Annotated in this window: 77 protein-coding genes; 33 read left to right on the top strand and 44 right to left on the bottom strand. The window is 46.5% G+C overall.

The annotated features are described in order from the left end of the window. From DW800_RS17615 to DW800_RS17640, 6 genes are all read right to left on the bottom strand, one after another. On the bottom strand, positions 1-496 hold a 496-nt coding region (locus tag DW800_RS17615), incomplete at its 3' end, for an MFS transporter (protein ID WP_119958240.1). Between the two features lie 14 nt (positions 497-510). After that, complete coding sequence (locus tag DW800_RS17620; protein ID WP_005823648.1) at positions 511-1,296, bottom strand: glucose-6-phosphate isomerase family protein; 786 nt, start codon at positions 1,294-1,296, stop codon at positions 511-513. Next, positions 1,289-3,052, bottom strand: a complete 1,764-nt coding sequence (locus tag DW800_RS17625; protein ID WP_016272607.1) for a class I mannose-6-phosphate isomerase — start codon at positions 3,050-3,052, stop codon at positions 1,289-1,291. Before DW800_RS17625 ends, DW800_RS17620 begins: the two co-directional genes overlap by 8 nt. Then, positions 3,036-3,995, bottom strand: coding sequence for an ROK family protein (locus DW800_RS17630; protein WP_005823650.1), 960 nt, complete (start codon positions 3,993-3,995; stop codon positions 3,036-3,038). The genes DW800_RS17625 and DW800_RS17630 overlap by 17 nt, the downstream gene beginning before the upstream one ends. Beyond that, the gene (locus DW800_RS17635) at positions 3,992-4,555 is read right to left on the bottom strand and encodes a glucose-6-phosphate isomerase family protein (protein ID WP_009037083.1); all 564 of its coding nucleotides are present in this window, start codon (positions 4,553-4,555) and stop codon (positions 3,992-3,994) included. The genes DW800_RS17630 and DW800_RS17635 overlap by 4 nt, the downstream gene beginning before the upstream one ends. 182 nt (positions 4,556-4,737) lie before the next feature. Then, positions 4,738-5,622 (bottom strand): AraC family transcriptional regulator, encoded by an 885-nt coding sequence (locus tag DW800_RS17640; protein ID WP_016272606.1) that lies wholly within the window; start codon positions 5,620-5,622, stop codon positions 4,738-4,740. A gap of 667 nt (positions 5,623-6,289) precedes the next feature. Between DW800_RS17640 and DW800_RS17645 the strand changes: the two genes are divergently transcribed. Continuing rightward, positions 6,290-7,516, top strand: a complete 1,227-nt coding sequence (locus DW800_RS17645; protein WP_016564142.1) for an MFS transporter — start codon at positions 6,290-6,292, stop codon at positions 7,514-7,516. 89 nt (positions 7,517-7,605) lie between these two features. Here DW800_RS17645 and mobV read toward each other — a convergent pair whose 3' ends face one another. From mobV to DW800_RS17675, 5 genes are all read right to left on the bottom strand, one after another. Beyond that, on the bottom strand, positions 7,606-8,973 hold the full coding sequence (gene mobV / locus DW800_RS17650; protein WP_022508104.1) for a MobV family relaxase: 1,368 nt from the start codon (positions 8,971-8,973) through the stop codon (positions 7,606-7,608). Between the two features lie 193 nt (positions 8,974-9,166). After that, the gene (locus DW800_RS17655) at positions 9,167-10,135 is read right to left on the bottom strand and encodes a toprim domain-containing protein (RefSeq protein ID WP_016564201.1); all 969 of its coding nucleotides are present in this window, start codon (positions 10,133-10,135) and stop codon (positions 9,167-9,169) included. A gap of 254 nt (positions 10,136-10,389) precedes the next feature. After that, positions 10,390-11,631, bottom strand: coding sequence for a primase-helicase family protein (locus DW800_RS17665; protein ID WP_016564203.1), 1,242 nt, complete (start codon positions 11,629-11,631; stop codon positions 10,390-10,392). A 310-nt stretch (positions 11,632-11,941) separates the two neighbouring features. Then, positions 11,942-12,331, bottom strand: coding sequence for a hypothetical protein (locus DW800_RS17670; protein ID WP_016564204.1), 390 nt, complete (start codon positions 12,329-12,331; stop codon positions 11,942-11,944). Positions 12,332-12,349: 18 nt separating this feature from the next. Beyond that, entirely contained in the window at positions 12,350-13,585 is a 1,236-nt protein-coding gene (locus DW800_RS17675) for a site-specific integrase (protein ID WP_016564205.1), read from the bottom strand. Positions 13,586-13,982: 397 nt separating this feature from the next. Between DW800_RS17675 and DW800_RS17680 the strand changes: the two genes are divergently transcribed. Next, entirely contained in the window at positions 13,983-14,873 is an 891-nt protein-coding gene (locus tag DW800_RS17680) for a YitT family protein (protein WP_005823655.1), read from the top strand. Here the strand turns inward: DW800_RS17680 and DW800_RS17685 are convergent. The 4 genes from DW800_RS17685 to truA all read right to left on the bottom strand — a co-directional run bounded on the left by DW800_RS17685 (position 14,860) and on the right by truA (position 17,719). Beyond that, positions 14,860-15,519: a DUF3256 family protein gene (locus DW800_RS17685; protein ID WP_119958241.1), complete on the bottom strand. Its 660-nt coding sequence runs from the start codon at positions 15,517-15,519 to the stop codon at positions 14,860-14,862. The two genes, DW800_RS17680 and DW800_RS17685, sit on opposite strands and share 14 nt — an antisense overlap. Then, positions 15,516-15,986 carry a GAF domain-containing protein gene (locus tag DW800_RS17690; protein WP_119958242.1) on the bottom strand — a complete coding sequence of 157 codons (471 nt, stop codon included), beginning with the start codon at positions 15,984-15,986 and terminating at the stop codon, positions 15,516-15,518. The genes DW800_RS17685 and DW800_RS17690 overlap by 4 nt, the downstream gene beginning before the upstream one ends. Before the next feature lie 11 nt (positions 15,987-15,997). Then, positions 15,998-16,897 carry a DMT family transporter gene (locus tag DW800_RS17695; protein WP_119958243.1) on the bottom strand — a complete coding sequence of 300 codons (900 nt, stop codon included), beginning with the start codon at positions 16,895-16,897 and terminating at the stop codon, positions 15,998-16,000. A 69-nt stretch (positions 16,898-16,966) separates the two neighbouring features. Beyond that, complete coding sequence (gene truA, locus DW800_RS17700; protein WP_034523355.1) at positions 16,967-17,719, bottom strand: tRNA pseudouridine(38-40) synthase TruA; 753 nt, start codon at positions 17,717-17,719, stop codon at positions 16,967-16,969. Positions 17,720-17,839: 120 nt separating this feature from the next. On the opposite strand from truA, the gene DW800_RS17705 reads away from it, so the two are divergent. Continuing rightward, the gene (locus DW800_RS17705) at positions 17,840-18,523 is read left to right on the top strand and encodes a DUF5715 family protein (protein ID WP_119958244.1); all 684 of its coding nucleotides are present in this window, start codon (positions 17,840-17,842) and stop codon (positions 18,521-18,523) included. 17 nt (positions 18,524-18,540) lie between these two features. On the opposite strand, the gene DW800_RS17710 is transcribed toward DW800_RS17705, so the two are convergent. Then, on the bottom strand, positions 18,541-19,104 hold the full coding sequence (locus tag DW800_RS17710) for a YdeI/OmpD-associated family protein (protein WP_005823665.1): 564 nt from the start codon (positions 19,102-19,104) through the stop codon (positions 18,541-18,543). A gap of 29 nt (positions 19,105-19,133) precedes the next feature. Next, a complete protein-coding gene (locus tag DW800_RS17715; RefSeq protein WP_119958245.1) occupies positions 19,134-20,645 on the bottom strand; it encodes an NAD(P)H-hydrate dehydratase in 1,512 nt (503 codons plus the stop codon). 389 nt (positions 20,646-21,034) lie between these two features. Between DW800_RS17715 and DW800_RS17720 the strand changes: the two genes are divergently transcribed. From DW800_RS17720 to miaA, 24 genes are all read left to right on the top strand, one after another. Continuing rightward, entirely contained in the window at positions 21,035-22,573 is a 1,539-nt protein-coding gene (locus DW800_RS17720) for a peptide MFS transporter (protein WP_035449991.1), read from the top strand. 41 nt (positions 22,574-22,614) lie between these two features. After that, a complete protein-coding gene (gene hpt / locus DW800_RS17725; RefSeq protein ID WP_005823670.1) occupies positions 22,615-23,151 on the top strand; it encodes a hypoxanthine phosphoribosyltransferase in 537 nt (178 codons plus the stop codon). Positions 23,152-23,193: 42 nt separating this feature from the next. After that, positions 23,194-23,766 carry an adenylate kinase gene (locus tag DW800_RS17730; RefSeq protein ID WP_005823672.1) on the top strand — a complete coding sequence of 191 codons (573 nt, stop codon included), beginning with the start codon at positions 23,194-23,196 and terminating at the stop codon, positions 23,764-23,766. Between the two features lie 14 nt (positions 23,767-23,780). Then, on the top strand, positions 23,781-24,962 hold the full coding sequence (gene obgE, locus DW800_RS17735; protein WP_005823673.1) for a GTPase ObgE: 1,182 nt from the start codon (positions 23,781-23,783) through the stop codon (positions 24,960-24,962). Further along, complete coding sequence (gene pgeF / locus DW800_RS17740) at positions 24,959-25,786, top strand: peptidoglycan editing factor PgeF (protein WP_009037100.1); 828 nt, start codon at positions 24,959-24,961, stop codon at positions 25,784-25,786. The genes obgE and pgeF overlap by 4 nt, the downstream gene beginning before the upstream one ends. Then, the gene (locus DW800_RS17745; protein WP_118274350.1) at positions 25,786-26,451 is read left to right on the top strand and encodes a B3/4 domain-containing protein; all 666 of its coding nucleotides are present in this window, start codon (positions 25,786-25,788) and stop codon (positions 26,449-26,451) included. Before pgeF ends, DW800_RS17745 begins: the two co-directional genes overlap by 1 nt. Next, the gene (locus tag DW800_RS17750) at positions 26,452-27,171 is read left to right on the top strand and encodes a M23 family metallopeptidase (protein ID WP_005823679.1); all 720 of its coding nucleotides are present in this window, start codon (positions 26,452-26,454) and stop codon (positions 27,169-27,171) included. 9 nt (positions 27,172-27,180) lie between these two features. Further along, positions 27,181-28,182 carry a PhoH family protein gene (locus DW800_RS17755; protein ID WP_005823681.1) on the top strand — a complete coding sequence of 334 codons (1,002 nt, stop codon included), beginning with the start codon at positions 27,181-27,183 and terminating at the stop codon, positions 28,180-28,182. 27 nt (positions 28,183-28,209) lie between these two features. After that, entirely contained in the window at positions 28,210-29,151 is a 942-nt protein-coding gene (locus DW800_RS17760) for a phosphoribosylaminoimidazolesuccinocarboxamide synthase (protein ID WP_005823683.1), read from the top strand. Further along, positions 29,152-29,889, top strand: coding sequence for a bifunctional demethylmenaquinone methyltransferase/2-methoxy-6-polyprenyl-1,4-benzoquinol methylase UbiE (gene ubiE / locus DW800_RS17765; RefSeq protein WP_005823685.1), 738 nt, complete (start codon positions 29,152-29,154; stop codon positions 29,887-29,889). Between the two features lie 31 nt (positions 29,890-29,920). After that, the gene (locus DW800_RS17770) at positions 29,921-30,475 is read left to right on the top strand and encodes a hypothetical protein (protein WP_005823687.1); all 555 of its coding nucleotides are present in this window, start codon (positions 29,921-29,923) and stop codon (positions 30,473-30,475) included. Positions 30,476-30,523: 48 nt separating this feature from the next. Next, entirely contained in the window at positions 30,524-31,270 is a 747-nt protein-coding gene (locus tag DW800_RS17775; protein ID WP_005823689.1) for a shikimate dehydrogenase family protein, read from the top strand. Further along, positions 31,270-32,265 carry an alpha/beta hydrolase gene (locus DW800_RS17780; RefSeq protein ID WP_005823691.1) on the top strand — a complete coding sequence of 332 codons (996 nt, stop codon included), beginning with the start codon at positions 31,270-31,272 and terminating at the stop codon, positions 32,263-32,265. The genes DW800_RS17775 and DW800_RS17780 overlap by 1 nt, the downstream gene beginning before the upstream one ends. A gap of 40 nt (positions 32,266-32,305) precedes the next feature. Further along, positions 32,306-33,214, top strand: a complete 909-nt coding sequence (locus tag DW800_RS17785; RefSeq protein WP_005823693.1) for a TPM domain-containing protein — start codon at positions 32,306-32,308, stop codon at positions 33,212-33,214. Between the two features lie 171 nt (positions 33,215-33,385). After that, positions 33,386-33,967 carry a LemA family protein gene (locus DW800_RS17790; protein ID WP_005835359.1) on the top strand — a complete coding sequence of 194 codons (582 nt, stop codon included), beginning with the start codon at positions 33,386-33,388 and terminating at the stop codon, positions 33,965-33,967. Between the two features lie 112 nt (positions 33,968-34,079). Beyond that, entirely contained in the window at positions 34,080-35,249 is a 1,170-nt protein-coding gene (locus DW800_RS17795) for an AIR synthase-related protein (protein WP_005835357.1), read from the top strand. Positions 35,250-35,253: 4 nt separating this feature from the next. Continuing rightward, entirely contained in the window at positions 35,254-36,366 is a 1,113-nt protein-coding gene (gene prfA / locus DW800_RS17800) for a peptide chain release factor 1 (RefSeq protein ID WP_016272584.1), read from the top strand. A 34-nt stretch (positions 36,367-36,400) separates the two neighbouring features. Further along, on the top strand, positions 36,401-37,231 hold the full coding sequence (pyrF, locus tag DW800_RS17805) for an orotidine-5'-phosphate decarboxylase (RefSeq protein ID WP_005835353.1): 831 nt from the start codon (positions 36,401-36,403) through the stop codon (positions 37,229-37,231). Positions 37,232-37,237: 6 nt separating this feature from the next. Beyond that, the gene (locus DW800_RS17810; protein WP_005835351.1) at positions 37,238-38,464 is read left to right on the top strand and encodes an HD domain-containing protein; all 1,227 of its coding nucleotides are present in this window, start codon (positions 37,238-37,240) and stop codon (positions 38,462-38,464) included. Between the two features lie 84 nt (positions 38,465-38,548). Then, positions 38,549-39,589, top strand: a complete 1,041-nt coding sequence (lpxD, locus tag DW800_RS17815) for a UDP-3-O-(3-hydroxymyristoyl)glucosamine N-acyltransferase (protein ID WP_005823705.1) — start codon at positions 38,549-38,551, stop codon at positions 39,587-39,589. A 3-nt stretch (positions 39,590-39,592) separates the two neighbouring features. Further along, positions 39,593-40,978 (top strand): bifunctional UDP-3-O-[3-hydroxymyristoyl] N-acetylglucosamine deacetylase/3-hydroxyacyl-ACP dehydratase, encoded by a 1,386-nt coding sequence (locus DW800_RS17820; protein WP_005823709.1) that lies wholly within the window; start codon positions 39,593-39,595, stop codon positions 40,976-40,978. Between the two features lie 137 nt (positions 40,979-41,115). Then, positions 41,116-41,892, top strand: a complete 777-nt coding sequence (gene lpxA / locus DW800_RS17825) for an acyl-ACP--UDP-N-acetylglucosamine O-acyltransferase (protein WP_005823711.1) — start codon at positions 41,116-41,118, stop codon at positions 41,890-41,892. Between the two features lie 48 nt (positions 41,893-41,940). After that, on the top strand, positions 41,941-42,495 hold the full coding sequence (locus DW800_RS17830) for an IS1096 element passenger TnpR family protein (protein ID WP_005823714.1): 555 nt from the start codon (positions 41,941-41,943) through the stop codon (positions 42,493-42,495). Between the two features lie 108 nt (positions 42,496-42,603). Then, entirely contained in the window at positions 42,604-43,509 is a 906-nt protein-coding gene (gene miaA, locus DW800_RS17835; RefSeq protein WP_005823716.1) for a tRNA (adenosine(37)-N6)-dimethylallyltransferase MiaA, read from the top strand. Here miaA and DW800_RS17840 read toward each other — a convergent pair. The 5 genes from DW800_RS17840 to DW800_RS17860 all read right to left on the bottom strand — a co-directional run bounded on the left by DW800_RS17840 (position 43,485) and on the right by DW800_RS17860 (position 49,990). Then, the gene (locus DW800_RS17840; RefSeq protein ID WP_117887397.1) at positions 43,485-44,723 is read right to left on the bottom strand and encodes a carcinine hydrolase/isopenicillin-N N-acyltransferase family protein; all 1,239 of its coding nucleotides are present in this window, start codon (positions 44,721-44,723) and stop codon (positions 43,485-43,487) included. The genes miaA and DW800_RS17840 overlap by 25 nt on opposite strands. Positions 44,724-44,824: 101 nt before the next feature. Beyond that, complete coding sequence (locus tag DW800_RS17845; protein ID WP_022401726.1) at positions 44,825-45,595, bottom strand: TlpA family protein disulfide reductase; 771 nt, start codon at positions 45,593-45,595, stop codon at positions 44,825-44,827. A gap of 12 nt (positions 45,596-45,607) precedes the next feature. Further along, positions 45,608-47,689, bottom strand: coding sequence for a M56 family metallopeptidase (locus tag DW800_RS17850; RefSeq protein ID WP_057088472.1), 2,082 nt, complete (start codon positions 47,687-47,689; stop codon positions 45,608-45,610). A gap of 43 nt (positions 47,690-47,732) precedes the next feature. Further along, complete coding sequence (locus DW800_RS17855) at positions 47,733-49,598, bottom strand: TlpA family protein disulfide reductase (protein WP_005823784.1); 1,866 nt, start codon at positions 49,596-49,598, stop codon at positions 47,733-47,735. Positions 49,599-49,627: 29 nt separating this feature from the next. Then, on the bottom strand, positions 49,628-49,990 hold the full coding sequence (locus tag DW800_RS17860) for a BlaI/MecI/CopY family transcriptional regulator (protein WP_005823785.1): 363 nt from the start codon (positions 49,988-49,990) through the stop codon (positions 49,628-49,630). Between the two features lie 210 nt (positions 49,991-50,200). On the opposite strand from DW800_RS17860, the gene DW800_RS17865 reads away from it, so the two are divergent. Together DW800_RS17865 and DW800_RS17870 are read left to right on the top strand one after the other, a co-directional pair. Continuing rightward, positions 50,201-50,905 carry a hemerythrin domain-containing protein gene (locus tag DW800_RS17865; RefSeq protein ID WP_008665531.1) on the top strand — a complete coding sequence of 235 codons (705 nt, stop codon included), beginning with the start codon at positions 50,201-50,203 and terminating at the stop codon, positions 50,903-50,905. Then, the gene (locus tag DW800_RS17870) at positions 50,895-51,509 is read left to right on the top strand and encodes a response regulator transcription factor (protein WP_005823789.1); all 615 of its coding nucleotides are present in this window, start codon (positions 50,895-50,897) and stop codon (positions 51,507-51,509) included. The genes DW800_RS17865 and DW800_RS17870 overlap by 11 nt, the downstream gene beginning before the upstream one ends. A gap of 431 nt (positions 51,510-51,940) precedes the next feature. Here the strand turns inward: DW800_RS17870 and ccsA are convergent, their stop codons facing one another. The 16 genes from ccsA to DW800_RS17950 form a co-directional block, all read right to left on the bottom strand. After that, on the bottom strand, positions 51,941-53,992 hold the full coding sequence (ccsA, locus tag DW800_RS17875) for a cytochrome c biogenesis protein CcsA (RefSeq protein WP_057282006.1): 2,052 nt from the start codon (positions 53,990-53,992) through the stop codon (positions 51,941-51,943). 28 nt (positions 53,993-54,020) lie between these two features. Beyond that, positions 54,021-55,175, bottom strand: coding sequence for a Rid family hydrolase (locus tag DW800_RS17880; RefSeq protein WP_022401731.1), 1,155 nt, complete (start codon positions 55,173-55,175; stop codon positions 54,021-54,023). Between the two features lie 65 nt (positions 55,176-55,240). Next, positions 55,241-55,957, bottom strand: a complete 717-nt coding sequence (locus DW800_RS17885; protein ID WP_008665536.1) for a hypothetical protein — start codon at positions 55,955-55,957, stop codon at positions 55,241-55,243. A gap of 24 nt (positions 55,958-55,981) precedes the next feature. Further along, positions 55,982-57,193, bottom strand: a complete 1,212-nt coding sequence (locus DW800_RS17890; protein ID WP_005823796.1) for a porin — start codon at positions 57,191-57,193, stop codon at positions 55,982-55,984. A gap of 29 nt (positions 57,194-57,222) precedes the next feature. Beyond that, entirely contained in the window at positions 57,223-58,656 is a 1,434-nt protein-coding gene (locus DW800_RS17895; RefSeq protein ID WP_117703501.1) for a di-heme oxidoredictase family protein, read from the bottom strand. Positions 58,657-58,765: 109 nt separating this feature from the next. Next, entirely contained in the window at positions 58,766-59,917 is a 1,152-nt protein-coding gene (locus DW800_RS17900; RefSeq protein WP_117703459.1) for an imelysin family protein, read from the bottom strand. A gap of 29 nt (positions 59,918-59,946) precedes the next feature. Further along, positions 59,947-61,329 (bottom strand): hypothetical protein, encoded by a 1,383-nt coding sequence (locus tag DW800_RS17905; protein WP_005823799.1) that lies wholly within the window; start codon positions 61,327-61,329, stop codon positions 59,947-59,949. A 314-nt stretch (positions 61,330-61,643) separates the two neighbouring features. Beyond that, positions 61,644-61,853 carry a hypothetical protein gene (locus DW800_RS17910; protein ID WP_005835322.1) on the bottom strand — a complete coding sequence of 70 codons (210 nt, stop codon included), beginning with the start codon at positions 61,851-61,853 and terminating at the stop codon, positions 61,644-61,646. Between the two features lie 66 nt (positions 61,854-61,919). Then, entirely contained in the window at positions 61,920-63,278 is a 1,359-nt protein-coding gene (locus DW800_RS17915) for an alpha/beta fold hydrolase (RefSeq protein WP_034528833.1), read from the bottom strand. A gap of 12 nt (positions 63,279-63,290) precedes the next feature. Further along, entirely contained in the window at positions 63,291-64,247 is a 957-nt protein-coding gene (locus tag DW800_RS17920) for an SPFH domain-containing protein (RefSeq protein WP_005835316.1), read from the bottom strand. Positions 64,248-64,444: 197 nt separating this feature from the next. Continuing rightward, the gene (gene xyl3A, locus DW800_RS17925; RefSeq protein WP_005835314.1) at positions 64,445-67,039 is read right to left on the bottom strand and encodes a xylan 1,4-beta-xylosidase; all 2,595 of its coding nucleotides are present in this window, start codon (positions 67,037-67,039) and stop codon (positions 64,445-64,447) included. An 88-nt stretch (positions 67,040-67,127) separates the two neighbouring features. After that, a complete protein-coding gene (locus DW800_RS17930) occupies positions 67,128-69,533 on the bottom strand; it encodes a TonB-dependent receptor domain-containing protein (RefSeq protein ID WP_119958247.1) in 2,406 nt (801 codons plus the stop codon). Positions 69,534-69,705: 172 nt separating this feature from the next. Continuing rightward, entirely contained in the window at positions 69,706-71,340 is a 1,635-nt protein-coding gene (locus DW800_RS17935) for a helix-turn-helix transcriptional regulator (protein WP_057282004.1), read from the bottom strand. 25 nt (positions 71,341-71,365) lie between these two features. Further along, entirely contained in the window at positions 71,366-72,535 is a 1,170-nt protein-coding gene (locus DW800_RS17940) for a MalY/PatB family protein (RefSeq protein ID WP_005835307.1), read from the bottom strand. 85 nt (positions 72,536-72,620) lie between these two features. Continuing rightward, positions 72,621-73,235 carry a CPBP family intramembrane glutamic endopeptidase gene (locus tag DW800_RS17945; RefSeq protein ID WP_009037118.1) on the bottom strand — a complete coding sequence of 205 codons (615 nt, stop codon included), beginning with the start codon at positions 73,233-73,235 and terminating at the stop codon, positions 72,621-72,623. Then, positions 73,232-74,125, bottom strand: coding sequence for a prenyltransferase (locus tag DW800_RS17950; protein ID WP_009037119.1), 894 nt, complete (start codon positions 74,123-74,125; stop codon positions 73,232-73,234). The genes DW800_RS17945 and DW800_RS17950 overlap by 4 nt, the downstream gene beginning before the upstream one ends. An 87-nt stretch (positions 74,126-74,212) precedes the next feature. Here DW800_RS17950 and DW800_RS17955 point away from each other — a divergent pair, with 87 nt between their 5' ends. The 4 genes from DW800_RS17955 (at position 74,213) to DW800_RS17970 (ending at position 78,550) form a co-directional block, all read left to right on the top strand. Next, positions 74,213-75,013, top strand: coding sequence for a Cof-type HAD-IIB family hydrolase (locus tag DW800_RS17955; protein WP_016272569.1), 801 nt, complete (start codon positions 74,213-74,215; stop codon positions 75,011-75,013). Positions 75,014-75,025: 12 nt separating this feature from the next. Next, complete coding sequence (locus DW800_RS17960; protein ID WP_009037121.1) at positions 75,026-76,768, top strand: ATP-dependent RecD-like DNA helicase; 1,743 nt, start codon at positions 75,026-75,028, stop codon at positions 76,766-76,768. A gap of 68 nt (positions 76,769-76,836) precedes the next feature. Continuing rightward, the gene (locus DW800_RS17965) at positions 76,837-77,451 is read left to right on the top strand and encodes an L-threonylcarbamoyladenylate synthase (protein WP_009037122.1); all 615 of its coding nucleotides are present in this window, start codon (positions 76,837-76,839) and stop codon (positions 77,449-77,451) included. 76 nt (positions 77,452-77,527) lie between these two features. Next, complete coding sequence (locus DW800_RS17970) at positions 77,528-78,550, top strand: AI-2E family transporter (protein WP_057097207.1); 1,023 nt, start codon at positions 77,528-77,530, stop codon at positions 78,548-78,550. 4 nt (positions 78,551-78,554) lie between these two features. Here the strand turns inward: DW800_RS17970 and DW800_RS17975 are convergent, their stop codons facing one another. The 6 genes from DW800_RS17975 to DW800_RS18020 all read right to left on the bottom strand — a co-directional run bounded on the left by DW800_RS17975 (position 78,555) and on the right by DW800_RS18020 (position 85,490). Further along, positions 78,555-79,760, bottom strand: coding sequence for a 6-bladed beta-propeller (locus DW800_RS17975; protein WP_016272566.1), 1,206 nt, complete (start codon positions 79,758-79,760; stop codon positions 78,555-78,557). A gap of 58 nt (positions 79,761-79,818) precedes the next feature. Beyond that, positions 79,819-80,667: a formylglycine-generating enzyme family protein gene (locus tag DW800_RS17980; protein ID WP_119958246.1), complete on the bottom strand. Its 849-nt coding sequence runs from the start codon at positions 80,665-80,667 to the stop codon at positions 79,819-79,821. A 354-nt stretch (positions 80,668-81,021) separates the two neighbouring features. Continuing rightward, complete coding sequence (locus DW800_RS17990; protein ID WP_117964814.1) at positions 81,022-81,357, bottom strand: hypothetical protein; 336 nt, start codon at positions 81,355-81,357, stop codon at positions 81,022-81,024. 441 nt (positions 81,358-81,798) lie between these two features. Next, positions 81,799-82,236 (bottom strand): DUF3244 domain-containing protein, encoded by a 438-nt coding sequence (locus DW800_RS18000; RefSeq protein ID WP_016272561.1) that lies wholly within the window; start codon positions 82,234-82,236, stop codon positions 81,799-81,801. A gap of 118 nt (positions 82,237-82,354) precedes the next feature. Beyond that, positions 82,355-84,049, bottom strand: coding sequence for a tetratricopeptide repeat protein (locus DW800_RS18005; protein WP_117964816.1), 1,695 nt, complete (start codon positions 84,047-84,049; stop codon positions 82,355-82,357). 790 nt (positions 84,050-84,839) lie between these two features. Then, a complete protein-coding gene (locus DW800_RS18020; RefSeq protein WP_005823861.1) occupies positions 84,840-85,490 on the bottom strand; it encodes a hypothetical protein in 651 nt (216 codons plus the stop codon). Positions 85,491-85,709: the final 219 nt, after the last annotated feature.

The raw sequence follows: 85,709 nt of genomic DNA on the forward strand, positions 1-85,709 counted from the left end.
GATTCGCTGCTGATGCAGCATGAAATTTAACGAAGTATTGTGACATGTATGAAAGTAAAATACCTATTGTAACCATTAACTGAAACATTGAAACCAGACGTCCCCTAGATTTAGCTGGAGCAATTTCTGCTATATACAATGGAACAGTAAATGATGCCACACCTATAGCTATACCAAGAAACAGACGAGAAAAAACCAAGCTCGTCAAATCCGTTGCCAGTCCTGACCATAACGCTCCCACTGCAAATATCACAGCAGAAACCAATATGATTTTTCTTCTTCCAAATATATCAGATAAACGCCCACAACATACAGCCCCCAACATAGCTCCCAACAAACCAGCCGCCGTAATCCATTCAACATCATTATTATCTATTCCCCAATCTGACTGAAGAAATGGAATCGCTCCTGAAATTACCCCAGTATCAAAGCCGAAAAGCAATCCTCCTGTTGCTACAACTGTAGCTATTAAAAATATTATATGTCTGTTTTTCATATTAAACTTATATTTTAGGGTTCAAAACTTATCCAAACTTCCTTTTTCACTGACGGATTCGGAACATATAAGAAAGTATCCGGAGCATCTTCAAAAATTTTATAAATGGATTTACCTTTCCCAATACCTAAATCATGATACTCTCTTGGAGCCTTTCTTACCAGTTCCGAAAAATGATAGTTTGTATTTCTGATCCACTTCAATCCATCACCCTCAAAAACAGGATACCATGCAATACCTTTATGACGACGAATCTCAGCATATTCAAAACCATATTCACGGTCACACCATGCACCAAACACAAGAGATTCATCTGCATTCGTACTAATGGTAGCATGTACCCAATATGGAGGGACCACCACCACATCGCCAGGCTGTGCATAAACAGCATAACACCTCCCCGGTTCATCTGTAGCCGACTCTTGCATGTAAATGACCGCCTCTCCATTCCATATCTCATAAACCTCTGGAGTGGACCATTGACTAAAAGGTGAGACCTTATGAATATGTCCCTGACTGCGAATGGGTTCCATACCCAAACTTCCTTTGGCATAAGCCACTACTCCAAAAAGCAAATGCTGTTTTTGCAAAAGCGCTTTATGAACAGTCTTACCCACATCCATAGCTATAGAATAGACAATATCCGGTCCTTCACATTTCGGATCCAACAAACTAGACCGGATATCATCCAACCACCGGTTTTCTACTGTCGGGCCAAAAACGTCCTTACCATAAATAAAACCTAACGGATTTTCTGTTATCCCTATATCAATTCCCTTATCAAAATTATCTTTATGCATGATGTCTTACAAAAGCTTTAATTGTTCCACATTCCATTCCTTCAGACTCCCCATAAGGTTTTATTGTATATTCCTTTATGGCAGCAGGAATAATAAAAGTTTCCGCATAATGGACAACAAACGGAGAAAATTGTCCTATAGGACTTTCCACTATCACCGAACGTCCCTCAATCAGATTCAGAACATTAACACCCGACTCATTCTTATGCAAAACTTTGTCCGTGAACCAATGTCTTCTTGTTTCTATAAATTCCCATTCATGAAGTCCCGTCTTTTCTTCACGCCAAGAATCTCCTTCACCAATAACAGAGACCTTGTTTATCAGTTCTTCTTTCACCCAAGACTCCGTTCTATTCCATTGTATCACATTAGCCCCATGAGCTATATTAATCGGACGCGGTCTGCCATCCAGTCCCATCCGTCCCCAATCCCACAACTTAAATGTAAAGATGTATGGGGTTGCACTAATCTCAAGTACCATGCTATTCCTTCCCGAACAATGTACCGTACCAGCCGGAATTAAAAAATGATCATGCTTCTTTGCCGGATAAATACCTACATACTTCTCCACTTCAAATTCACCAGTCCTTTGCGATTTTTCCAATTCATCAAGCATCTCCTCCGGTTTAATATTATCCTTCAAACCCAAATATACAGTTGCCCCCTCCTTAGCATCCAAAATATAGTAGCTCTCATCCTGCGTATAATGCATCCCAAATTTCTGTTGTATATATTCAGTCAAAGGATGAACTTGTAAGCTTAGATTGCCGCCTTCTATCGTATCAAGAAAGTCAAACCGTATTGGAAACTCATCACCAAACCTGCCATACACAGCATCACCCAATAACTGTCGGGGATAAGCAAAAATCAAATCAATTGACGGTATTTCCACTTTCTCATCCCCAAAGGCCAACAACAGACTGTTTTCTTCAGGTACACAGTCAAAACACCAAGCATAATTAGGCATCGTCCGTTCTAAATCGCAAACATCTTTCATCCACTGTCCTCCCCAAGGCCCCGGATCAAAAAAGGGAACTACACGAAACGGACCATTTACCGCTTTCTCCAATCCCTCAAACATCGCTTTGCCTGTAATCATCTTAGGATGATTGCGCCGGTTCGTATCCAAAACATAATCCACCTTTGCCATCAGCATCTTTTTGTGCCTATCGCATATTCTCCAATCTACGAAAAAAGCTCTTTTATACTGCAAGGAGGTTCGTTCTTCTTTATTGTTGACACCTATATTTGATATTTCATTTTTACGGAATCTGGACTGTATCTCCCATCTTGCCATATCGGCATAAATCAACAAATCAGGATGTTCACAAAGATAGGCCGCACCAACCCCATAGACTATTACAATACCAGACTGCAAATCTTCTATCTGTTGCCGGATACCAGTAACTTTATCGAAATCAAAAAAACATTCCATTGTATACCGGGTCAGATAGCCGAATAATTCATCATCGGTAATATCAGGATAGAAAAAATCATTGATTTTCTCTTCCGGCAACATCGCACTATCTGTATGAACAAATAAAGCATTATTGAACCTACCGGCAAAAGCATTACGTATATCATTCTCAAACACTCCTTGATAGCACTCAATCGCAACCACTTTCAACGGCTTCTCCAGTACCTTCAAACGTTCACTGATACTATCGGTAATGGCAAACCAACCGGAAATACAGTCATCCGAATTATAGGACACCTGCACAAAAGGATATTTATCGTAATTAGCAGAATACTTCATCTTTTATCTTTTTTCTTAAACAATATTCCAAACCATACAAAGCTGCATAATCTCCCAAGCTAGAAACTACCACAGATACTTTTGCACTCGGAGTCCAGGCAAACTTTGACACCCGTTCCTCGATATAAGGCACTATCACTTTATGGCTATTCATGATTCCCCCTCCAAGTATCACCACTTCAGGATCATAAGCATGAATAAAATTTATAACAGCAGCTCCCCATATTTCAATGCATTCATTTCGTACCAATAACGCGTCTCTATTTCCTTGTTCCGCCAATTGGAAGATTTCTTTAAAATCATAATTCTGAGATGACATTTTAAACGAAGGAGACAGGCAAGCATGATCCTTTATAATTTTATGAAGGAAGAATGAAGAGGACAAAGCCTCCACACACCCCTTGTTTCCACAAGAGCATAACCTTCCTTTGTAGTCTACTACAAAATGGCCACCCAACGAACCTGCTTGAAAGTGCTTTCCATACATTACCTCACCATTCATAATGACTCCCGATCCTATGCCCGTACCAATAGTCATCATAACAACGCTATCATATCCTCTGCCGCTCCCATATTGCCATTCTCCAATTGCTGCAAGCCGTGCGTCATTATCAATGTAAAAGGGGGCTCCCCAATGTTCATCCGCCCATCTATCCAAATCAAGCTCCACTCCATCATCATATTTTTCATTCGTAGATATAATAATGCTTTTTTTATTATTTACTAGCCCTGGAAAAGCTATACCCACTCCAAAGAGGCGCTTCACACCATTTGAATTTAGCAGGAAATCAATTGCATTTTCAATCTCCGGCAAACTTGCTGTCATATCCAAATCTTGACGAGAAGGCATTTTTACATAGTCTACCAGTTCTCCATTGCGTAAGAGACCGACTTTTGTAATGGTTCCTCCCAAATCTACAGCTATGATATACTTCATATTCATATTTCTATCAATTGGGGATTGCCATTCACACACTGTAAAGATGCAGAAAACCCGTTCTCCAAAATCACTTGATAATCATGTCCTGCGTCCGAAGGCCAACAAGCAGCGAATGACAGAACAGAATATCCTATATTTGCCACACGATGGGCCACCCCTCCAGGTATATAATGAAGACTACCCGGAAACATCCGCTCACTCCAAACCCTTCGGTTCTGATCCATCATAATCAATCTGCCTTCACCTTCCACTCCCCAATAGTACTCCCCACGATTCATATTGGCATGAAAATGTCCTTTGGTCATGAAATACTCATCACCAACCTTACCTGGATAAATTCTCGTGATTCCGAAATAGAGTCCCCCTGGCGTTCCTTCTTCAACCGGCAGATGACAAGTCACCTCATACAATAAAGTATCAGGAGACATCTGTTCATAAGCCTCACAATTATGAAAAACACCTCGTAAATCAGCCAAAGTCTTCAAACTCCTCTTCACATTTTCACCGATCAAAGAATCCTTTATAAAGAGCAAAGGCGACTCATTTGTTCTCTTATCATTCATCAGCATCATACTTTTAAAATCTTATATTGCAAAAGTACGCTGATATGGAACTCGCTCTTTCCTCTATATTTTCCGATAATTATGGTATTTTACCATTATTCGCAGCAAATGGATAAAACCTTGCAAAAAAAGTAGAAAACCAAGGCTCTAACCACCAAATATTCAATGATAAAATAGTAGAATCAAATGGCTTGTTTAGCCTTTACTCCAAACTGCTTTTGGAACTGCGACGGGGACATTCCTGTCACTTTTTTAAATTGGGATATAAAATTAGATAAGTTAGGGAATCCGACTTCCCCACTGATAGTAGAAATCTTCATTTTGTTTTCCAGTAATAGTTTTTTCGAATAACCGATACGCATTTCGTTCAGATATTCTACAAAGGTTTTCTTGGTCCTCTCCTTGAAATAACGGCAAAAAGCTGTCGGGGTCAATCCAACCAAAGTCGAAACTTCTTCCAACCTAATGGAAGTCGCAAAGTTCTTGACGAGAAACTTGTATACCTTATTAAATCTCTCAAAATCTTCTGAATTTACAGAATTCGTAAATCCCACTGAGGCCAGTAACTCATACTCAGTCGATGTGGCCATCAGCTCAAGAAGTGTTAAAAGATTCGTTACCTTCCGAACCCCTACATCATTCACCGAACTCCTTATAAACCGGGTTATCTCTAATTTCGAATTTCCGGTAAACTTCAGTCCACGCCGTGATCTCTCTATCAAATCACGAATATTATTCATTTCTGGTAATCTGATAAAATTCGGATCAAATATCTCACGTTTAAAGAACAGACAGATACACGTAGCACGCAAACCAGACTCCTTATCAAAATAAGCATCATCATTACGCCATTCATGAGGGAGATTAGGGCCAATCATACATACATCCCCCTCCTCATACTGTTCTATGCAATCCCCGACAAAACGAGTTCCTATACCTCTAGTTATATACATTATCTCTATGGCCGGATGATAATGCCAAGGTACAATGAAGTGCGGCAAGTCTTCTATATAATAATGTATATGACTGTCTATTGGGAATGGCAGATCTTGGTAAAGTGGTTTCATAGTCATCTAAGTCAATAATCACCGTTAATTATAAAAGCGAATATAGATAATTATTTTAAATTCTGAACGGTTTCGTCTAACCGTTTGATGAATAAACATTTAACGGAGTATCTGAAAAGTAATGGTAACGACTAGGAAACCGTGCGATTTTCAGCGTTTTGCGGTGTTTTACTATCAAATAACTCTTTCAGGTGCAAAGATACGACAAATCTTTGATATAGTATCCAATACAAACAGTATTCGCCATTTTTTGCCTTTCGATATATACCTATTTGCTTATGCCGTTATTTTTTGCAGATTTGGATAAAAAAGGAAAGGCAAAATTCAGGAAGCATTGAAATTCTTTACTTTAGTTAGTGCAAAAATCGAATAATTTATTGTAACTTTGCAGCGGATTCGGTGTGCATATAATACCATCCCAATTAAGATAAGTCGCAACATATATAGTGGTTTTCAATATGATTATGAACAATTGTACAATATTAACAGGTAAAAACACCGTTAATATTGCATATCATAAACCTTGGTAATTTTTCCACATTCAAATCTAATTAATTCGATTTGAATGTCATTGTCTTTGTAATCCGGCATGCTATTTCAGGCTTGTCGAGAGATTTTTTGTGCTATAAAATCAAGAAACATTCAAAAGATAAAAGGAAAAATTCAAATGGAAAAAATCAGAAATTGGAAACAAGATTTCTATACAATATGGGCGGGGCAAGCTGTGTCCCTGATAACAAGTGGGGTTCTTCAAATGGCCATCATCTGGCATCTGACAAATACAACAGGGTCTGCGATGGTGTTGTCAATGGCGACCTTGGTTGGGTTTCTACCTCAAGCGGTTTTAGGTTCTGCAATCGGAGTACTTGTTGACCGCTGGAACCGGAAAATGGTCATGATTGGTGCAGATGTCATCATAGCTTGTGCTGGACTGGTACTTACCGTAATTTCCCTGTCAGCGGAACTACCTGTATGGATAGTAATGCTCATCCTCTTCATTAGAAGCGTTGGCACTGCATTCCATTCCCCTGCGTTAAGTGCGGTAACACCTCTTTTAGTGCCTGAAGAACAGTTAGTCAAATGTGCCGGCTACACCCAGTCCATCCAATCGGCAAGTTTCATCCTAAGTCCGGCAATTGCCGCTTTTCTCTATGCAAAATGGGGGTTGAATTCTGCGGTTGCCCTTGACGTATTCGGAGCAATAATTGCCTGTATCACTGTTGCAATGGTTCACATCCCAAAACAACCGATTGAAGCGCTGCAGCAAGAAAACTTTTTCACCGAACTGCGCATTGGCTATAACGCAATACGACAAAATAAAGCTCTTTTCACATTGCTTTGGATAGGAGCAATCAATATGTTCATTTATATGCCAATCAATGCGCTATTTCCGCTGATGAGTATGAATTATTTCGAGGGAAGTACCTTGCATGCTTCCGTGGTGGAAATTGTTTTTGCAGTTGGTATGTTGTTGGGCGGACTTCTATTGGGCGCATGGGGAGGTTTCAAAAAGCGCATGGCAAATATCATCGGCTCTATCTTTCTTATGGGAGTGTCATTGACTGTTTCCGGCTTGCTACCAACCAATGGTTTTATGATATTTGCGATATGTTGTACGTTGATGGGCTTTTCTGCCCCATTCTATAATGGAGTACAGACCGCGCTATTTCAAGAACAGATACAACCCGAGTATTTAGGGCGTGTTTTCGGACTTCTTGGCAGCATCATGTCGTTTGCCATGCCGCTTGGGTTGGTAGTGTCGGGTGCATTTGCAGACCAAATCGGGGTAAACCGTTGGTTTTTGTTCTCAGGTATGGCTATTCTGCTTCTCGCTATAATAGCCTTATGTCTTCCACAACTTAGAAAGGTCGACAATCAAAAACAAAAATCATGATTTATGAAACGTAACTAAATCTAAACAGCAATAAGCCTCTGATAGGGAAATACGATTATCGGAGGCTTATTGCAATCTGTTTTAACTACTTATGTAATTCCTCTACTTTTCCTTTGTGGTTGAATTGGCTGTCGTATGCTCTGCCGTAGCCTGTCGAACTGTTCCCTGAACCATTCGCCTATGGGCTGGCGGTTGATTACGAGTGTCAGTTTAGACTTGTCCGCAGGGTCTTTCACCACTTGAAAGCCTGCTCTTTCTGTCGTAAAACTCCGATTATGTTCCTCCGAATAAAGTTTGCCCTCGTATATCAAAGGCTTACCATAAGTCAATGTCGTGGTCTGCCTTTCATTGAACCCGACAAGGCGGCACAGGCTCTCTATTCTCATAATTTCCTTTGCCATAGGAAACCATGCACACAGCTTTTCGATAATGCGTTTCAAACCTGATACTTCATCTTTGTGTCTGACACTTTTTTCCGCCATCTCCTTACGGTGATTCTGCTGTATTTCCAACAACTGGCGGTTGTGCTCGGTTTGCATCGTGTGTATGCGGTTTTGCAGTATCTCAATGGTTTCCTCATGGGTGGCAACTTCCCGATACAGGGCGGTGTTCTCCCTTTCCAAAGTCTTGACCTTGTTGCTCCCGAAAAGAGAACCGACACTTTCAGCTATGTTGGTCGCTGCGGTGGTGGCTGCACCTTTCAGTTTCTCGGTCTGTACCTCTTTCTTGGCTTGTCTGAGTTCCTGTTCGGTTTCGGTTTTCTGCTCCTGTAACCGCTTGTTTTCTGCATCAAGGGCAGCGTTCTTTTTCTGTATGTCCCGATAATACTGTGTCGTGGTGGTGTGCCGTGCTTCGGAACCTCGCACACCTCGCTGTAATCCGTATTTAGCCATAACCCTTGCATAATTGTCGTGGTACGCAATCAAGGTCTGACGGTTGAACAGGTCATCGGCACACAAACGGACGGTATTTGCTTTCTTGTGATACTTCCGTTTGCCGTCTTCCTGCTCTTTCTTGGCTTTGCGCCTTTCACCTGTCACGATGGGAACAATGGCTGCATGGATATGCGGTGTCTTCTCGTCCATGTGAAGATGGGCGGCAACCACGTTCTCCCTGCCGAATGTGGCTTGCAGCCATTGGATGCTGTCGCTGCACCATTCGTCAAGTCTTCCGTTTTCCTGTATGTCCATCATGTCCTCATGTGTTCCCGACAGAACCACTCGGACTACACGGACTTGGTCATGTGTAATCTTCCGCTTGATGCCTGCCGTGTTCAGCCTGTGGGCAATCGCTTCATCCCTGCCATGAACGCCATCGGGGTATTCTATAAGTACCCTGTTCAGATGCGTTCTTGTCGGGTCTGCGTTTTTAGGTATGATTCTTCTCTCTATATGGTCGGATTGTACGGTGTCCGATGAACCTTTTGCTTTCTTTATGTCCAATGAAAAATATCCCATGTAGTTTGATTTTTACGGTTATTGTTATGAGTGTATTCTCTGCCTGTGGCATTGGCTCTCAGGGTTTCCAAAGGGATTTCCCTTTGGCTCGATAGGGAGTTTTTAGCATTACCGTGTAATGCGTGAAGAAAACGCCCTATTGAGCTATGGTATTTCTGTCTAAATACCCTTGGGAAAGCGAACCTGTTCCCCTCTATATTTTCAGCCCTTTCTTTTTCGGTGGCTGCATCATCCGCCTTGCGGATTGTACTTGCTTCTCCTCCTTTATCGGCTCTGTCGATTGGGACAAGAGTTTTTTGCACAGGTACTCGTTCAAGTCATTATACCCTGCATAGTGAACCGACATATCCTGCAAGCGGTCACCCAACATCCGTTGCAGGTTGGCGTATGCGTTCCGTCCTGCTGTGTCATTGTCAAGGAAACAGCCGATTCGGGTATAGGTTGCCAATATGCTTTCCGCTTTCGAGAGGTTGGAAACGGAGTTGAGAATGACGTAATCCTGTGCATTCAATCGTGGGTGTTGCGGATTGTTCTTTACTCGGATGGTCAGGAACGAGAGATAATCCATGAAGCCCTCGAAAAGATAACAGACGGTTCGTGGCTCTTTTTGCTGTCGGATATGGGTGATGTCCTTCGGGGCGACACATCCCTTGAAGTATCTATTACGCACTTCATACCCTCTTGCCATATTCGGGAAGCCGATGGCGAAATAGGGTTTGTCGGCATTCTCAAACCGCAGTTCCTTACACTCCCTTTTGGCGAGTTCAATGTCTATCCCCCTTTCTTGCAGATAGGCAATGAGCGCAGGTGATGACAGCTCGCCAACTCTTAATACCCGATAAGTGCGGTTGTCGGATTGCTGCTTGCCAAAAGAAAACGATGCAGGGCGGATGTATGGTGTCCGTTCCTCTATGCGCTTCAACAGGCAGGTTACATCTTCCGTATGGTAGAGTTCCGCTGCCAATGCGATGATGTTACCGCCCTTGCCAAGTCCAAAATCGTACCATTTGTTGAGTTCTGTGTTTACCTTGAAAGATGCGTCCGTTTCCTCTCTCAGCGGTGATTTGTACCAAAAGCTGCTGCCCTGTTGCTTGACGGGCGTGTAACCCAAACTTTGCAGATAGTCTGCGATTCTGATTTGTTTAACTTCTTGTATGTTCATGATATTCTATAGATTTGATGATGATTGTAAAAACGTTGATTTGTTGAATGGCTTATATAACACATTTATTTACAGAAAGATATTTGCTCAACATCTTCTCAACAAACCACTCGCCAAAAGAGAAATCAACAATCGGGTGCTGTTCCTCTCTCAACTTCTCTTTTCGATTGTTGAGATTTTGTTGAGAGTGTATATTGTTTATTGTCAGCATAGTTATATCCTTATTCATCAATTCAACAAAAAAAAGAATGATATTACAGGGATTCAAGTTGTTCCCTCGTGACAGAATAGAAACGACCGACCCGTTTTACAGGCTCATACCGACACTCCCGATTGTAGTTGAATTGGTAGGTGGTATAGGTCAGTCCGTTGGGTGCAGGCGTAAGTTTCCAACACTCCTGCAACACCTTTCGGACTTGGTGCTTCTCCACTTTTACCTGCGAGTGTACCAGCAACAGAAGAATGTCGTTGTAGCAGAACGAGAATGTGTCCGTGCCGACACTATCCATGATGTCAAGTATCAGCTCGTGCATCTCTATCTCCAGTCGGTTACGGTTGCTGCGGATTATCTTCTGCAAGGCTTCGGTATGCAACAGCGATGGAGCAAACCACATACGGCTTTCCTTTTCGGTGGATAGTGTTCTGTGTTGCAGGAAATGAAGAAAGGCGGGTATCTCCGCTTTCAGCTTTTGCAGGAAGTCGGTATCATCAGACTGCAAGCGGTCTATCTTGCGTACCCAATAGCGTGTTTCCCCTGCATCAATGATTACAGGCAAGTACTCGTTGTTGGAGCATAGCACGAACTTGGCGAAAAACGCTATCTCGTCACGGTCTTTGCCTTTGGCTTCCACCTTGTAGGAAAGTGTGGTGCTTAGGTTCTTCAACCGCTCGCTGTCCTCCCTACGGTTGAGCAGCACCTCGTCCACCACGATAAGCAGTTTGCCGGCCCAGTCGGAATTGAATTGGCTACGGAAATCCTCGTTGGTGTTAAAGGTTACATTGTTCTGAAATAGGAGTTTTAGAAAATTCAGAAATGTGCTTTTGCCTGTGTTGCGTTCCTCTGATACCAACAGCAGGATAGGCAGCTTTTGAATGGGGTACAAGTAGAGCAGTTGTAGGTAGTCCATGCCCAACTCGTATTGCTCCCCGAAGATGTGACCTACCAAAGATTGGATATGCGAGAAATCGCCCTCTTTAGGTTGGTGGTCTATCGGTTCATAGAGGTTAAGGAACTTGCCGACCACGGGATGGTAGCCGATGTGTTCGGGTACGGTGCAGAAGCCGTCATACTTGGGAACGCTGCCGATGTAGTCCTTGCCGTAGTCTTGGCGCAGGGTTTCGTTGTTCCATGCTATGCGTTTCCTTACATACCCTCCGTTCAGTTTGGGCTGCTCCACAATCTTGTAAAGCGTAGTCCCCACTCGGATGAATTCCTCCTTTGCCATGCCACCATCCGATGGCGGTCTGTGGCTGTCTTGTTGTTTGTTAGCTGACATAATCAAATGGTTTTAAGTTTGAAAAATACCAGCTACAAAAGTATAAGCATTTATCGGATAAGTTGTTACGCAAAACGCGGCAGAACGGTGACAAATAGCCCCCGAAGAAAAAACTTTCAATGGTTTGGAACGGAAGTCGGGCAGGACAGACGAAAAAACTCCCAAAAAACGAATGTGGGGATTACGCTTTTCGGGAGAAAAAATTGGAGTTCCTGTTGATATGTCGGTCAGATTATATGCTGACACGCTGGCTTGATTACTCTATTCGTGACTGAATGAATGGATTCCGTCAGTCGTGCAACCAATTCAGCTACGAGAAGTATTCGGCTTTGGCTATGCCGTTGGTGTTCAGCGAAAAGAAGATGCTTGTTTTCTCTTTTCGCAAGTACAGTCTTTCAAGAACGGCATTGCGCACCTGCTTCGCACTGTATGTGCCGATACGGAACGCAAGGGCGATTATCGTTTCAAGGCTGTAAACCTCCATGCTGCACTTGTCGGACAGTCGGATGGTATGCCTTATCTCACACTCATTCAGAATGCCGTTCTTGCAGAGTGTCTTTATCCCTGCCCTGATAGTCGGGGCGGTTACATTGAACAACTCGCAAAGCTCCCACTCACTCATGGCGGTTGCCTGTATATCTTTCGGCATAACTACATTGCCGAACTCGTTCATTGTTATGATGTTTCTTTCCTCTTTCATTATCGTTTGATTTAAGGGTTACTGAATGGCATTGCAAATGTTCTTTTCCATATCCTCCAGTTTGTGCGACAATGTTTCCATATCCTGACTAATCTTTTGGGCTGTGATTTTTGCGTAAATTTGGGTCGTTTTTATGTTGGTATGTCCCAAAAGTCGGCTGACGGTTTCAATGGGTACTCCGTTGGATAACAGCACAGTGGTCGCTGCCGAATGTCTTGCTACATGATAGGTCAAGTGGACTTTTATACCGCACAACTTGGCAATGGCTTTCAGCTTCTTGTTGCAAGTCGTGTTACTCGGCATGGGGAATACTTTATTATCTCTTGTCATACCCCTGTACTTCTCTATTATCTTTCGGGGAACATCCAACAATCGGATATTGGATTCCGTGTTAGTTTTCTTTCTTCGGGTGATAATCCACAGATTTCCGTCAAAGAATGTTTGCAGGTTGTCTTCCGTAAGGTTCTTGACATCGGAATATGCCAAACCTGTAAAGGTGGAGAACAGAAATAAATCCCTGACAAGCTCGTGTGTCTTGTCGGGCATATCGGTGTTCATCATTGTGTGTATCTCCTCTCTCGTAATATACCCTCTGTCCACGCTTTCGGGAGAGTTGATGTACCCTGCAAAGGGATTGAACGGCAGACGACCGTCATTCCTCGCTATGGAAATAATGTGTTTCAGCACAATCATGTAGCCCCAAATGGTATTGGTGCGGCATTTTTTCTCAGTACGCAGGAAATACTCGAAGTCGTTGATGAACGAGAGGTTCAACTCTTTTAACGGAATATCTTCACGCTTGTAGGTATGGGGTAGGAACTCACGGATGTGCTTGCAGACGGTAACATAACGTCGGAATGTTCCTTTTGCCCTGCTGTGTCCCACTTTCTTGGCAAATTCGCTGTTGTGTTGTTCAAACAGTTTTAGCAAGGTTTCCTGTTTGATACCGATGCCGAGATAGGCATCTTTCAACTTGGCAGCAGTGACATAACCGTCCGTCTGCATCAACTCTTGATAACGGCGGTTTATCTCCACTCTGATTTTGTCAACGGCACGGTTGATTCTTTGCGCTTCGGCACTCTTACCCGAAGCACGGTTGTTCTTCACGTCCCACAGGCGCAAGGGAACATCCATCTTGCAACTGAACTGCTTAATCTCTCCGTCCACCGTAATGCGACACATCAAAGGCAGGTTGCCGTTGGGTTTCTCACTGCCTTTCTTCACGTAGAACAATACCTTAAATGTACTTCTCATAACTCACTTTTTTTTGGTTACAAAATTAATTCATAGTGAGTTACCGACAGATACGACACATAACGCCAAACGATGCAAAATTTAGGTTTCGCAAGAAATTTGCATCATCGCACGGGTAATGATAAAGTAACTGAACTTTTGCTGCGTTTGTCCATATTCTGTCTCTTCTTGGCTTTTGAACAAGAGAAAAATATAGCGTAACGAACGCTTTTTCAGTCTGTTCGCTACGCTTTACTCAAATTTGCTATTCCGTTAGGTGTTTATTTTATCAAAGCAAGCTATTGTATGTTAAAACTCATAGTAACATCAAAATATAAATATCAATCTTATACTCAAACAAACAAATGATATCTTTTGTATCTTTGTCCCCGCATTTTCACAACCACATAAAATTATAATGAAAACAATAGTAAATGTTCCCTCCCGACAGAACACCATGCGCGAACTGCGGGATTATCTGATGATTGCCCTGGGTATGGTCTTATATGGTATCGGCTGGACAGTCTTCCTGCTTCCCAACGATATTACTACCGGTGGCGTACCGGGCATTGCATCCATCGTATATTTTGCCACTGGATTTCCCGTCCAATATACGTACTTCGCCATCAATTTTCTGCTTCTATTGCTTGCCCTACGTGTGTTGGGATGGAAGTTCAGCGTAAAGACAATCTTTGCCGTATTCACCCTGACCTTTTTCCTTTCCATTATCCAGAAACTGACCGAGGGTGTTGTCCTCCTGCACGACCAGCCTTTCATGGCTTGTGTCATCGGTGCCTCCTTCTGCGGTAGCGGCATCGGCATCGCCTTTTCCAACAACGGCAGTACTGGCGGCACGGACATCATTGCCGCCGTAATCAACAAGTACCGCGACATCACGCTGGGCAGAGTCATGTTGATATGTGACCTTATCATCATCTCGTCCAGTTACTTTGTTCTAAAAGATTGGGAAAAGGTGGTGTATGGCTACGTTACTCTATACATATGCAGCTTCGTGCTCGACCAAGTGGTGAACAGTGCCCGCCAGTCCGTACAATTCTTTATTATCAGCGATAAATATGAGGAGATAGCCAAGCACATCCAGGTATATCCTCACAGAGGTGCAACGGTCATCAACGCCTCGGGCTTCTATACGGGAAAAGAGATAAAAATGCTGTTCGTGCTGGCCAAGAAGCGGGAGTCCACCATCATTTTCCGGCTCATAAAAGACATAGACCCCAATGCCTTTGTATCACAAAGTGCAGTCATCGGAGTCTATGGAGAGGGATTCGACAGAATCAAAGTGAAGTAGAGGATTTCTCGAACTTCCCTTGATTCCAAGTATAAACAATAGGACGGCGGACAAACGGTTTCAGTTTCTCCGCCGCTTCTTTACCCATGTAATCGGTCGTGGTAAAAGTGAATGCCAACGTGACATCCTTCGCAGAAAGGTCCGCTTTCATCAGCAGCATGTCGGCCTGGCGACGGGCATCCTGATACTCATAGACATCCACCGTATCCGCGGCCTCAGCGATAAAATCATCCAGAACGGGCAATGCCGGCAGGTAGGACGAAGCAACCAGCTCCTTCCAGTCTGTCGTATAGAACTTGACATGGCTGTCGCAAGCCGGAGCACAAACCGTAGATACCACACAAACCACTTTCGTGCTGTCGTTGACAGGCAAGAGCTTCATCTGCCACGAGCTCTGGGGAGTCATCTTCACATGTATATAATCCGGGGCAAGTTCCGTCATTTCCGATTTACCACCAAAGCTGTTGGTCACCTCAGCTTTCATCTTACTTTCCAGAAAGTCTATAAAATCCGCACGGTTCACGGCACTAAGCAACGGACATATAGAATCCGGCATATTCTTAAAACACGTCTTGGCTTCCTGGGCCTGCAAATACCCCCATCCGATGAAAGCCAAAATCAAAAAAGCACTCAGTTTTCTTATCATAACATTTTAATCATTTCTTCAAGGAAACGGGCATCTGTTTCATCAAAACCGCCCAAATCGTCACTGTCAATATCCAATACTCCCCACACTTCACCGTCCTCAAGCTTCAGCGGAACCACGATCTCCGAACGCGACAGCGAGCTGCAGGCTATATGTCCGGGAAATGCATCCACATCGGGCACAACCAACGTCTCGTCTTTATCCCATGCCGTGCCGCAAACACCACGGCCTTTCCTGATGCGCGTACAAGCTATCGGTCCCTGGAAAGGTCCTAACACCAATTCTTCACCCTTCACCAAATAGAAGCCTACCCAAAAGAAATGGAAAGTCTCTTTCAGCGCCGCCGAAACATTCGCCAGATTGGCTATCAAGTCATCTTCACCTGCCAGCAGATTTTTCAGTTGAGGAAGCAAAGCGCGATATTTCTCTGTCTTGCTACCAGCATTTATATATAGGTCTTCTGCCATATATCTCTTGTTTATTTACTCCCCAAATATAGGAAGAACATTCCAATCAACACCAAAATGAGGTCGACAGCCTTGCTTTTTAAATTCTTTTCACGGAAGAAAAGCGCACCGAAAAGGAAGGAAACAACAACGCTTCCACGACGCACCATCGAAACGATGGAAATCATGGAGTCCTCATAGCTCAGGGCATAAAAATAGACAAAGTCTGCCGCACAAAGGAAAATGGAGATACAGATAATGGTCCAGTCCCAACGAAACGGGGTACTTTCTTCTCGCTTGGGGTACCACAACAGCAAGATAATGGGGCACATGATAAAGACTTGGTAGACATTATACCACGACTGCACCAGCATCGGATTGAGCTGCTTCATCAGATATTTGTCATACAGCCCACTGACAGCTCCAGCAACGGCAGCCAGCACGATGAAAAGAATCCATTTGTTATGCTTGAAGTCGATTCCCTCCTTCTTGCCCGAACGGCTCAGCATGAAAAAGGATACTATGGCAAGCATCACGCCAATCCATTGATAAAGGTTCAAGCGTTCGCCAAACACAAGCATGGCACCTACAAGCACCATCACGGGGCGCGTCGCATTAATCGGTCCCACGATGGTCAGCGGCAGATGCTTCATCCCGAAATAACCGAATATCCAGGAAGAGAGCACGATAAACGACTTGACAACAATAAACTTATGCACCTCCCACCCCACCACGGGAACATCAAACATCGTACCTCCCAACACCGACGGCGCAAAGGCAGATACCAGAATGAAAGGAAGAAATATCAGGCTCGAGAACAGCGTGTTCAGGAAAAGTACCGGCAGTACGGCATTGTCACGAAGCGACTTCTTCTTGAAGACATCGTAAAATCCCAATAAGGCAGCAGAGAGGAAAGCAAGCAATAACCACATAGAGTTAATTAAAAATTAAGAATTAAAAATTAAAAGGAGGGGGGTACGTTTTTGTAGTGCATCCCTCTTTTATTCTAAAAAAGTAGTTTCCGGATAGGCTACATCCACTAGAAACAATGCATTTCCGGGAACGGAGGTTCCTGCCTGACAACGGTCCTTCTGTTCGATGACGCGTCGGAAACCCTCAACAGAAAGTTTTCCGCGACCCACTTCGAGCAAAGTACCGACAATGGCGCGTACCATGTTCCGCAGGAACCGGTCGGCCTGGATGGTGAACACCCAGGTCACATCGTCTACCCGGGTCCAGGCGGCATGCATAATCTTGCAATTATTGGTTTTGACATCCGTATGAAGTTTGCTGAAGCTGGTAAAGTCCGTATAGTCAAACAAGGTTTGGGCAGCCTCATTCATCCGTTCAAAGTCCGGTGTTTGGAACAGACGGCAACGGTATTGACGATTGAAAGGCATCTTGGCAGTAGTGACGTAATACTTATACATCCGCGCCGTAGCATCAAAGCGGGCATGTGCATCGGGCTTCACGGCCCGCAAGCGGTATACGGAAATATCGGGAGGAAGCAGACGATTCAGCTTATCCGTCATAAAAACAGTGTCCAGAGGAGAATCACTGTCAAAGTGAGCTACCATCAGTGAGGCATGCACCCCGGCATCGGTACGCCCCGCTCCCACGACTTCCACCTCGCGACGCAGCAAGGTACTCAGCGCCTTCATCAAACACTCCTGCACACTCGCTCCATTCGGCTGGATTTGCCAGCCGTGATAAGCGGTGCCATCATAAGCCAGGTATATAAAATATCGTTGCACGGTCTTTTTTGTGTGCAAAGATAGTGCAAACTTAAGAAGGTTTGAATTATCTTTGCAAGGTTTTCACCACAGATTACACAGATTAACGCAGATTTTTCACAGACATAGTACATTTATAAGATGAGATATTCTTCCAGAATCCTACCTATACTGATAATTGTCGCAGCCGCCACTACATTCACCTTTGCCGGCTGCAAGAAGAAAGACATGTCGCTCAAGTTGAACGAACCGCGCAACATTCGGGGCGTTGTCAGCTACAAGCGCTCGTTCGGAGACTTGAATGAGAAACATCTCAATGTAGCCCAAGCCATCGGCATACGTGTACTTTCATCCCGCGAGGAAGCAGAAAAGATGAGAGAGCAACTGCAACCTATCACGACAAACGAGCTCTATGCCGTGGATTCACTGACGCATTCCATCCCTTATCTCATTCCGGGCGCCGCCAGCCTGCTGGACACCATCGGACACAACTTCCTTGATTCACTGACCGCCAAGGGGCTGAATCCAAACAAGATAATTGTGACTTCCGTACTCCGCACCCAAGACGACGTAAAACGCCTGCGCCGCCGTAACGGCAATGCTTCTCCAAACTCGGCACATTTTTACGGAACGACATTCGATGTCAGTTGGAAGCGCTTTCAGAAAATAGAAGACGAGGATGGACGTCCTTTGCAGGATGTCAGCGCAGATACCTTAAAACTGGTTCTTTCGGAAGTGCTCCGTGACCTGCGGAAAGCCGATAAATGCTACATCAAGTACGAGTTGAAGCAAGGATGCTTCCACATTACGACAAGAGAGAAATAAGCGGAAAAGAATTAGCGTTAATAGTATTTTTCAATCCCGCCAAACCCTATTATTATTTTGTTCTCTTTCGTTTTACAGATAAAGTTATTTAATCGCCTTTCAAATTCTTCCGGTCGTTTCCTCGCCGCTTCAATGTATGCGATTCGGATACGTTTATAGGGGTCAGAGAAACTCTGATAATTCTTCCATATTCTTTCATCCTCTTTCAATCTGTCGATTATATCATTTGGAAAAACAAAAGGAACCGACAAGACAGTTCGTATTTTATCCTCAAATTCAAGATGTATCATTTTATGCTCCAGCAACCATTTCAACCTTTCTTTGTTGGCTTGCGAATAGGTACTTTTAGGATTCCTGGGCGTGAAACGCTGAATTTTATGTTCTTTGTCAAGTGACTTTATCGTGCTGTCAATCCACCCGAAACAAAGGGCCTCTTCAACAGCGTCATTATATACAATACTTTTCTCGCTTGAAGATTTAGTAGGAAACACAAACCAGACTCCATCGGCAGTATCGAAATTGTCAGCCAGCCACTTCCGCCAATCTTTTCTGTTTTCAAAATATCTTATTTCTGTTGACATGACAAGCCATCCAAATTACACTTCTCTCCTTATTCTTCCAGCATCTTCCACGCTAGCGGCAGGCAGGCAACTATATCCCCCACCGTCATCCCCACTGCCCCCTGCTTCTTGCAGGCAACATCTCCCGCCAGTCCGTGCACATACGTGGCCAGGCAGGCAGCCTTCTCCGGCTCATAGCCTTGGGCAAGCAAGGCAAGCACCACTCCGGTCAGCACATCACCGCTGCCTCCCGTTGCCATACCCGGATTGCCGGTAGGGTTGAAAAAACATTTCCCGGCAGGAGTGACAATGGCAGAATAAGCGCCTTTCAAGATGATATGCACTCCGGCGCTCTTCGCCAGCTCGCGAGCCTTCATCAGGCGTTCGTACGAATTCTGGCATTTGCCTACAAGACGCTCCAGTTCCTTGGGGTGCGGAGTCAGAATACTCCCTTTGGGCAGACGCCCTATATAGTTACGCTTCTCGCCCAGCAAGTTCAGGGCATCAGCATCCACCACCATCGGAGTCTGGCATATCTCTATCTGCTCCAGCAGAGCCGCCTCGGTCTCTGCCGCCTTTCCCAGTCCCGGACCTATCGCCACGGCCTGGTAATCGTCCGTATCAGTAGCGGCGGCAAAGCAGGTGTCGCTGATATCCAGCTCCGTCATGGCTTCGGGCACGGAAGTCTGCACAATGAAGTTGTTGCAGAACGGCACATGCACCGTCAGCAGCCCCACCCCCGAACGCAGACAAGCACGCGCAGCCAGCACCGAAGCTCCCGCCATTCCCTGCGAACCGGCTATCAGCAGTGCACGGCCGAAGTTCCCCTTATGGGCAAACCGGCTGCGCGGCTTCAGCAGGGCAGACACGTCTTCATGCTCCAGCAAGCGGAAGTCCGTTTCCATGTCATGGATGGCATCCTCGCTGAGCCCGATGTCCAGCAACTGCCATTCGCCCACATACGGCTCGTTCTCGGCAAAAAGAAATGCCAGTTTCGGCAATTGCAGGCTCAGCGTCAGATGGGCACGGACGATATTCGTATGTACGTTGTAGGTATTGTCCTCACCCATCAGTCCCGATGGGATATCGATGGACACCACCGTGGCGGGCGAAGCGTTGATGTACTTCACTACGGCTGCAAAACCGCCGCTCAGAGCCTTGTTCAAACCGCTGCCGAAGAGACCGTCTATCACCACATGGTCTGCCGTCAGCACGGGAGGTACAAACTGGGTGGTCACTTCGTGGAAGTCCACACCCGGCACGTCGGCCAGCCGCTCCTTGTTCGTCTCGCAGTCCGGCGAAAGCGTCCCTTTCGTATTGAAGAGATACACCTCGAGCCGGTAGCCCTTCCCGGCCAGCAGTCGCGCCAGGGCAAGCGCATCGCCACCGTTGTTCCCCGGTCCGGCAAAAACGGTGAGCGGCGTGTCCGGCTCCCAACGCTCGGCAATGGCACGGGCCAATGCGCGTGAGGCACGTTCCATCAGGTCGATGGAGGCAATCGGTTCATTCTTTATGGTATCTGCATCCAGTTGCTTGATGCTTGTAGTAGGAAATATCTTCATAATAGGATTATCTTAAAATCGTAGAGCAAAGATAGGGCTTTGATTTCAACTGTACAAAGAGAAGACGTTTTTTATCAAGTTGCTTTGCCCCCCGGGAAAAAATATCTGCTCCGTAAGGAAAAGTTGTCTTCAATGCAAAGGATTCTTAGAACAAAGCCTTTATTCTTAGAAACAAAAGCTCTATTTCTATAAACAAAAGCTTTATTTACAGAAACAGAAATTCTGTTTTAAGTTTGCGTAGGCTTACGGACAAGTTTGCACAAGCTTGTCGGCAAGTTCCCGCAGGCTTGTCGGCAAGTTTCTAATTATACCCATTAACTTACGCAAAATAATGACTAATTTTGTACCCTCAACATATAATAAAAGCCAAAACAATAAAAGCATATTCAATGAGTACATCCCGACACCCGAAAGGTCTTTACCTTATCTTCGCCACCAGCACGGCAGAGCGTTTCAGCTACTACGGCATGCGTGCCATCTTCATTCTGTTCCTCACCCAGGCACTCCTTTTCGACAAGGAGCACGCCGCCTCCATCTACGGCAGCTACACCGGACTGGTGTACCTGACGCCCTTAATCGGAGGCTACATCGCCGACAAATACTGGGGCATCCGCCGTTCCGTCTTCTGGGGGGCCATGATGATGGCAGTCGGCCAGTTCCTGATGTTTGCCAGCGCCTCGATGCTGGAGGCGCGTGAGCTTTCGCATTGGCTGATGTACGGCGGACTGACTTTCCTTATATTGGGCAACGGCTGCTTCAAGCCCACCGTCTCCTCCCTGGTGGGGCAGCTCTACGAGCCGGGCGACAAACGGCTGGATTCCGCCTACACTATCTTCTATATGGGTGTCAACGTGGGTTCCTTCCTCGCCCCGCTGGTCTGCGGCTATTTTGGCGAGACGGGCAACCCTCACGACTTCCGATGGGGCTTCCTCATTGCCGCCATCGTCACCGTGCTGACGGTCGTCCTCTTCGAAACCCAGAAGAACAAGTACCTCATCGGCCCCGACGGCAAGCCCCTCGGCATCATCCCCGACGCCCGCAAGGAACGGCCCCAGGCAGACAACACCGCCCGGAAGAGTGCCCATGCCAACGGACGGACCATGCGCAACTACCTGCTGCTCGCCCTGCTCGCCATCGCGCTTGCCGGTTTCTTCTACTGGTGCTTCGGGGACGATTGGATAAGCATCGGCATCTTCACCGCCTGCATCGTGTTTCCCGTCAGCATCCTGCTGGAAGGCTCGCTCACCAAGACGGAGCGCGACCGCATCTTCGTCATCTACATCATCGCCTTCTTCGTCATTTTCTTCTGGGCGGCCTACGAGCAGGCAGGCGCCTCGCTCACGCTTTTCGCCTCCGAGCAGACCGACCGCGTCATCCTGGGGTGGGAAATGCCCGCCTCCTGGATTCAGTCCTTCAACCCCTTCTTTGTGGTGATACTTGCCGCCATCATGCCGGGCGTATGGGGCGCCCTGGGCAAGCGGGGCATGGAGCCCGCCTCGCCCACCAAGCAAGCCATCGGCCTGCTACTGCTTTCACTGGGCTATCTCGTCATCTGCCTTGGGGTGAAAGATGTTCAGCCGGGCATCAAGGTGAGTCTCATTTGGCTGACGGGGCTCTACTTCATCCATACCATGGGCGAAATCTGCCTCTCGCCCATCGGACTCTCCATGGTGAACAAGCTCACGCCCATCCGCTTCGCCTCGCTGATGATGGGGATATGGTACCTCTCCACCGCCACTGCCAATAAGTTTGCAGGCACGCTGAGCGGGCTCTACCCCGAAGCCGGAAAGGTAAAGACGCTACTGGGCTATCGCATTGAGACGATGTACGATTTCTTCATGGTGTTCGTCGTCATGTCTGCCACGGCATCGCTTATCCTCTTCCTGCTTTCAAAGAAATTACAGAAGATGATGCATGGAGTGGAATAAAAATCGTATTTTTGCGGCAACTTTCTAAAAACATCCCATCTATGGATACCATACAAATAAAAGACAAGATGTTCACAGTCTCCATCAAGGAGCAGGACATACTGAAAGAAGTAACCCGTGTAGCGAACGAAATCAACCGCGACCTGGCAGGAAAGAATCCTCTATTCCTCAGCGTACTGAACGGTTCGTTCATGTTTACCGCCGATTTGCTGAAACGAATCACGATTCCCTGCGAAATTTCGTTTGTCAAATTGGCATCTTATCAAGGAGTATCCTCTACCGGGGTAATTAAGGAAGTAATAGGCATCAATGAAGACCTCACAGACCGTACAGTGGTCATTGTAGAGGACATAGTAGATACGGGACTCACCATGCAACGCTTACTGGACACCCTCGGCACTCGCGGTCCCAGGGAGATTCATATTGCCTCCCTACTGGTGAAACCTGATAAGCTGAAAGTTGATTTAAACATAGAATATGTGGCCATGAATATTCCGAACGACTTCATCGTGGGCTACGGGTTGGATTATGACGGCTTCGGGCGCAACTATCCCGACATTTATACTGTAGTAGACTGATACAGACATAATATAGTAAATCATTAAATAATAACTAAGCAAATGTTGAACATTGTAATTTTTGGTGCTCCCGGTTCAGGTAAGGGAACACAAAGTGAAAAGATTGTAGAAAAGTATGGCATCAACCACATCTCTACCGGAGACGTGCTCCGTGCTGAAATGAAAAACGGTACAGAACTGGGCAAGACTGCTAAAGGTTATATCGACCAGGGCCAGTTGATCCCCGATGAGTTGATGATTGATATTCTGGCAAGCGTATTCGACAGCTTCAAGGATAGCAAAGGCGTGATTTTCGACGGCTTCCCCAGAACAATCGCCCAGGCTGAAGCATTAAAGAAGATGCTCGCCGAACGCGGACAGGAAGTCAGCGTGATGCTCGACCTCGACGTGCCCGAAGAAGAACTGATGAAGCGCCTCATCAAGCGCGGACAAGAATCAGGACGTGCAGACGACAATGAAGAGACAATCAAGAAGCGTCTGGTGGTTTACCACTCACAGACAGCTCCGCTGATTGACTGGTACAAGCAGGACGGCAAATACCAACACATCCAGGGCTTCGGCGTATTGGAAGAAATCTTTGCCGATGTTTGCAAGGCTATTGACGCAGTGAAATAACAATAAAACAGAATATGGCTGAATCGAATTTTGTTGACTACGTAAAAATATATTGCCGCTCCGGAAAGGGCGGACGAGGTTCTACGCATATGCGGCGTGAGAAATACATACCCAACGGAGGCCCCGACGGAGGTGACGGAGGACGAGGAGGCCATGTCATCCTGCGGGGTAACCGCAACTACTGGACGCTACTCCATCTGAAGTACGATCGCCACATCCTGGCAGGTCACGGAGAATCCGGTTCCAAAAACCGCAGTTTCGGAAAAGACGGAGCGGACAAGGTGATTGAAGTGCCCTGCGGCACGGTGGTGTACAACGCCGAAACGGGTGAATATATCTGCGACGTCACCGAGCACGAACAAGAAGTCATCTTGCTGAAAGGCGGACGCGGAGGTCTGGGTAACTGGCACTTCAAAACCGCCACACGCCAGGCTCCCCGCTTTGCACAACCGGGCGAACCGATGCAGGAGTTGACGGTAATCATGGAACTGAAGCTGCTGGCAGACGTCGGTCTGGTAGGTTTCCCCAATGCAGGAAAATCCACTTTACTGGCATCCGTTTCTGCGGCGAAGCCCAAAATCGCCAATTATCCGTTTACAACGCTGGAACCCAATCTGGGCATCGTGTCCTATCGCGACAGCAAATCGTTTGTGATGGCGGACATTCCCGGCATCATCGAAGGAGCCAGTGCCGGCAAAGGCTTAGGATTGCGTTTCCTGCGCCACATCGAGCGCAACTCATTGTTGCTGTTCATGGTGCCTGCCGACAGTGACGACATCCGTAAGGAATACGAAATCCTGTTGAACGAGCTTCGCACTTTCAACCCCGAAATGCTGGACAAACAGAGAGTGCTTGCCGTCACCAAATGCGACATGCTCGACCAGGAACTGATGGACGAGATAGAGCCGACACTGCCCGAAGGGATTCCGCATATATTCATCTCTGCTGTCTCCGGCATGGGCATCTCTACGCTGAAAGACATCCTTTGGGAAGAGCTGAACAAGGAAAGTAATAAGATAGAAGGCAAAGTGGACAGCATTGCCCATCGCGCCAAAGACCTCAGCCACCTGCAGGAAGAATTGAAAGAAGAGGGTGAGGACGAGGACCTCAGCTATGAATACGTCAACGACGACGAGGACATAGAGGACCTCGAGGACTTTGAATACGAAGAAGATTGGGAGGAAGATAAAAAATGATTCCTCTTACAGAAGATAGGAAAATGTTGGGATATGAGCTGCTTGCCTCATATCCCGGCATTTCTTGTTTTGTAACCACCCGCCACGGTGGATGCAGCCAAGGTAACTATGCCTCCCTCAACTGTACACCTTACACGGGAGACGAAGCCGAAGCTGTACGCCGCAACCAGGAAATAGTATGTTCTTCCCTGCCCCAACGCCCCCAAGAACTGGTCATCCCGTTTCAGACCCACGGGACAAAGGCACTTGTCATTGACGGAACTTATCTGCATGCAACAGCAGAAGAACGCCACTCCATGTTGCAGGGCATTGATGCACTGATAACCCGTGAACCGGGCTGCTGCATCTGCATCTCTACGGCAGACTGCATTCCCATCCTGCTCTACGACCGGAAGAATGCCGTGATAGCCGCTGTTCATGCCGGATGGCGCGGCACTGTGAATTACATCCTCGGCCACACACTCGACAAGATGCGTGCCCGCTATGGCACAGAGGGCAAAGAAGTGATAGCCTGCATCGGCCCCGGCATCTCCCTTTCCGCCTTCGAGGTAGGCGACGAAGTCTATGAAGCATTCCGCAAGAACGGTTTCCAGATGGATTACATCTCCGAATGGAAACCCGCCACCCACAAATACCATATCGACCTATGGGCTGCCAACCGACTGCAACTACTGGACTTCGGAGTACCTTCCGCACAAGTGGAGACAGCCAATATATGTACTTTTACCCAATATGAAGAGTTTTTCTCGGCACGCCGGATGGGTATCAAATCCGGAAGGATATTGTCGGGAATCATGTTAACCCATTCAAACGGATTGCATTAATGTATCATATCACACTTTCTAAAGAAATCAAGCAGAATTGCCCCGAATTCCGCGGTGCAGCCGTATTTGCCGAAGTGACAAATACCCCATATTGCGAAGGGTTGTGGCAAGAAATCGCAACTTTCACCCAAGAGCTAAGAGCCCGTGAAACCACGGACAGCATCAAGTACCAACCCGTCATTGCCGCCACCCGCGAAGCCTACAAACGTTGCGGCAAGGACCCCAGCCGCTACCGTCCCTCGGCCGAAGCACTGAGACGGCGACTGCTGCGCGGATTGGAACTCTATCAGATAGATACGTTGGTAGACCTTATCAACCTTGTCTCCCTACGTACGGGCCACTCTATCGGCGGATTTGATGCCGACGAGATACAAGGGACCGACCTTGAGCTGGGCATAGGACGTGCCGAGGAATTGTTCGAGGGTATAGGCCGCGGCATGCTGAACATAGAAGGGCTGCCCGTCTACCGCGACCGTATAGGCGGTATCGGTACCCCGACCAGCGACCACGAACGCACCAAGATGAAACTTGAAACCCGCCATATCCTTGCCATTGTCAACGGCTACAACGGGCAGGAAGGTCTGAAAGAAGCAACCGAAATGATATTGGAACTGTTGGAGAAATATGCTTCCTCTACCAGTGGGACTATACAATATTTTGAATAAATGAGAATCCGTATTCTTGTCCCTCTCCTGCTCATAGCCCTTGGTGCCACGGCACAAGGGAAGAAAACGGTCTTTTCCACCATGGAAACCAACCATATCCGCGTTGCCACTCCGGGACTGTTTTCGCAAAGAGAACTGATAGAGCTACCTTTGGAGGACATTCCGGACACGGAATACTCCTTTCCCCTGCCTGGAGGAAAAGTCATCTCCCCTTACGGACGGGGGCGGGGACGCCACAGTGGCATAGACATCAAGACCTACGCCAAAGACACCATACGGAGTGCCTTCAACGGCGTAGTACGGATGTCCAAGCCTTATAGCGCCTACGGCAATGTCGTCGTCGTACGCCATGACTTCGGACTGGAAACGATATACAGCCACAACTTCAAAAACCTTGTACATTGTGGCGACACAGTCAAAGCCGGACAGCCCATCGCACTGACCGGACGCACCGGACGCGCCTCTACTGAGCATCTGCACTTCGAGACACGCGTCAACGGGCAGCACTTCGACCCCAATATTATCTTCAACATGAAGGAACAGACGCTGAACCGACAACGTATCGGATGCTCAAAAAAAGGAAACGGCATCGTCGTGCAACAATTACCGACAATCTACCCGAAGCCACTGCAAAAAAAATACCCAATGGAACTGTTTAAGTATCCAAACGTTTCACTACATTTGCAGAACGTTTCACTAAAAGAACGAATTGAACTTTAAAACATATCAATGATAGAAAAACTGATTGTTCTTGAAGATATTGACCCGGTAATATTTTATGGCGTAAACAACGCCAACATGCAGCTGATAAAGGCCTTGTATCCCAAGCTTCGCATCGTTGCCCGCGGCAATGTCATCAAAGTATTGGGTGATGAGGAGGAAATGTGTGCATTCGAGGAGAACATTACCAAGCTGGAGAAATACTGTGCCGAATACAACTCTTTGAAAGAAGAGGTCATTATAGACATCATCAAAGGCAATGCCCCGCAAGCGGAAAAATCGGGCAATGTCATTGTATTCAGCGTAACCGGAAAGCCGATTATCCCGCGCAGCGAGAACCAGCTGAAGCTGGTAGAGGCATTTGCCAAGAATGACATGCTGTTTGCCATCGGTCCCGCCGGTTCAGGAAAGACCTATACAGCCATCGCGCTTGCCGTGCGGGCACTAAAGAATAAGGAGATAAAGAAAATCATCCTCAGCCGCCCTGCCGTAGAAGCCGGAGAAAAGCTCGGTTTCCTGCCCGGCGACATGAAGGACAAGATAGACCCGTATCTGCAACCACTCTATGACGCCCTGCAGGACATGATACCTGCCGCCAAGCTGAAAGAGTATATGGAGCTGAACATCATCCAGATTGCCCCCCTCGCCTTTATGCGCGGACGCACACTGAACGATGCCGTCGTCATTCTGGATGAAGCGCAGAACACGACCACCCAGCAAATCAAGATGTTCCTCACCCGCATGGGAATGAACACCAAGATGATTGTCACGGGAGACATGACGCAGATTGACTTGCCTTCTTCCCAGACTTCCGGTCTGGTGCAGGCACTGAAGATTCTGAAAGGCGTAAAAGGCATCAGTTTCGTGGAGCTGAACAAGAAAGACATCGTACGCCATAAGTTGGTAACTCAGATTGTGGAGGCCTACGAGAAGTTCGACAAGGAAGCGAAAGCGGAACGTGAACGACGCAAAGCCGAACAAGCCGATAGTAAGATTGAACAGAAACAGTAAATTCTCAAAATCGTAAATATTACAAAGATGAAAGCATTAACAGCAACTGAATTTAACTTTCCCGGACAGAAAAGCGTGTACCACGGAAAAGTTCGTGATGTGTACAACATCAATGGTGAAAAGTTGGTCATGGTAGCTACCGACCGCATCTCAGCCTTTGACGTAGTATTGCCGAAAGGTATTCCCTTCAAAGGACAAATGTTGAACCAGATTGCAGCAAAATTCCTGGATGCCACAACCGACATCTGCCCCAACTGGAAAATGGCTACACCCGATCCGATGGTGACGGTAGGTGTGATGTGTGAAGGATTCCCCGTAGAAATGATTGTACGCGGTTACCTCTGTGGCAGCGCATGGCGTGCCTACAAGAGCGGTGTACGTGAAATCTGCGGCGTGAAGTTGCCCGAAGGGATGAAGGAAAACCAGAAATTCCCTGAACCCATCATCACCCCGACCACTAAAGCCGAGATTGGCGAACACGATGCCGACATCTCCAAAGAAGAAATCCTGGCACAAGGTCTTGCCACACCCGAAGAATATGCCGTATTGGAGCAATACACCATGGCCCTCTTCAAACGCGGTACCGAGATTGCAGCGGAACGCGGATTGATTCTGGTAGACACCAAATACGAATTCGGCAAGCACGACGGCAAGATTTACCTGATGGACGAAATCCATACGCCCGACTCCAGCCGCTACTTCTACTCCGAAGGCTACGAAGAACGTTTTGCCAACGGCGAACCGCAAAAGCAACTCTCCAAGGAGTTTGTACGAGAATGGCTGATGGACAACGGCTTCCAAGGCAAGGAAGGACAGCAAGTACCGGAAATGACCGACGAAATCGTTACTTCAATCAGCGAACGTTACATCGAACTGTACGAACACATCACCGGCGAGAAGTTTGTAAAGGAAGATACCAGCAACATTGCCGAACGCATTGAAAAGAATGTAACCGAATATTTAAAGTAAATGGACTATCCCCAAGAACACATCAAGCCCTACGGTAATGACGGCAAGAAGAGCGAACAAGTGGAAGAAATGTTCGACAACATCGCTCCTGCCTACGACAAGCTGAATCACACCCTATCCATGGGCATCGACCGCAGCTGGCGTAGGAAAGCAATCAAGTACCTACGTCCTTTCCGCCCCCGGCGTATTATGGACGTAGCTACCGGCACCGGCGATTTCGCCATCCTTGCATGCCGCGAACTGCAACCCGATAGCCTGATTGGCACCGACATCTCGGAAGGCATGATGAACGTGGGACGTGAAAAAGTAAAGCAGGCGCACCTCTCGAACAAGATTTCATTTGTCCGGGAGGACTGCACCTCCCTCTCGTTTGCCGACGAAAGCTTCGACGCCGTGACCGTAGCGTTCGGCATCCGCAACTTCGAAGGGCTGGACAAGGGACTGTCCGAGATGTGCCGCGTACTAAAGACCGGCGGACATCTCGTCATACTGGAGCTCTCCACACCAGACCGCTTCCCGATGAAACAGTTGTTCACCATCTACTCCAAAGTTGTCATCCCCCTGCTCGGTAAATGTATTTCGAAAGACAACAGCGCCTACACCTATCTACCGGAAAGTATTCGCGCCTTCCCGCAGGGAGAAGTGATGCAGGAGGTAATCCGCAAGGCAGGCTTCAGCGAAGTGCACTTCAAGCGGCTGACTTTCGGGATATGTACACTTTATGTGGCAACTAAATAAAAAGAAGAAACTTATATAAAAAAGAGACCTTATGAAAGCTACACACACCCTCTATTTATTATTTATTACCCTCCTTTGCGTTGCCGGTTTCACAGCTTGCGATGATTCGGGAAGTGATGATATGATATGGGATTTTGCTCCTATCGAACTGCATATCGCAGTACAAGATGCTCAAGGTAATGATTTGTTGAATCCTGAAACTCCCGGCAACATTGCCAAGCAAGGAATCAAGGCAATCTATAATGGAAAAATATATGAAAAGGACGTTCCAATAAGCCAAACCAAAGCTTACCTTGCACACTTCAACGGTCTGCAAACAATGAAATTTGAAACTGGCAAATACTTTCTCACTTTTGGAGAATTCAATGGCGACGATACATTCGATAACGAAAAAGTGATAATAGACTGGAACGATGGTACTCAAGACGTCATCACCTTCTCTAGCAAACTGATCTGGAAATCAAAAAATAAACCCGTATTCGACAGAAAGTTCTGTTTGAACGGAAAAGATAACGGATTGCAATTCGGAGGTTTTGTTATCATCAAAGAACCGGTAATCACCTCCTCAACTACTTCCGACCAATAATGTACTCCATAAACAAACGAATATAGTTCAATCAATAACTAAAATATTATGCAGAAATACGGTTTAATAGGTTACCCGTTGAAACATTCCTTTTCTATCGGATATTTCAATGAGAAATTCAAGGCAGAAAATATTGATGCAGAATATGTAAATTTCGAAATTCCACGTATCGAGGATTTCATGGAAGTTATCGAGGAAAATCCCAACCTCTGTGGACTGAATGTGACTATCCCTTACAAGGAGCAAGTCATCCCCTACCTGGACGAACTGGACAAAGACACAGCCAAGATAGGCGCCGTCAATGTCATTAAGATTATCCGCCTTTCCAAAGGCAAAGTGAAACTGGTTGGCTACAACTCCGACATCATAGGATTTACACAATCCATAGAACCACTTTTGCAACCACAACACAAGAAAGCCCTGATTTTGGGTACCGGCGGTGCATCGAAAGCCGTATATCGCGGGCTGGAGAACCTGGGTATAAAAAGTTCCTTCGTATCACGCGCCAAGAAAGAGGATAAATACCTCACATACGAAGAACTGACACCGGAAATCATGCAAGAGTACACAGTGATTGTCAACTGTACCCCAGTAGGCATGTATCCCAAAGTGGATTTCTGTCCCAATATTCCTTACGAACTACTGACTCCCAACCATTTGCTCTATGATTTGTTATATAATCCAAACGAAACCCTTTTCATGAAGAAAGGCCAGGCACAAGGAGCCGTCACTAAGAACGGTCTGGAAATGTTACTGCTGCAAGCCTTTGCTGCATGGGAAATTTGGAATAAATAATGAAGAAAACCATAAAATATTCGATTCTCGGTCTGGCTGCCCTCTGCACCGTAGTACTGTGCGGAGGGTACTATATGCTGGGGCATGCTCTGAAACCCGAAGGCCTTATCACACGCAGTCGCAACATTGCCGAATCCTACAACTTCATGTTCGAGCAATATCCCGAACTGCAACCGTGGGTAGACAGTTTGGTGACCGTAGGAGCATTGAAGGACTTCTACATTGAGAACGACCATGGAGAGACGCTACACGCACTCTACGTTGCCGCCACCCACCCCACCCCAAAAACAGCAGTCATCGTACACGGATATACAGATAATGCCGTGCGCATGCTGATGATAGGCTATCTGTACAACAAGGAGATGGACTTCAACATCTTGCTGCCCGACCTCTACGGGCACGGGATGAGCGAGGGAAACCATGCACAGATGGGCTGGAAAGACCGGCTTGACGTACTGCAATGGACCGAAACCGCCGACGAACTCTTCGGGCGCCGCCATACAGACAGCGTAGCATCCCGCAGCACAGAGATGGTAGTGCACGGTATCTCCATGGGAGCCGCCACCACCATGATGGTATCCGGCGAAGTGGAGCATGGTCAATACCAACAGCCTTTCATCAAGTGTTTCGTAGAAGACTGCGGCTACACAAGCGTATGGGACGAGTTTCGCGGAGAACTGAAAGCACAGTTCAACCTGCCCGCCTTCCCTCTTCTGCATACAGCAAACTGGCTCTGCCGGCAAGAGTACGGATGGGACTTCCTGGAAGCCTCTGCTTTGGAGCAAGTAAAGAAATGTACTTTGCCGATGCTCTTCATCCACGGCGATGCCGACACCTTTGTGCCGACGTGGATGGTCTATCCCCTCTACGAAGCCAAGCCCGAACCCAAAGAATTATGGATTGTGCCCGGTGCCACGCATGCTATGTCTTACAAGGATTATCCGCAGGAATACACCGAACATGTAAAGAAATTCGTAGGAAAATACATACATTGATGTGATTTTACCTATCTTCGCCGCAACAAATATTGGTAGTATGAGACGATTTATTTCCATAACATTCTTCTTATGCCTGCTCTTATCCTTGCAGGCACAAGAAGTCTACACCACTAAGAATATTCCTAAAGTACACCTTCAGGACAAGACACGCTATGTGTGCAACCCAGCCGGAATCCTATCCACGGAGGCATGTGACAATATAGACCGTATGCTCTATGCATTGGAGCAGCAAACTGGCATTGAAACGGTAGTTGCCGTTGTCCCGTCCATCGGACAAGAAGACTGTTTTGATTTCTCACACCAGCTGCTCAATGAATGGGGAGTAGGGAAAAAAGAAAAAAACAACGGTTTGGTCATTCTGCTGGTAACCGACCAACGCTGCATCCAGTTTTATACGGGATACGGTTTAGAAGGGGACCTTCCTGATGCCATCTGCAAACGTATACAGACCAAATACATGATTCCCTATCTGAAAGACGGTAATTGGGATGCTGGAATGGTAGCGGGTGTAAAGGCAGTCTGTTCACGTCTTGACGGCACTATGGTGAATGACACGGAAGAGGAGGATGACCTCTCCGTAGGAGGTATCCTACTGGGGCTTATCGGTTTCCTCGCAGTGGCATCTATTATAGGCATCCTTGCCCAACGCGCTGCCAACAAATGCCCCAACTGCGGACAACATAAATTGCAACGTAGCAGCAGCATACTCATCTCACGCCGCAATGGAGTGAAAACGGAAGATGTGACCTACACCTGCCGCAATTGCGGACATAAAGTAGTGCGCCGCCAGCAGTCATACGATGAAAATTACCGGGGAGGAGGCGGAGGTGGTCCGGTCATCTTCGGTGGTGGAGGTCTCTTCGGCGGAAGTGGCGGAGGAGGCTTCAGCGGTGGTAGCTTCGGAGGCGGTATGGGAGGTGGCGGTGGAGCCGGTTCCCGGTTCTAACGCCGAGGATGTGTCATCTGTGTGCCATCAACCGTTTTGACACACCTTCGAGGATACTGGAAGAAAATAAAACGTTTACATAGAATATAATTAAATGATTAATAACTGCCTTCCCCTCCTCCCCTCTCTCTATCGGAGAGGAATCGGAGGTGAGGCCTAAAAATGAAAAGTATGAAGAAATCAACCATTATCATTATCGTTGTTATAGCTCTTCTCGCCATTTGGGGTGTAACCGGCTATAACGGACTCGTAACCATGGACGAAAATGTCAGCGGACAATGGTCGAACGTAGAAACCCAATACCAACGCCGTGCCGACCTGATTCCGAACTTGGTGAATACCGTGAAAGGATATGCCACGCACGAGAAGGAAACACTGGAAGGTGTAGTAGAAGCCCGCAGCAAAGCCACTCAAATCAAAGTGGATGCGGCAGACCTTACTCCGGAAAAGCTGGCTGAATATCAGAAAGCACAAGGTGCGGTGACTTCCGCCCTCGGTAAATTGCTTGCCATCACAGAAAACTATCCGGACTTGAAAGCAAATCAGAATTTCCTGGAACTGCAGGCACAGCTGGAAGGTACGGAAAACCGTATCAACGTAGCACGTACCAACTTCAACAATGCAGCCAAGAACTTCAATACAGCCATTCGCCGTTTCCCCAAGAATATCCTTGCCGGTCTCTTCGGTTTTGAGAAACGAGCTTATTTCGAAGCGGCAGAAGGAGCGGAACAAGCTCCCCAGGTACAATTCTGATAAATACACAACTCTATAGCGAGGCACAAAGGCGAGAAACTTTGTGCCTCGCTTTGTGTTGTAGAAGATTAGATGTATCTTTGCACATTCAATTGAACAAACCTATTATCTCATGAGTAATCAACGATACATGATGCGAGGCGTCAGCGCATCAAAGGAAGATGTGCACAACGCCATCAAGAATATCGACAAAGGTATTTTCCCGCAGGCTTTCTGCAAAATTATCCCCGACATTTTGGGCGGTGACCCGGAGTATTGCAACATTATGCATGCCGATGGAGCAGGCACCAAGTCCAGTCTTGCCTATATGTACTGGAAGGAAACCGGCGACCTGGGTGTGTGGAAAGGCATTGCACAAGATGCACTGATTATGAACATCGACGACCTGCTTTGTGTGGGTGCGGTAGACAACATTCTGGTATCCTCTACCATCGGACGTAATAAACTGCTCATCCCCGGCGAAGTAATCTCAGCCATCATCAACGGTACGGATGAACTGCTTGCCGAACTCCGCGAAATGGGAGTAGGCGTTTATGCCACCGGTGGCGAAACAGCCGATGTGGGCGACCTTGTACGTACCATTATCGTAGACTCGACAGTGACCTGCCGCATGAAGCGCTCAGATGTTATAGACAATGCCAATATCCGTCCGGGCGATGTGATTGTAGGTCTGGCATCTTACGGAAAGGCTACTTATGAGAAAGAATACAATGGCGGTATGGGCAGTAACGGACTGACCAGCGCACGCCACGATGTATTCTCCAAATACCTGGCAGAGAAATACCCTGAAAGCTATGACAAGGCTGTACCCGAAGAGCTGGTATACAGTGGCAAGCTAAAACTGACAGACAGTGTCGAAGACAGTCCGCTGGATGCAGGAAAGCTGGTACTTTCCCCCACCCGCACCTACGCACCGGTAGTTAAGAAGCTGCTCGATGCGCTCCGTCCCCAAATCCACGGTATGGTACACTGCTCGGGCGGCGCACAAACCAAGGTACTGCACTTTGTGGGAGACAACTGCCGTGTCATCAAAGACAATCTCTTCCCCGTTCCACCGTTGTTCAAGACCATCAAGGAGCAGAGCGATACGGACTGGAGCGAAATGTACAAGGTGTTCAATATGGGGCATCGCCTGGAAGTGTACCTCTCTCCCGAACATGCAGAAGAGGTGATTGCTATTTCGAAGAGTTTCAACATCGATGCACAGATTGTAGGCCGCGTGGAAGAAAGCGACAAGAAAGAACTGATTATCAAGAGCGAATTCGGAGAGTTCAAGTATTAAATATATGGCAGACAACAATACCATACTCGAAAAGCTGGAAGGGCTTGTCGCCCGCTTCGAAGAAGTGTCGACCTTGATTACAGACCCGGCAGTGATTGCGGACCAGAAGCGTTACGTCAAGCTCACCAAAGAATATAAAGAACTGGGCGACCTGATGAATGCCCGCAAAGAGTACATGCAAGTACTGGGCGGCATAGAAGAAGCCAAAGAAATTATCGCCAACGAAACAGACCAGGAGATGCGGGAAATGGCACGCGAAGAGCTGGATGCCTGCCAAGCCCGCCAACCGGAACTGGAAGAGCAGATAAAGCTGCTGCTCGTCCCCGCCGACCCGCAGGATGGCCGTAATGCCATCCTCGAAATTCGTGGCGGCACGGGTGGTGACGAAGCGGCAATCTTTGCCGGCGACCTCTTCCGCATGTACACCAAGTATTGCGAATCCAAGGGATGGAAAATGGAGATATCCAGCGCCAACGAAGGTGCAGCCGGCGGTTTCAAGGAAATTGTCTGCTCCGTGACGGGCGACAATGTATACGGCACACTGAAATATGAATCGGGCGTGCACCGCGTGCAGCGCGTACCGGCCACAGAAACGCAAGGACGGGTACACACCTCAGCCGCCAGCGTAGCCGTGCTTCCCGAAGCCGAAGAGTTCGACGTAGTTATCAACGAAGGTGAAATCAAGTGGGACACCTTCCGAAGCGGTGGTGCCGGCGGTCAGAACGTGAACAAGGTGGAATCCGGCGTGCGCCTGCGCTACAACTGGAAGAATCCCAACACAGGCATAGTCGAAGAAATCCTCATCGAATGTACCGAGACGCGCGACCAGCCCAAGAACAAGGAACGCGCCCTCTCGCGCTTGCGTACCTTCATCTACGATAAGGAACACCAGAAGTACATCGACGACATCGCCTCCAAGCGTAAGACGATGGTCAGCACTGGCGACCGCTCCGCCAAGATACGCACCTACAACTATCCGCAAGGACGCATCACGGACCACCGCATCAACTACACCATCTACAATCTCGCCGCCTTCATGGACGGAGACATCCAAGACTGCATCGACCACCTGATTGTGGCGGAAAATGCAGAAAGACTGAAAGAGAGCGAACTGTAAGGCAGTGATAAGTAACCCGTAACTAAAAAATAATATGAACAAACAGCAATTATTCGAGAACATCAAGCGCAAGAAGTCATTCCTTTGCGTAGGTCTTGACACCGACATCAAGAAAATACCCGAACATCTTCTGAAAGAGGAAGACCCTATATTCGCTTTCAACAAAGCCATCATCGACGCTACTGCCGACCTCTGCATCGCCTACAAGCCCAATCTGGCATTTTATGAGAGCATGGGCGTGAAAGGCTGGATAGCTTTCGAGAAAACCGTAAACTACATCAAGCAGAACTATCCCGACCAATTCATCATCGCCGACGCCAAACGCGGTGACATCGGGAACACCTCTGCCATGTATGCCCGTACCTTCTTCGAAGAGCTGGATATAGATTCCGTAACCGTAGCTCCCTACATGGGCGAAGACAGTGTGACCCCGTTCCTTACGTACGAAGGCAAATGGGTAATCCTGCTTGCGTTGACCAGCAACAAAGGCTCGCACGACTTCCAGCTGACGGAAGACACCAACGGCGAACGCCTCTTCGAAAAAGTGCTCCGCAAATCCCAGGAGTGGGCCAGTGACGAACAGATGATGTACGTAGTAGGCGCCACACAAGGCCGCGCCTTCGAAGATATCCGCAAGATTGTTCCCGAACACTTCCTATTGGTTCCCGGTGTAGGCGCACAAGGCGGCTCCCTGGAAGAAGTCTGCAAGTATGGCATGAACAAGACTTGCGGCCTGATTGTCAACTCCAGCCGTGGCATCATCTACGTGGACAAGACAGAGAACTTCGCCGCCGCCAGCCGAAAAGCAGCCCAAGAAGTGCAGGCACAGATGGCGGAAGAGTTGAAAAAAGTGATTAACGACTAACGCTTAATGTTCGAAAGAAAGATTATCAACGACCCTGTCTTCGGGTTCATCAACATACCAAAGGGGTTGTTGTACGATGTTGTACGACATCCTCTTTTGCAACGTCTAAACCGTATCAAGCAACTGGGGTTGTCCTCTGTCGTATATCCCGGTGCGCAGCATACACGGTTCCAACACTCTTTGGGAGCCTTCTACCTGATGAGTGAGGCCATCCAGCAACTTGCCACCAAAGGAAACTTTATCTTCGACAGCGAAGCCGAAGCTGTGGAAGCCGCTATCCTGATGCACGACATCGGCCACGGCCCCTTCTCCCACGTACTGGAAAATACCATCGTGCAGGGCGTCTCCCACGAAGACATCTCCTTGATGCTGATGGAACGTATCAACAAGGAAATGAACGGACAGTTGACACTCGCCATTCAAATTTTCAAGGATGAATACCCCAAGCGCTTCCTGCACCAACTGGTAAGCGGGCAACTGGATATGGACCGCCTGGACTACCTGCGCCGCGACAGCTTCTATACCGGAGTGACCGAAGGCAACATTGGCTCCGCCCGCATTATCAAGATGCTGGATGTAAAGGATGACCACCTGGTAGTAGAGTCCAAAGGCATCTATTCTATTGAGAACTTCCTCACTGCCCGCCGCCTGATGTACTGGCAAGTCTATCTGCACAAAACCTCCGTTGCCTACGAGAAAATGCTGATTAGCACCCTGCTCCGCGCCAAGGAACTGGCAAGCCGCGGCATAGACCTCTTTGCCTCACCCGCCTTGAAATTCTTTCTATACAACGACATCAGCCGGGAGGCATTCTACAACAATCCCGAATGTTTGGAGAATTTCATTCAGTTGGACGATAATGACATCTGGACTGCCCTCAAGGTATGGAGCCGCCATTCGGACAAGGTTTTGTCCACCTTGAGCGCCGGCATGATTAACCGAAACATCTTCAAAGTCGAGATTTCTACCGAACCTATTAGTGAGGAACGGAAAAAAGAACTAACTTTGCAAATCAGTGAACAACTGAACATCCCTCTCTCCGAAGCGAGATATTTCATCTCTACCCCCAGCATCGAGAAGAATATGTACGACGAGGCAGATGACAGTATTGACATCCTCTACAACGACGGCAGCATCAAGAATATTGCCGAAGCATCGGATATGCTCAATATCTCTCTTCTGTCCAAGAAAGTAAAAAAGTACTACTTATGCTACCAACGTTTGCATAGATAAGTATAAAATATTCACCTCAGGACAAGGAAATATAAAAAAAAAGTCCGTTATTTGCGTTTTGAAACCATCTAACAAGAATAAGACATGGAGTTCTCTGCTAAACAAATTGCAACATTTATCCAAGGAGAAATTGTTGGAGACGAGAATGCTACCGTTCACACCTTTGCGAAAATCGAAGAGGGAATACCGGGAGCCATCTCCTTTCTATCCAACCCCAAATATACCCCCTACATATACGAAACCCAATCAAGCATTGTTCTGGTAAACAAGGACTTTGTTCCGGAACAAGAAGTGAAAGCCACCCTGATTAAAGTGGACAATGCGTATGAAAGTCTTGCTAAATTGCTAAATCTTTATGAGCAAAGCAAGCCAAAGCGGGTGGGAATTGACTCTCTGGCCTTTGTTGCCGAGACAGCTAAAATTGGCAAGGATGTTTACATTGCGCCTTTTGCCTGCATTGGCGAATACGCAGAGGTGGGAGACAATACGGTCATTCATCCGCACGTCACGATTGGCAGCGGTGCCAAAGTGGGCAATGACTGTATTATTTACGCTAACTCCACCATCTACCACGATTGCCGGGTAGGAAACCACTGCATCCTGCACTCCGGTTGCGTTATCGGTGCAGACGGTTTCGGCTTCGCCCCCACTTCCGAGGGCTATGAAAAAATACCGCAAATAGGTATCACTATCCTGGAAGACCATGTGGAAATCGGTGCCAACACGTGTGTGGACCGTGCTACTATGGGAGCCACCATCGTACATAGCGGCGTGAAACTGGATAATTTGATTCAGGTGGCACACAATGATGAAATAGGCTCCCACACCGTAATGGCGGCGCAAGTAGGTGTAGCAGGTTCTACCAAGATAGGAGAATGGTGCATGTTCGGCGGGCAGGTAGGCATTGCAGGTCATATTCATATTGGCAACAAAGTGAACCTTGGCGCACAGTCTGGTGTTCCCAGTAGCATAAAGGACGGTAGCCAGCTTATCGGTACCCCTCCTATGGAGCTGAAACAATATTTCAAGGCATCCATCGCACAAAGAAGTTTGCCGGAAATGCAAGTGGAACTGCGCCAGCTCCGCAAAGAATTGAATGAACTTAAACAACTATTAAATAAGTAACCAATGTTAAAACAAAAGACTCTAAAAGATAGCTTTTCGCTTAGTGGAAAAGGTCTTCATACGGGACTTGACCTAACCGTTACTTTCAATCCTGCTCCGGATAACCATGGATACAAAATCCAACGTATCGACTTGGAAGGACAGCCTACCTTCGATGCCGTTGCAGACAACGTATCCGAAACTACCCGTGGAACTGTAATCTCCAAAAACGGAGTAAAGGTGAGCACAGTGGAGCATGGTATGGCAGCCCTCTATGCATTGGGTATCGATAACTGCTTGATACAGGTAAACGGACCGGAATTTCCCATTCTGGACGGAAGCGCCCAATATTATGTCAACGAAATAGAGCGCGTAGGCACTGTAGAACAAAATGCCGTAAAAGATTTCTATATCATCAAGTCCAAAATTGAATTCCGTGACGAAACAACCGGCTCTTCCATCATCGTGTTGCCGGACGAGAACTTCAGCTTGAATGTATTGGTATCATACGATTCCAACATCCTCCCCAACCAGTTTGCAACGCTGGAGGACATGACGAAGTTCAAGGATGAAATCGCCGCAAGCCGTACTTTCGTGTTTGTACGCGAAATTGAGCCGTTGCTGCAAGCCGGTCTTATCAAGGGCGGCGACCTTGACAATGCGATTGTTATTTACGAACGCGAAATGTCCCAGGAGAACTATGACAAGCTGGCCGACGTGATGGGTGTTCCTCATATGGACGCCAAACAATTGGGATATATCAACCACAAACCTTTGGTGTGGCCCAATGAATGCGCCCGCCACAAGTTACTTGATGTCATCGGTGACCTGGCCTTGATAGGCAAGCCCATCAAGGGCCGTATCATCGCTACCCGCCCGGGACACACTATCAACAATAAGTTCGCCCGCCAGATGCGCAAGGAAATCCGTTTGCACGAAATACAAGCCCCTACCTACGACTGCAACCGCGAACCGATTATGGATGTAAACCGCATCCGCGAACTTCTGCCTCACCGTTACCCGATGCAATTGGTGGACAAAGTCATAGAAATAGGTGCCAACTACATTGTAGGTGTCAAGAACGTAACTTCCAACGAACCTTTCTTTCAGGGACACTTCCCGCAGGAACCCGTAATGCCCGGTGTGTTGCAGATAGAGGCAATGGCACAGACGGGAGGTTTGCTTGTACTGAATTCAGTGGATGAACCGGAACGTTACTCCACCTACTTCATGAAGATTGACGGTGTGAAATTCCGCCAGAAAGTGGTACCTGGAGATACCCTCATCTTCCGTGTAGAGCTGATGGCCCCCATACGCCGCGGCATCTCTACCATGAAAGGCTATGTGTTTGTAGGCGAAAAAGTTGTCTGCGAAGCAGAGTTTATGGCGCAAATAGTTAAGAACAAATAATAAAATTTACGATTAGACTATTTACGATTTACGATTCAAATTATTCGTGAGAATTATCACATTCGGATAAAATCGTATATACAGTAAATCGCAAGTATTCTCAATCGTAAATCGTAAATAGCTAAATCGTAAATAATATGATAAGTCCCTTAGCGTATATTCATCCCGAAGCCAAAATCGGGGAAAACGTAGAGATTGCTCCTTTTGTTTTCATTGACAAGAATGTGGTAATCGGTGATAACAACAAGATTATGGCAAATGTCAACATTCTGTACGGTGCACGCATTGGCAATGGAAACACCATTTTCCCGGGAGCCGTTATCGGTGCTATTCCCCAGGATTTAAAGTTCAGAGGGGAGGAAAGCACTGCTGAAATCGGAGACAACAATATCATACGTGAAAACGTAACTGTCAACCGCGGTACAGCTGCCAAAGGCAGAACCATCGTCGGTAACAACAATCTCCTGATGGAAAGTGTACACGTGGCCCACGATGCTCTGATAGGCAACAGCTGTATCATTGGCAACTCTACAAAAATGGCGGGTGAAATTGTCATCGACGATTATTCCATCATCAGCGCCAATGTACTGATGCACCAATTCTGCCATGTGGGCGGTTATGGAATGATACAAGGCGGCTGCCGTTTCAGCAAGGACATCCCACCGTACATCATTGCCGGACGCGAGCCTATCTGCTATGCGGGAATCAATGTGGTAGGGTTACGCCGCCGTGGCTTCTCCAACGAGACCATTGAGAAAATCCATGATGCCTATCGTATTATCTATCAAGGCGGTCTGAACAATACGGATGCCTTGAAGAAAATCGAGGATGAAATGGAAATGACACCGGAAATAAGCTATATCGTAAACTTTATACGTGAATCAGCCCGCGGCATTATCCCCGCAGGAAAATGAAAAACGTATGATTTACACAAAGTCAGAAATCATAAATTATAAATCATCATGATCTACAGATTTACAATCATCTCTGATGAGGTGGACGATTTTGTCAGAGAAATACAGATAGACCCGGAAGCTACCTTTTATGACTTCCATGAAGCGATTCTAAAGTCGGCAGGCTACACTAACGACCAGATGACTTCTTTCTTCATTTGCGATGATGACTGGGAGAAAGAGAAAGAAATTACGCTGGAAGAAATGGATGACAATCCGGAAATGGACAGTTGGGTGATGAAAGAGACCCAGCTGAGCGAACTGGTTGAAGACGAGAAGCAGAAACTTCTCTATGTATTCGATTATATGACTGAGCGCTGCTTCTTCATCGAGCTTTCTGAAATCATTACCGGAAAGGAAATGAAAGGAGCCAAATGCACCAAGAAAGCAGGTGAAGCTCCCAAGCAGACCATTGATTTTGAAGAGATGGCAGCTGCTGGCGGTTCCCTTGATTTGGACGAAAACTTTTACGGCGACCAGGACTTCGATATGGAAGATTTCGACAAAGAGGGTTTCGGCGGTTTGGACGAAGCCGGAAACTCCTTTGAAGAAGAGAAATATTAAACAGACATACCATACAGATTTCTTTTAGGCACGGATTACACGGAAACACACGGTTGTTATTGAATATTCCGTGTAATCCGCGTAATCCGTGCCTATTTTTTTACCCGCATGCACACCCTAATCGTACTTATCGGTCCCACCGGAGTAGGCAAAACAGAGCTCAGCCTCCGATTGGCAGAACATTTCCATACTTGTATCGTCTCGGCCGATTCGAGACAACTCTATGCAGATTTAAAGATAGGCACGGCTGCCCCTACACCGGAGCAACTGCAACGGGTACAGCATCACTTCGTCGGTACCCTGAAGCTGACAGACTATTACAGTGCCGCCCAATACGAAGCGGAAGTGATGAAGCTGCTGGAAGACCTGTTTACAAAGCATAACACCGTACTGCTGACCGGAGGCTCAATGATGTATGTAGATGCAGTCTGTAAAGGAATTGACGACATTCCGACCGTAGATGCCGATACACGCCAGCTCATGCTGCACAAATACGAAACAGAAGGTCTGGAAAGACTTTGTGCGGAACTTAAGCTGTTGGATCCGGAATATTACAAAATAGTAGATTTGAAGAATCCCAAACGCGTAGTCCATGCTTTGGAAATCTGCTACATGACGGGAAAGGCCTACACTTCCTTCCGCACTCAACAAAAGAAAGAACGCCCCTTCCGTATCATCAAAATAGGATTAACACGTAACCGGGAAGAGCTTTATGAACGCATCAACTGCCGGGTGGACCAAATGGTGGAAGAGGGTTTAGTGGAAGAAGCGCGCATGGTCTACCCACATAAAAGTCTAAATTCCCTAAATACAGTAGGCTACAAAGAAATATTCAAGTACCTGGATGGTGAATGGACATTACCCTTTGCCATCGAAAAGATAAAGCAGAACTCACGCATCTATTCCCGTAAGCAAATGACCTGGTTCAAACGAGACGAGGAAATCCACTGGTTCCACCCGGAGCAGGAAGGGGAAATACTGGAATACTGTCATTGTTCCATCAAAGGCGTATAAGCCTTTCGGACAAGTGCTTCCACATCTTGATAAAGCTTCTGCATTTCTTGAGAATCAATGCTTCCTTGCTGTCTCCAGCTGTCCAACAATAGGCATGTACGGCGAAACACCTCTGCCTCTACCGTAACAAGCTGCTGCATATAGCCATTATTCTCCATATTGTACAGTTTTTCCCAATTCAGATAACGATTGGTTCCCATCCCCTGATTGTAACAAAAGACATTGTTGGAAAGCCGGAGTGACCAATCACTGAGCGGAGCGGCGACACACGCCTTGTCCCAACATACCATCGGAGGCAGAAGTCTATCCGCATCCTTCACCCAAAGCGGCACGGCAATACCCGTAGGAGGATATCCCAGCATTGTCCACATCGTAGTAAGTTCCGCCTTCTCACCCGGTTTTACGCCCTGCACCACAATGGAACAAGAAGTGCTGTTACGGGGAATAAAATCCTGGTCGACAAACCAACCGGAACCTTGCGGGCGATTAAACTTCCCGCTCTTCAAATCAATATCGAGCATGCCATTGCGAAACGAACGTGAAAGATCATTGAAGATACCCTGCGGCGTAATTCCCCCCATTGCAGAAGCTCTCATCAGTACCCGGTCTGCCTCCATATAGCGCACATAACCCGCCCCCCGATTCACTTCACCGGCAAAAGAGAAGTTGGTACGGGCAATGTAGCCGTAAGGAGCATCTTTGGGATTATTGGCATCATACATCGTATATTTATAATAATCCACCTCAAACATGGCGGCAGCGCCTTGAGCGTCGATTACGCCAAAATTGGCCTCTATCAAGCTGGGCTTGGAAATGGTATCGAGGAAATGGCAGAAATCCTCCACCGTGGCACAAACCTCCAAGGCACGGTAGATAATCCTCCCGTTGGCTGCCCCCCGTTCTTCCCCATCTTTCACTTCCACCAGATTGTAGGATTGGGTGTTCATCAAGGCAAAACCAACGGAGTTTGTACCCATCCATGCCTCTTTCAAGGCAGGAAAGTTAGCACTATTCACATCGGCAATGAAGTTATACTTCTCCCCTTTTATATAAGCAACATGATTTCGCAGATAGTCCGTATCACGGTTTTTCCATAGCAACGGACGGCCGTCAGGAGTAACCTTTCCAGAAACGACGGCAGATGTACAAGCCAGAACCGGCTCAGCAGTGAGTGCCGCAAGCAGTCCCCATATTAAAAAAAGATGTTTTATCATAACCTTGCCTTCCTTAGATTTATATTCGCAAAGGTATGATAATCTGTGAAAGGGCAAAAGAAATCCTCTGAAATCCTTATCCCCTATTCATCAGGAAAGAATTATTCGCTGACAAGTTTCTGCAACTTATCCTGCATATACCGAAGTTTCGCAGTTCCAGTACCTTGTTCTATATGACGGATAATGCCTTTCTTATCCACCAGTATAGTGACCGGCATACCACTCACATGAAAGGTCTCGAAGAAAAACAAGTCATCGGCTATCTGGGTAAAGAGGAAAGGACGGCTCTCTACAATTTTCTTTATTTGTACAGCACTGTCAAAAGTCGTAGCAAGATAGGTTACATCAGGATAGACTTCTATCCATTTGTTCAGCTCCGACATTTCACGGATACAAGGACCACAGCCGGTATACCAGAAGTTCAAGACCATAGGACGTCCCGTCACATCGGCCTTGCTCCATTCCTGTCCTTCTGTGTCTTTCACTTTGAATTCCGGAAAAGCCTTTCCTATCCATTCTTCCTTCTTCAAAGTCTGTACGGCACCGCCTATCGGCAACTTCTTCCCCGTTCCTCCACGGTAACTCATCAAGAAAGCTTCCGCACCAGGCACCTCGTCGGCAGGAGTAGCATATTCTCTCACCTCCTCAGACAGCACAATGCCCTTGCGCAAGCGGAGTTCCGTAACCTCGTGTCTCGCGCCGTCCTCATGTATTATGAAAGCCGCCACGTTGTCCGAACCCACACCAGGCGGCATGCCTTCGAAGAAAAGCCCGCCCACCAAATAATATTTCTTACCGGCTGTCTGGGCAGAGCAAAGCCCTGCCCCCACAGCTACCAGAATCAGAAACAAAGAGAGAATTTTCCTTATCATAGTTGTTAGAGACTATTCACTTTTCAGCGTAATCGTAAGCTTGGGCTGCACCTTCACTTTGCCGGTAGCCATGCCTATATACGAAACAACCAATACAGCATCCTTAGAAGGTACAGAAAGGACAAAATTGCCATTGACATCGGTAACGCTTCCCGTAGTGGTACCTTCTATCAGAACAGCCGCACCGATAACAGGCTCACCCTGCTCATCCACCACTTTGCCTTCCACTTTCATATTGCCTTTGGCAATGGTCTTTTCTACAGCTTTAGTTTTTTTAGTAGTGATGTAAATCTCACCTTTTCCACCTGCCTCTTTCTTCACCTCAATGCCCTCAATATTCTCGGCAGGTATTAAATCATCGATAGTTTTAGTACCCAAGTCAACCTTTTCTCCATCAATATAGACAGTCTTTATTAAATCAAGACTACTCTTATGCTGTACTTTAGCATTCTCTGCCACCTCATTACCCCGGCGGATAACCATACCCGGAGTTCCTTGTTTCAGGGTTATCAGAACAACGCCATTCTGTCCCTCTTCTCCATATAAATCCGTGGCAGATTTATCTTTCAAAACCGTTACACGTTCTATCTTATCAGGATTCAATGCACTCATGACAGATGGCGTCACCTCTTTTCCATCCACAATATACAATGGCTCTTTCCCATTACCTGCATATCCTTCAACTGTAATACCATTGGCAGAAGAAGTTTTTTCAAGTTTGTCGTCGTCCAGCCTGAACATCACCGGCACCGTAAATTTCACAGCCACCGGCTGCCCCTTCTGTCTCCCCGGCTTCCACTTCGGCATAGTGTTTATCAATCGCAGCGCCTCGGCATCCATATCCTTATCCACAGAACGGAGCACCTTGGAGTCCTTGATGCTTCCATCTTCATCCACCACAAACTGGACAGTGACCCGTCCCTGCGTACCGTTCTCTTTGGCAGATGCCGGATAACGCATATTCGTCTTGATATAATCCATGAAAGCACTCATTCCGCCGCCGGGAAATTCCGGCATCTCCTCTGCCACCTCGAAGACCGAAGTTCCCTTCAACTGCTTGCGGACTTCCGCCGGTACATACTTCACATCGGCAGGCTTCGTAGTGTCACCTGCACTTTCCGCCACTTTTGTTTCTACAATTGCAGCCAAATCGTTAACTTTGACGCTTGAAATCTTCTCCACTTTATCGGAGACTTCGGGACGGGCAAAAGCTGTCACTGCAATGGCAGCTACCGGAAGTACATAAAGATACTTCAAACGTGCCCACGGGCTTGATTTTTCTTTTAACATCATAGTGATACGTTTTTTAAGTTTACTGTGATTAAAGCTGTTGGCCATAGAGTAGAGCCTTGTGCCGACAGCTTTTTTTATTAATAATAGTTGATACTGTTTTGCATCCACACCCTCCTTTATCACCGTTTCATCCGCTTCAAACTCATGAATATTCTGCAATTCCTGCTTCAGGAGCCATGATGCCGGATTGAACCACTGAAAGAAAATGCAGACATCAGCCACCAGCAAGTCCCAGGAATGGCGGTTATGGATATGGGCAAGCTCGTGGATAAGGATTTCCCGTCCGTTCTCCTCCAAGTCTTTCCGTGAAATGACAATATATCCCATCCAACTGAACGGAGCGATGTCACAGTTGTGTACAATCAAAGTAACGCGCTCTTTCCTGCCCGGTAAGTAGCTGCCGATATCCTCTTTTTTACCCGATTTCAGCAACATCAGTAACCGTACCAACGAATATACGTTGCGGAAGGCAAAGAAAACGATTCCTGCCAGATAGACAAGCAGCGCCACTTGTATCCAGGTGACTGTTGCCGTTTCAGCCCTTGCTCCGGCCTCAGTGGCATTCACTGCATCTGCCATCATCAGCAACTGCTCCAATGTCAGCATCGTCTGGTGCACTTCCGTCTCCTGCTTCACACTTACCTCTACCAAAGGCAATAGGCAGGACAACAGCAAAATGCCCAACAATGAAAAACGGTTGAAACGATGAAACGTCTCGCGTGCCAGCAACAAGCGATAAAACAAATAGAATATCGCCAGGCAAACAGAAGATTTGAGTATATAAACAAAAAACAGACCCATGGAATTATTTACTATTTAGGGATTTACGATTTACTATTTACAGTTACTTGGTCAGTTCATTCCGTAGCATCTCCACTCCGGGAAATCCGGTTGCTTTGTAGGAAATATCTCCTTCACGGTTCACGACGAAATAGGTCGGGATACCCGGATATTCGTACAGCTTTGCCAATGCCGTACTTTGCTCATTGCTAATGCGACAGTGAATACCGGGTATATCCGGTATCATTACTTTCCATTTTCCTTCAGGAGATGTTTCGTCGACAATATATAGATAAACCACCTCTTTCAGCTCCTCTTTCAACGGTTTCAGGCTTTTCATGGCCCGCATACAAGGACCACACCAGGTGTTCCACATATCCACCAGTACCATCTTGCCACGATAAGGACGAGTAATGACCTGCAACAAACTGTCTGCCGCTACCTCCTTTTCCACCTCAACAATCTTATATCCGGTCTTTCCCTTAGTAGCTTCCAACTCTGATTTCAGTTCGGCTTCAATCCTCCCGTTTCTCATCAGGAACAATTGCCTGAGGTCGGGAGAAGCGATGCTGTCCACCGTCCGACGCTCTTCCTCAGTCAAAGGCATGTACTTGCTCAGATTACGGGAAGCACGCCCGGCAAGAAGCATGTCCGGCCAAAGAGGGTCTTGCACAAACTTATCCCGGAAATTTCCGGTAGCGGTCTTCACAAAGTCCGTATAATAATTGTAATATTTCTGTTCGGGGGTATGCAGAATATCCAGTTGCAGTATTTCCTTGAAGTATGAGGTACTGTCCACCGTCATGTCCGCCCTTTTCACCCCCTTCCTGCCCGAAAGCATCGGGGCATAACTAAGGTTACTCTTGTAATTATAGATAAGGCTGAACAGATTCATATCCAGATTTGCCCGAATATAAGTACGGCAAGCCTGGCTCATATCCTTGTTTTTTACAAGTTTCTTTTGCATATCTTCATAATGCCTGAACAGATACTTTTTATATGCCTGCGGAGTCATCCCACAAATATCTGCATAAAAATCATCAGCTCCCGATAAGCTTTTCATTTCACCGAACCGCAGCAACTCGGTATTCAGACCGGCATAGTCTCCTTCAAACCAAACACAGTTGTCCGTTACACCATCCCTTTTCCGGCTTAAAAGACGGCTTTGCGAATAGAATATTTCAGGCAGATTGATTGTGACATCCAGTTCTCCACCCGGAACGAGAAACAATTCTATTTTCGAACGGGATATCCACAGCGTAGCACCGCTCGGCAACAGCACCTCTGTCTCATAACGGAACGTGCCATCCTCCGCTATCTTCAAGTCCTTACCGGTGAAATACATGAAGAACCAAGGCGAGTCATAGTAGCGTAACGTCACTCCATACTCCGGTTTATACCCCAATATCTGCCCCTTTATGACAGTCTTTCCCATATTCAATTCCGGTCCGGGCAATGGCAAAACCTCATCCGGTTTCTTATTCCGCAAACGTTCGGGAATATCCACCCGAGGTTTCTCTCCGTTGAGCTGTATACCATAAATTACCCATCCTTCATCACTGTCCGGTGTCTCTACAAAATCAAAGCTCTCAGTATCCATCGGAAGCGGACTAAACTTCAAAACAGCAGTCATTTCACCGGAAGCGGGAATATGCGTCCATTCATCCCTGGCAAAACCGGTATTTCCCAAATATCCGTAATCCTTTCCGGATGCCCGCAACACAGCTGTCGAATCAATCCTGACCCTATCGCCCTGCATGCCATAAAGCCTCACCGCCAGCCAGGTCGTATCTTTTCCAAGCGTCACTTGCTCCACTTCAATGCTACGCGTATTGCATGCCATGAAATAGGGTACCTTTACGATTTTCTTTGCCTGCAATCCGCAGCAAATACTTACCAGCAGCAAACAAACCAATCCGATGTTTTTCATAAGCCAGAGTTATTAGAGTCTCAACAATCTCAGTCCCTTCCCTTTTCCACGTCTTGTATCAACTGCTTCAGTTCTTCCAGGGATATATCCTCTTCCTTCACCAGAGACGACACTGCGCTGAGATAGGAATTATTGAAATATTTGCTGATAACGTTCTTCAGTGTCCGCTTGCGAAAATCCTCCTCGCTGACCACCGCATAATACTGATACGTGTTGCCGTACGTATGATGGCTCAGGAATCCCTTATCCTCCAATCCTCTCACAATGGTGGACAAAGTATTGAAATGTGGTTTCGGCTCTTCATAGAATGCCAGCATTTCCTTCACAAACAAGGGTCCCTTTTCCCAGAAAAAGCCCATGATTTCTTCTTCTTTTGCAGTCAATCCTTTCATAACATTCTTTGTTTTCTGCAAATAACTAAATTATTTAGTTCAAAAACTAATTTCTCTCGTTAAATAAAACTAAAGCTTTTAGTTTATTCGGCAAACACCAGTCTCCAACCGTCTCCCGACAAGCAAAATACCTACTAATAGTGATTGCAGTTCTCGGATAAAAGCCGTTACTTTGCGCACGAATCAGAGAATTAAAAACAATAACATACAATGAATGAGCAACATAAGTACCGCTCCACGGACAAGATGAGCGACCTCATCTGTGACAATTACTCCTTATTAATGGTGATGAGCCGCTTCGGACTGTCATTAGGATTCGGAGACAAGAGCGTGAAGGACGTCTGCGAAGCACAAGGCGTCGATTGCCCTACATTCCTCGCCGTAGCCAACTTTATCAGCGAAGAACAATACTCTTACAGCGGCAATGAAAGTGATTTTTCCATTCCCGCCCTTATGGATTATCTGAAGCGTGCCCACACATATTTCCTCGACTTCAACCTGCCGGCCATCCGCCGCAAACTCATCGAAGCCATCGATTGTTCCAGTACAAACGATGTAGCCTACCTCATCCTGAAGTTCTTCGATGAATATGCCAAGGAAGTACGCCGCCACATGGAATATGAAAACCAGGCCGTATTCACCTATGTAGAGCAATTACTCCAAGGCAACCTATCGGACGAATACAACATCGCCACTTTTGCCAGCAAACATAATCAGATAGATACCAAACTGAAAGAGCTGAAGAACATCATCATCAAATACTACCCGGAAAAGGAGAACAACAATCTCCTGAATGCGGTCTTGTTCGATATATTCAACTGCGAACAAGACCTTGCCACCCACTGCCAGGTAGAAGATTATATGTTTGTTCCCGCCGTAGCGCAAATAGAAAGGAAACTGAAAAATGAACAATAATACTTCTTTGAAGATTGTCATTGCAGAAACTTCGGTCATCATCCGGAGTGGTCTGACGGCTGTTTTGAAGCGTATTCCCAACTTGAATGCACACCCTATTGAAGTTTCTTCTCCGGAATCGCTGCAAAACTACATTCACATGCATCCGGCAGACATTATCATCATCAACCCCACTTTCGGTGGCTGGTTCGACCTGCCCGCCTTCAAGGCAGAACACGGAAAATCCGGTATCAAGTACATTGCTATGGTATGCTCCGTCATCGACAACAACATATTGAAGGAATATGACGAGAACTTCGCCATGTGCGATGACGTAGATGTCATCGCCTCCAAAATCAACCACTTGCTACACACCGAGGAGGAAGAAGAAAAAGACAGCGAACAAGAAACCCTGAGCCAGCGCGAAAAGGAAATCATCACCTGCGTTGTGAAGGGCATGACCAACAAAGCCATCGCCGACAAACTCTACCTCTCCATCCATACTGTCATTACCCATCGCCGTAACATTGCACGCAAACTGCAGATACATTCTCCGGCAGGGCTCACCATCTACGCTATTGTCAACAAGCTGGTAGAATTGAGCGACATCAAGGACTCTCTATAAGATTCTTCCGGCAACCGTTTCCCTACCCGCTGCGGCCTATAGGGAAAAACCGGATGAATCCCTTGCAAAAGTATGCTCCTCCATACGGGAAAAGCCCTCTGCCTATTGATTAAGGTTTATCTTGTGCCTGAAGACAAAGCTCATCCCCTATGTCATCCCTCCCCATCCTATGACTCTTTATGCCCCACAAGTATCCTTATCCAACCTTACCCACAGTATCCGTCACGCCATACACAAATCCCCGCTTCACGATATCACATCGGGAAGCGGGGATCCTTTTATCTTCATAAAAGTGGTTACGTAATTATGACTAACTAATTCATTCAAATCTGATGTTGCAAAGATAAGGCATCGGCAGACAGTACGCAATCACTTAAATTAGGTATAATAAAACAAGTCAGTCATCATAAATAGGTAGAACCACCCACAAATCAGGCATTGGCATAGCTGTGCATTCCTCCAAGGATGTAGTTCACCCCGAAATAGGTCATCAGGACTGTCAGAAAGGCGGCAACCATATAGATATGGAAGAATAACGGACTGCGGAAAATGCGCAGGCTGCGCGCATGGAACGCCGCTCCATAAACCATAAAGGTAATCAGCGCCCATACTTCCTTCGGGTCCCAAGCCCAATAACGCCCCCAAGAAGCATTGGCCCAAACCGCACCCAGAAAAATGCCGGCTCCCAAAAAGAAAACGGCGGGATAAAGCAGCAATCGGCTGAGCAGCATCAACATCCGGGCTGAACGGCGAAGACACAATGCCAGTATGCCGTTCAGCATCATAAAGGCAAACAAAGCATAAGACATCATTATCAACGACACATGCGTACTGAGCCACGGAGAAACGAGCACGGGCATCAAGGGAGTGATTTGGGGATTCATCTGTCCCAAATAGGACACCAGTAAGGCAAAACCTGACAGCAAAAAACCGAAAGGCACCATAAACGGGAAGCGCCGCCGAAACAGACAAGCCAGGAACAGCGCACACAATGCCATGAACTGCATCGTTTCGTATCCATTACCCAACGGGATACGCCCGCCGATGTACCACCTCAGACCATACCCGAAGAGCTGAAAGAGAAACGCCGCATAAAGAGAAAACGGGAAAAAAGTATCTGCCAAACGCGAAGAGAAAGAGAGCGCTACAATCCTACCGGAAGAGTCTGACAATGCCGACGAACGGCGCAGGCCGCGATACAGCAGACGGAAGAAAGCCAGCATCCCCACCGTAAGGTTGAACATGAACAGCAATTTGCTGAAAGGAATACGGTTATACAGCAATTCGGCTTGTATTTTAGTATCGGAAACAGGCTCCACACTCCCGTCTTCCGGCAAAGGACGAATCAATGTACCATTTTGGAGCATCAAAATCAGTCCCACCTTTTCATCCGCCTCTACAATGGCCTTTTCCAGAGAAGTCATTTTCTGATGATGGTCTTGCTTCCCCTTCCAGAACTTCTGCAAGCGATACTTCTCACCGTCGAACAAATCAGCCAGACATGCATAGGGTGTCTCCAAATGAAGCAGGCGACGGAGTGCCTCGTTTTTGATATAAATCATCGGCTCATTCTGCCAAACTTCCGGACGCAGAAGCCATCCACCAATCACCTGCTCCGGCGTCATGCCTCCATAAGACGGTTTTCCCGTCAGTTTCAGTACAAAATCGCGCGCAAGGGTATTGAAAGGAACCACACGGTCATTATAAATCACCTGCTTACGGGCAAGACTATCCGCCTGCTTGCGTGCCAGTGCCGGAAGGCTTCTCTTCTGCGCATGTACCCCACTTCCCAGACACAGCAACAATAGGACAAACATTCCTCCCTTCTTCAACAACGGATGCCTCAGCAGCCTGCGGAACTCTCCTCCCCGGCTGACCAGCATCCAGAGCATGGAGACACCTAACAAGAGGTATCCACTATAGGTAATCCCTATCCCCCACGGGTCATAATTCACTGTCAGCCAGCTCCCCTGCATATCCTCATCAAAGGAAGACTGATAAAAGCGGAACCCCTGCCGTGAAAGAATACGGTTCATGGAGACGGGCGTCTCACCGTGAATATAGCTGATATAATCTGCAGGAGCATCCGTACCCGGATAGTACTCAATCCGGAAACTGTCCAGACGTAAGGTGAACGGTAACTCTACAACCTGCCTGCCGTCTTGTTCCAAAAAGCAGTTCACCTCACTGCCGACAGTAAGATGCACATATCCTTTCCGGCCACAAAGAAACGTAGTCATGGCTCCCGCCAAAATCACGAGGAAGGAGCCATGCAACAACAACGTCGGGAGATGCCGCCACAACCGCAGTCTTACAAGCACAACAACAGTCATCGCAGCAAGGGCTCCCCACAAACAACAGAACCAAATCGTATGATAAACATGCTTTTCTACAAAATCCGTACTGCACGTCTGCTCTACAAACGTAGTTGCAGCAAGCATGAGCAGCAAACAACCATAAACAGCTATGAGAAACTTTTTCAATTAAGAGCTATCAATTAAAAGTAAAAAATCAATATGGAGCAAACTCCTTGTTTTCTAAAGACCTGACTCCCATACATTCCATCTCTATCAGCCAACCCGGACGACATACGGGAGCATATACAAACACTCTCGGAGTATCCGGAAAACGCTCGTCATACATTCCTTTGACCACGGTATAGTCAGCAACATCCCGCAGATAAACAATCATCTGTCCTAAATCATCAAACGTACAGCCAGCCTCTTTCAACAAAGCCTCCACATTCTCCCACATACGTTCCGTCTGCTTGCGAATGTCTCCGGGACATACCACCTCACCTTTATTATTGATGCTCGCAGTACCCGAAATAAACACCTGGCGACGGTCGCCATAATCCACATACGTACCTCGCTCGAAACTCACACCGTATTCGTATGTGGGATTCAGATGTGTCGGTGCGTAAAGGTAGTGAATTTGTTCAGATTTCAAACCATCTACAGCATAAGTATCCATCTGAACCGTCACTTTTGGGTCGGCATGACGGCCACCGATACCGGTACTGGAAATATAATGAGTCTTCTCCGTCAAGTCCTGGGTAACAAACACCTCATTACGCGCCTTCACCACTCCGGCATAATTCACATCCACGTTCTGTACAAAGAACCAGGTACGTATGCAATTATCAGCCAGCTTACAGCCCTGTTCCATCAGCTGCATCACATAGTCATTCAACAGCAGACGGGTCTGGTATTCCGAATTGGCAGCACGATTGAAAGAGCCGCCTCCCCAAAGGTGACGGTAGGCGCCATGTCTCACTTCGAACAATCCGTTATGAAGCACCTGTGTTTCCACACCTTTCTGCAGATAGACCCACAGTGCAATCTTTGTACCGTTCAACGGCGGCTGCTCTACCACGGAGAGTGCACAATCCGAACATTCTGCCGAAAGCGCCAGTAGCATATCTGCCTGATTGGCGGCGTCACTTAGAAAGTAGCGTTTAAAGATGGCAACAGCACCTTGTAGTTCACTTTCACGCAGTTGGCAGTAAGTGTCGACCACCGCATTCAGCTGTTCTTCATAAGTCGCTTCCGGTCTGGTGGCATGAATCATTACATGATATTCCGAAACACCCGCTTCTACCTCATATTTAAAGATTTCGGTTAAGGTATTCTCCGATTGATTAGTTTGTTGTTGTTTATCTTTCATATTAAATATCAATTAGTCGTTGTTGTTCAAAAAAGTACCGGTATTACCAGTAAGGCCCATCATTATTACGGCTGTGCACCATCGTCAATCCAGTTGCCAATCAAAGACTGCATATCAGATGAGGTTATCATCTGAGAATGGTCTATACGCCAATCCGAGCTGATGTCCGTACCCAATATGAGATGCAAGACACTTTCTGACGCATTACCGGGCATAACCCTCATTTTACCGTCCACCGTCGTTGAAGCCCGGTTGACCAGATCAGCATGGCTATGTCCTTCCAGCAGATTCAAGCCACCACCCGGAGTGGTGCTAAGACCATGGCAAGCCGTACAAGTGGCATTGAATATTTTTTGTTGAATGGCATTGTACATACTTGCATCAACTGTTCCTGCATCCATAAGTATAGTATCAGCGATTTCAGTACATTCCATTGCCACCAAACTGACAATGCGCTTCCTCAACTTATTGATTACACATAGCTCGACAGTTGTCACCTCATCCGTTATGCCGGACATTGTCAACTGGATTTCATCATTATCCGATTCGGATGCCGGAACAACCTTTGAAACAATGGCATAATCGCTTTCATCATCAAATCCTGCCACTACCACACTATAGTCGCCCGACCACTTATCCACACCACTAATCCGGCCTGTCATCTTCACTGTGCGTCCTTCACCCGTGGCCACTACGGCATTCTCATAAATTCTCCCCTCATCGCATGCATGCAGACCTATAAGAAGCACGGGCAGAAAAAAGAAAAGAATGTATTTTTTCATAGACGAATCCTTTCCTGACTTCATTTAGAATGTATATTGAAGCATCACCGTGGCAGAGTGAGTGGCCAGACCTAAATTATCATTATCACGGTCGAGCTGCGTGTCGTGTCCCCAACGGGCTACATACTGATACATTGCCTGCAATTTCAGGTTGCATCCTCTGAAAAAGTAATTCATACCTACAGCAGGCATATTCAGGAAACCGTCGTCATCCGTACCGTTACGATTGAAGATATCGTAGCGTGCGGCAAGCTGTAGGCGGGGAGCGACAAAGTAACCACCTTGCACATAACCGCCTAAAAAGCTATACGATTCATTTATCTTTTGCCGTTTGGTGAAACCTACATTCATATAATAAGCTTCAGCCGCCAGATAGAGCTTGTTCTTCAACATGGCAAATTCCAACCCCACACGGGTATCATTGGTACTCTCATTTTCACTCTCCACATTGATAGAACCCGAAAGACCGAATAATATCTTATCCTCGTTCAAACGGTTAGGATTACCTTGTGTGGAAGGCATCACCCCCTTGGGCATATAAGTCAGACGTCCGGCATACAGCAATGAAGGGATATGCCAGTCATCACTCATCGTCTTTGAAGCTGTATTCACGGAAGCTCCGGTTCCATTGAACAAGCCGACTTCATAACCGAACTTATCTGCCACCAGACCGTGAATTTCAACACCCAGGTCAAATCCCGTACCGATATTAGGCGTCACGGCATTCAACGAATAAGGCAAAATTACAGAAGACGTCAGAGAAACCGGCAACTGGGGAAGCAGTGTTTCGCCAAGAGTTGTCAGATAGGCATGCGAGAATGGAGTCTTGAACTTTCCGACACGAATCGCAAATTGTTTTTTCAGCTGTACATCAAACCACGCCTGCTGTAACAGCGCTCCTCCACTTGCAGCAGCATTGATGGACAGATTGAAAGCTACTTTTCCAAAAGCCTTGCCAGTAAAGCCAAGTACGGCATAAGGAATGGAAAAACCCGAATTGGCAATATTATCTTGGTTATAAGCCTTATCCAAGCCTTCATCATCATACCAATTGAAATTAGCACTCGTTTGTACCAACAGATAAGGCTTGAAAACAAAGTCACCTTTCTTTGTTTCAATGGTAAAACCTTCTCTTCCGGCCAATGACACTACACCATTCTCCGTATCTTCCTCATGTTGCGCCATAGCGGTCAAAGGCAAAACAGCCAGCATGGCGACATATAAAAATTTCTTCATAATTACTTTTTATATAAAGCTTATTAGTTCTAAAGTGAATTTAAAAATGCAATCAGGGCATCACGGTCATCCTTGCTCATGTTCTTAAAGAGATTTTTCGATGCTTCTCCCTCTCCCCCATGCCACATTATGGCTTCAACAAGATTGCGGGCACGGCCATCGTGCAAGAAGTAGGTATGTCCGTTTACCTTTTCCTGAAGCCCGATACCCCAAAGCGGAGTAGTGCGCCATTCATTGCCACGCGCCAACCCACTTACATAGTTATCATTCAGACCGACTCCCATAATTTCGGAGCCCATATCATGCAGCAAAAAATCCGAATAGGGGTGAATTGTCTGACTTCCCAACCATGGCAAACGGGTACCGTTCAACAGCACGGAGCCCCGAGGCTTGGTATGCAACGTGGTGACATGGCAAAGATGGCACTTGGCTTTATAGAAATTCTGTTCTCCCCTTATCACCTGCGGGTCATTCACATTACGCCGTGCAGGAACACCAAGACTCTGCATATACAAGTCAACATCTTCCATATCTTCTGTAGAAACATCCAACTGGGCATAAGAAAGCCCCATCATGCTGCCTTGATTCACCTGGGACTGCCCCTCGCATATCTCTTCCGGATAGCGGCTATTGGTAACACCCATATCACTTGAAAAACCAAGTTCAACAGTCAAATCCGCATGTTGAGCCTTATTTCCCGACAGCCCCAAGCTTCTCACACCACGTTCGGTAATGTAATTGCAACGGCCACTTATACCATACTCCGGATAATTACTTTTTGCAGCAAGCGCTTCAATCTCCGTAGGTTCCAAAGCCATCATTTGCCCCATACCGACATGTCTCAACGGGATACGCACCGTACAGAACATATCTTCAGGCTTTATACTGTCAGCATACCATTCGGATATGGAATAAGCCGGTCTGCAAAGTTCATACTTCTCTCCGTCGGGAAAGGTAAAAGTCTCATAAGTATACTCCACAGAAAGCTTCCCCTCCGGTTTCACTCCATAAATTGCCTGGTCATGGAGGACACGACCATAATCCTGAAAAAACGCACCATTCTTGCGGCTTATATAAACCAGCATCGAGGAAAACCCGTAACTACCCGATCCACCTTCACTCCACAGCGTCGGTTTGGTACGGCCAGCATTACGATGACAACTGCCACAAGAATACCCCGCATAGACCGGGCCAAGACCACCTCCCATGCCATTGCTACTCGTACGCACATCATCGTAAAGCCCGTCACCATCATTAAAGCGACTGTTGTAAACACCCGACACCCAGTCTGCCGGTGAATCATAGGCCTTGGATGAATTCATGAAGATTGTGGACGTTCCGGCAGACAGAGCGTATCCTTCAGGAATCTCTATATCCAACACGTCAATCCCATCATCATCACAAGCAGTCAAACCTGCCGACAAACAAAGGAGAAGACATGAATATCTCATTAAACGATTCATCATCTTTATCTACTTTTTAATAATGGCATATCCAAACATGCCAAAGAAGTAAAGGCAGGATTCTCCAAATCCTCCCCTTTACTTCTTGAGTATTGTTTATAAATAATTCTTATTTAACTGTACGAGGCTTGCCATCCTTGAAAAGCAGGAATTCCAAAGTATGGAATCCGCGTACATTTTGGGCAGATTCAACTTTTGCATCATCATCACCCTCGCTCCATTCCAAATCGCCCCATTTCTGGGAATTCAGAATCTGGACAATGGCGTTCTGGTCCAAAGGCCAACTATCCATATTCGGGTCAAGCCCCAGCTCATCCACCGGCCCAAATAGGAACGCCTCACTTTCCTCCCAAGGTTCACGGGCTGTTATCCAAGCATTGCATGCCGTCTCAAAAGCACTGTTAGAGGGATTGTTGGCAAGAGCCACCACAGCGTCATACAGCGTACTATTCTTCTCCTTCAAATCCTTATAGGTAGGCAAAACCACAACATTGACATAATTTTCAACAATCGGGTCAAGTGCTTCATTGCTGTTAATGGTGCTATTGTCCCTGATATAAGGTTTCAACTCCTTATCCAATACACTTTCCAGTTCTTCACAAGCCTTGATAGCCGCTACCGTTTCCTGACTGTTGATATTATTACGGAAAGGTTGGGGAATAGCCTGAATAGCCGATGCTGCCGTAGTGATAGCTGCCGACACTTTCGTATCCAACTCCGCATTGACTCCAGCCACCAATTTTGAAATTGACTTGTCGCTCACCTTACCGTCCAAAGAGCCGTAATAGGCATTGCGGATTGAGTAAATATTATTGGTATAATCATCACGGGAATGCCAGCTATACCATGACTCAACAGCATAGAGGGCCTCTATAACATTGTTTGCCATATATTTATTATATGGATCACCAATCTTCGTCTCACCTACCTCATTGGAGATTTCAACACAACCGTCGATAACCTGCTCTATACAGTTCCAGGCACTTGAAAAGTTATAGGCACCATTATGAGCTTTGAAGGAAGTTGCAAAACTTGCCCCACCCTTATAACTCGTATTCCAAGAATCATAAAGATTGGTGGCATCTGTCTTCAACAAAGCCGCCACATTTCTCATGTAGTTGTGCCAACTTGCCGCATTCTCCGAATTATACTCAATGTCAGCAGGATTAACTGTACTGTTGTCATCATCATCGCTACAAGCAGTAGCCGTAAATGCCAGCCCTAATACCAAAGCTGTCGCATAAAAGAAATTTTTCTTCATCTGTATAAAATTAATTGATTACTATTCATCTACTTCTTGACAAACCAACCGATATAGGCAATACCGATCGAAAACTCATTTTCACTATTATACTTGCCAGTTCCAAAAACCTTGTTTGTTCCGATTTGGCGGGTAGTGTAATCAGCCTTTACCACCAGATTAGGCAAGGCATACCAATTCAATCCGGCAGTCCACATGCTTACCTGACAACGTTTCTCCATTATCTGGCTGGCCTCTCCCTTTTCTTGCGGATTATAATATTCATAACGTGCAAAGGGGTAGATAACCGGAACTTTCCTGTTTCCTTTGAAGAAAGCGCTGATATTCAAACCGGCCTCGGCTGCATAACTGACTACATTCTTTGCAATGGGGGTTATACGGCTGTAAGGAGATTTATTCGACAATTTGGTATTTGCCTCACTAAGCTTCGCTGAATTACCCAAATTTCCGTATACCATATTGGCACGGGCAACCACATATTTATTACGGTATTGGGCATCTGCCGTATAAATTCTTACCGGAATCTTACCGGTAGACGAATAAGTATCCGCTTTGTCAGAATTGGAACCGGCATCAGCGCAGTAATAGAACGAAGCACCTATACGCAACCCCGGAACCCCCTTATAGTCCAGACGAGCCACATAGCCCGGTGAAGTAAAGTTGTCTTCTTCAAAGATGCCTTGTTTGCCACTTGCTATCCAGGTGTTACGGTCAAAGCCATTGGCATTCAGACCGGCCACTATCATGGCCTGATAATCAAAGCTGGCATATCCTTTTCCAAAAGAACCAAAAAACTCGAGTCCGTTTTCATGCCACGTAGAAGGAAGGATGGTTGTCTCTCCTTCCGGCCGATAAGTTCCAAAGAAATTGATTGGTTCATGATGGGCGTTGGTCAATCCTACCGGGACAATGATGTGACCGGCACGTATGTTGAATTGTGGAACAATTAAACGGGTAATGTGGAATTGCTCGATAGCCACTTCGCCACCCTTTTCCACTTCCGTTTCATACTCACCGTTTTCCGTATTCTCAAGTTCATAAGCAGTACCCGTACCACCGGATTCAAACTCGATTTCAGCACCGAGTATCCATTTGGAATTGAACTTGTAATCCAGAGCCAACACGAAACGGGGTATAGAAATTGTATTCCTATGTTTGTCTGGATTGCCTTCAGGCGCACCATAGAAACGGTTAATACCATAATCCTTAAAACTTGCAACCATTTCTCCGTATCCACCGAAACGGAATTTCTTGTAGTTGTCGCCATCATTCGCTACTTTTTCCTTTTTCTCTTTGTCCGTTGAAATTTCCGTACTCTCTGCTGCAGAAGTAACTTTTTCAGGTTCAGCAGCCTGCAAAGCATTGGCAGAAAGCAGAAAACATAAAACGAATAAGCCTGTTAATTTTCTCATCTTTTATCTTAAATTTTATTGGGGCAAAGGTAGAGGTAGTTAAAAAGGAGAACAATACCTAAAAATTACGAAAAGAAGAGAAAGAGTAACCATTAGTAGGTAATGGCAGATTTATAACAACAAATAAAGATGAGAAAGGAGGGTAAGTGGTAAAAAGGACTATTAAAATGCTAATCCACGTAACGAGCACGATAAGCAGGGCCGTACCTTCCAGAATACGGTCAAGCACAGTGGGTTGAAAACGGACATTAGGGCAATTCTTGCCGGAATAAGGACCAAGATTAATCATATTATCTACGATTTAGAATCTGTTATTACGAATCCTCCTCTGCTTTCTCTTCAGACGGAGGAGGATTCTTGGACTTCTTCATCCGCCCACTCTTCCGCAATGCTTCAGCGATAATCCACTGAAGCTGTCCATTGGTACTACGGAACTCGTCGGCTGCCCATTTTTCAATGGCATCCATCGTTGCAGCATCCACACGGAGGACAAAGCTTTTGGTTGAAGTTTCTTTTTTAGCCACTATTTATTTACTATTTAACAATTTACGATTTACGATTGAAGTTACTTTGATATAACCAAGTACCAATCAAAGAGTATTCTGCTTGCCCCGCACGAAGGAGGCAATGTCATCCATAACATATGCTGGGACGGGCGAAGCATGGCTATACTCAAACGGAGTCGCCTTGCCGCTGCCTTCCTGCAACAAGTGATTCAATTTCGGATAAGATTTGAAATATGCATTCTTGCAGCGCAACAAACCGGAACGCCATAAACCGAAGTCTTCCATAGTCACCTGATAATCTCTCTCCCCTTGAAGAACAAATATAGGCAGCTTTAGTTTAGCGGCAACTTCCACCGGTTTGTAAGCATTGGCAAACAGCCAATATGAGCGGGGCTGCCCCAATGGCAAGGAAATCGTTTCATCAAACTCTTCCGTACCAAGCTTTTTGACATTAGCCAACTGTTGTTTCAGCTCATCAAGTTGAACCTTTACATTGACTGAAGAATCCGTCAAAGAAGAGGTATAATAAAACTGTTCCTCAAGAGCATCTTCAAGCGATCTTGCCAGTCCGGCAAGGATAATGATACCTGCCAAACCTTTCGAACGCCCGGCAATACGGGGAGCCAATGTACCTCCCAGGCTGTGCCCCAACACATACACACTGTCAGGAGCCAGCTCGGGCAAAGCCCTTACCTGCTCCACTATGGCAACGGCATCGTCCACGGCCTCAGTATCATAATCGAGTTCGCGACCGGCAGGAACGCAAGCCGCACCATATGCCTTTGTCCGTTTTTCATAGCGGACGACAGCAATGCCGCGTTTCGCCAATCCCCAGGCAAGGTCACGGAAAGGCTTGTTGGGACCTATCGTCTCGTCACGGTCGTGAGGACCGGAACCATGTACCAAAATAACACAAGGAACCCTGCATGCATCCGGACCGACTGCCCGCTTGGGCAAAGTCAACGTTCCGGGAAGCTTGTAGCCGTCGGCTCCCAGCGTAATATCCCTTTCATCCATCTTTGTCTTGTCATAGGCTACCGGTTGGGCAGTGCTGGCAGCAGGCGCAGGTACCAATCGGATTGTGTTCAGCGCCCCGTCAGCATCAAAAGCCACCAGAAAGCGGAGATTATAGCGTTCAAACTCCACATCGGAATAATAGATAGTAATTCCCTGGGCAGAATCGGTCTTCCATTCGCCTTTTGATATGGATTTACCGAACATTTTCTCCGCCTGCCGGAAAGAATCATTGAAGAGTGCCGGAGCCAGCTTCTCCTGCAACTCCCGGTTCAATGCCGCATGGATACTGTCACCTTGCCCTGCCACAAACAATTCATAAATGTGCTGCGCGCGCGCAGTATTCGCATCTTGTGCAAAGCCCCCATATACATTGCCCAGCAAGAGCAGTATAAGAGCCCATCGTCCTATAACCCCCATCTCTTTCATCCGTATCCTTTATCAATGGTTCAACGTTCCCGTATTGACTACCGGTTGTGCAGCCTCGTCCGCACAAAGCACTACCAACAGATTGCTGACCATTGCTGCTTTCTTGTCTTCGTCCAGTTCAACAATTTCTTCTTCAGAAAGTTTATGGAGCGCCATTTTTACCATAGAGACTGCCCCTTCCACAATCTTCTCGCGTGCCGTAATGATGGCGGATGCTTGCTGGCGACGCAGCATCACAGCAGCAATTTCGGGTGCATACGCCAGATAGTTGATGCGGGCTTCCACCACTTCCATACCCGCCATGGCCAGACGCTCGTTCAACTTCTGTTCCAACTGCTCATTGATTTCCTCGCCACCGGAGCGAAGCGTCAGTTCCTCCGTATCAGCCTCATTATCATCATAGGCATACTGACCGGCAACTTGACGAAGGGCGGCATCACTCTGTATCTTCACAAAGTTCTCGAACGCATTCATACGGTTGGCCACCGCATTACCAAGGCTCACCTGGTTGGCATTGCCTGCTGTGGGAGTGGATGCAGCCATCGTCTGCGAGTCAATCTCAAACATGGCTTTATAAGTATCTTTCAACTTCCACACCAATACCAATCCTATAAGTATGGGATTGCCAATCTTATCATTCACCTTTATCGGCTCCACATCCAGATTGCGTGCACGAAGCGAAAGCTTCTTCTTATTAAGAAAAGGGTTTACCCAGAAAAAGCCGGTCTCCTTGAACGTCCCTTTATATTTGCCAAAGAACACCATGGCACGCGCCTCGTTCGGCTCCAGCTCCATATAGCCGGCAAACAGAATGAACCATACCAAACACAAACACACCGAAAGGATCAAGGTAGGCACAGAAATGAGAAATCCAAAGATTATCACCGCCGTAAGCACTACCAAATGAAGGAACAAGGCCAGAAAGCCATTCATCTTGAAACCACTGAAACCACACTCTTTTGTTTCCATATTCTATAAATTTAATTGATATCATAATGATATCACAAATATATCAATTAAAATTAGAGAAGTACAAAGAAACAAGGGAGTTAACATATAGTATTAAGGATTATTAAGAACATGTATTCCCAGTATATAAAAATTCCGCTTGAGGGTCATAACTCACCCTCAAGCGGAAAACTTTTTTTGACTCTGTCAGTGATGTATCAAGGCTGAATGACAAAAGACCGGCGCAGCAAATCAGCAGTTTGCGAGCTACCGCCCACCATCAGTTCATAACTGCCTTCGGAAACGCACATGGTATTGCTTTGCGGATTCCACCACACCAACTCTTTATCACCCAAATCAAACTCTACATCGACCGTCTTTCCTGCCGGGATATGTACCCGCTTGAAAGCACGCAATGCCTTGCTCGGTCCTTCTACATCATCGTTTTTCTTCAAATAGACCTGCACAACCTCTTCACCGTCACATTTGCCGGTATTGGTTACGGGGACACTCAATCTCAATTTCTCACCGGACTTTATATTATCCGAACCAAGCACCACAGCACCATAGCTGAAAGAGGTATAGCTCAATCCATGACCGAAGGGAAAAAGCGGTTCCTGGGTCATGTAACGGTAAGTCCGGCCGGTCATGTTATAATCCTCAAAATCCGGGAGCTGAGACACATTGCGGTAGAAGGTCACTGGCAAGCGTCCTGCCGGATTGTAATCGCCGAACAATACTTCGGCTACAGCCGTACCGCCTGCCTGACCGGGATACCATGCCTGCAGAATGGCTCCACACCTCCCGGTTTCCGGCTCCAGACCGATGGGAGAACCCGAACAGTTCACCAACACCACCTTTTTGCCGGCACGGTGCAAGGCGGCAATCAGTTCCCGTTGGACAGCAGGCAACTCGATATCGGTACGGTCACCTCCTCTGAATCCGGGAAGCTCAACACCCATCTCCTCGCCTTCGAGGTTCGGAGAGACTCCTCCCACAAAGACCACGATATCAGCATCCTTTACACGCTCCACAGATTTCCTCACATCCACTTCATTCTTAAATCCAAGGTCGAAGTTCAGCAGTGCATCGCTACGGAAATATTCAAAATCCAATTCAACGTCATACATTTTTCCTGCTTGTACCTGCAAAGTATAAGCACTCTTCTGCCCACCGTGCTGATTGGAGAATCCTCTCACTTCCTCCCCATTTATCCGCAATCTCCCTGAGCCATAAGCATAAATGTCAAAGACCACCTCTCCCGACTGGTCGGGAGTGAATACGCTGTTGTAGGTAGCCGAGAAGTCGGTAAGGTTCACACCCGGAGCAAAAACCGTGGCACCGGATGTACAGAAATGGAAAGGAGTGGTCACTTGGGCAGTAGTGACTGGCTCACCGTCACGAGTCACGTTATTCCAGTAGCGTGCACTGAATCCGGGTTTCCCGTCGGCAGTCTTGCAACGGTTGAAGACGCTCTGTATCTGAGCTCTCTCCACCCATCCGCAGCCTTGTTCATAAATAAGCCGGTCATCACTCCCCAAAGCTTTTCTAATTCCGTCCAGAATGGTAACTGTGTGCGGAGGCATACCGTTATAATTTCCCCATTGCATCACAGAATCATTGGCATTCGGACCCATCACGGCTATAGTCAGACCTCCACGCTTCAACGGCAAGGTATTATCCTTGTTCATAAGCAGTGTCATTGACTTGCGCGCCATGTCGAGCGCCAGAGAATCGTGTCCGGCAGAAGCCACCACAGAAAAAGGAATGCCGGTCCAGGACACCTTCTCCGGCTCGTCCATTTCACCCAAGGCAAAGCGGGCCGTCAAAAGGCGCTTGACTGCTACATCCACTGCTTTTTCATCAATCTTTCCCTGCTTCACCGCTTCTACCAGGGCCTCGTAACTCGAACCGCATTCCAAGTCAGTCCCACTCAACACCGCAGCCGCCGAAGCGGACTCTGCATCAAGATGCGTCTTATGACCATAATCTCTGTAAAAATCGGCAATAGCTCCACAGTCCGAAAGGACAATACCGTCAAATCCCCACTCATCGCGCAAAATCTGCATCAGCAGGCGGTCGCTACCGCAACAAGGATCGCCCTCAAAACGGTTGTAGGCACACATCACCTCCTTCACTTTTCCTTCTTTCACCAAAGCTTCGAAAGGAGGAAGATAAGTTTCATACAAATCACGGGGCTTGATATTTTCCGCATTAAACTCATGGCGGTTCCATTCCGGACCTGAGTGTACGGCAAAGTGCTTGGCACAAGCATGCAGCTTGTCATATTTTCCATCGTTCGTACCCTGCAACCCCTTTACAACCATCACTCCCATACGGCTGGTCAGATAAGGGTCTTCCCCATAAGTCTCTATACCCCTTCCCCAACGGGGGTCGCGGTAGATGTTCACCGTAGGCGTCCACATCGTCAATCCTTGATAGCGTTCACGACTTCCCTGAGATGCATAGTAGGCATTCTTGGCACGGGCCTCATCGGATACGGCAGTAAATACCTCGTATACAGTCTCCGGCGAGAAAGATGCCGCCATACCAATCGGTTGGGGAAACACTGTGGCCAGCCCGGCACGCGCCACTCCATGCAACGCTTCATTCCACCAGTTATAGGGCTTGATGCCCAGGCGTTCCACCGGTTTGGAGCTGTCCATCATCAAGGACACCTTCTCTTCGAGCGTCAGTTCCTTCAGCAAAAGTCCGGCACGCTCTTCTGCCGGCAGAGATGCATTCTTGTAAGTAGCCTGTCCACATCCCGACAATAGGAAGAGTGGCAAAAGGTAAAGAAGTTTCTGTTTCATCATAGTTTTATATTAATCGTTGTTACAATCGCTTGTATCACAAAGATAAATATTTTCTTCCAATTGCCAACACGCAATAAACTTCTTATTATAGCCTCCTCTGAATATCCTCGTTACTGTTCCGCTGACCCTTACTACGTATATCACCACCGAAAGTATAGGATACACCGATACGGAAACTGGCAAAGGCAAACTGATTGTCGGCAATTATCTTCAACCCGTTGGACATGGTTTCCAATTTGGAATGGCTGACAAACAAATTGTTGACATTCAGGCTGAGGCTGAGCTTATTGTTCAACAACCGATAAAGCATACCTGCACTGATGCTGTAAGTGGGGCTCATCAGATAGATGCCCTGATACTGACGGGAAGAATAGGAACTGGACAACGTGGCCAGAAGAGTCTTCTTTTCATTGAAGAAGAAAGTGTTGCGCAGGCTGGCGTTATAAGCCCACCCTTTCTCCTCGGGAGAGGTGGTGGCAGCGCTGGAGGTGGTCCGGCGATAGCTCACTCCATGCTGGGCGTAAGTTTGTAGCCATTTGGTACGGAAAGTGTATGAATTGTTAAGCCCGAAAGCATGCGTCTGCATGAAATTCTCCCAAAGGAAAGAAGTCACATTCGTTTCGGCATCCAAGTCCACAACCTGGAAGAATACATCGTCCGAATAAGAATAATAAGCGGAAACATTGAAGTTGTTCTTCAACGTATATCCCAGTTCTGCATTGTAAGTGTAGCTGGGTTTCAAGTCCTCACGTCCGCAGGCATATGTATATTTGTTCTGATAGAACGGAAAAGGATTGACCATATTCTGCGACGGACGGGAGATGCGGTTGGAGAAACTGAAGTTCAGCGCATGCCCGTCTGTAGGCGAATAAAGCAGATAGACAGTAGGGAACAAGCGCGTATAGTCGTGCTTGTCCTCCGTATCCTTCGCTTCGGAAATACCGGTAGTGCAGGTGTGCTCCATACGCAAGCCCAACTGCATGGAAAAACGTTCGGAATATTCACGGCTATAATCAGCATATAAGGCATAGATTTGCTCCTTGTAACGGAAATAATCATCCTGCACCAGCGTAGGGTCCGACGTATCGTAATTGATACCGTTGCGAGTGTTGGTAAAGGAGACCTTGGCACCTGCCGTTATCTTGTACTTTTCAAAAGGAAGGATGAAATCAAGAGCGGAGGAGACTACATCCACCTTGCGATGTTGCAGATAGTTGTAGTCGAAGTTTGTACCCGGAATCTCCGTACCGTCAGGCAGGAGGGTTTTCGAGAGAAAGCCCATATTTTCGTCCCGGTTGTCACGCAGGTAATCCACATCCCAAGTCATTTTCTTGCCTTTGTCATCCCAGACCTTATCGGTATGAAAATTCAGATTGAGGCGGTCGGAACTGGTATCCTTGTCACTGTTGGAGTACAGCAAAGAATCCAATACGGCGGTAGAGGCATCGTAAACTTCCGTCCATGAAAGGGCGTTGCCCGGTTTGGGAGCACTGTGATTATAGATGGCCTGCATACCTACAGTCCAGTCCCGTTCCAACGATACGTCCACACCTCCCTGAAGGTAGAAGCTATTCATGTAATTGGTGTAGTCGGCACGGCTGTTCCAGGTGTTCTGCGGAAAATAGCGGTAATTCTTCTCACGCGTCTCATAGTTGCCCTGCGTAGTACCCCCGTTGAGGAAGGATGACACGCGCCCCTTGCTGAGGTTCAGGCTTACCCCGCCATATCCGTAATTGTCCTTTTCACCAGCGCTGTAGGAAGCGGAAGCCGTACCACCCACGTAATCTTTGGGGCGTGACTTCAAGCGGATATTGATGATGCCTGCATTTCCGGCGGCATCGTATTTGGACGGAGGCGTGGTAATCACCTCCACCTTCAGTATCTGGGAGGCGTCATAGGAACGGAGGTAATCTATCAGTTCATCTCCTGACAGCTTCGTCTCACGGTCGTTGATATAAACCTTGATACCCCCTTTACCTATAATACCAATACTGTTTTGTCCAACCTGCAGACCGGGCACTTCACGCAGAAGGTCGAGTGCACTGCCTCCGGCAGAGGCTATGGTATTATGTGCATCGAACACTACCCTATCCACCAGACGCTTGATAACGGGACGCGCGGCCGTAACGGTCACTTCGTCCAGCAAGGCAGAAGAAGATTTCAATGTCAATTCGCCAACGTTTTTGTTTCCTTGCAGCACAACGGGAACGTAGAGGTCTTCGCTGCCGATAAGGGTAATATGCAACAAGTATTCTCCCAGTGGCTGGTCAAAGGAAAAACAACCTTGTGTGTCGGTCAGCATACCGGTAATATAGATACTGTCTTTTGCCTGCTTCAGCAGCACATTCGCCACCTCTACCGGTTGGCGGTTCTCGTCCTGCACACAACCGGAAAGCCGGTAAGTCTGAGCAGGAAGCAGAGTTGCCATACTTGCCAAGGCCACCCATACCATCACTCTTTTTCTAACGTTGTTCAGTAGTTTTTCTTTCATCATGCGTTTGATTTCAATATTTCACACCTTGTATTTCGCTGATACAAAGGTAGGGGTAAAACATGCCTCAAACGGTCTATATCGAGGAATAAAAAGTCTATATTCCAAAACTACAAATCACTACATATCAACACTTTAATTTCACAAAAGTCTATATTATGCCTTTTCCGGTCTATATGCTGCCTATAAACTCTACGATGCCTTCCTTCTCCCCCATCCCCAGTTTCTTGCGGATATTCGTCTTTCGCTGGTAAATGGTAGGAATGCTCTGTTGTGTCACCACACTAATCTCCTTCGTCGAGAAGTCCGCACAGAGCAGGCAGCAAAGCTGCTTTTCTTTGTCAATGAGCACATCGCCAAAACAGCTGTCCATCTTTGTGTAGAAGTTATCATAAATCCGGTCTATGATAGGATACAAGTCCTCCCATACCAGCAAACTCTCTACCGGCAGTTCATGGCTGGTAATACCCGAAATGCGGCGAAGCAGCTCCTGATTCTGTGAGGTAGGTTGTTTAGCCACCAGCCGTATCATGCCTAATTGCTGCAACAGTATTTTCCGAAAAAACTGCCCGTCTTCCCCTTTCGACTGGTTCCTGATCGCATCTTCCAGCAACCGGGTCAGTGTTTCCGCCCGTTCTTCCGCTTCAATCAACCGGTTACGCCGGTTACGGATATAAAGGGACACACCGCCACCTGCAAGCACCAGTACCAACAGTGCCAGCAACAAATTCAGTTGTGCCTGCTTCCGTTCCACCGTCAGAATCAAGTTGGCTTGCGAAAGCGTCTCCTTCGACTCGTCCTTACGCCGGACAGTACTCTGCAACGCAGTAAGAGCATTGGCTACAGAATCATTATAGCGCGCCACGTCCAGCACATCAAACGTACGGTGACGTGTATAATCTATCAATGCCCTATATACCGCCACCATATTCTCTTCCGTCAGAAACCGGTTCCGGCCCTCGCCACGTTTCCTCTCCTTATTCAAATAGTATTCCGCCGAATCAAGCAGCCCTTCTTTCAAGAACACTTCCACTTTCACCAGATCTCCCATACGCAACTGCACCGGGTCGACGACATACTGCTCCATACGACGAATAGTAGCTATTGCACCGGAAGGTTCATCAAAAGAGTAAGCCTGCATCTGGGCATAGTTACGCAAATAATGCACTATCTTACTGGTATCTTCTGCCTCCACTGCCAGTTCTATGCTGCGCTCCATGTAATAGGATGCAGAATCATTCTTGTTCAGCCCCATGGCAATTCCCATAGAGAAGAAGCTTCCGGCTCTTGCGTCCAAAGCTATGGCGGTACGGAAAGTTTCTATCGCTTTCTCATAATCTTTCCAGACATACACATACCAGTATGCCTTATCAATCAGCATATCAGCCATTCTTCCCGTGTCCTGCAGCGCCTTGGCCAAAGCTACGCCGCTGTCAATGGCAGCTATACACCGTTCGTGCTCTTTCAGCCAATACCAGTACCAGGCTTTCAACTGATAGGAAAACAGATTCTTCGCCGTGTCGTTGCGGAAGACGTAATAATCGGAAGCAGGCAATATCAAGGAATCTTCCGCCATCGAGTTGTGCCGCTTATAGTGCACATAAGCATTCAGCCATCCATACAACAGCCTCTCCTCATCCGAAAGTTGCGATGGCCTCTCTATCTGTACCAGCAAGGCATACACGCTGTCCACATTCATATTCACCTGCTTTTCTGCCAGATGTAACAGATGTGCCTCATTCATCTGCCGGCAGGCAACAAGGCACAGCAACGCAAACAATAGTCCAAGGAAAGGTAATCTATTCATAATATAGGAGATATAGTTTTTTCTATCATTTGTCTGCAACCGCAGTTTCCAGTTGCTTCAGCGCCTGCTCCAACACCGAACGCGGGCAGCCGATATTCAGCCGCATAAATCCCTTACCCGGTTCACCGAACATGGTGCCGTCATTCAGTGCCAGGTGTGCCTTGTCCACAAATAGTCTCACCAGTTCCTCCTGAGTCAGCCCCAATCCCCGGCAGTCCAGATAAATCAGGTAAGAAGCCTGCGGACGTATCATGCCGATGCCCGGAATATGCTCGCGCAGGTAGTTCTCCGTGAAATCGATATTGCCCTTTATATAGTCCAGCAGCTGTTCCAACCATTCCTCACCATGCATATAGGCAGCAGCCGCACCGATATAGGCCAACATGTGCCCTTCGCTGAACTCGCCCGCTTCCATGAACTCCTGAAAACGGTGGCGGATGTCCTCATTGAGGATAATGGCGTACGAACTTCCCAATCCCGGCATATTGAATGTTTTGCTGGGTGCCATGAAGGTGAGGGAATTCTGCGCGGCAGCCCCCGAAACAGTAGCAAAAGGATGGTGTTTGTAAGGTGGCAGAGTCAAGTCGGCATGAATTTCATCGGAGATGACAAACGTATGGCTTTCCGTACAAATATCAGCAATCCGGCGTAATTCGTCCACCGTCCATACACGCCCGCCCGGGTTATGGGGATTGCAGAGAATCAATACTTTGCATCCTTGTATATCCTTACGGAAACGCTCAAAGTCAATCTGATACTGTCCGTCTTTCAGGTCGAGCGGAGAGTAAACCACTTCGCGCTTCATGCGTTGCGTCACCAGGAAGAAGGGATGATAAACGGGAGTCATCACCATTACCCGGTCGCCGGGATTGGTGAAGCATTGCAATGCGAAGGCTTGACCGCGGACAATGCCGGGTACAAAAGTCAGCATCTCGCGAGTGACGTCCCAACCGTGGCGACGACTGAGCCAGCTACAAATGGAAGTATACCATTCCTCACACGCAGACGTATAGCCCAGCACTTCATGTTCAAGACGCTTCCGCAAGGCTTCCATCACAAACGGGGGCGTGCGGAAATCCATATCCGCCACCCACATGGGGAGGAGGTCATCGCGTCCCCATACACTCTTCACACCGTCCCATTTCACGGAGTCGGTACCACGGCGCTCTATTACTTCATCAAAATTGTAAGTCATATGCTTGCTTTTTTATAATTCAACGCATCAATTTGTCTTGTTTTTATACGACCCATTACCGCCACCTTATTTTTGTAAACAATAATCATATCGGGAAAAATATAAATACCGCCACATCCCACACTGCATGAGACAAGATAATAGCGGCAAAGCGGTTCGGAAAGAAACGGTAAAGCGCCCCCCATGCCGCCCCCACCACCAGAGCCGCCATGACCAGCATGAAGTTGCAGGAACCGGCATGCACCAGTGCATAAATTAAAGTAGCCACCACAAAACCCGCATTCGGATTCCAGCGTTTGGAAAGCGTGCGTTGCACATAGCCGCGCCAGAAAATCTCTTCCGCCGGCCCTATCAGCAACAGCAGCAATGCTGCCAGCAGCCAAGGAGACTCTCCCTCTTTCATCCCATAAATGGAGTCCACCTGCGGACGGGCAAAATCGAACATCCAAGATGACACCTTGTCTCCCAACCAGAAAACGCCCCACAAAGCAACAGCAATGCCAAGTCCCAGCAAGACATTCGGCAAGCTCCACTTCACCTCCCGCCACCAGCCGGGATTGAACAAGGTGGCAAACACGGACAGTGTGAGCGCAGAACCGGTCATCATCCACCAGAAATTCACGAAAGGAGCCGTCCAAGGCGAAAACATGACCGTCCACAGCACGGCAGCCAGCAGAATGGTAAAAATCAGCTTCTTCATGACAGCAGACCGGCTACAACGAACGACAACGTGAACAGCAGACTGAACAACAACTGGAGTTTTGCAGTCATCTCATCCAGACCGGCTATGGCACTTTCTCCCTTTCCGGGAAAACGGGACACCACCCGTACATTGCCTATGGCAGGAACCAGTGCCGGCATCACCAGCAGGGTCCATAAAGGAAGAGTTCCCGCAGCTATCAAGCCGGCTATCCAGCCAAAAGGAAAAAGGACTTCGGCACAATAAACGTACATCGACGCCTTTCCTCCCAGCTTCATGGCCAGTGTCTGAATCTCTGCACGGGCATCGGTACGCATATCCCGTGTATTATTGGCATGCAGAATGGCCACCGTAATCAGTCCCACCGGCAGAGCTATCCACAAGACATTCCAGTCAACTACTCCCGTAGCCACATAGCAGGTGCCCAACGTCGGCAGCAAGGCATACGCCAAAAAGATGACGACATCGCCCAACGCACGATACTTGAGCGGTGGATAAAGCAACGAGCAAGCTGCACCGCCTATACCGATGTACAGCAACGGCAACCCCGTACGCCACAGCAGGCCGACACCCGCAACAAGGGCAACTGCCAGCAATGCCATCGACAAGCGGTATATCTCGCGCGGGGTAAACATCCCATCAGTCAGTGTCTTGGCGCCAAAGGTATCCCTTGCATCGACCTTATGCTTATAGTCAAAATAATCACTCCAGGTATTCCCGGCAGCGTGAAACACAATGATGTTCAGCAATGCCCAGATGCCGTTCACCCAGTTTATGTCCTGCTGCATCCAATACAGATATGCCAACGTCACCACCACCGGCATCGAAGAGGCGGGGAATGACCACGGACGCACCGCTATCATCCAATCTTTCAAAGAATGTTTCTTCATTTGTTATTTATCATTTATTTGTGCGCAAAAGTACGAAATATCTTCGCTTTTTTAAGTAATTTCGCGCACAAGATAAAAGAACCCCTTATGATAAAAGCTCTGTTTTTTGACATCGACGGAACCTTGGTCAGCTTCAAGACCCACGAAATTCCTGTTTCCACTATTGAAGCGTTGACTGCCGCCAAGGCCAAAGGCATACATATCTTCATTTCTACCGGACGTCCGCGCGTCATCATCAACAACTTGTCCGCCTTGCAGGAACGGAATCTGATAGACGGCTACATCACGATGAACGGCGCCTATTGCTTTGTAGAAGACACCGTTATCTACAAAAGCCCCATACCGACAGCGGAAGTGGATGCCTTGACAGCTTTCTGCCACGAACGCAACATCCCATGCATCCTGGTGGGAGAGCACGACATCTGCGTGAACCAGCCCGGCGAAGTAGTGGAGGAAATCTTCCATCGCCAACTGAAAGTGGACCCCATCGAAGCAAAGCCCTATACCGACAGCCATGCCGACAAAGCCTTCTTCCAGCTGACTCCCTTTATCAACGCCGAGGAAGAAGCAATCATCCTGCCCGCCGTCCCCCACTGCGAGATGGGCCGCTGGCATCCCGCCTTCGTAGACGTGACAGCCAAAGGAAACACCAAGCAGAACGGTATCGACCAGATTATCCGCCACTTCGGCATCAAGCTGGAAGAAACCATGGCCTTCGGCGACGGAGGAAATGACATCAGCATGTTGCGCCATGCCGGTATCGGTGTAGCCATGGGCAATGCCAATGATGACGTGAAAGCTGCCAGTAACTACACAACCACTTCTGTTGATGAAGACGGTATCGCCAACGCCCTGAAATATTTCGGCATAGTCGGGAATCCATCATAAATCTGAAATCTTTTGAGCTTCGTTCCCGATACCCAAAACAAAGAGTTTCAAGACGCCTTGAACCTCATCCAGTATACCCGTCAGTCCGTATTCCTGACGGGCAAAGCAGGTACGGGCAAATCGACCTTCCTGAAGTACATCTGCGCGAATACAAAGAAAAAGCACGTGGTGCTTGCACCGACCGGCATAGCCGCCATCAATGCCGGAGGCAGTACCCTGCACAGCTTCTTCAAACTGCCTTTCTACCCCCTGCTGCCCGACGACCCGAACTTCAGTCTGCAACGGGGACGCATCCACGAATTTTTCAAATACACCAAACCCCACCGCAAACTACTAGAAGAACTGGAACTGGTCATCATCGACGAGATTTCCATGGTACGCGCCGACATCATCGACGCCGTAGACCGCATCCTGCGCGTCTATTCCCGCAACCTGCGCGAACCCTTCGGCGGCAAACAGATACTATTGGTGGGCGATGTGTTCCAGTTGGAACCCGTCGTCAAAGGAGATGAACGGGAGATACTGAACCGATTCTACCCTACCCCTTATTTCTTCTCTGCCAGGGTATTCGGCCAGATAGACCTTGTCTCCATCGAACTGCAGAAAGTATACCGTCAAACAGACAGCAAGTTCATCCATGTGCTGGACCACATCCGCAACAATACCGTCGGCTCTACCGAACTTCAGCTGCTCAACACCCGCTATGGCACCCAAATAGAGCAATCGGAAGCCGACATGTACATCACCCTCGCCACCCGCCGTGATAATGTGGACTACATCAACGACAAGAAACTGGCGGAACTTCCCGGTGACCCGGTCACCTTCTACGGCGAAATCATGGGAGACTTTCCCGAAAGCAGCCTCCCCACCTCGCAGGAACTGGTACTGAAACCGGGCGCACAAATCATCTTCATCAAGAATGACTTCGACCGCCGCTGGGTGAACGGCACCATCGGCGTCATCAGCGGCTTCGACCCTATTGAAGAGACCCTCTACGTCATCACCGACGACGGCAAGGAATGTGACGTCAAACGAGAGTCGTGGCGAAACATCCGCTACAAATACAACGAAGAAAAGAAACAGATTGAAGAGGAAGAGCTGGGTACCTTTACACAATATCCCGTGCGCCTGGCATGGGCCATCACCGTCCACAAGAGCCAAGGGCTGACCTTCAGCCGGGTAGTCATCGACTTTACCGGCGGCGTGTTTGCCGGTGGGCAGGCATACGTAGCCCTCAGCCGCTGCACCTCGCTGGAAGGCATCCAGCTGAAAAAGCCCATCAGCCGTGCCGATGTATTCGTGCGTCCGGAGATTGTCAGTTTCTCCGAACGCTTCAACAACCGCACCGCCATCGACCGTGCCTTGAAGCAAGCACAGGCAGACGTTCAATACGTTGCCGCCGCCAAAGCCTTCGACAAAGGGGATTTCGGCACTTTCCTGGATGAGTTTTTCAAAGCCATCCATTCCCGCTACGACATCGAGAAGCCCAACGTGCAGCGCCTCATCCGCCGGAAGCTGAACATCATCAACCGTCTGAAAGAGGAAAACCGTGCACTGAAACAAGCAGCATTGGAGAAAGAGAAAGCCCTTGTAAAGTATGCCCGCGAATACATCCTTATGGGTGACGAATGCCTGAAGCATGACATGAAGGAGGCAGCCATGAAAAACTATGAGAAAGCCGTCACCCTCTGTCCCAAATTCAAAGAGGCCTGGAAGAAGATAAAGAAACTGGAGAAAGAGATGCTAAAAAGGTGAATCGCTTGTTTATAAGCCGATTATTATCTATTTTTGCATGTAATATAAAACTCAAATCCATTTCCGCCATGCTTCTGAAACTTTATGAAAAAAATAACAATCCCGCCGACCTGCAGCAGGTGATCGACCTACTGAATGACGGAGGTATCCTTATCTACCCTACCGACACCATGTATGCCATCGGCTGCCACGGACTGAAGGAGCGCGCCATCGAGCGCATCTGCCGCCTCAAGGACATCGACCCCAAGAAGAACAATCTTTCCATCATCTGCTACGACTTGAGCAAGGTTAGCGAATACGCCAAAGTGGACAACAGCACCTTCAAGTTGATGAAGCGTAATCTGCCCGGAGCTTTCACCTTCATTCTGAACGGCACCACCCGCCTGCCCAAGATATTCCGTAACCGTAAGGAGGTCGGCATCCGTATGCCGGACAATTCCATCATTCAGGAAATAGCCCGCCTGCTGGATGCTCCCATCATGACAACTACATTGCCGCATGATGACAATGAGGACATTGAATACTGCACAGACCCGGAACTGATTGACGAGAAATTCGGTGATATTGTCGATTTGGTAATAGACGGCGGTATCGGCGGTACGGAAGGCTCTACCGTAGTGGATTGCACCAATGGGGAGCCGGAAATCATACGCCAGGGGTTAGGCTGGCTGGACGAAGGATAAATATTGAATTCCGGCCACAATTTCCAAACCTTTTCAACTTCTTTTATGTTTCTTTACTAAGAAATACAGGAACTTTATGAGCACAAAAGAACAATACTGGAAATATTCATTGATAGCTATCATTATCGGGCTGGGAATCATTCTTTTCAGACAAATAGCCCCATTCATGGGCGGTCTGCTGGGAGCCTTGACTATCTATATCCTGGTAAGAAAGCAGATGATGTATCTTTCCGACAAGCGGAAAATGAAGCGCAGCATAGCTGCCACCCTCATTACAGCAGAGGCAATTCTCTGCTTTCTGGTTCCGCTTGGGCTGGTGGTATGGCTGGCTGTGGTCAATCTTCAAAACATCAATCTGGACCCGCAAGCCATTATAGCTCCTTTCGAAGAAGCGGCCAACATCATTAAAGCCAAAACCGGCTACTATATCTTGGGGAAAGACACGGTGGCATACGTCATTTCAATTCTTCCCCGCATCGGGCAAGCCATCATGGGAGGTATCAGCAGTTTTGCCGTCAACATCTTCGTACTGGTCTTTGTACTCTACTTCATGCTGATAGGGGGCAAAAAGATGGAACAGTACGTCAACGACCTACTGCCGTTCAATGATGACAATACACAAAACGTCATCCACGAAATCAACATGATTGTCCGCTCCAATGCCATCGGCATCCCCTTACTCGCCGTCATACAAGGAGGAGTAGCCATGATAGGCTACTGGATTTTCGGTGCTCCCAACATCTTGTTCACCGGTTTCCTGACCTGCTTCGCCAGCATCATCCCAATGGTAGGAACAGCGCTGGTATGGTTTCCGATAGCTGTCTACATGGCATTGATAGGCAACTGGGTTCAAGCTATCGGGCTGGCCATCTATGGCGGTGCAGTCATTTCACAGCTCGACAACCTGATACGCTTCATCATCCAGAAGAAAATGGCAGACATTCATCCGCTTATCACTGTCTTCGGAGTTGTAATTGGCTTGTCCCTTTTCGGATTCATGGGTGTCATCTTCGGGCCACTGCTCTTATCACTATTCTTTCTGTTCGTGGATATGTTTAAAAGAGGGTATTTGGATGCAAGGGGGAAGACGACGGAATAAGTACTTAATAAAGCATGACCATAATAGGGTTACCTTCCTCTTCTACTCCCATTCTCCGTTGATTATCATCACTGAGTTCATCCGGTTGTAACAAAGCAAAAAAATGTCCATCCGAAGTGACTCCCCTGATTTGGATATGCTGATTATTCATTTTATCAAATAAGCTATCACCCTTTTGGCAAACAACAGTTTTCTTTTCCTTATGGTAAAATCCACAATATGACTGGCTTTCTTCTAAATATAAGCTTGTATGAAAATGGAAATAGATGTATTCTGCATTCTCCAGAATATAGTCTATGGCTATTTTCTTATCACATCCTTCTACATCCAATTGCTGCTGCTCACTCCAGTGCCACTCACCCAGTTCAAAAACCAGATATGGAGTAAGTCCCTGCTCTGAAATAGTATAGATAGTATCATTAAAAGCTTGTTTCACTCGGATGGCATCCTTAGATTTCCATAACGAAGGGCTATTGATTGCCGTATAATATTTCCGGTCACCAACAAATTCTGCCATTGCCAAGTCACCTCCATAAGCAACATTGCCCCCCAACAAATTTGAAACCGACAAAACCTCATCCATGGGAAGCAGGGCTGAATTCCATGTAGCAATACCGGTCAATGACATCGTATTTCTATCCATATAAAAGACTGATGGCGTCTCCGGAGAGAGTTTCATTTTATTATGTCCCCAAATTCTGTCCGCATCCATCAAATAGTAATTTTGGGACAGAATACAATTGACTGTATCTTGCAATCGAATTCTATCCTTATATTTCCCATCAAATCCATATAGTAGGAAATCATTATTCCATCCCAATAGATAAACGGTTCTCCGAACCGCATCAGCCCAAAAGCTCACTTTCCCCCATGAATCCTTTGCATATCCTTCCGGATCAGTACCTACGTGTCCAATATCCCGAATATACTTCCCGTTAGTACGGTCAAAAAGTTTCAGATTCTGATGGACAGAAGATACCAATATCGCACTATCCATAATTATGCACTCCGGATATTTTCCTATAATAGCCTGCTCATTAGTCTCCAAAGGAATATAACTTATGCTGGAAAACAAATTTTGTACAGATTGTCCTTCTGACAATCTACTCATTGCTTCCGCAACATTAATTACATTGCCATCAATCTGCTTTTCGGAACACGAAGTTACAACCAACATCAATAATAAAAAGAATTTCCACATATATCTCATACCATTTCTATTCATTACTCTGAAAGTAGTAAAATATCACTTATCATCATTAATTACATTATTTAATCGATTCCGGCTCCATCACAAGGCGAAAACCTCCATACTCGTCACTATAATTCTCAATGTCGTAATCAATGTACGACACCCGACACCCCTCTGCTGTTCCTCCCCAACTTCCACCTCGCAATATTCGGCGGAAAAAAAGATAAGTACCCTCAAAAGGCCATCCCGGATGGATAGACTTACCACCTTGCTTGTATTCTTTAGTGTACAAATCACCGCACCACTCCCAAACATTGCCACTCATATCATACAATCCCAATTCATTGCTTTTTTTCAGACCTACCGGACGGGTAGTTCCAGCTTCTCCATATTGTCCGCCAGAGGAATTCCCAACATACCAAGCCACCTCACTTACCTGATTGCTGCCACTGTATTTATAGTGCTTACTTTTGTGTCCACCACGCGCTGCGTATTCCCATTCGGCCTCAGTCGGAAGACGAAATGTTTTACCGGTCATAGCATTTAATCTACCGATAAACTCCTGCGCATTTTTCCAGCTTACATTTTCCATCGGGCAATCTCCGCATCCCCCATTAAACGGCAAAATGGAATCAGTATCCATAACCGCCCTCCACAGCCTTTGAGTAACTTCATATTTTCCTATGTAAAAATGAGATACCGACTCCTTACGTGCTGGTTTCTCGTTATCCTCACAGTCACATCCCTGCTCATCTGTACATCCCATCATAAATGTACCTCCTTTCACAAAAACCATCTCAATAGAATCCCCATTCACAACAACTACAAGTTGCTGAATAGGAGTTTCATTCGACTGACATCGAATAAAAACAGTTATAAGACATATTGCCAAAACAACAGTCAATGCTTTAACTCTTCTTTTCATACTTTCATTAAGAACATTCTCTTCCTTAGTATTTCATACTATATATACGAATAGCACAAACATACTAAAAACAAATGAATTACGAACTATTCATAGATATATTTTTCACACTTCATGGGAAAACAGTTTCATCTTTATATCAACTTCTTAATAAAGAACAGCTATTATGGGGTTACCTTCTTCTTCAACTCCCATTCTCTGTTGATTATCATCGCTAAGTTCATCCGGTTGTAATAAAGCAAAGAAACATCCATCCGAACTAACTCCCCGAATTTGAATATGCTGATTGTTCTCTTTATCAAACAAGTTATCACCTTCTTGGCATACAACTGTTTTCTTGCGAATAAATATAAATCACTTCTTATATATGCAAGAATCATTTATGCTTACTTCAACAATACGATTACTATTTGACCCAAATAAATGTTCATTTTGAATATACAACTCTATTTCATGGCTTGGCAAATAATTCTGAAACCATTCATAATTTATTTCACTTTCCATACCTCTATTTATATAATAAAAAGAATCATTCTCCAACTCTATTACAATATCATTATGCTCTGTAGCAGATACACTTCTAACAATTCCTCTTTGCAGACTTATGTTATTTGATATAGACACGAATCTAAATATTAAAAATAGAGCTATAAAAGCCATCAAGACATACACTACAATTTTTTTTTTCATACGTAAATAATTATTATGCTTCTTACTAAAAAGAAGCGTTATACAATCTTTTCTTTAGCTAAAAACGAACAAGTTTCACCCGACTTCATATCCTGATTACGACTCCAGACCATCATAAAATTCTGCATCCTCAAATCCATAGCCTACCAAAGCCTCATTATAACCTTTCATTGCAATAAAGCCTCGCTTCTTCAAACATATTCGTCCAAAAACATCACGTTTACAAAGAGTACTGATATAGAATATATTTTCTTCATTCTCAAACTTCTTCATCACGAACTCTGCAAAGCCTTTCCCCAGATAATTATCTGCATCCAGATTACATACCGACTCGCTAACCTAAAAACCATATTCCCACTATGACTTCGTCGATAATAAGCCGGTTCATGCAAGTGATGCAAAATGAGATTTGTTTCATAGTGTTATATATTCATTATCAAATCAATGAACAGTAAATCTACCGAATGCATAAGCCCCATCCGCGCCCTTTATCTCAAGTAAAAAATCACCACCTAAACCTTGCTGTAACTGTACTTTTCTTAATATAGGAGAGTCTATATTCTCAGCAGAGGAGTAAACAACATTCCCATTCTGAGAAATTGCAATTTCCACTTCACCTATCGATTGATAGAATTCCAAATCAATGGAATGGTCATCATTCAAAAATGCTAAAAAAGGAGTAGCTGAAGGAATAGAACGATGAGCATTCCCCGGACCACCCGGTAAATCAAAATCCTCATCCATGACGATTTCTACTCTCGAAGGAAAAGTAACTGAATCTGCACTTACTACATTTACTACAAGAAAGTAGTATAAACTTAACAAAATAAAAAATGATTTCATAGTATCTTTAGTTTTGAATGTTACAAAGATAGCCATTCAATCACTTCTTAGAGAAAATACGAGTGGACAACACAAGACAAGTCAATACTCTATACACCAATAAGATGACAGTAAAAACATTTCTAAATTAGTGGACGAAAATCAAGCGATTATTCTAGTAAAGAGCTACAAATTCTTCCAATTTATCATTTGTATCCAAACTTAAGATTCCCCTCAACCTCCGTTTCTTCGTAAAAATGGAATTCATCTCACAGTCAAAAGTGAACATCAATTCACTGGAAGTGAAACCGACTTTAAGCAAAGCCAACAACATCAAGTTGCCACTAGTTAATTTAAAATCTTTCTTTAACCGAGAAATAAAATTACCATATATTAAATCTATATATTCAAGGAGTTGTTCTTTCTCCTGGTTGGTCATATTCTTCACAATCAGCTTTTCCTTCTTCAATTGTTCCAAGAGATAAACGCCATTTACACATACATTTTCACTTATTTTTTTATTCTCACTCTCCAATAGCAAAATCTTTTGGTTCAATTTAGCAATCTTCTCTCTATTTGTTTCTGCCATCTCACCTGCCCTTTGTTTCAACACATCAAGTTCATAAACATATCGTTTAATCATGCACTCATTTTCTTCTATTATTTGCATATTCTTCCGGAACAGTCCTTCATATCTCTTTCTCAAAAGAAAATACAAAACAATGCATAGCAGTATAATAAACAAGACTACTGCTATCCAAAAATAAAGCTGTATTTGCTTTTCACGTTCAACCTGTTGCTTTTCTAAAAGAAGTTTTCCTCTTTCATATTTACGTTGCAAAGTCAAAATTTGAGATGTTTGTTTAGCATCCCGTTCAATGACTAACAACGAATCAGACTTTTCTTTGAAATAGAGAGCCATTGCATACTTTTTCTGTTTCTTTTCCAACAGATACAAATAGTGATATGCACCCGCCAGAGTACGAGGATTTTCAGAATTCAAAGCTAAAGCGAAACATCTTCCAGCCTCATCCAACTTATTTAGATTCAAATAAATATTCCCCAATGACATTGAACAGTGATGCATAGAATGCCTATCTTGTTCAGTCTCTACCGCAGTTTTCAACAAGATTATTGCATTTTCCAAATCCCCTTCATTTCTTTTTGCAATTCCTTTTACTTGTAACAAAGAAGGAGTTACTCGTTCAAAATCGGTACATCCTTTCTTTTCCTCACACAAGGACAAAGCCCTATTGATGTAGTTATAAACACTGTCATATTGTTGTTCTACATAATAAATACGAGCAATATCCCGATAAGCATATATAACCCCTAAAATATCAACTGCCTTTTGAAAACAACATACCGAACTTTGATAATTATCAAGAGCATCTTTGTGTAGCTTTCTATCTGCATTCAAAATACCGATATACTCATATGCCAAGCCTTGTAACTTATACTCTTCCGTTTTCTCCAATTTAGCCAAAGCATTCAAATAGGCTTGCATAGCCAGTGTATTATTCCCCTGCAAATCCATCACTTTGCCATAATAAAACAATGCCTTCCCCGCTTTCACCTTATCCTCCCCATTCTTATAATAATCTACCGCAATTTTTATCAACGAATCCGACTGCAAACTATCCAGATAGTTTTTATCACGTGCTTGCGTCAGCAGCAATGCATAGTCCGCCCGCTGCTTCCCACGAAGCTCCTCCGGATGAGGAATTTGCTCCAACAGCAGCAATGCACTGTCAGGATATACATCCATATACCTCTCTACCTTATCAAAAACATTGGATACGTTCTTCTCTACGCAAGAACCTAACAGTACACAAACGGACAAAAGCCCAAGATATAACAGTTTTTTCATATGAACATGTTCTTTACCAGATTATCATTGCGTATACACAGAATCCTTTTGGAGATAAATATTCACATCAGCCAACGGCAATCCTTTTTCCCCATCAGTCACAATGCCATTTGTCTGCGCATTAGAAACAACTGCACAGCAGAATGTTATGAACAGTACTATACATCGCTTCATAATCCATGTATATATAATTAAACTTTGGATGAGAATAAGCTTTTTTACGGCCTCTCCCTTCAAAGATACAAAAAACCGCTTCAACAATGTACAAAAACAAGATAAATGTGGCAAACAAAACAAATAGCTCAGAGCTTGTTTCCCCTTACATAGGCTTCCTTTCCATTTTCTGTACGGAGTTATCAGCGCCTATCGGCCGTGATGCGCTCTGCCAACGGCCGTCAACCACTCGACTAACGACCGTCAACAAGGTGCTTCATAACCGTTGAACACCTATTATACTCATAGTTTCCCCATACTGTGCACCTATCTTATTCCTATTATGAGCCCAGCTGCAGTCTATCGGTAAACGGTCTTTTACGAAGTTAATACCGTGTTTACACGAAACGCTTATCGTGTAAACAAGATATTTGCAAAATGCTGCACATTCTATTAATACACTAACAAACAAGATATTAACTTACCTTCCGGCGTATTTCCGCTGTGGAAGCAAAAGTTGCTTCCACCTTTTTGAGTTGCTTCCACAGCACTTGTAATGCCGATGAATAAAGGGATGCAGGAAGTAGGTGGAAGTGTGGAAGCAGAAATGATAAAACTAAGCAGAGATAATTTTCCCTTAAAAGCAATAAAACTCCAGAATCTGCTGGAGCAAAGCATCCTGCTTTCCCGGACCTTTTTCCAACTCCACACTTTTCAGGTTATAGAGTTGTGCCAGCAAAGCTGACGACTGCTTCTCGCAAAGACGGGAATCATGTACCTGCTCCATCCAGCAGACGGTCTCTCCCCAAACATCTACCGAAAGATGTGACAAGACTTCTGTCGGGGCTCCCCCCTTCTCCACCTTACGGAAGATTTCGACCAAAGCACACAACAAGCTGGACATTATCTGTTTACAACGGGAATGGGAACGGGATTCCCGGTTTCTGAAACGTAGCAGGAAATAGTACCCCAGCCATAAATAAACGGTGGTGACTTCTGCATGGATTTTCTCTATCCTCTTCCAATGCGCAACCAAAGCAGCATCAATTTCTTCCAGAATCGCATCCGTATCATCTTCTATGTAGTATTTCTGCGCAAGACACTCTATCACGCACCCCCATTTCGCCATATCCACACACTCTTGCGTACGCCCCATCCATACATGGGCTTCCTCCAATATCCGGAATGCCTTTTCTCCACATTCCGGAGCATCATAAAACCGATACTGACGAAACAACAGAAGAGACTGACATAATAACTCATCCAAAGAGTACTCCGCACTTTCCATATTTAAAATTCAAGTATCCATTCAGGTAACAAAATCGAGCAAAAGTAATCATTTCCTAAGAAAATCACGCTGTTTCAGCACAAAAACCGGCAAGAAAAAGAAGATACCGATGACGGACATCACCAGTCCGCCAATGGTACCCGCCGCCAATGGAAACCAGAAAGCTTCCTTGTCCTCACCTATCATGAAAGGGATAAATCCCAGAATGGTAGAAACTAC

The organism is Bacteroides sp. AM32-11AC, assembly GCF_003603515.1.
Taxonomy (GTDB): Bacteria; Bacteroidota; Bacteroidia; order Bacteroidales; family Bacteroidaceae; genus Bacteroides; species Bacteroides uniformis.

Bases quoted from the DNA above. Each gene is read 5' to 3' on its own strand.
- DW800_RS17620 (WP_005823648.1), bottom strand. From the start codon at position 1,296: ATGCATAAAGATAATTTTGATAAGGGAATTGATATAGGGATAACAGAA.
- DW800_RS17625 (WP_016272607.1), bottom strand. From the start codon at position 3,052: ATGAAGTATTCTGCTAATTACGATAAATATCCTTTTGTGCAGGTGTCC.
- DW800_RS17630 (WP_005823650.1), bottom strand. From the start codon at position 3,995: ATGAATATGAAGTATATCATAGCTGTAGATTTGGGAGGAACCATTACA.
- DW800_RS17635 (WP_009037083.1), bottom strand. From the start codon at position 4,555: ATGAATGATAAGAGAACAAATGAGTCGCCTTTGCTCTTTATAAAGGAT.
- DW800_RS17640 (WP_016272606.1), bottom strand. From the start codon at position 5,622: ATGAAACCACTTTACCAAGATCTGCCATTCCCAATAGACAGTCATATA.
- DW800_RS17645 (WP_016564142.1), top strand. From the start codon at position 6,290: ATGGAAAAAATCAGAAATTGGAAACAAGATTTCTATACAATATGGGCG.
- mobV (WP_022508104.1), bottom strand. From the start codon at position 8,973: ATGGGATATTTTTCATTGGACATAAAGAAAGCAAAAGGTTCATCGGAC.
- DW800_RS17655 (WP_016564201.1), bottom strand. From the start codon at position 10,135: ATGAACATACAAGAAGTTAAACAAATCAGAATCGCAGACTATCTGCAA.
- DW800_RS17665 (WP_016564203.1), bottom strand. From the start codon at position 11,631: ATGTCAGCTAACAAACAACAAGACAGCCACAGACCGCCATCGGATGGT.
- DW800_RS17670 (WP_016564204.1), bottom strand. From the start codon at position 12,331: ATGAAAGAGGAAAGAAACATCATAACAATGAACGAGTTCGGCAATGTA.
- DW800_RS17675 (WP_016564205.1), bottom strand. From the start codon at position 13,585: ATGAGAAGTACATTTAAGGTATTGTTCTACGTGAAGAAAGGCAGTGAG.
- DW800_RS17680 (WP_005823655.1), top strand. From the start codon at position 13,983: ATGAAAACAATAGTAAATGTTCCCTCCCGACAGAACACCATGCGCGAA.
- DW800_RS17685 (WP_119958241.1), bottom strand. From the start codon at position 15,519: ATGATAAGAAAACTGAGTGCTTTTTTGATTTTGGCTTTCATCGGATGG.
- DW800_RS17690 (WP_119958242.1), bottom strand. From the start codon at position 15,986: ATGGCAGAAGACCTATATATAAATGCTGGTAGCAAGACAGAGAAATAT.
- DW800_RS17695 (WP_119958243.1), bottom strand. From the start codon at position 16,897: ATGTGGTTATTGCTTGCTTTCCTCTCTGCTGCCTTATTGGGATTTTAC.
- DW800_RS17705 (WP_119958244.1), top strand. From the start codon at position 17,840: ATGAGATATTCTTCCAGAATCCTACCTATACTGATAATTGTCGCAGCC.
- DW800_RS17710 (WP_005823665.1), bottom strand. From the start codon at position 19,104: ATGTCAACAGAAATAAGATATTTTGAAAACAGAAAAGATTGGCGGAAG.
- DW800_RS17715 (WP_119958245.1), bottom strand. From the start codon at position 20,645: ATGAAGATATTTCCTACTACAAGCATCAAGCAACTGGATGCAGATACC.
- DW800_RS17720 (WP_035449991.1), top strand. From the start codon at position 21,035: ATGAGTACATCCCGACACCCGAAAGGTCTTTACCTTATCTTCGCCACC.
- hpt (WP_005823670.1), top strand. From the start codon at position 22,615: ATGGATACCATACAAATAAAAGACAAGATGTTCACAGTCTCCATCAAG.
- DW800_RS17730 (WP_005823672.1), top strand. From the start codon at position 23,194: ATGTTGAACATTGTAATTTTTGGTGCTCCCGGTTCAGGTAAGGGAACA.
- obgE (WP_005823673.1), top strand. From the start codon at position 23,781: ATGGCTGAATCGAATTTTGTTGACTACGTAAAAATATATTGCCGCTCC.
- pgeF (WP_009037100.1), top strand. From the start codon at position 24,959: ATGATTCCTCTTACAGAAGATAGGAAAATGTTGGGATATGAGCTGCTT.
- DW800_RS17745 (WP_118274350.1), top strand. From the start codon at position 25,786: ATGTATCATATCACACTTTCTAAAGAAATCAAGCAGAATTGCCCCGAA.
- DW800_RS17750 (WP_005823679.1), top strand. From the start codon at position 26,452: ATGAGAATCCGTATTCTTGTCCCTCTCCTGCTCATAGCCCTTGGTGCC.
- DW800_RS17755 (WP_005823681.1), top strand. From the start codon at position 27,181: ATGATAGAAAAACTGATTGTTCTTGAAGATATTGACCCGGTAATATTT.
- DW800_RS17760 (WP_005823683.1), top strand. From the start codon at position 28,210: ATGAAAGCATTAACAGCAACTGAATTTAACTTTCCCGGACAGAAAAGC.
- ubiE (WP_005823685.1), top strand. From the start codon at position 29,152: ATGGACTATCCCCAAGAACACATCAAGCCCTACGGTAATGACGGCAAG.
- DW800_RS17770 (WP_005823687.1), top strand. From the start codon at position 29,921: ATGAAAGCTACACACACCCTCTATTTATTATTTATTACCCTCCTTTGC.
- DW800_RS17775 (WP_005823689.1), top strand. From the start codon at position 30,524: ATGCAGAAATACGGTTTAATAGGTTACCCGTTGAAACATTCCTTTTCT.
- DW800_RS17780 (WP_005823691.1), top strand. From the start codon at position 31,270: ATGAAGAAAACCATAAAATATTCGATTCTCGGTCTGGCTGCCCTCTGC.
- DW800_RS17785 (WP_005823693.1), top strand. From the start codon at position 32,306: ATGAGACGATTTATTTCCATAACATTCTTCTTATGCCTGCTCTTATCC.
- DW800_RS17790 (WP_005835359.1), top strand. From the start codon at position 33,386: ATGAAGAAATCAACCATTATCATTATCGTTGTTATAGCTCTTCTCGCC.
- DW800_RS17795 (WP_005835357.1), top strand. From the start codon at position 34,080: ATGAGTAATCAACGATACATGATGCGAGGCGTCAGCGCATCAAAGGAA.
- prfA (WP_016272584.1), top strand. From the start codon at position 35,254: ATGGCAGACAACAATACCATACTCGAAAAGCTGGAAGGGCTTGTCGCC.
- pyrF (WP_005835353.1), top strand. From the start codon at position 36,401: ATGAACAAACAGCAATTATTCGAGAACATCAAGCGCAAGAAGTCATTC.
- DW800_RS17810 (WP_005835351.1), top strand. From the start codon at position 37,238: ATGTTCGAAAGAAAGATTATCAACGACCCTGTCTTCGGGTTCATCAAC.
- lpxD (WP_005823705.1), top strand. From the start codon at position 38,549: ATGGAGTTCTCTGCTAAACAAATTGCAACATTTATCCAAGGAGAAATT.
- DW800_RS17820 (WP_005823709.1), top strand. From the start codon at position 39,593: ATGTTAAAACAAAAGACTCTAAAAGATAGCTTTTCGCTTAGTGGAAAA.
- lpxA (WP_005823711.1), top strand. From the start codon at position 41,116: ATGATAAGTCCCTTAGCGTATATTCATCCCGAAGCCAAAATCGGGGAA.
- DW800_RS17830 (WP_005823714.1), top strand. From the start codon at position 41,941: ATGATCTACAGATTTACAATCATCTCTGATGAGGTGGACGATTTTGTC.
- miaA (WP_005823716.1), top strand. From the start codon at position 42,604: ATGCACACCCTAATCGTACTTATCGGTCCCACCGGAGTAGGCAAAACA.
- DW800_RS17840 (WP_117887397.1), bottom strand. From the start codon at position 44,723: ATGATAAAACATCTTTTTTTAATATGGGGACTGCTTGCGGCACTCACT.
- DW800_RS17845 (WP_022401726.1), bottom strand. From the start codon at position 45,595: ATGATAAGGAAAATTCTCTCTTTGTTTCTGATTCTGGTAGCTGTGGGG.
- DW800_RS17850 (WP_057088472.1), bottom strand. From the start codon at position 47,689: ATGGGTCTGTTTTTTGTTTATATACTCAAATCTTCTGTTTGCCTGGCG.
- DW800_RS17855 (WP_005823784.1), bottom strand. From the start codon at position 49,598: ATGAAAAACATCGGATTGGTTTGTTTGCTGCTGGTAAGTATTTGCTGC.
- DW800_RS17860 (WP_005823785.1), bottom strand. From the start codon at position 49,990: ATGAAAGGATTGACTGCAAAAGAAGAAGAAATCATGGGCTTTTTCTGG.
- DW800_RS17865 (WP_008665531.1), top strand. From the start codon at position 50,201: ATGAATGAGCAACATAAGTACCGCTCCACGGACAAGATGAGCGACCTC.
- DW800_RS17870 (WP_005823789.1), top strand. From the start codon at position 50,895: ATGAACAATAATACTTCTTTGAAGATTGTCATTGCAGAAACTTCGGTC.
- DW800_RS17880 (WP_022401731.1), bottom strand. From the start codon at position 55,175: ATGAAAGATAAACAACAACAAACTAATCAATCGGAGAATACCTTAACC.
- DW800_RS17885 (WP_008665536.1), bottom strand. From the start codon at position 55,957: ATGAAAAAATACATTCTTTTCTTTTTTCTGCCCGTGCTTCTTATAGGT.
- DW800_RS17890 (WP_005823796.1), bottom strand. From the start codon at position 57,193: ATGAAGAAATTTTTATATGTCGCCATGCTGGCTGTTTTGCCTTTGACC.
- DW800_RS17895 (WP_117703501.1), bottom strand. From the start codon at position 58,656: ATGAATCGTTTAATGAGATATTCATGTCTTCTCCTTTGTTTGTCGGCA.
- DW800_RS17900 (WP_117703459.1), bottom strand. From the start codon at position 59,917: ATGAAGAAAAATTTCTTTTATGCGACAGCTTTGGTATTAGGGCTGGCA.
- DW800_RS17905 (WP_005823799.1), bottom strand. From the start codon at position 61,329: ATGAGAAAATTAACAGGCTTATTCGTTTTATGTTTTCTGCTTTCTGCC.
- DW800_RS17915 (WP_034528833.1), bottom strand. From the start codon at position 63,278: ATGAAAGAGATGGGGGTTATAGGACGATGGGCTCTTATACTGCTCTTG.
- DW800_RS17920 (WP_005835316.1), bottom strand. From the start codon at position 64,247: ATGGAAACAAAAGAGTGTGGTTTCAGTGGTTTCAAGATGAATGGCTTT.
- xyl3A (WP_005835314.1), bottom strand. From the start codon at position 67,039: ATGAAACAGAAACTTCTTTACCTTTTGCCACTCTTCCTATTGTCGGGA.
- DW800_RS17930 (WP_119958247.1), bottom strand. From the start codon at position 69,533: ATGAAAGAAAAACTACTGAACAACGTTAGAAAAAGAGTGATGGTATGG.
- DW800_RS17935 (WP_057282004.1), bottom strand. From the start codon at position 71,340: ATGAATAGATTACCTTTCCTTGGACTATTGTTTGCGTTGCTGTGCCTT.
- DW800_RS17940 (WP_005835307.1), bottom strand. From the start codon at position 72,535: ATGACTTACAATTTTGATGAAGTAATAGAGCGCCGTGGTACCGACTCC.
- DW800_RS17945 (WP_009037118.1), bottom strand. From the start codon at position 73,235: ATGAAGAAGCTGATTTTTACCATTCTGCTGGCTGCCGTGCTGTGGACG.
- DW800_RS17950 (WP_009037119.1), bottom strand. From the start codon at position 74,125: ATGAAGAAACATTCTTTGAAAGATTGGATGATAGCGGTGCGTCCGTGG.
- DW800_RS17955 (WP_016272569.1), top strand. From the start codon at position 74,213: ATGATAAAAGCTCTGTTTTTTGACATCGACGGAACCTTGGTCAGCTTC.
- DW800_RS17965 (WP_009037122.1), top strand. From the start codon at position 76,837: ATGCTTCTGAAACTTTATGAAAAAAATAACAATCCCGCCGACCTGCAG.
- DW800_RS17970 (WP_057097207.1), top strand. From the start codon at position 77,528: ATGAGCACAAAAGAACAATACTGGAAATATTCATTGATAGCTATCATT.
- DW800_RS17975 (WP_016272566.1), bottom strand. From the start codon at position 79,760: ATGAGATATATGTGGAAATTCTTTTTATTATTGATGTTGGTTGTAACT.
- DW800_RS17980 (WP_119958246.1), bottom strand. From the start codon at position 80,667: ATGAAAAGAAGAGTTAAAGCATTGACTGTTGTTTTGGCAATATGTCTT.
- DW800_RS17990 (WP_117964814.1), bottom strand. From the start codon at position 81,357: ATGAAAAAAAAAATTGTAGTGTATGTCTTGATGGCTTTTATAGCTCTA.
- DW800_RS18000 (WP_016272561.1), bottom strand. From the start codon at position 82,236: ATGGCTATCTTTGTAACATTCAAAACTAAAGATACTATGAAATCATTT.
- DW800_RS18005 (WP_117964816.1), bottom strand. From the start codon at position 84,049: ATGAAAAAACTGTTATATCTTGGGCTTTTGTCCGTTTGTGTACTGTTA.
- DW800_RS18020 (WP_005823861.1), bottom strand. From the start codon at position 85,490: ATGGAAAGTGCGGAGTACTCTTTGGATGAGTTATTATGTCAGTCTCTT.